This is a genomic window from Streptomyces sp. D2-8, assembly GCF_023184515.1.
Lineage (GTDB): Bacteria > Actinomycetota > Actinomycetes > Streptomycetales > Streptomycetaceae > Streptomyces.
On the sequence record NZ_JAAHBP010000007.1, the window covers coordinates 339,957 to 452,364 of the forward strand.

Consider the following 112,408-nt stretch of genomic DNA (forward strand, 5'->3'; position numbering starts at 1 on the left):
CACCGTCCTTTCCGGCCGGTGCAGGACGACTCGGGTCGGGTCCCTTCCCAGCGCCGCGAGAACGCGGCGCGCATAGGGGCGGGGAATTGCTTCGGTGGTCATGGTCCTCCTCTCCACCGATTTCCGGGAATCAAGAGATCTTCATTTGCGCCATCATTCCCATGGCGCTGTGGTCGATCATGTGGCAGTGGTACGGATAGACACCGCGGTGCGAATCGAAGGTGAGCTGGAGTTTCGCTGTCTGGCCGGGAAAGAGCAGCACGGTGTCCTTCCAGCCGGTCTCCGCCGGATACGGCGGCTGCCCGTCCCGTTCGAGAATGCGGAACTGCACCAGGTGCGTATGGAAGTTGTGCGGCACGGTGGCGCTCTTGTTGGTGACCGTCCACACCTCGGTGCTGCCCCACTCGATGTGGGTGTCGATGCGGTCCGGGTCGAAGGTCCTGCCGTTGATGTAGGCCTGGTGGCCGCCGGAGCCGGGCTCGTCCATGGAGAGGTCGAAGCTGCGCTCCACGGTCGGCTTCGGCAGCGCAGGCAGCGTGGCGAGGGTGCCCGGCACCCTGCTGGTGTCGGCGGTGCGTTCGCCGATGTCGAACCGCATGACCTGGCCGACGAGTTCGGTCGGGCCGGGGCCCAGCATGTTGGCGAGGGTGAGCTTGGTGCCGGGCGCGTACGTCGAGAAGTCGACGACGAAGTCGATGCGTTCCCCCGGGGACAGGACCAGCACGGGCGTCTCGGCGGGGGCGGCGAGCAGGCCGCCGTCCGTGCCGATCTGCTGCACGGGGTGCTGGGTGGCCGACCCGTCGGTCAGCGCGAGGACGAAGATGCGCAGGTTGCAGGAGTTGACCAGCCGGAAGCGGTACTTGCGGGCCTCGATCTTCAGATACGGCCAGGGGCGGCCGTTGACCAGGATGGTCGTGCGGTTCTCCGCGTCGTCCATCGTGTAGACCAGCTGCGCGTTGTCGTCGAAGTGCGCGTCGCGCAGCACCAGCGGGATGTCGTACTTCCCGGACGGCAGGTCCAGCCGGCCCTCGGCGGGGTCGCGCAGCAGGTAGAGGCCGGACAGGCCCCGGTAGACGTGCTCGGACTCCATGTGGTGCGCGTGGTCGTGCGTCCACAGGGTGGCGCCGGGCTGCTCGTTCTCGTACACGTAGGTCCGCTTGCGGCCGGGCGCGATGGTGTCCATCATCCCGCCGTCGTGCGCCACCGGGTTGTTGCCGCCGTGCAGATGCACCGAGGTCGGCATGTCCAGCGCGTTGATCTGCTGGACGACGGTGGTCCGGCCGGTGCGGGCGCGGATGGTGGGGCCCGTGAACGAGCCGTTGTAGGTCAGGGCGTCGGTGCGGGTGCCCGGCAGGATCTCCACACCGGCCCGGCGCATGGTGATCCGGTAGTGGTCGGCGGTCTTGGTGCGGCGGTAGGGGGCCAGGACCGGCGGGGTCGTCAGGGGCAGCGAGAAGGGTTCGACCGGGGCGGCCGCCGCGCCGGCCGGTGCGGCCTTCCCGGCCGCCGATCCGGCTGCCGCGACCGGCTGTCCGGCGGTGAGCGTCCGGAAGACCCCGCCCGCCGCGCCGACCGCGCCGACGGCGCCGGTGGTGAGGCCGAGACGTATCGCATGTCGACGACTGAACACGAGGTTTTCCTTCTCTGTCGGTGGTGGTGAAGGCTGAATTCGTGTTCCGAGCATGCGCTTCGGGTGCCGAATGTCCGAGCGAATGCCGTCGGCCCCTGTCATCTGTCACACATTCCATGACCTCGGTCATGAGCGGGAATGGTGACTGTCATTCTGTGCGGCCACTGCGGGAGGAGGGGGTGTAGCAGGCCGCACAGTGGATTCGGACTGTCCGTCCACACGAGTCCGAACCGGAGGCCCGATGAATCCCGCAAGCACGAAAGCGATCACTGAGAAACCCCCCAAACCCCCCGGGTTCACCGCCCGGGCGCTGCGCACCGATGTGCGGGTGACGTTCGACGACGGCACGGACACCGCGCTGCTCCGGGGGCCCGCCACCTCTCTCGCCCTGCGCCCGGTGCGCGGCCCGCTGCGTACGGTGCTGCTCCGGCTGGCCGGGGGCCCGCTGCCGCGCGAGGAGTTGTACGAGGGTCTCGACGCCGCCGGACGGGAGCGGGCCGACGCCCTGCTGGACCGGGCCGGGCAGCTGCTGGCGTACAGCGTGCTGACGCACGACGAGTCGCCGCTGCGGCGGGAGTTGGTCCGGCTGGAGCCGACCGCGCGGGACGCCGTGCACCGGGTCGTGGACGTGGCCGCCGGCGACCGCGTCCGCCTCTCCCGGTTCGCGTTCTGCCGTACCCGCGAGGGCGTGCTCGTCCTGGAGTCACCGCTGGTGAAGTTCCGCGCGGTGCTGGTCGACCGGGCCGCCCGTGAACTCGCCGCCGCCCTGGGGCAGCCGGGCCGGGCGGGGAGCTCCGGGGAGGTCACCGGGCTGAGCCGGGCGGAGACCCTCGACGTCCTGGCCCATCTCGTCGGGCTGGGCTTCGCCGAGGTCGCCGGCCCGGACGGGACGTTCGCCTCCGACACCGAACCGGTGCTGCGGCAGTGGGACTTCCACGATCTGCTGTTCCACTCGCGCGTGCGCTCCGGGCGCTACGACGGCGTCTTCGGCGCCGTCTACCCCTACCGGGGCGAGATCGATCCGCAGCCCGCCGTGAAGCCCGCGCCGCCCGGCCCGGTGACCGCTCTGCACCGCCCGCGCCGCGCCGAGCTCGACGCCGCCGACCCGTCCCTGACCGCCGCCATCGAGTCCCGCCGCTCCCACCGCACCTTCGGGGAAAGGGCGTTGACGGCGCGCGAGCTGGGCGAGTTCCTGTACCGGGTGCAGCGCGTGCGCGTGCACCGCACCCCCGGTCCGGACTCCCCCGGCGAGGACGAGGTCGTCTCACGGCCGTACCCGAGCGGCGGCTCGCTGTACGAACTGGAGCTGTACGTCACGGTGTTGCGCTGCGACGGGCTGGAGCCGGGCATCTACCACTACGACTCCTACGCGCACCGCCTGGTCCTCGTCAGCGCCGAGGAGGCCGGCCGGCGGGAGCTGCTGGGTGTGGCGTCCCGTTCGGTGGGCTTCGAGGTCCAGCCGGACGTGCTCTTCACGGTGACCTCGCGGTTCCAGCGCATGGCGTGGAAGTACCGGGCGATGGCCTACGCGACGACGCTGCGGCACACCGGTGTGCTCTACCAGACCATGTATCTGGTGGCCACGGCGATGGGCCTGGCGCCCTGCGGGCTGGGCAACGGCGACGCCGACCTGTCGGCGAGGGTGCTGGGCCTGGACTACCTCCGGGAGTCGTCGGTCGGCGACTTCCTGCTGGGGACGCCGGCCACCGGCACCGAGCTGCCCGCGGACCCGGGCGAGGAATGGCACATGGTGAACAGCCCTGACTGGGCAATTCCGCTCGACGGCCCCGGAAAGCCGGGCGGCGGCGAAAAGTCATCCGCCCCGTGATAAATGTCAGCCGGCGGCCGCGAACCCTGGCGCCGGGATGACAGCCCGAGCAATATGGATGTCAGAGCCGGACGGAAGTGAAAGAAATTCCGGAAGGCGACCAGGAATTCATGGCCGGGATTTCCGGTGACGGAACTCCCCGGCCTCGACGAAAGGAATGCGACATGACCGCCAAGGACATCAAGAACCAGGACGCGGACAAGGCGTTCGAGGGCTTCGACGCGGACGAGCTGGAGACCCTCGAGGTCACCGACGGCGTCGCCCTGCCCGAGATGGGCGCCTCCAGCGGCTCGATCGGCACCTCCTCCTCGTCCTCCAGCACCTGCTCGGCCTGCTGAACCACTCACCCCGGATCTTCGGAAGGATTTCGACATGACCGCCAAGGACATCAAGAACCAGGACGCGGACAAGGCGTTCGAGGGCTTCGACGCGGACGAGCTGGAGACCCTCGAGGTCACCGACGGCGTCGCCCTGCCGGAGATGGGCGCCTCCAGCGGCTCGATCGGCACCTCGTCCTCTTCGTCCAGCACCTGCTCGGCCTGCTGAACCGGCGTCAGCGCGTAAGCACCACAGCCTGAACGCAGAAGGATGCGCCTGTCCGGCCTCGGCCGGTCGGGCACATCCTTGCGTTCAGCCGGAGAACGGCCGTCAGCCGCGCACGGCCAGGTGGTACGACGAGGCCCACAGCACCACGGCGCTGCCCAGGCCCACCACGATCCGCACGGTCTCGCTCGCGAGGCCGGCCGCGACGAGCACGAACCCGGCGACCGCGACGGCGGTCAGCAGCGACGCCGTCCACCGGTACTGCCACTGGTCGTACAGGCGGGCGAGCGGGAAGAAGTGCAGCCCCACGACGAGGGCGATGCCCGCGGGGATGACCTCGGGCCGGCCCGCGGCGTTGGACGCGGCGATGACGGCGAAGATGGCCGCCAGCTCCACGGTGTTGACGATGCCCACGCCGCGCGCCCAGTTCGCCGGCAGGTTCACCGTCCGGGGCGAGGGCGCGGCGTCCTTGCGGTACCCCAGGTAGATCGCCGCCGCGGTGAGCAGCAGCGCGGCCACCTCGATGCCGAGCGGTGCGACGTCCGTCGCCGAGCCGGTCCCGGAGGCCGCCGCCACGGCCCACATCAGGCCGAACACGGAGAGCACCAGCACGCCTCGGCGGCGCAGGTTGCGGGTGAGGGCGACGCACTCGGCGTCCGTGGCGGACGGGGTGGGGGGTGTGGTGGGGGACGTAGATGTCACTCGCGGAGAATACACCTGCCGACCTGCCTTCTTGACGGTTTCGGCCAGCCCGCCGCACCCTCGAAACGGAATACAACATTCCGACCCCAATCCCGTAGTCGGGCGTCACGGAAACGATGACGTATGTAAGCGCCGGACCGTTTTCCCTTCCGGCTCGAATTCCCGGCACCAATCATGTGATTCAGGTTCTCGAATTCATTGTGGCTCTTCTCGGAAGGTGAAAGGACATGGGGGTTCACGCTCCGGAGCGCATTGCCGTGAGGCCGGATTCCGCCGGCCTGACGGGGGTGCGACTCCATACCCGGATGCCGGTGACACCGGCCTGGCTGGCCCGGCACGTCGTCCCGGTCGCCCGCGCACTGGGCGAGCGGGGCGTGCCCGGCGTGCAGGTGCGCCGCGGCTGGCTGCACGGACCGCACGTCGACGTGCTCGCCCCGGCCGGCGCGGTGCCGCCCGGCGGCGCCGTCGACTGGGCGGCGATCGAGGCCGCGCTGGACGCCGGCCCCCTCGACCCGGCCCGGGCGCTGACCGAGGAGGTGTATCTGGACCAGGCCCGCGAGTTCGGCCGCCTCGAAGCGGTGGAGCCGCCGTACCTGCCGCTGCGGGAGCACGGCGCGGTGCTGCGCGTCGCACCCGGCGATCCCGCGCTGCGCTCCCGGGAGCCGCGCCTCGACGCCCTGCGCACGGTCGTGTACGGCGCCCTCGCGACACCGGTGCTGACGATGATCGAGGGGATGGCCGAGGAGCCGGGCAGCGGCACGGTCCGCCTCGCGGAGGCGTTCGCCGCCCTCGTCGACACCCATGCCCTGGGGCCGGCCTACGGGGTGTTCTCGCCCCGCTCGCACGTGGAGGCCTTCCTCGCCTGGGCGGCCCCGCGCAAGGACATGCGCCCGGTCTTCCGGGAGCGGCTCGCCAAAGAAGGGCCCCGCATCCGCGAGGTCGTCGAACAGCGGCTGAGCGGCGCGGTGTCCCCGGCGGCCGCCCAGTGGCGCACGGCGTTCGCCTACGGCGCCGGGGTCCTGGACCACGCGGTCGCCACCGGCGCCCTCACCCCGGACCTGCTGGACTCCGTCACCGACGGCGTCGACCGCAGCCGGATGGGCCCGCCCGGGGCGGAGGCGGTGGTGCCGACCGGCGAGCAGCCGGACACCGACTTCCACCGGACCGTGCACGGCTCGGGGGCGATCAGCACCCCGTCCCCGTTCTTCGCCGCCTACCGCCTGCTGACGAACCTCTTCTACCAGCAGCTGCCCCTGCTCACGGTCTCGCCGATGCAGCGCTACTACATGTGCTTCGCGCTCGCCGAGACCGTCGACGAGGTGCTCGGCAGCAGCTGGCGGGAGCGCTTCACCGCCACGCGACCGACGGGAGCCCCGCGATGACCAGCCCCGAACCCCAGTGGTTCCTGCGCGTCAACCCGCTGCGCAGGGCCCGCCTCGCCGACCCGGAGCAGCGCCGCCTGCTCGGTGAACTCGCCACCGCAGAGGCCGAGTTGGCCGAAGCCGCCGAGGTGTGCTCGCAGGAGCTGTACGAGCGGATCGGCGCGGCCGCCTCGGACACCGAGCGGCGTGAACTCATCGCGCTGCGCCGCGCCATCCACAACGGCCGCGCCCCCAAGAAGACGCCCGAGAGCCTCGAAACCACCCCCTCGGTGACCCGCTGGCTGGCCGCCTGGACCGGGCGGGAGCGGCTGCGCACCACGATCACGCAGGGCTACCCGGCCGCCGCCGACCGCGAACGGACGGTGCTGGCCGCCCTGTTGGGTGACGGGGACCTGCTGCGCTCCCTCGCTCTCGTCGCGCCCGAGGTGCACCAGGAGGCCGAGCGCTACCGGGCCGCGGTCGAGGGCCCGGGCAAGGTGTCCGCCCGCACCCGCAAGTCCGAGCGCGGCCTGATCCAGTACGTGACCCGGGCGATGGTGCGCACCAGTCCGCTCTCCCGGTTCACCGCGGTGGGCATCGCCGAACCGGCCCCGGCCGGCGACCCGGAGGCCGTCCGCCCCGGTGAGGTGCCCTTCACCGGCGCGCGGGCCGTACCGGGCCTGGACCGGGTCATGCTCCACTACGTCCTCGGCGGCCTGCCCACCGGCGACACCGACCTGACCGGACTGTGGGTGGGGATGCCGCCCACCTCGCATCCCGATCCGGAGGCGGGCAAGCTCTTCTTCCTGAAGTTCTCCGAGCAGGGCATGCACCGCCTCGCGGTCCCGCTCGACGGGCCCGTGGGAGATCTGCTCGACGCGCTGTCGATGGGGCCGCGCAGGTTCCCGGCGGTCGTCGCGCATGTCGCCGCCCGGGCCGGCTGCTCCGCCGAGGAGGCCGAGGGCCGCGTACGGCAGGCCCTGCGGCAGGGCGTGCTGTGCACGTTCAGCCGGCCCGAGGAGCAGACCGCCGCGAGCGACTACGACGACCTGCTGACGCTTCCCGACGCCGAGCAGCCGCCCGACGTACGGGAGTTGGCGCAGCGGGTGCGCGCCGGGCTGCCCCGGGTGACCGAGGCACCGGCCGCCGAGCGGGGCGCGCTGCTGGCCGGGCTGCGAGGCGACCTCGGCCGGTTCAGCCAGACGGCGGGCCGCCCGGCGCACATCACGGTCGAGGAGGACTACGTCATGCCGCCGCTGAAGGTGGCGGCCTCCGACTGGCACGCCCCGCTGGCCGACCTCGGCCCCGCGGTGGAGCTCCTGACCGTCTTCGACTGGCTGCACGACGTACGGGTCCTGATGACCGCCGCGTTCGTGGAGCGGTTCGGGGCCGGGGCGAACGTGCCGCTCGCCGAGCACGCGGCGTTCATCGTCGGGGAGGTCTCCCGGCGGGCCGCCGCGATGGCCGCCGTGTACGGGCCCGAGGGCACGGGCCAGGCCGCCGCGCTGTCCGGGATCGGACCGGCGGACGGCTGCCTGGAGCGCATGTACCTGCTGCGCCGCGAGCTGTCCGAGGAGGTGCACGCCCTCCTCACGAAGACGGCCCAGGCCGGTGAGGACACCCTCGGGCTCACCGCGGCGGACGTCGCCGAACTGACCCGGTCGCTGCCCGACCGCTTCCGCAGCGACCCGCTGATCTACGGCGTGCTGCTCCAGCAGGCCGGCGACCAACTCGTCCTCAACGACGGACTGCCGGGCCACGGCATGCTGTACGCGCGCTTCCTGGAGGCCGACCGCCGCCAGGGCGGCCACGCCCTGCCCCGCCTGGCCGGCCATCTGGACCGCTTCTACGGCCATGACGGCACGCGCATCACCGAGGACCTGGGCCTGCACCGCCTCAACGTCAACGCGCACACACCGGTGCTGCCCGGCGGCCTCACCGCCGAGGACTGGTTCTCGCTGCGCCTGGCGCACGACCCGGACACCGACACGCTGCGGGTCGAGGACGCGGACGGTGCCCCGCTGCGGGTGCTGCCGCTCGGCACGGGCCACCCGGGCCTGTTCCCGCCGCCGCTGTCGGTCGCCTCCGGCCTGGTGATCAGCGGTCGGCTCTTCAACAGCCTGCCCAACTCCTGGCACGCGGCGACCCCGTGGGACGGCAAGCAGACCCGCGTCGCACCGCGCATGGCCGTCGGCGACGTCCTCATCGGGCGCCGGCGTTGGTACGGCGGCACCGAACTGGACACGGCCGTGGCCGCCGGGCCCGACGAACACGAACGGCTCCTCTCCCTGACCGCCTGGCGGTCGCGTCACGACGTCCCCGAGGAGGTCGTCATCAAGTCGGCGCCGGACGACGAGGGGCCGCTGTCGGTGGGCGCTCCCGACGTCCAGTCCAAGCGCCTGGCGCAGAAGCCGCAGTACGTCGACCTGTCCAGCGCGCTCGCGGTGCGGGTCCTGCCGCGGATGCTGGAGCGCCGGGGGGCCGGCACCGGCTATCTGGAGGAGGCCCTGCCCGGCGTCACGGACGGCACGCACGCCACGGAGTGGGTGCTCGAGGTGGGGCGCAGGGCCGGAGGCCGCTTCGTGTACGACCCGGCGAACAACGGGGCAGCGGAAGGAGTCCGGCCATGACCGTGACCGATGTCGAGACGAGCCCGGCCGGGCCGGTTGCGGGTGCCGTGCCGCTCAAGGCCCGGCCCGGGCTGCACTACGCGCCCGTGCCGGGGGGCGTCTACTTCAGCGGGACACGCGGGCAGTTCGTGCTGCGCGGCTCGGAGCTGCTGTACGCGGTGGCGGACGGCTGCGTACCGCTGCTGCGGGCGGGTACGACGGAGGACGCCCTGGTCGCCGAGTTCGGCACCGAGCGGGCCCGGCCCGCCGTACGGCATCTCCTCGGCAAGCTCCGGGAGAACGGCCTGCTGCTGGACCCGGCCGCGCTCACCGAGCCGGAACCACCGGCCGAGCAGGCCGCCCGCCACGCCGACACGCTGGCCCGCCTCACCGCCCGCCTCGACGACCCGTACGCGGCGTTCGCCCGCCTGCGCCGGGCCCGGGTGCGGCTGCACGGCCCGACGACAGCGACGGCTCCGGCCCTGCGCGGACTGCGCCGGGCGGGCGTGACCGATGTGACGGCAACGGCCGTTCCGGAGACACCGACGCCCCTGGTCCCGGTCTGCGATCCCGCGATGTACGCGGACCCCGCCCTGCTGTCCGGCAGGAGCGGATCGGCCGGCGGATCCCGGGCACTGATGACCGCCGGCGGCCCGGCGGTGCGCACGCGACAGACTCCCGCCGTCGACCCGGCGGTGCACCACCCCCTGACTCCCGCCGGCGACCCGGCGGTGAACCAACCCGGTACACGAACTCCCGTCGGCGGCCCGGCGGTGAAGGAACAGGGTGCTGGAACTCCCGTCGGCGGCCCGGCGGTGACGGCACCCGTGACGACCGAGGGCGTGCCCAGGGTCGTCGTCGAGTTTCTCGACGGTGACCGGACGTGGACCGAGGAGGACGGCACGCTGCACGTGCCCGTGCTGCTCGGGCCCGGGCCGGTGCTGGTCGGCCCCGTCGGCATCGCACCGGGCGTCTGGGAGGTCTTCCGGGACCGGGCCAGGGCCTGGGCGGACGCCGAGGGCGTCGAGCCGGCGACCGGGCCGATCGCCCACTCCCTCGCGGGCGCGCTCGCCGCACAGCTCCTGACCGACACCCTCACGGGTGTCGCGGAGCCCGGTGAGGCCCACGTCGTGCACGGACCGGATCTGACGGCCGACCGCGTCACCGTCACGGGCGCCCCCGTGAGCGAAGCGGTCGCCGTCCGTCTCGACGACGCCCCCGCCGAACCCCTCCCCGCCCCCGAGGCCGCCCTGGCGGCGGCCGGCGTCCTCACCGCCCGCTGGACCGGCCTCTTCGCCTCCGCGCAGGGCGAGGACCTTCCGCAGATGCCCCTCGCCCTGCGTGCGGCGGAGCACCGGGCGGACCGTACGGGCACCGTCACCGCCTGGGCCGCCCACCAGGAGACGGCGGCCATCGCCGCCGCGCTGGCAGCCCTGCGCGACCACGGCACCGACGCGTCCGGCATCCCGGCGGCGGGCCTCACCCGCGAGCACTGGCTGCTGGACGGTGCCCTGCGCCGACTCGCCCGGGAGGAAGGGGCCGTCTCCGGCGAGGATCCCCCGCTGCACGCCGAAGGCCGCCGTATCTCCGCCGAGTTGCGGGCACTGCTCGGCGGGGCCGAACCCGTCCTCGCCCTGGCCCGGTACACCGGGGTCGGCTGGCCGCTGGCCGAGGTCACGGTCGACGGGCGGCCGCTGGGCGCCGGCTGGGGCCCGACCGCCGTCGACGCGACGTACGCCGCGCTGTGCACGGCACTGGCCGTCACGCAGACCGGCGGCACGGCCGGCCCGCTCTCCACCGACGCCCTGCTGACGGCGGACGACACCGCCCGGGCCGCGCTGCGGGAGCAGCTCACGGCGCTCGCCGTCCACGGGGGACAGCCCCGCTGCACCGACCCGGTGCTCGGCGAACTTCCCTTCTGGCGCGGCCCGGTGACCGCCCACGCCGTCCCCACGACCGCCGAGGAGGCCACCGATGCCGACGACCACTGAGCCGTTGACCGCCGTGCGGGCCGGCCCCGCCCTGCCCCGGACGGCGCACGAGGACTGGCTCCCCGCCCTCATCCCCCTGGCCCGCACCACCGGGGCCTCCGTCTCCGTCAACCTCGGCTGGGACCTGGACTGGGAACGCGACCGCGTCACCCGGGCGCGGGGCGCGCACCTGTCCGTGCGGGTGTACGACGACGAGGTGATGGTGGGACCCCTGTGGGTGCCGGACACCACCTCCGGCTGTGCCGCCTGCGCCGAGGTGCGCGAACGCACCGTCCTCGACCACCCGCTCGTGGGCGACCTCACCCAGGCCACCCGCGTCCCCGCCGCGCCCGCCCCGCTGCTGCCCGAGCTCCTGCGCACCGGCCTGGCCCACCTGGCCGACCATCCCCTCGCGCCGGGTGAGGCCTACTCGGTGACGGTCCGCGGCACCCGCCGGCACCGCATCGCCCGCAGCTTCCACTGCCCGGCCTGCGGCCCCTCCCCCGCGGACCTGACGACCACCGCGGCCCCCGCGCCCCGCCCGCTCCGCTCCCGGCCCGCCGTACCCGGCGACGCGACCCGCACCGCCGCGAGCCGTCTCGTCGAGCCCGGCTTCCTGCGGGACCGGCTCGTCGACGACCGCTTCGGGCCGGTCCGCGCGATCCTGCGCGAGTCGCACGCCCCGTTCGCGATGAGCATGGCCGTCGTCGCGGACGCCCCGGCGATGGGCCACGGCAGGGCCCGTACCTTCGCGGAGACCGAACCGGTCGCCGTCCTGGAGGCGTACGAACGGCTCGGCGGCTACCCCTACGACATCCCCCTGCTGACCGGCCGCTCGTACCGCGAGGTCGCCGAACAAGCCGTCGACCCGGGCCGGCTCGGCCGCTACACCGCCGAGCAGCTCGCCCACCCGACCAGCCGGGCCACGCCGTTCACGGCCGACACCCCGATGGACTGGGCCTGGGGTCACGACCTGGCCGACGGCACTCCCCTGCTGGTCCCCGCGGACCACGCCTTCTACCAGTACGAGTACGCCTTCCGCCGCGACCGGCGCGCGGCGCGCGTGGCCGGTGCCGCGAACCGCCGGCACTACTTCTTCGACTGCTCCAGCGGCTGCGCGGTCGGCGCCAACCACGAAGAGGCCGCCCTGCACTCCCTCTTCGAACTCGCCGAGCGGGACGCCTTCCTGACGTCCTGGTACCGGGCCGAGCCGCTCCCCCACATCCCGGTCGGCACCCTCACCGACCCCACCAGCCGGGCCATGGTCGAGCTGATCCGGGCCCGTGGCTACGACGTCCATCTCCTGGTCGCCACCCGGGACATCGGCCTGCCGGTGGTGTGGGTGATCGCCGTGAACGAGAAGGACCCCTTCCCGGCGACCTTCTCCTCCGCCGGTTCGGGCGCCGAGCCGGAGTCCGCGATCCGCGGCGCGCTGCGCGAGGTCGCCCAGCTGGTCACCAACCCGGTCGACTGGACGCGTGAGCAGGTCGAGCGGATGGTCGAGGACCCGTGGCTGGTGGAGGAGTTGGAGGACCACGTCCGCTTCTCCTCCATCCCCGAGACCCGCGACCGCGCCCTGGCCGGACTCGGCGGCCCGGCCGTCACCCTGGAGGAGGCGTTCCCGGACTGGCCGGGACGGCTGGAGCGCGCGGCCGGCGGCGACGTACGCGGCACCCTTCAGTACGTGGCCTCGCTCTTCGCCGACGCGGGCCTGGACCGGATCGTCGTCGTCGACCAGACCAGCCGGGAGCACGCCGACGCCGGTATCGCGGTCGCCCGTGCCGTCGTGCCCGGCATCGTGCCGATGTGCTTCGGCCACGCCCAGCAGCGCCTGGACGGACTGCCCCGGCTGCGCGCCGCCCTGCGCGGCACGGGCCAGGAGCACCGGGCGATCCCCTACGACCCGCACCCGTTCCCGTGACGGCCCCCGCCGAGCCCTGGACGCGGCGCGCCCCGGTCGACCTGCCGGGCCCCGAGGGCGACAACAGCATCGCCCGCGAGCCCCTGTGGTACGCCTACGGCGCCGGCGACGACCGCCCGGAACCACCGCCGTGGACCTGGGCGGCCACGCCCCCGCCCGACTCCCATGTGCCGCCACCGCCACCGCGCCCGGCGGGGCCGTCGACCCCGCTGCCGACCGGCACGACCGACCGCCTGTCCGCGATCCCGTACCCCCGGGTCCCGGCGCCCGGCCCGGCCTCGCCGGACGCCTTGGCCCACGCCCTGACGGCCACGTTCGCCCCTGTGCGCCGCGAACCGGAGAACCCGTACAACGAACACCGCCCCTACGCCTCACCGCGCTGCCTGTTCCCGGTCCATGCCTTCGTGGGGGACGGCGAGTCCTGGCGACTGCTGGAACCCACCCGGCACGCCCTCACGGGCCGGGGCACGGGACCCCCCACGCGCATGGTCCTGACCGGCCGCTACACCGCGATCCCGCGGGCGTACCAGTGGTTCCGGGGCTCGCTGGTGGCGATCGAGACGGGCATGGTGCTGCGCGCGCTGAGCCTGGGCCTGGAGCTCTTCGGGGTGCCGGCGACACTCACGCCGCCGACCGAGGACGGACCGGAGCTGCTGCGCGAACTGGGCGTGGACCACACCTGGGAGTGGTCGCTGCCGTGGCTGGTCGACGTGGACCGGCCACCCCCCTCGGTACACCGACCGGCTGAGCCGGAACCGCCGGCCCCCGAAGGGGATCCGTCCCTCAGGGATGTGATCGACGTCAACAGAAGGTCCTTCAGGGGCGCGGGGAACTGCGCGAGCAGCCACAACGCACCCGCACGACTCACGACAGCCGCACCCCCCGCCCTCCTCGACTCCCCCCACACCCCCACCTGGTCGGACCTCCTCTGGCACCGCCACTCCGGCCGCATGCCCAGAGCCCTGCACGGCATGGACTCGGCGAAGTGCCTCACCCCCCTCCCCCACCGCACCCTGACCACGGCCCTGGCGTGGCTCGGCACTCCCCCACCGCACCCCTCCCTCGCCGCCGCCTTCGACGCGGTCACCGTCACGGCCGTCGTCCAGCACATCGACGGCCACACCCCCGGGATACACCGCGTCCACGACGGCACCGCACACCTGCTCCGTTGGGACCCCACCGCCCCCGCCGGCCTGGAGGCCCACTACGGCTACGGTCTGACGCCGGTCAACGGCTGCGGTATCGCCAACGCCCCCCTCACCGTCTTCTTCTCGGTCCGCCCCCGCGAACTGTTCGCCCGCTTCGGCCCCGCCGGCTGGAGCGCCGCCCAGCACGCCTGCGGCTGGGCGGTCCACGGACTCTGCCTGGCGGCCGCAGCGGAGGGCCTCTTCGCCCGGCCGGTCCGGGCGTTCAAGGAGATCCAGACCAAGGACGTCATCGGCCTGGGCGAGGACGAGACGATCGTCCTGTCGGCGGTGGTGGGCGTACCGCGCGAGACCGGGGGTGCCGTGCTGGACCTGCGTACGTAAGGCCCTGGATCAGCCCTCCGACCGGACAAGGAACCCGCATGCCCACCACACCGCACGACTGGAGCGCCTGGCACCTGCACCTCGGCACCACGGCCCGCAGCGCCCACGACCGCGTCCTCACGGACGTCATCGGCCCCACGGTCGGCGAAATCCCGCCCGGCACCCCCTGGTTCTTCATCCGCTACTGGCAGTCGGGGCCGCATCTGCGGCTGCGGATCGCGGGCCTGTCCGCGGACGCGCGGGCGCGCGTGGAGCAGGCCCTGCGCGACCGGCTCACCGAGGCGGGCCGGCTCTCGCCCGGTGAGGAACCGCTGGCGGAGGAGGCCTACCGGCAGGGCGCGTCCCGGCTCGCCGCCGCCGGGGAGACCGGCGTCAACACCTCCGTCCACGCGCTGCTGCCGCCCGGCGTGCACCGCGCCGACTACGACCCGGAGCACGAGCGCTACGGCGGCCCCGCCCTGATGCCGGCCGCCGAGTCCCTCTTCCACCTCTCCAGCGAACTCGTCCTGCGCCTGGCCCCGCTCGTCACCTCCGAGGCCCGGCGCGCCCGGCTCGCCCTGCGCGGCACGCTGTCCGCCGCGGTCGCCCTCGGCGGCCCGGACGAGCGGGCCCACTACTTCGCGCGCGGCCGGGAAGCCTGGCGGGCGTGGGCGGCCGACGCCGGGCACCCCGCCGAGCTGCTGGACCGGATCACCAGGGTCGACCAGGACCCGGCCGCGGCGGGCGTTTCGCCGGACGCGCACGGGCCGTTCACCGGCTGGTACGAGGCTCTGGCCGCCCATGCCGGCGAGATCCGGCGGCACTCGCCGGTCCACCCCGGCATGATCCTCTTCTCGCACGCGCACATGCTCCACAACCGCCTCGGCCTGAGCCTGCTGGAGGAACTGCGCACCTACGCCTGGCTGTCCCACGTCTTCCCCACGCCGGCACCGGCACCCGGGCTGGCGCCAACGGGGTGACCCCCCGCGCCCGTGGGCGCCCGCGCGGAGGCCCGGCCGGATTCCCCTTCCCGGCCGGGCCTCTTTGGCGTGCGCGCCGTGCGCCTCATCCCTCCCGCACGAACACGGCCCGCACCCGCACGAACAGTTCCGCCCCGACCAGCCCACGCATGCCGCCGACCCCGCAGGCGTGCCGGTCGACCCGGGCGGTGGCCCGTACGACGACCCGTTCGCCCTGCTCGGTGAGCTCGTCGACCGTGAACGCCACCGGGGTCGCACGGCCCTTGACCTCCAGCCGCGCTGTGAGGCTCAGGTCGTCCGCCAGGCCCTCACCGGCCAGACGCAGTTCGGGATGACGCTCGGCGTCCAGGAAGCGCGGGCCGCGAACCGCCGTGTCCCGCTGCGGGTTGCCGGTCTCGAAGCCCGCGGCGGCGACCGTGGTGTCGAGGCGGAGCAACGTGCCGTCCGGGGCGAGTTCGACGCGGCCCGAGCGCACCGGGAACGAGCCGCGTACGGGCAGGAGGAAGAAATGCCGGCCGGTGAACTCCACGGTGGAGTCGTCCGGTTCGAGGAGCCACACGCCGGTCGGGGCCGGGTGCGGGCGGGTGGTGTGGTCGAGGGACATGGTGGGGTTCCTTCCGGAAGCGGGGGGGCCGGGACAAGCGCCGAGGGGGCCTCCAGGAGGCCCCCTCGATGGGTCGGGACGTGTCGCTCTACTCGGGGCGCGGGTCCCAGCGGAAGCTGCGCACGGCGATCAGGGCGCCGGCTACGCCCCAGGCCGCCAGCACGGCCAGTTCCTTCCACTGGAAGCCGCCGTGGTGCGCGAACGGCGCGAGCATGGCGTCGTTGAACGGCTTCACCGGCAGCAGCCCGGCGATGTTGTTCATGACGTCGGAGTGGATCGGGAAGTAGCTGCCGGAGATGAACACCAGCGGGAACTGGATGAACTGCACGACCGCGGGCGCCGCCTCCGAGTTGCGGATCAGCGAGGCCACGCCGACGCCGAGGGCGCAGAAGCTGGCCGCGCCGAGCACCAGGGTCAGCGCGAGGGCCGCCCAGTCGGCGGGCCACGGCACCCCGTACAGGCGCCCGATGCCGATGACCAGGGCCACGTCGATGACGCTGACGACGACGCAGTGCACGAGCAGCCCGGCGAAGTACACCCAGGCGGGCAGCGGGGTGGCGTGCAGCCGCTTGAGGACGCCGGTCTGCCGGCGCATGGCGAGGACGATCGCCAGCTGGCCGTAGCAGGCGCCCAGCACGGACACGGCCGCGATGGCCGGCGTGTAGTACTGCAGGCCGCTCAGGCCGAAGAAGAAGTCCTGGCCCTCGCTGCCGGCGAACACGGCGCCGAAGACCGAGATGATCACGATGGGCAGTACGAAGGTGAACACCATCGACTGCGGGTTGCGCCAGAACGACAGCTGTTCGTAGCGGATCTGATGGGCGAGCAGGGCGAGGGAGCCCCGTTCGCCCGGCCGTTCGCGTCCGGCGCGTTCGGCCCGCCGGGCGGTGGCGGTGGTCGTGGGGGGCAGGGTGCTGGTCATCGGCGGCTCCGTCCGGGTCGGCGCCCTCGGCGCGCACGCGCCGCCGAGGACGGTGTGCTGCCCCGCTCGGTGGACGGGGACGAGGCGTCCTGCTGTGCGTACGAACTGGTCAGCCCCAGGTAGACGTCCTCCAGGGTGGGCTGCTCGACGGTCAGCCGCTCCAGCGGCGTGCCCCGGTCCAGGGCCCAGGAGGTGAGCCGGTGCAGGGCGGCGGTCGGCTCCTCCGCCTCGGCGGTGACGAGACCGTCCTCGGCGTCGCTGACCGGGATCGGCACGTCGTCGATGGCGGCGCCGGCCGGCAGCGCGAACCGGATCCGGGCGAGCGCGCTGTCGCGTCCGCCGAGGGTGTCGGGCGTGCCCGCGGCGACGATCCGGCCGGCGGCGATGACGGCGACGGAGTCGGCCAGGGCCTGCGCCTCGTCCATGTAGTGGGTGGTCAGCAGGATGGTGGTGCCGGCGTCGCGCAGGCTCCGCACGACCTCCCAGGCGCCGCGGCGGGCGCCCGGGTCGAAGCCGGTGGTCGGCTCGTCGAGGAACAGCAGCTTGGGGTCGCCGATCACGCCGAGGGCGAGGTCGAGCCGCCGCTTCTGCCCGCCGGACAGGTCCTTGACCTTCGCCTCCCGCTTCTCCTCCAGTCCGACGAGGCCGATGACCTCGTCGATGTCGCGCGGGGCCGGGTAGTAGCCGGCGTTGCGGGCGATGGTCTCCCGCACGGACAGGTACGGCTCCACGGCGATGTCCTGGAGCACGAGCCCGATCTGTCCGCGCAGCCGGCGCCCGTCGGCCTTGTCGCCGGGGTCGCGGCCGAGGACCCGTACGTCGCCGCCGTCGCGGTGGCGGAAGCCCTCCAGGATCTCCATGGTGGTGGTCTTGCCGGCGCCGTTCGGTCCGAGCAGGGCGAAGATCTCCCCCTCCTCGACGGCGAAGTCGACGCCGCGCACGGCCTCGTGGTCCCCGTACTTCTTGAGCAGGCCCTCGACGGCCACCGCGGTCACCGCGGTCGCTCCACTTCTCGTTCGCGTGTCACCGCGTGCCTCCAGGTGTCGTAACCGGTCTTCTCCTTCCGGAAGTTAGGGCCGGGCGGGGGTGCGGCAGCAGGCGTGACGGGGGTTTCGATGACGTCCGTCACGCAGGCGGCGACAGTTGTCAGCAGGGCGGGGCATGACGTTGCCGCCCTTCGGCGGGCGCCACATGCTCGGGGACACGACCGATGACAGTGCGTCCACGCCGCCCGCATCACGACGGTGCGCGGACGGGGCGCGAAGACCCGGAAGGCGGTCCCTGAGGTGCTGTTGGGCGAAGACACAGGAGAGCGGCGGCCGCCCGGGAACTCCGCGGAGCCGGCCGGCGGGGAGCGGCCGACGGTCGCCGTCGTCGGCGCGGGCATCGGCGGACTGACCCTGGCCGGCGCGCTGAGCGCGAGCGGCACGCCGTACCGGATCCACGAGCAGACCCGCGAACTGGCCGAGGTGGGCGCGGGCGTCCAGCTCTCCCCCAACGCGATCCGCCCCCTGCTGCGCCTCGGCCTCGGGCCGGCGCTGCGGGAGCACGCGGTGCGGATCGAGGCGATGGAGGTACGCGGCTGGAACGGGCGGCCCATCGCGCGCACGCCCCTCGGCGCCGACTGCGAGCGCATGTTCGCCGCGCCGTATCTGACGATCCACCGGGCGCATCTGCACGACGCGCTGCTCTCCCTGGTCGACCGGGACCGGCTGGGCCTCGGCCAGAAGCTGAGCGCGGCGCGCGAACTCCCGGACGGGGCGGGCGTGCGCCTCTCCTTCGACGACGGCTCGGTGCGCGAGGCGGACGTGGTGGTCGGCGCGGACGGCATCCACTCCACGGTCCGCGAGACGCTGCGCCGCGACGAGCCGGTCTACTCGGGCCTGGGCATCTACCGGGGCCTGGTGCCGGTGGAGGCGCTGCCGGAGTACGCCCGCGAGCGCCTGGTGCGGCTGTGGCTCGGCCCGGGCGGGCACTTCGTGTGCTACCCGGTCGCGTCCGGCGCGTACCTCAGTTACGCCGCGACCGTGCCGCTGCCGTCCGACGCGCCGCCCCGCGAGTCCTGGTCCCGGCCCGGCGACCCCGACGAGCTGCGGGCGGTCTTCGGCACCTGGACGGGCCTGGTCGCCGACATCGTCGCGGCCGTCGAGACGACCCACCAGTGGGCGCTGCACGACCGGCCGCCGCTGCGCACCTGGTCCACCGACCGCATCACGCTGCTCGGCGACGCGGCCCACCCCATGCTCCCGTTCATGGCGCAGGGCGCCAACCAGGCGATCGAGGACGCGATGGACCTGGCGGCCTGCCTGGTCGGCGCGCCGGCCGCGGCGATCGCCGGCCGCCTGGCCCGCTACGAGTCGCTGCGCATCCCGCGCACGGCCGAGGTCCAGCGCGGTTCCCGCGGCAACGCGGGCATCCTGCACCTCCCGGACGGCCCGGCCCAGCGCCGCAGGGACGCGCAGATGGCAGTGCACGCGGCCCTGCGCGACCGCGCCGCGCTCTACGCGCACGAGACGGGCCGCAGTGTGGTGCCCGTACCGGCGTGAGCGGGGGCACCGGACTTTCCGGTGTTCCGCATCCCCGGGCATGAAACGCGGGCAGGATGGGCCTGGCTCGTGGTTCGCCGACCGGCCGGGGGGAGCCTGCCATGCCGTACGACTCCGTGGAGTGGCCCGCGCGCAGTCTGCTGGGGGCGGTGCCGTCCGAGGCGCGGCGGGAGCTGCTGGGCCTCGGGGTGCCGACGCGGTTCGAGGCCGGGAAGGTGCTGATCGGCGAGGGCGCCCGCGACCGGCACCTGCTGGTGCTGCTGTCCGGCTTCGCCAAGGTGACGGCCCGGGTGGAGAACGGGGAGGAGTCCCTGCTGGCGGTCCGGGTCGGCGGGGACAGTGTCGGTGAGATGGCCGCGCTGGACGGGTCCCCGCGCTCGGCCACGGTGACGGCGTGCGGGCCGCTGACCGCCCGGGTCGTCCAGCCGGCCGCCCTGCACGCCCTGCTGGCCAAGCGGCCGGAGGTGCATCTGGCCCTGACCGGGATCCTGGCCGACCGGCTGCGCTGGGCCAACCGCAGGCGCCTCGACTTCAAGGGCTACCCGGCGAAGGTGCGGCTCGCCCGGCTCCTGGTGGAACTCGCGACCTTGTACGGCCGTCCCGTGGAGGGCGGCATGGTGCTCGGCTGCCGGCTCACCCAGCCGGAGTTGGCCGCGCTCACCGGCGCCGCCGAGACGACCGTCCACAAGGGGCTGCGCGACCTGCGCCGGGACGGGCTGCTGGAGACGGGCTACGGCTCCACCGTCATACGGGATCTGCACCGGCTCCGGGACATCGGCGACCTGCCGCCGGAGGAGTGACCGGGTCAGTCCAGCACCGGCCGCAGCACCACCAGCAGCCCCGCGCTGAGGCCCATCACCGCCGTGCAGACCACGGCCGCCGTGACGCACCGGTACTTGCGCACCGCCACCTGCGACAGGAACCGGATCGTCTGGGAGAGCTCCCCCCGCTCCTGGTCGGGGTCGCGGTCGCCGGAGCCGCGGGCGGGCAGGATGTCGGGGCCCGAGGCGAGGTGGACGAAGCTGTAGCGGTTGGCGCCGACGGGGCGCAGGACCCGGGGGCGCAGGGTGGCGGCGAGGAAGCCCGCGCCGCCGAACATCGCGCACAGGAACAGGGCGAGCAGCAGACCGGCGGCCACGCCGGCCGGACCGCCCGCGGACGCGGCGTGCAGGGCCGGGGCGCTCCAGTAGCCGGCCGTGCCGACGAGCGCGGCCTGGGCCGCGGCGAGGATCCCGGCCTTGGTGTCGGCGTGCTGGTGGGTGGTATGCAGGGCGCCGAACATGAACTGCGCGGGGCGGCTGTCGGGGCGGGTACCGGTGGACGACGGCATGCTGCTCCTTCTGGGGCCGGTGGGCTGTTCGCCCTGTGGTGGGCCGGGTGTGCGCTGCTTCCAGTACGCCCCGAAACCGGCCACGGAACCCGGGATTTCTCCGGGATTCAGGACTTCCGCGGTCAATCGCCGGCGCCAACCTGCCGAACCCGTCCGTAACTTCATGCCACCGCTGTATGTTTCCGCACCTTTCCGCATCCCGTATTTCGACGGGGTTCCGGGCGGACGGCGCGTGTAGGACTGGCCTACCGGCGTCCGCCTCCGGGGGGAGCGGACGCCGGTGTCTGCCGGAGTGCGCCCTCAGTTCCGATCCCGGGGTGCGGCTCCACTTTCAGTGAGCGGGGAGTTCAGGCATGGGAACGTTCGGGCGCAGACTGCTGCTGGCGGTCGACGCGAAAGGGTACGGCGGCGTCGACGTGGTGACGCAGCGCGAGTGGCAGGAGGCGATCCGGCGGCTGCTCGAAGAGGCGGCCCACGTGGCCGGGCTCGACTGGGAGCAGTGGGTGACGCAGGTCGGCGGTGACTCCGTGTTCGCGGTTCTGCCGCAGGGGGCGTCCGAGCCCGATCTGGTCGACCCGTTCATGCGGCAACTGGAGTCCGGGCTGCGCACGTTCAACCGCAACCGGCGCGACGAGGCCTGGCTGCGACTGCGGGCCGCGGTGCACTTCGGCACCGCCTCGCCCGCGGCCAACGGCTTCGAGGGCCGCGCCCCGGTCGAGATCGGCCGGCTGCTGGACAGCAGGGTGCTGAAGGCGGCGCTGGCCGCGGCTCCGGAGGCGCACCTGGCGCTCGCGGTCTCCGCGACCGTCTTCAACGACGTGATCGGCGAGGCGTACACGACGATCCGGCCACAGGAGTTCCGCGAGGTGCGCGTCGCGGAGAAGGAGTACGCGGGGCGGGCGTGGATCCGGGTGCCGGGGTACGACGCGGGGAGCCTCGATCTCGAGGTCGCCGGGCCCGGCGCGGAAGGGGGCGCGGGGGGCGCGGAAGCTGCCGTCGTGCGCCCCCCGAGTGCCCCAACTGCCCCGGGCGACACGGTAGTTCAGGTCATCAACGGAACCGTCCACGCCCAGGGTGCCGTCTTCGGGATCTCCAAGTGACCTGAGTGACGGCCGAGGATGAACGAGCAACACGAGGAACACAGCGAGCACAGCGCCGCGCCCCGGCCCGAACCGGCGGCGCACCACTCGGACGACGCGCCGGACACCCCGGCCGCGCAGACGCCTCCCGGTCCGAAGCCGGAACCGGAACCGGAACCGGGACCGGGACCGGCGAGCACGGTCGAATCCGAGCACCGGCAGGACCCACCCGAGCCGGCGCAGCCACCGGCCCCCGCCGGCCCGCCCCAGGTCCACCACAACAACGTCAACCAGTACTTCTACGGAGAACTCAACGCCTCCGGAGCCCAGTTCGGCCTCGGCACCGCCGGATCCGACAACGCCCGCCGCCGCGCCGTGGGCCGCCTCGACGCGGGGGAAGCGGACGCGATCCTCGCGCCGTACGTCAAGCCCGCCTGCTTCGAGCAGGCCGTGCTCGCCCTGGAGCGGGACGCGGTCGTGGTCCTGGTGGGGCCCCCGGGTTCGGGCAAGCGGTCCGGAGCGGTGGCGCTGGTCGACGCCCTCGCGGACGAGTCGGAGTACGTCGTGCTCTCCCCGGGCCGCAGCCTGGACGACCTCGCGAGCGGCAAGGTCGCCTTCGAGAAGGGCGTCGGCTACGTCCTGCTCGACCGGACGGGCGAGGACAGCTCCCAGACGGCGGACTTCGACTGGCGGCGCGTACGCGACACCGTCCGCGAGCACGACGCCCACCTGGTCGTCACCACCGTGCACCCGGTCGACGGCGCTGTCGTGGAGTCCGTGCGGCACGTGCCGTGGCACCTGCCGGACCTCACAGCCGTGCTGCGGGTGCGGCTGGCGCGGGCCGGGTGCGCCGAGGACACCGTGGAGCGGGCCGCGGCGCTGATGCCCGGGGGGTGCCGGATCGCGGAGGTCGCGGCGGCCGCCGGGCGGATCGCGGGCGGCGGAGCACCGGAGGAGGTCTGGCAGGACTACGGCAGCAGCGCGGCGCAGCCCGTGCGCGCATGGTTCCTCCAGGAGCGCACGCCGCAGGAGTGGGCCGAGGTCACGACGCTGGCCTTCGTCAACGGCGCCGGTTACCGGGACTTCGAGACCTGCCAGGAGCGGCTGGAGGGCTGGGTGGCCCCGGCGTTCCCGGAGCCCGTCACCGAGGAGGAGCAGAGCGCGGCGGCCCGGCGTGCCGTAGACCGCCGGCTGTCGCTGTCCCGCAACGCGCTCGTCGCCGTGGAGGACCGCAAGAACGGCGCGCTCACCCGGACCGCGCTGGTCTTCCCGCATCCGCAGTACCGGCAGTGGGCGCTGGAGGAGCTGTGGACCAAGCGGTCCACGCCGTACTGGAACGGCGTACGGGACTGGCTCACCGAACTCGTCGCCGCCCAGCCCGGGCTGGGGCTCCAGCTGTCGGTGGCGCAGGGTCTGGCGCTGCTCGCCCGGCCCGCCTTCGACGAGGTCGCCGACAACTACCTGCACCCGTGGGCGGGCGGCACCGCCGGGCCCGCCGGGCAGTCGACGGCCACGCTGGTACTGCAGTGCATGTGCCTGGACGAGAGCCTCGCCGCCACCGCGCTGGGTCTCGCCCGGGGCTGGGCCCGCTCCTACGACCCGGCGCTGCGCTCGACCGCGGCGGCCGCGTTCAGCGGCGCGCTGGGCGTGCGCTTCCCCACGGACGCCGTCACCAACCTGCTCCGGCTGATCGTCCGGCGCGGCGGGCTGCCCGTGGACGCGGCGTTCGCGCTGGCCGGGCTGGTCGCGGTGCTCGCGGAGTGCGGGCAGGACACCGGCGCGGTGCTCCGGCCACTGGCCTACCGGCTGCGGCAGCAGCGCGAAACGCTGACCGGTCAGCCCAAGGAGAACGTCCTGGGCGCCGCGATGACCGTCCTGCGCGCCCGGGACGCGCGGACCGGGCGGCTGGTGTGCGCCGCGCTGCTGGAGCGGGACGCCCGGCAGACCACCACGATCGGCCAGGTGTGGGCGGGCGTCCTGGACAACCTGCCGCGCCGGGGCCGGGCCCTGGCGGCCCTGTTCGCCACCCTGCGCGAACTGCCGGCCGTGTCCGAACATCCGGAGCGGCCTGCCGAGCGGTTCGGCCGCGCCCTGGGCGCGGCCCTGCCGGCGGACGACCGTCCGCCGCTGGCCGGCGCGCTGCGGCAGGTCGCCGCCCGCGCCGACGAGGCGGTCACCCACCTCCTCGAGATCTTCCTTACCGCCGTACTGAGCACGGAGGGCTGACAGGCATGGCTGAGAAATACCCGCTCGTCGAGCAGCGGGAGTACGGGCGGCCGGAGAAGCGCGGCGGCCTCTGGCGCAAGCGGGTGACGCGCGGCGACGACGAGCTGCCCAGGGTGGCCGCCCACCAGGTGCGGGTCTTCCGGGTCGGCGAGGAGTACGTCGAGGACCACGGACAACTGCGCACCGACGACCCGGTGGTGGTCGACGCCAGCTCGGTCACCGTCGTCGACCGGCGTATCGAGGTCCCCGTGGTCGTGGAGACGCGGATCCCCTCGGCGGAGGCGGGCGACTTCACCGTGCGGGCCTGGTTCCACTGCACGGTCACCGACCCGTGCGCGGTCGTGCGCGACGGGGTGACCGACGTGGAGGCGCTGCTGCTCTCCCATCTGCGCGAGGTGCCCGGCCTGACCGAGGACGGCAGCGACCTGCCCGTCGTCGACACCGCCGCCGTGCGCACCCGGATCGACGCCCGGCTGACCGCGTACCACGAGATGCGGCCCTCCGTCGTGTCGGGGATCCGGGCCCGGCACGGGGTGATCGAGGTCCTGACACCCGAGGAGATGTCCGCGTACGTCGCGGAGATGGAGAGGACCCGCCGGGACCGCGAACGCGACCGCCAGCGGGAGGAGATGGAGCAGGAGGCGGCCCTGGACCGGGCCCTGCGCGAGGCCGAGCTGGAGCTGAAGCGCGAGGAGATCCGCAGCCTGCAGGCGGTGCGCAAGGAGCGCAACCGGCAGCAGGAGGAGACGCTGCGCAGCGGCTACGAGCGCGAGTCCGGGGCCGAGCAGCAGGACTACGAGCTGGAGATCGAGCGCCGGCGCAACCGTTTCACCCGGGCCGAGATCGAGGACGACATCAAGCTGATCGGCTCCGACCCGGTCGCCGCCGACTATCTCGCCTGGCGCAACGGCGACATCAGCGCCGACGAGCTGTCCCAGCGGCTGCACGCGGCCGAGGAGCGCTGGGACTCCCGCAAGGACGACCGGCTGCGCCTGGACCGGGACTACGAGCTCACCCGCCGCGGCCTGGACCGGGAGGACGAGCGCTGGCAGGTCGAACGCGATGACCGCCGCCATGAGCTGACCCGCAAGGAGGAGCGGGAGGAGACCGCCGCCGAGCGGGAGGAGAAGGCCCGGCGCTGGGACCTGGAGCACGAGGACCGGCTGCGCCAGCGCATCGAGAAGCGCGAGGACGCCAAGGAGCTCCAGCGCGACCAGCACGAGCTGGCCAAGCAGCAGCTCACGGTGCGCGCCACCCTCGGCAAACAGGCCATCGACCGGGGCCTGTTCGACAGCACCATGTACGACGCGGGCGCCTTCATCAACAGCGTCGGCGACGTCCCGTACAACCAGACCACGCCGCGGGGCGGCGGCCCCGGGGCTCCGCAGCCGGAGCTGAAGGGCGAGGTGAAGGGCGCGCTGCGCCGGTCGCCCGAACGGCCCGCCTCCGACACCGACGTCGACGACTTCGACCCAGCGAACCAGGAGGGGAGCCTTGGCCACTGACACCCCGCTCCGCCCGGCCGACAGCGCCGCCTACGACGACGACCGGGGCGGCAGCCAGTCGCGCCCGGCGCCGCCGGCGTACGGCTGGGCCCCCCGGCTGCGCCGCCTGATCGGCATCGAGGAAGGACTCCTCTCCTGGGTGCCGGAGGAGCGTCCCCGCTACACCTGGTACGGCGCCCTCGTCGTCAACACGGCGCTGCTGGGCGCGATCTCGATGGTCCTGGCGCTCTCCAGTTTCCGCTCCGACCTGCCGCTGGCGGCGGTCCTCGGGGTCGCCGTGGTCTGGTTCTGGGTGATCCTGGCCCTGGACAGCTGGCTGGTCTCCAGCACCCACGGCACCGGAGTCCGCAAATGGACGCTCCTGGCCCGCTTCTTCCTCTCGGTGCTGCTGGGCCTGTTCATCGCCGAGCCGATCCTCTTCCAGATCTTCGACAAGGAGATCCGCCAGGAGATCGCCGTCGGCAACGAGCAGCAGGTCGCCGACTACCGGGGCATGCTCGTCTCCTGCAACCCGACCGACGGCGCCGCCACCACCGGCCGCGCCGAGTGCGCCCGCTACCAGCTGAAGGTGGCGGGCTCCCCGGCGGAACTGGCCCGTCAGATCGACACCAACAGCGACCGTGCGGCGGCCCTGCGCACCCAGGTCGCCGGCATCAACAAGACCCTGAACGACAAGCTCGCCACGGAACAGCGCCTGTGCGGCCCCAAGTACTGGATCCGGCGTGGCGGCGTCCGGGACGTCACCATCACCTGCGAACGGGCCCGGAAGGCCACGTCGGAGTACGAGAAGAACAGCAAGGTCAAGACGTACGAGAAGCAGCTGGAGGACATGGTCGCGGAGGGCCGGACCCTGTCCGCCCGCAAGGACCGGGCCGCCGACGGCTACCAGCCCGTGCTCCAGAAGGCCATCGACGACAAGACCCGGCAGCGGGCGGCCGACCTGGACACCGACGGCATCCTCACCCGCGCCCACGGCCTGAAGGAGGTCGCCGGGTCGGACGGCTTCGCCCTCTTCCTGACGATCGTGCTGCACCTGCTCCTGCTCTGCCTGGACGCCATGCCCGTCCTCGCCAAGGTCCTCAGCGGCGCCACGGCCTACGACACCCTCCTCGGCGCCCGGCACCGCACGAGCCGCAAGCTGTACACCGAGGAACTCGAGGTCCAGCAGACCTGTGCCCGCCTGGAGCACGACGTCCGTCGCCACCGCGTCCAGGTGGACACGGCCGACCGCATGAGCCGTCTGGACCAGGAGTACCAGCGGGCCCAGGTGGAGCGCGCGGCGGCGGAACGGGCGGAACTGGACGCGAGGATGGAGCGGATCATGCGGACGCGAGGGACCGGCACCCTGGTCTGATCCGGAAACCCGACGAAACATTCGATGAGCGGAACCCTGCCCTCCGGACCGGCCGGGCAGGGTTCTTCCCGTCTCCGATACGTGATACCCCACTTAACAGCACATATCCACCCTCAGACACTCCAAGTGGGCAACGAATATTTCGCAACAGCCGCCGAAACTATTGACAGTTGACAGGGTCAGACCAACACTCCCGGGTGACAGAGCGCCTCCATCGACCCCCCGCATACGAGGAGGAAGCACCCCATGACCCACGCACTCGGCCGCTTACGGCTGCTGCTCAGCGGCACCGTCACCCTGCTGCTGGTCGCCGTCGCCGCCCTCGCCCTGCCGGGCACCGCTCACGCCGACACCGTCGTCACCACGAACCAGACGGGCACCAACAACGGCTACTACTACTCGTTCTGGACGGACGCGCCGGGCACGGTCTCCATGAACCTGGCCTCCGGCGGCAGTTACAGCACCTCATGGCGCAACACCGGGAACTTCGTCGCCGGCAAGGGCTGGAGCACCGGCGCCCGCCGCACGGTGACGTACTCGGGCACGTTCAACCCGTCCGGCAACGCCTACCTGACGCTCTACGGCTGGACGGCGAACCCGCTCGTCGAGTACTACATCGTCGACAACTGGGGCACCTACCGGCCCACGGGCACGTACAAGGGCACCGTCACGAGCGACGGCGGTACGTACGACATCTACAAGACGACGCGGTACAACGCCCCGTCCGTCGAGGGCACGCGCACCTTCGACCAGTACTGGAGCGTGCGGCAGTCGAAGCGGACGGGCGGCACCATCACGGCCGGCAACCACTTCGACGCGTGGGCCCGGGCCGGAATGCCCATGGGCAACTTCAAGTACTACATGATCATGGCGACCGAGGGCTACCAGAGCAGCGGCAGCTCCAACATCAGGGTGGGGCCGTGACGACGAAACGGGTGCTGACCGTCCTCGCGGCGGCCGCGGCCCTCACCGTCCCGGCCGCCGCGACCTCGACCGCCGCCCCGGCACAGGCCGCTGCCTGCAACGGATACGTCGGACTCACCTTCGACGACGGCCCGTCCGGCTCCACCACGAGGCTGCTCGACGCCCTCAGGCAGAACGGCCTGCGGGCCACCATGTTCAACCAGGGTCAGTACGCGGCCGCCGACCCGTCCCTGGTCCGGGCCCAGGTGGCCGCCGGCATGTGGGTCGCCAACCACAGCTACACCCACCCGCACCTGACCCGGCTGAGCCAGGCACAGATCGACTCCGAGATCTCCCGCACCCAGCAGGCCATCGCGAACGCGGGAGGCGGCACGCCGAAACTGTTCCGCCCGCCGTACGGCGAGACCAACGCGACGGTGAAGTCCGTCGCGGCCCGGTACGGCCTGACCGAGATCATCTGGCACGTCGACTCACAGGACTGGAACGGCGCGAGCACCGACGCGATCGTCCAGTCCGCCGCCCGCCTCACCAACGGCCAGACCATCCTCATGCACGACTGGTCCGCCAACACCCTCGCAGCCATCCCCCGCATCGCCCAGGGGCTGGCATCCCGAGGCCTGTGCGCGGGGACGATCTCGCCCCGGACGGGCCGCGCGGTGGCCCCCACCTGAGAACGACGGCGCGACGGTCCCCAGGGCCGTCGCGCCGCCCCGACAGGCTCGGACACCCAGGGCGTACCTGAGTACGCGTGCTCATGACGGCCCCGCCCCGGCCCTCGATCCTGGCGGTATGACGAATCGGGGAATCGTGGCGGCCGGAGCCGCGCTCGTCGGCGGTGTGCCAGTGGCCGCCTGGGGGCTGATGGGGCAGCAGAACTACGACGGGCTGCCGGCCAGTGAGCTGGACTACGCGTTCCAGCCGTGGGACATCGGGGACGGCGTGGCCGCCGTCGCCGGGGGGCTCGGGCTGGTGCTGGCGGTGGCCGGTGCGGCGGTGCTCGTGCGGCGCTCCCTGCGCGGGGCGATGGACCAGCGTTGGTGGGGGGTGCTCGGGCCGCTGGTGGCGCTCGGGCTCCTGGCCGGTGTGGGGTGGCGGATCCTGACCGCGGGGGGCATCGGAGCCAACATCGGAGCCGGGCTGCTGATCATCTTCGGTACGCCGATCGCCGCCGGGCTGCTGCTGTGGTCTCTGGCGTGGGCGTTCTGGCTGGTCACCCAGGGCCGCGGGCACGAGGGCGGCGGGGAGTGGGGTGTCGCCTCCCGCGGGATGTAGCGCTCGCACGGGCCGTGGCCGAAACTCCACGGCAGGGCGGCAGCGGGAGGGACAACACCGCTACCTCACCTGGAAGTTCACCTAGGTTGGTGAGCCGGTCCCCCTTCCCCGCCCCCCAGGAGGCCCCGCCGTGTCCGACGACAGCCTGCGCGACCGTATCGACACCTCCAAGCCGCACTCGGCCCGCTTCTGGAACTACTTCGTCGGCGGCAAGGACAACTACGAGGTCGACCGCGAGATCGGCGACCAGATCAAGTCGATCTTCCCGGGCCTCGTCGACGTGGCGGTCACGAGCCGCCGGTTCCTCGGGCGGGCCGTCCGGTACCTGGCCGTCGAGCAGGGCGTACGGCAGTTCCTGGACGTCGGCACCGGGCTGCCCACCGCCGACAACACGCACGAGGTCGCCCAGCGCGTCGCACCCGACGCCCGGATCGTCTACGTCGACAACGACCCCATCGTGCTGGCCCACGCCAACGCCCTGCTCACCAGCACCCCCGAGGGCAGGACCGCGTACCTGGACGCCGACCTGTACGACCCCGAGGCCGTCCTGAAGGCCGCCGCCGGCACGCTCGACCTGTCCCGGCCGGTCGGCCTGATGATCCTCAACACCCTCGGCCACGTCGCCGACTACGAGCAGGCGCGTGAGCTGGTGCGGCGGCTCATGGCCGGGCTGCCGTCCGGCAGCCACCTGGTGATCAGCGACAGCACCGCGACCAGTGAGGGCATGATCGCCGCGTCGGAGGCGTACAACGCGAGTGGGGCGGTGCCGTACTACGTCCGTCCGGTCGCCGAGATCGCCGGGTTCTTCGACGGGCTGGACCTGGTCGAGCCGGGGATCGTGCGGGTGCCGGAGTGGCGGCCGGACACGAGTGTGCCGGGCGATTTCGGCGCGGGTGCCGTGGACGCGTACTGCGGCGTAGGCCGCAAGCCGTAGCAGCGGCCGGCCCCCGTCCTTCACCCGTCCGGGCCGGTCACCTCAGCCCTCCACCTCCCCCACGCGATAATCAGGACATGCCCGCGCCTCCCCCCGTCTCCGAGCCCGCCGGCCGGCTCCTCGGTGATCTGCTGGCCGTGGGTGAGCCCTACGCCCTCGTCCTCGCCGGCGGATACGCGGCGCTGGCGCACGGGCTCGTGGAGCGGACCGGGCGGGACGTGGACGTCGCCACGGAGCACCCGGCCGCGATGGAGGCCGTGGCGGACGCCGTCCGGACCGGGCTGGTCGGACGCGGCTGGCTCGTGCAGACCCTTCAGGCCGAGCCCCTGTCCGCCCAGTTCCTCGTGACCGACGCGCCGAGCGGCGTGGAGTGCGAGGTCGCTCTCCACAAGGAGATGCTGTGGCGCCCGCCCGTGGAGACGGAGCTCGGGCCGGCGCTCTCCCTCGACGACCTCGTCGGCACCCGGGTGCGGGACCTGGCCGACCGCGGACTCGCGCGCGACCTGGTCGACGTGCACGCCGCCTCGGCCCGCTGGAGCCACCCCGAACTCGAGGAGCTCGGCCGCCGCCACGCCCCCGACACCTTCGACCTCACCGACCTCCAGGCCCGGCTGACCGGCACGGACTGGCTCGACGACAGGGCGTTCACCGTCCACGGCCTGGACGCCCCGTCCGTCGCCGGGCTGCGCCGCTGGGCCCAGGAGTGGGCCGACGACATCGCGGAACGCCTCATCGAGGGCGGGGCCCCGGACGAGGACTGACCCGCACCCCCGCACGGGGACTTACCGGTCGGTACCCTGAACCGATGGGGAACGGGGCAACCGGGCAGGTGGGGGTCGTCGCCGCGCTGGTGCGCACGGCGTTCCTGGTCGACGGTGTGTACGCGGAGGCCGGCCGGGCGTACGGACTGACGCCGCAGCAGGGGCAGTTGCTGTGCGTGCTGATGCACCGGCCCTACGGGATGAGCGAGCTCGGCGAGACGCTCGGGCTGGCGAAGTCGAGCCTGACCGGGCTGGTGGACCGGACGGTGCGGCGAGGCCTGGTGCGGCGGGAGCCCGACCCGCGCGACGGGCGGGCCGTACGGGTCGGGCTGACGGACGAAGGGGCCGCGCTCGCCGGGAAGTTCTACGCCGAGACCTGCCACCGTATGGAGGCGCTGCCGTCCGGGCTGAGCGGCGCCGAGCGGGACCGGCTGGCCGTCCTGCTGTCACAAGTCGTGGTGGACAACGAGGTTCCCGAGGTGTTCGTGGAGGCCGGGACGGTCTCGGTCTCCGGCAGCTCTCCGTCCTGAGCTTCCCTATCGGCTCACCGCCCTGAGTTCCGCCCGCTTCCCCGCGCCCGCGAGCCTCGGCGCGCTGCTCGGCACCGCGCGCGCCGGTGTGCTGGTCCGGCTCGGCTCGCCCCTGAGCACCAGCCAGCTGGTCGCCGTCACGGGGCAGGGGCTCGGCTCGGTCGGGCGGCATCTGCGGGTGCTGCTGGACGCGGGTCTCGTGGAGCGGCGCCGGGCGGGCAGGTCGGTGCTGTACTCGTGGACGGCGGCGGGGCAGGTGCTGGTGGAGGCTGTGGGGTGCGGGAACCGGCCCGGCACCCGCCGGAGCTAGCATCCGAGCATGACGACTAGCAACGGTTCCTCTCCCCTCGATGTCGAGATCGGTGCGCTGCAGGGCGGTTCGGCCGACCTGTCCCAGTACGCGGGCAAGGCGGTGCTCGTGGTGAACGTCGCCTCCAAGTGCGGCCTGACCCCGCAGTACACGGGCCTTGAGAAGCTCCACGAGCAGTACGCCGCGCGCGGCTTCGCCGTCCTCGGCGTGCCCTGCAACCAGTTCCTCGGGCAGGAGCCCGGCAGCGCCGACGAGATCGCCGAGTTCTGCTCGGCGACGTACGGCGTGACCTTCCCGATGACCGAGAAGGTCGAGGTGAACGGCGACGACCGGCATCCGCTGTACGACCGCCTGACCGGCTTCGCGGACGCCGAGGGGCACAGCGGGGACATCCGCTGGAACTTCGAGAAGTTCCTCATCGGCCGCGACGGCCGGGTCGTGGCCCGCTTCTCGCCGCAGACCGAGCCGGACTCGGCGGAGGTCGTCGCGGCGATCGAGGCCCAGCTGGCCTGACCTCCCGCCGCTTGACCTTGCCCCTGGGGCAGGCCCGAGCGTCCTCGTCATCGGGCGGAAGAGCCGCCCGATGACGGAGGATGCCAGGGTGGACGGACCGGACCAGGAGCTGCTCACCATCGGGGCGTTCGCCGCGCGTGCCCGCCTGTCGGCGAAGGCCCTGCGGCTGTACGACCGGCTGGGCCTGCTGGCCCCGGCACATGTCGACGAGGCCACCGGCTACCGCTACTACCGGGCCGGCCAGGTCGAACGGGCCCGGCTGGTGGCCATGCTGCGGCAGCTGGACATGCCGCTCGCCCGGATCGCCGAGGTGGTCGCGGCGGGCGACGGGCCCGCGGCGGCCGGGCTGCTCGGTGCGTACTGGGCGGATGTCGAGGCGCGGGTGGCGGGGCAGCGGACGCTCGCCGAGTACCTCCGTGGACGACTGTCGGGGAGGAGCTCCGAGATGTACGGGAAGTTCGCGGTCGAGACGGTGGAGACGCCCGCGCAGGTGGTGATCTCCGAGAAGCGGCACACGCTGGCGGACGAGCTGCCGGCGTGGATCGGGGCGGCGCTGGGCCGGCTGGAGGAGGCGGCCCGGGAGTGCGGGGGTGTGGCCGGGGTGCCGTACGTCGCCTATCACGCGGAGGTGTCGATGGAGAGCGACGGCCCCGCGGAGGCGTGTGTGCCGGTGGCCGACGAGGCGGCGGCCCGGGCCTGGGCGGAGCGGCGGGGCCGGGCGTGGGAGACGACGGTCCGGGTGGAGCCGGCCCGGCGGCTGGCGTACACCAGGATCACCAAGGCGCAGGTGGCGCACCCGCAGATCCTGGCCGCGTTCGAGGCGGTGGAGGAGTGGATGGCGGCGGAGGGACTGACGGCGACCGGGCCCTGCCGGGAGCGCTACTTCGGGGACTGGGCGGCGACGGGGCCCGAGGACCCGGTGTGTGACGTGGCGTTCCCGGTGAGCTGATCTCCCTCGGCTGCTCTCTCAGGAGCCCGCGGGCACAAGCGGAGCCCTCTCGGCAAGGACGGCGATACTGGTCGAGAGGGCTCTGTCGGTGGTGCTTGTGGCGCTGTCGATCGCGGTGTCAGGCCTTGACCGAGGCCACGAAGGCGTTCCACGCGTCGGCGGGAAACGCCAGCTTGGGGCCCTCGGGGATCTTGGTGTCCCCGAGCTCCAGGGCCTCGTCAACGGTCGACCTGACCATCACGCACGCGCCGTTGTTGTTGGTGTAGGAGGACGTCGTCCACGTTTCCGTGGTGCCCAGACGAATTGCCATGTTCGCTCCGTTGCCAGTTGCGTTTACGCCAACCCGTGCTGGTGGTTGGCGTGATCGACGCTACTCGCCAACATCCTCGTTCGGAGCAGTCATTCACTCGACTGGATGGCATATTCCAGGGGAGACTTCCAGTCAGGCGTGTCAGGGGTGTAGCATCCCGCGCTTTGCCTAACGGAAGGCCATCGTCCGGTGGTGGCTCAGCGCGCGTAGTCCTTCGCCACACGCTCGATGAGCTGCCGGGACTGGTCCACGTTCAGCGACTGGGCGCGCAGATGCTCGTACATCACCGTGTACTTCTGCACGTCGAGCGGCTTCTCCAGGTACAGGTCGCTGGTGACGCCCTCGATGTAGACCACGCTCGAGTCGGCCGCGTCGGCGAACTCCAGGATCGAGTACTGGCCGTTGATGCCGGCGTGCGCGCCGACCTCGAACGGCAGGACCTGCACGGTGATGTGGGGCAGCTGCGACATCTCGATGAGGTGCTCCAGCTGCTCGCGCATCACCGGCCGGCTGCCGACGACCCGGTGCAGGGACGCCTCGTCCAGGACCACCCACAGCCGCAGCGGTTCCGTGTCGGCGGTGATCCGGCCCTGCCGGCGCAGCCGGACCTCGACGCGCTTGTCGTTGTCCGCCTCCGACGCCTCGGGCGAACCGCCCCGGATGATGGCCTCGGCGTACGCACGGGTCTGCAACAGGCCGGTGATGATCTGGGGTTCGTAGACCCGGAGCGACTCGGCGTCCGTCTCCAGGCCGATGTAGACGCTGTAGGGGATGTCCCCGAAGGCATGCCACCAGCCCTGCTGCCGGGAGTCCTTGGCCATCTGCATCAGCGAGTCGACGATGCGCTGGTCCTCGACCTCGTAGACCCCGCAGAGGTCGCGGACGTCGCGCTGGCTGATGCTGCGCCGCCCGTTCTCCAGCCGGCTGATCTTCGACTGCGACACCAGCAGCCGCTCGGCCACCTCTTCGGCCGTCATGCCCTTGAGCTCACGGAGCCTGCGGAGCTCCTGGCCCAGCCGGCGCCGCCTGACGGTGGGATTGACATTGGACGCCACGGGACGTGCACCTCCGGCTGCGTGCCTCTACTTTGCGTATCTGCTGTTGAGCAGACTGCCACCAAGGTGCTTACTACCGCTGGGAAACGGTGGATATGCGACGGGTACACGCCAGTTCGGGCACGGCACGCCGAGCGGGGCGAAGAGAGTGTGCGCTCTCTTCGCCCCGCTCGGACAGCGGCTCCCGTGACCGGGTTCGAGGGTCCCGCGGTGCGTGTGGTGCGTGTACCGGTCGTAGGTCGTGCCGGCGCGGCGCGGCTCAGTGGGCCACGGCGCGCGCCATGGTTCCGTGGCGCGGTTGCATCGGAACGCCTCGGGCGGGTTCCGCTGCGGGCCTGGCTCCGCCGGCGGCCTGACGGCCGGACGGTGCCGGGCTGCGGCGCGGCTGGGCCGCGACGCCGTTCTGGACGTCCATCACCGCGTGCGCGACGAGACCGCCCATGGGGTCGTGCCTGATCAGGTCCCTGAGCCGGGAGCGAGAGGAACGTCCCTCGTTGCCCGGGTACAGGTGCTTGCCGAGGCCGACCGCGTGAGCGAGGGCGGCGAGTGCCGCGGTCCGCGGGTCCGGCGGTACGCCGGTGCGGATCGCGGAGTCCAGACGGGCCCTGATCTCCCGGCTGATCTCGGTGTCCGTCGCCTGGTAGCGAGTCGTCGGCAGCACTCCGCACATCTGGCCCGCCACGGCATGCACCATGCCGCACCGCTCCAGATGCGAGAGGTAGGTCTGGCGCAGCCCGAGACGCGGCCCGCCAATCCAGTGGACGGCACGCACGGGAGCGCCACGCCTTCGCAGCAACTCCAATGCGCAGTCCAGTGTTGGATCTCCAGTCGGCCGTGGTGCCACCACGGCGATACGATCCCCGTCTGGGGCTATCCGTCCGGCCAGCGCCAGCTCTACTAGCTGTGCTCCGGCCAGACCGAGGTCGAGCGACTGCGGCTGTGCGGTGGTACCCGTGGTCGGGTCCAACGCCAGCAGCAGAAGCTCCTCCGGAAGTGTTCTGCGGCTCCTGCCCATCCATGCCTCCCCGCGTGGATGAAAGACAGGGTGACCCCTCTCACATTGGTCTGTCGAGGGTGCGTGACCGGTTCGTAGTGGAACCAGTAGGTATGTCGTTCTCGTCTACCGGATGGGTTTGGCCCGCACACAGGACACTGGTACATGGTTCGGACAGCGCCGAGCGGTGTCACGGGCGGCGGTTCACGGTTCGGTACGCGCACGCGGGGCGTGCGGCGCGAGGAGGAGGCATCGGTGGCGGGCGAGTCCCCCGACAGGTCGAAGCAGCGCGAGTCGTCGGCACGAAAGACGTCGGGGAGCGCGAGTCCGGTTCCGGAGGCCAGGAGCGAAGCCGCCGACCCGCGGCTCGCGGTGGCCCGGGACCCGGAGAGGTCCTCGGCACGAGGCGGTGCCGATACGGCGACCCGCGTGCTGTCCACGCGGACGGCGGAGGGCCCGAAGAACACCGAGCGCGCCGCGAGTGGCGCGGACACCGAGGACGACGGCGAGCAGCGCGAGAGCGACTCGGGCGCCGAGGACACGGCGGCTGACGCCGGGCAGGGCGCTTCCGGCTCCTCCGGGGAGGCCGAGGGGTCCGAGGGGTCCGAGGCCGGTGAGTCCTCCGGCGCCGAGGGGAGTGACGGGCGGCTGCGGGATGCCGTCGCCGCGTGGGTCGCTTCGGCGGACGGGGGCAAGGCGCCTGCCGCCGGCAAGGACGCCGAAGACGAGGGCGACGGCAAGGCCCCAGAGGCCGAGCGCGCGGAGAAGGCCGAGAAGGCCGACGCGGACGCCCAGGAGGCCGGGAAGGCCCCCGGCACCGCGGAGACCGGCACGGACGCGGAGGACGGCCAGGAAGCCGCAGGGGCGGCGTCCGAGGGCTCCGGGGCGGGCCGGGACGACGCCGACGAGCCCGAGGCGGACCGTTCCGTCAGCGCCGCCGAGTCGAAGGCGGACGACGAGCGGTCCGACGACGAGGGCCCCGAGCCCGCGGACCCACGCGCCGACAACGACGTCAAGACCGCCGACGCCGACGCCGACACCGACGCGGACACCGCCGACGCGAAGGCGGACGAGCCGGCCGACGACGACGTCGAGGCCGCTGACACCGACACCGGTGCCGACGCGGACACCACTGACGCGAAGGCGGACGAGCCGGCCGACGACGAGAGCCCCGAGCCCGCGGACCCGCGCGTCTCCGACGACGCCGAGGCCGCACCGAAGGCCACTGACGCCGACACCGACACCGAGGACGACGCCGCCGAGGGCGAGGCCCGGACCGACGGCACCGCCAAGGACAAGCCCGGCACCGACGGCACCCCCGAGTCGGACGGCGACACCGACGACGCTCCCGCCGAACCCCCCGTCGACCAGCCCACCGCCGTCTTCAAGGCCGTACGGCCGCCGGTCGATCAGCCCACCACCATGCTGAAGCTCGGGGGCGGGACCAAAGACGCTCCGGAGAAGGACGCCGAGCGGACCAGCAAGTTCGTCGCGCTCAAGCCCCTGGACGAGCCGTCGGCCAGGAAGCCGGCCGCCCCGGCCGCCCCGGCCGACGCCACCGCGCCCGTCCCCACCGTCGGCCCCGAGCGGACGACGCAGCAGCCGCTGCCGCCCAGGCCGCCGCTGGATCTGCTGGCCGAGCTGACGAACACCCCGCCGCCCCCGGAGACCCCGCTGCGGACGGCGGCCCGGCGGGTGAAGATCTGGACGCCGCTGGTGTTGCTGCTGGTGGTCGTCTTCGCGGTCGTGCAGAGCGTGCGCCCGCTGCCCTCGCCCACCCTCGAGCTCACCGCCGAGGACAGCTACACCTTCGAGGGCGGCAAGGTCGACATCCCCTGGCCCGCCGACGGCCAGGCCGCGCTGGACGTCCAGGGCATCGGCACATTCGGCTCCTCCGGCGAGCAGAAGCCCGTCCCGATCGCGAGCGTCGCCAAGGTCATGACCGCCTACGTCATCCTGCGCGACCACCCGCTCAAGAGCGGCGAGGACGGCCCGAAGATCCTCATCGACCAGGCCGCCCAGGACCAGTCCGACGCCGGGCAGGAGTCCACCGTCGACGTCACCAAGGACGACAAGATCACCCAGCGGGAGGCTCTGGAGAGCATCCTGATCGCGTCCGCGAACAACGTGGCGCGGCTGCTCGCCCGCTGGGACGCGGGGTCGGAGAAGGCGTTCGTGCGGAAGATGAACCAAGCCGCCCTCGACCTCGGCATGAAGAACACGACGTACACCGACCCGTCGGGCCTGAACAACACGACCGTCTCCACGGCCGTGGACCAGGTGAAGCTCGCCAAGGCCGCCATGCAGCAGCCCGTCTTCCGCGAGGTCGCGACGATGATGTCGTACGTCGACTACAAGGGGAAGAAGCACGACAACTGGAACCGCCTGGTCGGTTACAACGACGTCACCGGCATCAAGACCGGCACCACCACCTCGGCGCTCGGCAACCTCGTCTTCGCGGCCAAGAAGGACGTGAACGGCGAGACGCGCCGGATCATCGGCGCGGTCGTGCGTCAGCCCGCCGGCGGCCCGGACAACACGATCCTGGGCGCCGCGCTGCACGAGGGCGACAAGCTGATCCGGGCCGCGCAGGGCGCGCTGGAGTCGGCGACGATCCTGAAGAAGGGCGAGATCGTCGGGTACGCCGACGACGGTCTCGGCGGCCGCACGCCGGTCGCCGTCACCGAGGACGTCACGGCCGTCGGCTGGGCGGGCCTGTCCGTCAAGCTGACGTTCGCCGGGGACGACCTGCCGCACACGGCCAAGGCCGGCACGAAGGTGGGCACGCTCACCGTCGGCGACGGCACCACCAGCGCCGTGAAGGTCCCGGTCGCCCTCCAGAAGGACCTGGTGGAGCCGGACTTCGGGGCCAAGCTCACGCGCCTCGGCTGACCCGGGGCGCGGCCCGCACCACCGCACTCCGCCGGTAACGGCCCGTCCGGGCGCCGCCCGGCGGGGTGCGTGCTAGCGTCCCGAACCGGGACGGGCCGCCGCTCGCGGCGGCATGCAGCGGAAGCTGAGAAGTGAAGACGGGACACGGGGAGTGCCTTCGAGTGGCCACTGCGGAGCCGACACGCGCAGACGACGCCGAACCGGGCTCGGTATCAGGCCCGCGAATAAGCCTGCCCGAAGCACCGGAAGACAACGCGCCGAAGGACAGCACGGCGGAAGGCACCGGCACACCCGGCCGTGACAACGGCTCGCGGTTCGAGTGGCCGGCCCCCGTGCTGGCGCTCCGTGAGCGCATGCTGCGGCACCCGGTCCTGTCCGTCACGGGCCTCGCCGCGGCGCTGCACATCCTCTGGTTCTTCACGTTCGCGAACAGCGGCGGCGACCTGGCCGCGCAGGACGCGTGGGCCGAGTTCGTCGGCCGGCACCCGGACTCGGCGTACAACCTCGCCTGGTACGGCGGGATGCACCCGGTGTCGTACAGCGTGGTGTCGCCGTATCTGATGTCGGTGCTCGGCGTGCGGACGACGATGATGATCGCGGGGACGGTCTCGGCCGGTCTGCTGACCCTGCTCCTCCTGCGCAGCCGCTCCGTGCTCAACCCCCTGTGGGCGTCGATGGCGGGCGTGTTCGGGCTGTTCTGCAACGCGGTGTCCGGGCGGGTGACGTTCGGTCTTGGCATGATGTTCGCGCTCGGCGCGGTCGCCGTCGTGTTCTGCTGGCCGTACCGGTGGCGGTACAAGCGCTGGGCCAAGGCCCTGAGCGCGGCGCCGCTGGCCGCGCTGGCCACCATGGCGTCGCCGGTCGCGGGCCTGTTCGTGGGCCTGGTGGCGGTGGCGCTGTTCCTGCAGAAGCGACGGCCGGGCGCGTGGGCGCTGGGGCTGGCGCCGAGTGCGGTGGTGGCGGTGTCGGCGTGGCTGTTCCCGTTCTCGGGCACGCAGCCGATGATGATCGGCTCGGTGCTGCTGCCGCTCGCGTTCTCGGTCCTCGCCTACCTGACGGTCCCCCAGGAGTGGAAGACGGTCCGGCTCACGGCCGCCGTGTACGGCCTGGGGGTCGTGCTGGTGTGGCTGATCAGCTCCCAGATCGGTTCGAACATCACGCGGCTGGCGATGCTGTTCGCCGGGGTCGCGCTGGTCGCCGCGCTGCCGTTCACGGTGCCGCGCAGCCGCAAGTGGTACGTGCTCGTCGTGGCGCTCTGCGGTTTCGGCGTGTGGATCGGCTTCAAGACGGTCGACGACATCGTGCACACGGCCCCGGCGGCGTCCTGGTCGCGTGAGCTCGCGCCGCTCGTCAACGAGTTGCAGGAGGTCGGCGCCGAGAAGGGCCGGGTCGAGGTCGTCCCCGCCCGCTCCCACCGCGAGGCCTCCGCGCTCGCCCCGTACGTCAATCTGGCCCGCGGCTGGAACCGCCAGGCCGACATGGAGCGCAACCCCCTCTTCTACGACGACACCCTCAACTCGGCGAACTACCACGAGTGGCTGAAGCGCTGGGCGGTGCACTACGTCGTGCTGCCGAAGGGCGAGCCGGACGGTGACGGGGGTCAGCGGGAGCGGGCGCTGGTGCAGCGCGGGCTGCCGTATCTCACCCAGATCTGGGGCAACGCCACCTGGCAGCTGTTCAAGGTGACCGCCCCGACCCCGCTGGCCGAGCCGAACGCGGTGGTCGACCGGGCCGAGCAGGGCGAGATGGTCCTCCGGGTGAAGAAGGCGGGCCGGATCCTGGTCCGCATCCCGTACTCGCCGTGGCTGAGCATCGTCGACACGGAGGGCAAGAGCCTGAAGCCGCCCCAGGAGACGGAGGAGTCCCTGAACCGTCCCGAGGGCGAGCCGAAGACGTATGTGAACGTCAACGGCTGCCTCGCGGAGACGGAGGAGGACGCCCACGGCGACAAGTGGACGGAGCTGCTGGCCCCGAAGGCCGGCACGTACCGTCTGGCGGCGCCCTACCAGTTGCCGCGGGGCACGCCGTGCCCGGAGGAACTGCGCTGAGTCTCAGCGGAGCCGGTCCACGTACCGGTCCGTGCCCGGCACCGTCGGAATGAACGGGGCCACCAGCTCCACCCTGCCCAGGCCCGACTCCGTCACCGCCGCGTCGAGGTCCGTGAAGTGGGGGTCCCAGCACTCCCTCGGGTCCGTCTGGAGGAACCACAGGAGCGTCAGGCGGGTGTCGACGCCCTCGACCTGCTTGACGTAGGTCATGCGGTCGCCGGGGAGCGGGGTCGGGCGGAAGAGCGTCACCAGCGCGGCCGGGGAACCCGCCAGGCGCCTGGGGAGGTGGCGGGTGCGCAGCCACTCCAGGAGCTCGGCGCGCTGCTCGGGGGTGTCCGACTCGACGACCTGGAGGACCAGGCCCGCGTAGGGGTGGTCGAGGGCGTGGACGTCGCGAGGGCCGGCCGCTCCGTCGCGGTACACCGTCGCCTCGTGGTTCTGGAACGCCGTGAGGACGTGCGTGCGGTCGTGGTAGACGCGGGCGTCCCGGTTGAGGCGCTTGTTGACGGCGACCGTCCAGCGCATGTGGTCGTCGTAGCGGCCCGCGGTGATCCAGTACGTGGAGAGGTAGCAGCCGGCGGTGACCGGCTGGGCGATCGCCGACTTCTCCGGGTAGCGCAGGAGTTGGAGGTCCCGCGTCGCCACCCAGCGGCGCCCCGCGTACATCCAGGGCATGGCCATCGCACCGGCGTAGTAGTGGTCGTCCTCGTACCAGCGGTTGTACGCGTACTCGTGGCCGGGATGCGGCTCGACCATGGTGATGAGGGCGTGCCCGGGGTGGGTGCCGTAGGGGCCGACGGCGGCCAGTTCGGCGTACAGCTCGCTGCGGGTGTCCTCGCTCATGGCCTTCCCCTTCGTCGGTGGCTCGCTCATACTCTGACGCTCCGTCAGATAGAACGCCAGGGTCCGGGTCCGGGGAGGTCTCGCCATGTCACTGCTCGCGGGGAAGACGGTCGTCGTGTCGGGGGTCGGGGCCGGGCTCGGCCGGCAGGTCGCGGCGGCCGTCGTGCGGGACGGCGGGCGTGCCGTGCTCGGGGCCCGTACGGAGGCGAGCCTGGCGAAGGCGGCCGCCGAGCTCGACCCCGGCGGGGCGCGCACCGCGTACCGGGCCACGGACATCTGCGACGAGGCGCAGTGCGAGGCGCTGGCGGAGGTGGCACGGGAGCGGTTCGGCGGGATCGACGCCGTCGTGCATGTCGCCGCGCTCGACGGCTACTTCGGCGGGCTGGAGGACGCCGACTTCGAGTCCTGGCGGTCCGTCGTGGACGTGAATCTGCTGGGCACGCTGCGGATGACCCGGGCCTGTCTTCCGTCGCTCAAACAGGGCGGCGGATCCGTCGTGTTCGTCGGGACGCAGTCGGCGGTGGCGGCCCCGTCCCAGGTGCGGCAGGCGGCGTACGCGGCGTCGAAGGGGGCGCTGACGAGTGCGATGTACTCGCTCGCGCGAGAGCTCGGGCCCCACCGGATCCGGGTCAACACCGTGCTGCCCGGCTGGATGTGGGGGCCACCGGTGCAGGCGTACGTGCGGTTCGCGGCCCGGTCGGAGGGCGTGTCGGAGGCGGCGGTGCTGGGCAGGCTGACGGACCGGATGGCGCTGCCGGAGCTGGCGACGGACCGGGACGTGGCGGACGCGGCGGTGTTCCTCGCGTCGGACCGGGCGCGGGCGATCACGGGGCAGTCGCTGCTGGTGAACGCGGGTGAGCTGATGCGCTGAAGGGGATCCGCAGCCACACCCTCCCGTTCATATACATAAACTGAGGTCACCTCACCGAACTATTTTATGGTCTCTTGACCTTCCTCTTGCTTGCCGTGCGCACGTCACCGAACCCAGAGTTCACATGCCTGACCCTGGCGGCAGCACCGTGGAAGGGGATTCATGAACGGGCTCGACTGGGCCGTGCTCATCGGCTACTTCGCCGTGATGGTCGCGATCGGCGTCTGGTCGCACAAACGCGTCGACAACGTCAGCGACTTCTTCACCGCCGGCGGCAAGATGCCGTGGTGGCTCTCCGGCATCTCGCACCACATGTCGGGCTACAGCGCGGTGATGTTCACCGGGTACGCGGGCATCGCCTACACCTACGGCGTCACGTCGTTCGTCACCTGGTCCTTCCCCATCGCCCTCGGCATCGCCATCGGGTCGAAGCTGTTCGCCCCGCGCATCAACCGGCTCCGCTCCCGGCTCCATGTGGCCTCCCCGCTGGAGTACCTGAAGAACCGCTACGACCTGAAGACGCAGCAGGCGCTGGCCTGGTCCGGCATGCTCCTGAAGATCGTGGACGTGGGCGCGAAGTGGGCGGCGATCGCCACACTGCTGTCCGTCTTCACGGGGATCTCCCTCAACCAGGGCATCCTCATCACCGGCGGCATCACCGCGATCTACTGCACGATCGGCGGCCTCTGGGCGGACGCGCTGACCGAACTCGGCCAGTTCATCATCCAGTTGCTGGCCGGCATCGCGATGTTCGCGGCGGTGTTCGTACGCCTCGACGACCACGGCGGCTTCTTCGGCGTCTGGGACTCACCCGAGCTCCAGGGCCACGAGAAACCGCTGGTCGGCCCGTACGGCACGGTGTTCCTGCTCGCGTTCCTCTTCATCAAGCTCTTCGAGTACAACGGCGGCATGCTCAACCAGGCCCAGCGCTACATGGCCACGCCGAACGCCAAGGAGGCCGAGCGCTCGGCCCGCCTCTCGGCGATCCTCTGGCTGGTCTGGCCCCTGGTCCTGTTCTTCCCCATGTGGATGTCCCCGCTGCTGGTCGAGTCGCAGAAGCCGGACGGCTCGGACTCCTACGCCCTGATGACCGAACAGCTGCTGCCGCACGGCCTGCTGGGCCTGGTCATCGTCGGCTTCTTCTCGCACACCATGGCCATGTGCTCCTCCGACGCCAACGCCATCGCGGCCGTGTTCACCCGGGACTGCGCGCCGGTGATCTGGGCGAGGGCCCGGACCTGGAACCAGAGCCAGGGCCTGCGGGTCGCCCGTATCGCCACGGTCGTCTTCCTCGGTCTGTCCATGGCGGCGGCGACGCAGGTCAACTCCCCCGCGTTCAAGGACATCATCACGGTCGTCATCAAGTGGGTGGCCGGTCTGATGGGGCCGATGGCGATCCCGATGATGCTGGGTCTGCTGCGGGCCTTCCGCCGCTCCGGCCCCACGGCGGCGCTGGTCAGCTGGTCGATGGGCCTGCTCGCGTTCTGGCTCGTGAACTACCCGGTCAACTGGAACGTCGAGGGCGGGGTGCCCCTCCAGTACCAGGTGTCGATCCCGCTGGCGGTCTCCCTGGTCCTCTACATCCTCGTCGGCTACATCCGGCCGGAGGACACCCCGGAGCGGCTGGCGATCATCGAGCGGATCAACACGGACGGGGACGGGGCCGCCGCGGCTGCCGTACCCGCGCCGGCGGGCGGTGTCGAGGACACCGCCGTGCGCGCGACGGTGAAGGACTGACTGCCTCTCCCGCGAGCCGCGATGCGGGAGGGGGGGATGAACGGACGAGACCCGGTGGAGCAGCCACGGAGAGGTGATCCCCGCGTCGGGCCGTGTGGATCCTGTGGACCGAAGGTGACGGAACGACCACTGTACGGTGACGTGCCCATGCCATGGGAGTGGGCAATGGGAAGGGGCGCGGGGCCGGGGTGTCCTACGCGCCGCGCGGGTACCGGGCCAGCCAGCCCGGGGACGAGCCCGCCGGGCCGTGCAGGGCCGGGCCCTGGGTCATCTCCATGGCGAAGTCGTCGGCCAGTTCCAGGATCGTGGGGCGACCCTCCAGTTCGGCCAGCCACGCCGGGGGGAGGGCCGTCTCGCCGTGCAGGGCGCCGAGCAGACCGCCGGTCAGGGCGCCGGTGGCGGCGGACGGGCCGTCGTGATTGACGGCGAGGCACAGGCCGTGGCGGACGTCGGCGGCGACCAGCGCGCAGTACACGGCCGCGGCGACGACCCCCTCCGCCGTGCCCGCCCCGCTCAGCTCGGCGACCCGCTCGGGCCCGGGCATGCCCTGCCGCACGGCGCCCAGCGCCTGCTGCAGCGCCTCCGCCACGGGCTGGTGCCCGGGGCGGGCGGCGAGCAGGGCGAAGGCCCGCTGCACCGCACCGTCGACGCTCTCGCCGAGGGCCAGCGCATGCACGATCACGGCGTAGGCGCCCGCCGCGAGGCAGGCCGTGGGATGGCCGTGGGTCTGCGCCGCGCACTCCACCGCGAGCTGGGCGACGAGCTGCGGCTCCCACCCGACGAGGAGCCCGAACGGCGCGGACCGGGCGGCGGCCTCGGGCCCGGCCTCGCCCAGGTTCTTGGGCGCGTCCGGGGTCCCCATGGTCTCGTCGCCGAGCCCGAGGAGCAGCGCGCGGCTGGGATCGCGGCGCGCGTACAGCCACTCCTCCCGCGCGAGCCAGCCGTCTTCCTTGCGGCGCTCGTCGGGTCCCCAGTCCCGCTGGGTGGCGGCCCAGCGCAGGTACGCCCGGTGCAGGTCGGTCGGCGGGTGCCAGGCGCCGGTGTCCCGCCGCACCTGGGCCCTGATCAGCCCGTCCACGGAGAACAGGGTCAGCTGCGTGAGGTGCGTGACGGCGCCGCGCCGGCCGTAGGCGGGGGCGAGGTCCAGCAGCCCCTCGGCCCCGTACGCCTCCCGGATCGCGTCGATCCCCAGCCCGTCCACCGGCGCCCCCAGCGCGTCCCCGACGGCCACGCCGAGCAGCGTCCCGCGCACCCGGCTGCGGAAGTCCTGCTGCTCCGTACGGCCCCAGACGGCGCCGGCAGTCGCACCCACCTAGACCTCCCCTGGGCACCGTCCATACGTACGACAGCGAGCACTGTAATCGAACGGGAACGGCGGGTTCAGGGGCGGAACGGTGCGGGGGTGCGGTCGGGAGGTCCCGGTCGGCGGCCTCAGGTCCGCGGCCAGGTGATCCCCGCGGCTCGCAGCATCTCGCCGTACTTCCCGTGGCGGCGCCGGGCGATGAAGTGCGCGAGCAGCTCACAAGGCGAACAGACCGGCCGCGTTGTCGTGGCACACGGCCCGGAGCCAGTCCTCGCCGAGGCCCAGACGTTCCAGGGCGTGGAGCTGGTGCAGGTAGGGGTAGGGGATGTTGGGGAAGTCGGAGCCGAGGAGGATGCGGTCGCCGAGCGCGGCGAACCGGGGCAGGGCCCGGCGCGGGAACGGCATGAAGCCCTCGGTGAAGTCGGTGAACGCCATCGTCGTGTCCAGCCGCACCTCGTGGTACCGCTCGGCGAGGTCGAGGAACTCCTCCCACTCGGGCATGCCCATGTGCGCGACGATCAGCCGCAGCCTCGGGTGCCGCGCCAGCAGCCGCGCGACGGGCTCGGGGCCGGTGTGCTTGCCGGGCGCGGGTCCGGAGCCGCAGTGCATCACCACGGGTATCCCGGCCTCGGCCAGCACTCCCCACGCCTGCTCGAGACGCTCGTCGGCCGGATCGTACGCTCCCACCTGCACATGAGCCTTGAACACGCGCGCCCCCGCTTCGACGGCCTCACGGACGTACGTACCGGTGTCCGGCTCGGGGTAGAGGGTGGCGGTGTGCAGGCAGTCGGGGGTGCGGCGGGCGAAGTCGGCCGCCCATCCGTTCAGCCACCTGGCCATGCCCGGTTTGTGGGGGTAAAGCATCGCGGTGAAGGCCCGGACGCCGAAGTCCCGCAGCAGGGCCGCTCTCTCGGCCTCCTGCTTCCGGTACGTGATCGGCCACTGCAGCCCGCCGATCAGTGGCCCGTTGGTGTCGAAGTAGTCCCAGACCTTGTGCAGGACCCGTTCGGGCATGAAGTGGGTGTGGACGTCGATCAGCCCGGGAAGACCGAGCCGGCCCCAGAACCGCCGAACCTCACCGGCCTCCTCAGGCCGGGCGGTTGCCCTACGGTGCTCGCTCATGCCGATCTCCGTCACGGGGTGCGATCCGGCTCCCCGAAGTCGCGGAGCAGGGCGGTGGAGTCACCGTAGTAGGAGGGTGTCTCCGCCGCGTGATCGGCTCCGGAGTCCTCCGTCACGCCCAGATCCCGGCGCATCGCCTCCCGCATGCCGGCGATCAGCGGCCAGACGCCGTGCTGCGCCTCGGCCGCCGACCGCAGCGTCTCGCCGGGCCGGGGGTTTTCCTGCTCCAGGCGCTTGACCTGTCCGTAGACCCGGTTCAGGGCGCCGTTCACCTCCCGGGCCGGGGCGACCACACCATCCGGCGCGATCATCAGCGCCTCGGACCAGCGGTCGCGGTACGTGTCCTTCGCGGTTTCCAGGGCCTGGATGTCCTCGTCACCGGGCGTACGGTCGCGCATGACGTACAGATGCCGGCTGAGCGCCGTACAGAACTGCCGTGCATCGCGATGCAGCCCCGAATAGCAGCTCCGCCGCAACTCACGGCTCTCCCGCGCCTCCTGAAGCGCCTGCGCCATCTCCAGCTCACGCCGCTTGGCCTTCTCGGCCCCGCGCTGCGTGAGCAGAGCACCCCCGAGCGTCCCCGCCACACCGGCCACGGCAATCAAGACCGCCCCCACGTCCATCGGATCACCCTAGACCGCGGGGCCCGACAAGTCCTGTCGCCCCAGGGCTAGTTCGGCCCACACCGTCTTGCCGTGGGCCGGCGTCTCCACCACACCCCAGCGGTGCGCGTACGCCGAGACGATCCGCAGCCCTCGCCCGCCCTCCGCGTTGTCCGCGACCGGCACCGACAACCGCGGGACGCGATCGCCCCGGGCGTCGGTGACCTCGATACGGAGCGTGCGGTCGGCGTGCAGCTTCAGGGCCAGCCGGAAATCCCTGCCCTGGACGCGACCATGCAGCACCGCGTTCGAGGCGAGCTCGGCCACCACCTGCGCGGCGGCGTCGTACGACTCGCCCCACTCGTCGAGCCGGCGTTCGGTGAGCAGCCGGGCCAGTCGAGCACCTCTTCGAGTGGCGGACAGCTGGATCGTGAAGTGACGTACGGGGGTGGTGATTTCGGCTAGGGATTCCTGACTCATGTCACCCAGCGTGGTCGCCCGTCCCTACTCTGAACAGCAACGACCTCGGTACGGAGCGTGACTGTCCGGACGCGCGGCGAGGTCGTACGGCTCGTACGTCAGGAGGGGAAGGCGTGGAGGACGAGGAAGCGGCGGCCGTGCTCAGGACGGTCGGACGGCAGATCAAGATGTGGCGCGAGGCCGCGGGTTGGAAACAGGCGGAGTTGGGCTCGGCCATCGGGTACGGGGAGGAGATGGTGTCGTCCGTGGAGCGGGCGCGCCGGATTCCCAAGCCGGACTTTCTCGACAAGGCGGATGAGGTACTCGGCGCGGGCGGCAAGATCGCCGCGATGAAGGAGGACGTGGAGAGGGCTCGGTATCCGAAAACCGTCCGGGACCTGACCAAGCTGGAGGACCAAGCGGTCGAACTCGGCGCCTACGCCGCCCTGCACATCCACGGGCTGTTGCAGACGCCCGAGTACGCCCAGGCGTTGTACGCGATGCGGCGGCCGGCCTACACCGAGGACGAGATCGAGCGCCACGTGGCCGCGCGCATGGCACGGAAGGAGGTCTTCGATCGGGTGCCCCGCCCCCTGGTCACCTTTGTCCAGGAAGAGATGACACTGCGGCGGCCCCTCGGGGGCAAAATGGTGCTGCGCCGTCAGCTCGAACACCTGTTGGAGGTAGCCGAGTTGCGTCACGTGGAGATCCAGGTGATGCCGATGAGCAGGGAGGACCACGCGGCCGTGATGGGCTCGTTCCGGCTGCTGAAGCTCCAGGACGGCAAGGCACTCGGCCACACGGAAAGCCAGCTGTACGACCGGGTGATCAGTGATCCGAAAGAGGTCCAGATCCTCGATATGCGCTATGGCATGATCCGGGCGCAGGCCCTCTCGCCCCGTGATTCGCTCACCTTCATCGAGAAAGTGCTGGGAGAAGAGACATGACGCCCACCCCGCTGACATGGATCAAGAGCAGCTACAGCGGCAACGACGGACCGGACTGCGTCGAGATCGCGATAGCGCACCCCACCATCCACATCCGCGACTCCAAGGACAAGGACGGCGCCCGGCTGGCCTTCACCGCTGAAGTCTGGGCCGATTTCCTGGAGTTGGCGGCAGGGCGCTGACGGGCGGGGTACACCGGACGGCCGTGCGCGGGGAGAATGATCGGCATGGCCACCTCCACATCACGCGGCACGTTGTCGCTCGCCGCCACCCTGCTCACCGCGACCATCGCCCTCTACATGGCGCTCGTCGCGTTCGGGAACATCACCGACTTCGGGACCAACCAGCAGTTCGTCCGGCATGTGTTGGCGATGGACACCACGTTCAAGGACGAGGACCTGATGTGGCGGGCCGTCACGAGTCAGGGGCTGCAGGACGCCGCCTACGTCGGGATCATCGTCTGGGAGACCGTCGCCGCGCTGGTCCTCATATACGGGAGCTGGCTGTGGGCCAGACGCGATGACCTGCGCGCCCGGCGGATGTCCACGTACGGGCTGCTGATGGTGATGCTGCTGTTCGGGGCCGGGTTCATCGCGATCGGCGGTGAGTGGTTCTCCATGTGGCAGTCGAAGAGCTGGAACGGGCTGGACGCGGCGACCCGCATCTTCCTGTTCAGCGGGGTCGTACTGATCGTCAACCAGCTGTCGTCCCCGCGGGCCCAGACACCCGCCTCCTGAGCGCTGCCGCTGCCGGGTTCATTCGCACTGCATCGGACTGGCAGGCTTCGTCTGGATCTCGGAGATGTAGATCCAGTCGAAGCCGTCATATCCCTCGGTGTCGAGATGCCGTGCTCGGCTGAGCCCGGCGCGTATCGCCACGCGCTGGGAAGCAACGTTGGCCGGTCGAACGCGGGCGATCAGCGGGAGTTCGGGCAGGTGACGGGATGCCCAGGTGGCAACCGCGCCTGCGGCTTCACCGGCGAAGCCTTGACCCCAGGCTGAGGTGGCGAATCGGTAGAAGAGGTTCAGGACCGGGGTCCCGTGCAGTTCCATGGGCTTGATGCCGCAGAATCCGAGCTGCTGAGCGGAGCCGTGGTGCCGGACGACCCAGTATCCATATCCGTACTGCTGCCACTGGTCGTCCCAACGCTGGTAGAGCGCCTCTGCTTCCTCGAACCGGGCGAGCGCATCGGACGGGTTGTGGGCACAGGTCTCAGGGTCACGGTGGACGGCGAAGATCGCGTCGACATCGGTCGCGGTCGGGCGTCTGAGCGACAGCCGGGCGGTCTTCAGCTCCACGGCCGCTGGGCTCCGGTCACTCATGTCGAGACCGCCTCACCGGTGCGGAAGATCCGGTTCAGGTGGTGGCCCAGGACCGTGGTCGCGGACTCCGGGCTGCGCTGGCCGACGAGGATGCCGGTGCCGAGTCCCGCGGACATGGCGAGCAGGCCGGCTGCCTCCAACCGTGCGTCCACACCGGGCTCGAGCAGTGCCGCTTCCTGCGCCTGCCGGAGGAGTTCGGTCAGGGCGTCTTCGGCGGCATCAGGGTTCCTGATGAAGGGCTGGGCTGCGAGCGCCGGGTCGTTCACGGCCAGAACCGCGTAGGAAGTGTAGAGGTGGTGGAAGGTGCGGCTCTCGTCGTCCGTCGGCAGCGCCGCCATCAGCAGCGCCTCGACCACAGCGCGCGGACCCGGGCTGTCCCCGGCGGCCCGTACCCGGGCGGAGACCCGCTCCCCGAATCTCTCCGCCAGCAGCTCGAGCCCGAAGAACAGCAACTTTTCCTTGGTCTGGAAGTAGTACTGCACCAGCCGCAGTGATACGCCCGCCTCCGCCGCCACATCGCGCATCCCGACGGCATGCAGCCCGCGTCGGCCGGCGACCCGGACGAGGGCCTCGGCGATCTCGGTGCGCCGTTCTGCGTGGTCAACGCGCTTGGGCATCGGCCGGTTCTCCGCTCGTCGTTCCTGCTACGGCCCCCACAGGCTTTCATGGTACAGCTGTACCAGCTTCATGGTACGTTCGTATCACAAAACCGAGACGCCGGAGGTGGCCATGCCCGAGACCGCTGCCCGAACCCGGGCCGATGTCGGCCGTTATGTGAGCGATGCCTGGCGGGAGCGCTACCTCACGGCCTGCGATGCGGTCTACGCACTGGGGACGCCCGCGCTCGCGGAAGAGGACGTGGAGACGTCCTTCGGCACCACGCACGTCTACCGCTACGGCCCCGCGAGCCAGGCTGCCCGATCCCGCACTCCCGTGGTCCTGGTGCACGGGGCGGGCTCCTGCTCCGCCATGTGGTACCCGAACACCCCCGCCCTCAGCGCGGACCGCCCGGTCTACGCGATCGACACCCCCGGCGATCCCGGCCGCAGCGTGCAGCGCGAACCCATCCACCAGCCCGAACGCGCGGCGCAGTGGCTGGACGAGACGCTCGCCGGGCTCGGACTCGACCGCGTCCACCTCGTCGGCTCCTCCTACGGTGGCTGGCTCGCCCTGAACCAGGCGCACCGCAGGCCCGGTCGCCTCGCCTCGGTCACCCTGCTCGACCCCGGCGGCCTGGAGAAGGTGGGGCTGCGCTTCTTCGTCTGGATCTTCGCCAGCCTCTTCGCGACCTTCGCGCCCAAGGCGCTCCGCCCGCGGCTGGCGGCCTGGCTCGAACAGCCGGTCCTGGTCGTGCCGGAACTGCGCGCGATGATCAGAACGGCCGTTCGCGCCTACCGCATACGCCGCCCAGCGCCGCTTCCCCTGTCCGAGGAGGAGCTGTCCACCATCCGGACTCCGCTCTATCTGGTGCTCGGCAGGCGAAGCCTCCTCGTGCACCCGCAGCGGCAGGCGGAGCGCGTGCCGCGCCTGGTCCCCGGTGCCCGAGCCGAGATCATCTCCAGCACGGGCCACGGGCCGCAGATCGACCACGCGGAGGAGATCAACCGCAGGATGCTGAACTTCATGGCCTCAGTCGACTGAGACCTCCCACGCCGACGGGCCGGAATCGAGAAGGCCGGAATCCTCGGGCTTCAACCCGAGGTGCACGTCACTTGACCACGGTCACGGTCGTACCGACCGTGCCGAACGCCCACAGTGCCGTGCCGTCCGCCTTCTTCATCCGGACCCCGCCGGTCTTCCCGCCGGAGGCGGCGGGTGGCGGGGAGGATCCGTCGACCGCGTTGGAGAAGGCGACGGAGACGCCGTCCCGCGCGGCGAAGTACATGATGTGCTCGATCTGGACGCCGTCCGAGCCGGTCGTGGCCTCGTTACGGGACGAGATCGCGTAGCTGCCCGGGTCGGGGCTGACCGTGCCCGGCCAGACGGTGAACGTCCGGCGGGTCGCCTCGCTCGCGTCGACCAGCCACACCCGCTTCTCGCCGAGGGAGTAGACGATGCGCCGGCCGGTGCCGGAGCCGGCGGGCACCCGCGCCGGGACCGACGCCGTGGGGGTGGGCTGCGCCGAGGCCGTGCTGCTCGGCTTGGCGGAGGTGGCGGTGGGGTGCGAGCCCCGGTCCGCCTGTACGCCCAGGACCGTCACCGCGGCTATCGCTCCCACGGTCAGCCCGGTCACCCAGGCCCACGAAGGAAGTCGGGCAGGCACCGGCACGCATCTCCTCAGTCACGGGACCCCGCACCGCAACGGGGTTCCGATCATCGTACTGCGCGCCCGCCGCTCCCCCGGTGCCTCAGGGGCCCCCGGCCGACTCAGGGACCCCCGGCGGTCTTGCGGACCGGGACCGGGCCCGTGCCGGCGCCGCGGGCGGTGTAGCGCGGGGTCCGGACCGGGGCCGGGTAGGAGAGGTGCACCAGCCGGGTCTGCTCCTGGCGCATGTGCATGAGCGACTCCAGGATGTAGCCCACGAGCAGCACGAGCGCCGCGATGGTCATGATCGCGGCGGCGAGGATCGCCGTGGGGACCCGGGGCACGGTGCCCGTCTCGACGAAGTCGGCGATGACGGGGATGCCGAGGATGACCGAGACCAGGGCGAGCACGCCCGCGAGCACGGTGTGGACCAGCGAGGGCCGCTCGCGCCGGGCCAGGTCGAGGATGACCCGCAGGATGCGCCAGCCGTCCCGGTAGGTGCGCAGCTTGCTCTCGCCGCCGGCGGGCCGGACGCGGTAGTCCACGACCACCTCCGCGGTGGGGAGCCGCAGGTGCAGCGCGTGGATCGTCATCTCGGTCTCGGTCTCGAACTCCCGGGCCAGCGCCGGGAAGGACTTCACGAAGCGTCGCGAGAAGACCCGGTAGCCGCTGAGCATGTCGGTCACGTCGTTGCCGAACAGGGACCGCACCGCCCCGGTGAGCAGCTTGTTGCCGACCGCGTGCCCGGCCCGGTAGGCCCCGTCGACCGTCACCCTGCGGGCTCCGACGACCTGGTCGTACGGTCCCTCGAAGAGCAGGTCCACCAGGTCGCGGGCGCGGGAGGCGTCGTAGGTGTCGTCGCCGTCGATGATGAGCAGCGCGTCGGCGTCGACGTCGGCGAAGGCGCGGCGGATGACGTTGCCCTTGCCCTTGCGGGTCTCCTCCCGGACGATCGCGCCGGCCGCCCGGGCGACCTCCACGGTGCGGTCGGTGGAGGCGTTGTCGTACACGTAGACGACGGCCTCGGGGAGGGCGGCGCGCAGGTCGCGCACCACCTTGCCGACGGCCGCCTCCTCGTTGTGGCACGGCACGACACACGCGATCGTCGGTTCCACGACCACTCCTCACTCGACCGGTTCCTCACACAGTCAGCACCTCACACAGTCGGACATAGTGCGATATGAGCGCGCCTGACCGGATGGGACGCGCCGGGTCGTTACGCTCGCCGTGTGCCGGTCCTCGACTCTGTGACGCTGCGTGCGCGTGACGCCATCAAGGGCATCTGGCGCGAGGCCGCCAAGTTCGGCGTCATCGGGGCCCTGGCCTTCGTCATCGACAACGGCGGCTACAACCTGCTCGTCTTCGGTCTGCCCGGCGGCGCGCAGGGCGGGGTGATGCGGACCGCTCCGGTGCAGGCGTCCGTCATCGCGACGGCCGCGGCCGCGCTCTTCAGCTGGGTCGGGAACCGCTACTGGACCTACCGCGACCAGCACGGCAGGAGGGTGACCCGCGAGCTCGTGCTGTTCCTCGTCGCGAACGGGGTCGGGCTCGCCATCACCGCGGGCACGGTCTTCGTCTCCCGGCAGCTGCTCGGGCTGGACTCGGCGCTCAGCGACAACACCGCCCGCATCCTCGGCTGGGTCCTCGCGACCCTGTTCCGCTTCTACGCCTACCGGCGCTACGTCTTCATCGCACCCTGACCGGTTCGTCGCACCCTGACCGGCCGGAGCCCGACGACCCGTTAGCATCCGGCATATGGGACAAACGGGATGGGCGGGGTGGGGGCGGCAGCGCTGGGTGTGGGGGCTGGCCGCCGTCGCCGCGGTCTGCTGCCTGGCCACGATCGTCGTCTTCGCCCCCGGCTATCTGAGTCCCGACAGCCTCGACCAGCTCCGGCAGGCCCAGGCGAAGCGGCCCCTGACCGACTGGCATCCGCCCGTGCTGAGCCTGGTGTGGCGGGCGCTCATCGCCGTGACCGGCTCGATCACGTCGATGCTCGTCGTGCAGTCGCTCGTCTTCTGGGCCGCGCTGTGGGTGCTGGCCTGGTGCGTGTGGGCGCTGACCGGCAGCCGGGGCGGTTCGCTCGCCGTCCTCGGTCTCGGGCCGGCTCCGTTCGTGCTGACGTTCGTCGGGGTGGTGTGGAAGGACGTCCACGCGGCGTTCGCGCTGCTCGCCGCGTGCGCGGTCGCCTTCACCGGGCTGCGGCTGCGGCAGCGCGGGACCGATCCGCGCCCCGCCGTCCGGTGGGGCCTGCTCTGGCTGGGCGTGCTGTTCCTCGCCTACGCCATGCTGGTGCGCAAGAACGCCTTCCTCGCCGCGATCCCCGTCTTCGTCATGCTGGTCCTCGCGCTGTGGGGCACACCCGGACGCCGTACGTGGGTGACGTGCACGGCGGCTCTCGTGGCCGGGCTCGTCGTGCCCGCCGCCGCCATCTCCCTGTTCGCCGCCCCGCTACAGACCAAGCAGGGCGCGCAGATCATGCTCGACGACCTCGTCCATGTGCTGACCGTGGACGAGCTTCGATCGGCGGATGCGCCACCCGCCCTGCGGGAGCGTCTCGTGGCCTCCGCGCGCGAGTGCGAGCGCGTCGGCGCCCTCTCCGACGCCTACTGGGCCTGCTACCAGCGCCCGGCGGACGGGCTGCGCGGGGACTCCGGCGCGCTCACGTCCCTGTGGCTGCGGGAGATGAGCGGGCACGTGCCGCAGTACCTCCAGTACCGGCTGCTGCTGTTCACGACCCTGCTGTTCGAGACCGACTACGCGTACAAGGCGGGGATCACCCGCAACGACCTGGGCGTCGAAGTGGCGCACCCCCGGCTGGAGGACATGCTCGGCACGTACGTCAACGGCATGGTCGAGGACCTGCCCTGGCTGTTCCGCGGCTGGTTCTGGCTCGCGGTCGCGGTCGTGCTCACCGTCCGGCCCGGCAAGGGCGCCTTCGCGATGCCGATCCGGGCGCTCGGCATCAGCTCGGCGGCCTACATCCTCGGCTATCTGCCGATCATGCCCGCGACGGACTTCCGCTACGTCTACTGGCCGGCCATCGCCTGCGCCCTCGGCCTCGTCCTGCTCTGGGCGGGCCGCGGCACGGCTCCCCCGCCGCCGGAGAGCCCCGGCGCCCGGACCGGCCGCGCCGTGACGGCGCACCGGCCGGCGGGCGCCGGGGACCAGTCACCCGCCCGCTGACACCTCAGTCGAGCACCGGCAGCAGCTGGGGCAGATGCCCGTCCGACGCCTGTGCGGCCCGCTGCCGCTCCGCCGCGACGTCCCCGTACAGGGTGGTGCGCGCCCTGGCAGGACGCCCGGCCGCATCCGCCACCTCGATCAGGTCCTTCACCGACTTGTACGAGCCGTACGACGAGCCCGCCATACGGGAGATGGTCTCCTCCATGAGCGTCCCGCCGACGTCGTTCGCGCCCGAGCGGAGCATCTCGGCCGCGCCCTCCGTGCCCAGCTTCACCCAGCTGGTCTGGATGTTGGGGATGTGCGGGTGCAGGAGCAGCCGGGCCATTGCCGTGACCGCGCGGTTGTCCCGCATGGTCGGGCCCGGGCGGGCGATCCCCGCGAGGTAGACCGGCGCGTTGGTGTGCACGAACGGCAGCGTCACGAACTCGGTGAAGCCGCCCGTGCGCTGCTGGATGCCCGCGAGGGTGCGCAGGTGCCCGAGCCAGTGCCGGGGCTGGTCGACATGGCCGTACATCATCGTCGAGGACGAGCGGATGCCCAGCTCGTGGGCCGTCGTCACGACGTCGATCCAGTCGGCCGCGGGCAGCTTGCCCTTGGTGAGGATCCAGCGGACCTCGTCGTCGAGGATCTCGGCGGCCGTGCCCGGGATGGTGTCGAGGCCGGCCTCCTTGGCGGCGGTCAGCCACTCACGGACCGACATGCCGGTGCGGGTCGCGCCGTTGACGACCTCCATAGGTGAGAAGGCGTGCACATGCATGCCCGGGACGCGCTCCTTCACGGCCCGCGCGATGTCGAAGTACGCCGTGCCCGGCAGGTCCGGGTGGATGCCGCCCTGCATGCAGACCTCCACCGCGCCGACGTCCCAGGCCTGCTGGGCCCGGTCGGCGACCTGGTCGAGGGAGAGGGTGTAGGCGTCGGCGTCCGTACGGCGCTGGGCGAAGGCGCAGAAGCGGCAGCCGGTGTAGCAGACGTTGGTGAAGTTGATGTTGCGGGTGACGATGTAGGTGACGTCGTCGCCGACGGCCGACTTGCGTACGTCGTCGGCGACCCGGGCGAGGGCGTCCAGCGCCGGGCCGTCCGCGTGCAGCAGGGCCAGCGCCTCGTCGTCGGTGAGCCTGGTGGGGTCGTCGGCCGCCGTGCGCAGGGCCTGCCGTACGTCGGTGTCGATGCGCTCGGGGACCATGCCCGGGGCGGCGGCCTCGCGCAGGGCGCCCCAGTCGCCGTACACCTCGTCGAAGTCGTCCCGGCGGTCCGACGTACGGCCCTCGGAGTCGATCGAGGCGTGCAGGTCGGTACGGCCGGACGCGACGAAGACCTCCTCCGGCTCCTGCCACGGCAGGCCCTCGGGCAGGGCCTCGGGGCGGGCGAGCCCCGTCTCCGGGTCGGCCAGCGCGGCCACGTGCGGGCGCAGCCGCGGGTCCAGCCAGGGCTCGCCGCGCCGCACGAACTCCGGGTACACGCACAGGCGCTCGCGCAGTTCGAAACCGGCCGCGCGGGACTTCTCGGCGAGCTGCTCGATCTGCGGCCAGGGGCGCTCGGGGTTGACGTGGTCGATGGTGAGCGGGGAGACCCCGCCCCAGTCGTCGATACCGGCGCCGATCAGCCGCTCGTACTCGTCGTCGACGAGGTTGGGCGGGGCCTGGATGCAGCCCGAGGGGCCCATGAGGAGCCGGGCGACGGCCACCGTGGCGACCAGTTCGTCGAGTTCCGCGTCGGGCATGCCGCGCATCGCGGTGTCCGGCTTGGCGCGGAAGTTCTGGATGATCAGTTCCTGGACGCCGTGGTAGGCCCGGGACACCTTCCGCAGCGCGAACAGCGACTCGGCGCGCTCCTCGTAGGTCTCGCCGATGCCTATGAGGATCCCGGAGGTGAAGGGGACGGAGGAGCGTCCGGCGTCCTCGAGGACCCGCAGGCGGACTGCGGGCTCCTTGTCGGGCGAGCCGTGATGCGGGCCGCCCGGCTCCGACCAGAGGCGGGTCGCGGTCGTCTCCAGCATCATGCCCATGCTGGGCGCGACCGGCTTCAGACGCTGGAAGTCCGTCCAGCTCATGACGCCCGGGTTCAGATGCGGGAGCAGTCCCGTCTCCTCCAGGATGCGGACGGAGATGGCACGGACGTAGGCGAGGGTGTCGTCGTAGCCGTGCGCGTCGAGCCACTCGCGCGCCTGAGGCCAGCGGTCCTCCGGCTTGTCGCCGAGGGTGATGAGGGCTTCCTTGCAGCCGAGGGCCGCGCCCTTGCGGGCGATGTCCAGCACCTCGTCCGAGGACATGAACATCCCGTGGCCCTCCCGACGCAGCTTGCCCGGGACGGTGACGAACGTGCAGTAGTGGCACTTGTCCCGGCACAGCCGCGTCAGCGGGATGAAGACGCTCTTCGAGTACGTGATGACGCCGGGGCGGCCGGCCGCCTCCAGGCCCGCGTCCCGCACCCGGGCGGCCGAGGCCGCCAGGTCCTCCAGCCGCTCACCCCGCGCCTGGAGCAGCACCGCCGCCTCGGCGACATCGAGCGAGACGCCGTCCCTGGCCCGTTTCAGGGCGCGACGCATGGAGTTCTCGGTGGGGCCGGTTCCGGAGGTCGCGGAAGTCGTCATCCTTCGAGCATACGAGTGCGCTGATCAGGCTCATGGGAGCCCCGTCAGTGGAAGGCCAGCCACCCTATGCCCAGGGCCGAGGTGAGTCCGGCGGCGGCGACGGCGGCCGGCCTGTTGCGGTGCAGGGCGAACCAGACCAGCGCGGCGGTCACCAGCACGGCCGTCGTGCCGATCGCGGCGCGCAACAGCCCCTGGCTGTAGCCGAACTCGGTGAAATGGCGCAGGAGCCAGGAAAACCAGGCAAGCCTCATGAGGCTCTCCCCCCGTGGAGACAGAGAGCCGGACGCGTCACGCCGTTCGGCGCGGTGGTCGGCCGCGCACCCGTGTGCACCCGACTCGGTTGCTGACCGGCAGTTTAGTAGGAGAAGCCAACCGCGCTGCCGGGCAGGGGAGTTGTCAGAGGTATCCGGCGAGGCCGTCCAGAGTCTTCAGCACCTCCGCCTCCCCCGCCGGAGGCAGCTGCGCCACGACCTCCTCGATGCCGAGGTCGGCGTAGTGGGCGAGCTTGCCCGGGCTGGGGTGGACGGCGTAGGGGACGACCTGGAGGGCCCGGGGGTCGCGGCCGGCGTCGGCCCAGGCGGCGCGCAGGACCGGCAGCGCCTCGCCGAGGCCGCGGCCGCCGATCGGCAGCCAGCCGTCGGCGTACTCGCTGATGTGGGCGAACAGCTTGGGCCCGGCGGCCCCGCCGACGAGCGTGCGCGGGCCGGTGACCGGGCCGCGCGGTTTCTGCACGGGCTTCGGATACGCGTGGCTGGCCCGGACACCGCCGAACTCGCCCTCGTGGGCGACCGGCTCCTGCGACCACAGGGCCCGCATCAGCGCCATCCGGTCCCGGACCAGCTCGCGCCGGTTGCTCCACCGCACGCCGTGGTCGGCGGCCTCCTCGACGTTCCAGCCGAAGCCCAGCCCGAGGGTGAACCGGCCGCCGGAGAGATGGTCGAGGGTCGCGACCTGCTTGGCCAGGTCGATCGGGTCGTGCTGGGCGACGAGCGTGATGCCCGTGCCGAGCCCGAGCCGCTCGGTGACGGCGGCGGCCTGGCCGAGGGCCACGAACGGGTCGAGGGTGCGGCCGTACTCGGGCGGCAGCTCACCGCCCGCCGGGTACGGGGTGGTCCGCTCGACGGGGATGTGGGTGTGCTCGGGCAGGTACAGCCCGGCGAATCCGCGGTCCTCCAGCTCCCGGGCGAGCCGGGTCGGGGTGATCGTCTCGTCGGTGAGGAAGATCGTCACGGCGATGCGCATGACCTCATCACTACCCGAGAGAGGACCGACTGTCGATACCGACCAGTCGGCACTTCGCAGCCGCCGTTTCGGCGAAAACCGCCGATCCCCTTCCCGTGCGCGGGAGTTCACGGCTGAATACCAGGGTTGTACGCACCACCCCCGCACCACCCATGCCTTGTCACCGACGACACCTTGGGAGCAGCAGCATGTGCGAGGACAGCCACGGCGGGCTCGGCCGGCGCGCTCTGTTCGTGACGGGAGCGGCGGCCGCGCTTACGTTGGGAAGCGTGAGCTTCGCTTCAGCGGCCGACGGGGACCAGGAGAGCAGGACCGTGCGCGGCACGCTGCCGCCCGGCTCCCCGGACTTCGTGTACGTGCCCGTCGAGGTCCCGGCCGGCGTCCGGGAGCTCAAGGTCGCCTACACCTACGACCGGCCGTCGGTCCCGGCCGGCACCACGGGCAACGCCCTCGACATCGGCGTCTTCGACGACCGCGGCACCGAGCTCGGCGGCCGGGGCTTCCGGGGCTGGTCGGGCGGGGCGCGCACCGAGTTCTTCCTCCGCGCGGACGACGCCACGCCGGGGTACCTCCCGGGCCCGGTGCGCGAGGGCACCTGGCACATCGCGCTCGGCCCGTACACGGTCGCCCCGCAGGGCCTGATCTACGAGATCACGATCACGCTGACGTACGGGGAGCCGGGCGAGGCCGTCCGGCCGGTGTATCCGCCGGAGCGCGCGAAGGGCCGGGGGCGGGCCTGGTACCGGGGCGACTGCCATCTGCACTCCTGGTACTCCGACGGCCGCCGCACCCCCGCCGAGATCGGGGAGCTGGCCCGGGCGGCCGGCCTGGACTTCATCAACTCCTCCGAGCACAACACGCATTCGGCGCACGCCCACTGGGCGGACGTGGCCGGGGACGACCTGCTCGTCCTGCTGGGCGAGGAGATCACCACCCGCAACGGGCACGTCGTCGCGCTCGGCACCGACCCGGGCACCTTCATCGACTGGCGCTACCGGGCCCGCGACAACCGCTTCGGCCGGTTCGCCCGGCAGATCCGCCGCGCCGGCGGCCTGGTCGTCCCGGCCCACCCGCACGCCACCTGCGTCGGCTGCAACTGGAAGTTCGGCTTCGGCGAGGCCGACGCGATCGAGGTGTGGAACGGCCCCTACACGCCCGACGACGAGATGGCGCTGGCCGACTGGGACAGCATGCTCGTGGCGTCCGTGCGGGAGGACGGGCGGGACGCGCGCGACGGGCGGGACGGGCGCGAGTGGATCCCGGCGATGGGCAGCAGCGACGCCCACCGCTCCCCGGACGCGGTGGGCAGCCCCCAGACGGTCGTCCTGGCCGACGACCTGACCCGGGAGGCCGTCCAGGAGGGCATCCGGGCGGGGCGGTCCTACATCGCCGAGTCCGCGCGGGTCGCGCTGTCGTTCCGGGCGTCCGGAGGTCGTGGCGAGCACGCGGGCATCGGCGAGCGCCTCACCGTCGGCCGCGACACCCCGGTCACGGTCCGCCTGGAGGTCACCGGCGCCCCGCGCTGCACGGTCCGCCTCGTCACCGACCAGGGCGTCCTCCACACCAGCGCCCCGCTGCCGGTGTCCGGCTCGGGCGTGGTCGAGTGGCGGACGACACCGTCGTACGCGGCGTACGTACGGGCCGAACTGCGCCACGAGGCGGCTGCGGGACCGCTGCCCGGGCCGCTGGCGGCGTTCACCAACCCGATCTTCCTGGGGCGCCGCTGAGGCCTGTCGCTCGGATCAGCGCGGCCGTGAGGTGCGGCGCCGCTCGACCGCCCTGCCCCCGCGACGCCGCGGAGATCCATCAGAAGCCCCCTGGTCCAGACACCGGGCCACCGCCTCCTCGATCCCCGCCGCGTCGGCACCCTCCGCCGCCCAGGCCACGTATCCGTCGGGCCGTACCAGGACGGTCGTCCGGCGGTCGCCCGCCCAGCGCTCCACGGTCAGCCACCCCTCACGGACACCGGGGCCTTCGTACGTCCCGGGCGTGATCAGCACGAACCGGCCACCGCGCAGCGCCTCGTGGAGCCGTCCGTCCTTCAGGGCGACGTCGGGGACGCGGGTGCCGGTGAGGCGGTGGGCGCCGCGGGGGGCGGGGTAGGCGTAGCCGATCCCGGTGATCTGCCCCAGGGCCTTGCGCTGGGCGGGCGGGGCCATGTCGACGAACGCGGAGACGAGGGCGCGGGCGGCACGCAGCAGCGGATTGCGCGCGCGGGCCAGCCGGACCAGTCCGCCACTGCTGCGCAGCACCGCCCTGCCGACCGGGTGGCGCTCGGCCTCGTAGCTGTCGAGGAGCCCTTCGGGCGCCCGGCCCTGGACGGCCGCGGCGAGCTTCCAGCTCAGGTTGGCGGCGTCCTGGAGTCCGGTGTTCATGCCCTGCCCGCCGGCCGGGGAGTGGATGTGCGCGGCGTCCCCGGCGAGGAAGACCCGCCCGACCCGGTAGTGCGGTGCCTGGCGCTCGTCACTGTGGAAACGGGAGAGCCAGCGGGCGTCGTGCATGCCGTGGTCGGTGCCCAGGGCACGGCGGGTGATCTCCTTGACCTCGTCGAGGTCGAGCGGGGCGTCGTCGGAGACCTCGTTGCGGCGGTTCCAGCCCATGACCCGGTACCAGCCGTCGCCGAAGGAGGCGATCATCGCGAAGGCGTCGCCGCGGCCGTTGACGGTGAGGACGCCCTCGGGCTTCTCGGCCAGCCGGACATCGGCCAGGATCAGCGACTTGATGACGGAGACACCGGGGAAGTCCAGGCCGATCGCCTCCCGCACGGCGCTCCGGTGACCGTCGGCGCCGACGACATAGGCCGCCCGGCGGGTGACGACCGCCCCGTCCGCGCCGCGCACGTCGAGGTCGACCCCGTCGTCGTCCTGCCGCAGCCCCACGACCTCGCTCTCGTACGCGAACTCCACCCCGGCCTCCCGGGCCCGCCGCTCCAGGAGCCGCTCGACCTCGTACTGCGGGGTGATGAGCAGGAACGGGAAACGCGAGGGCAGCGTGCTCAGATCGAGGGAGAGGCGGCGGAAGAGCCGCAGGCCGGTGATGGTGTCGCCGGTGGTGAGGAGTTCGCCGGCGAGGCCGCGGGCGTCGAGCTGCTCCAGGGTGCGGGCGTGCACTCCGAAGGCGCGGGAGAGGTTGCTGGTCTTGCGCGGTCGCTTCTCGACGAGGGTCACGGTGACGCCGGCTGTGGCGAGGTCGCCGGCGAGGAGGAGGCCGGTGGGGCCGGAGCCGACGACGATCACGGTGCGGTGGGTGGCGGTGCCGTTCATGGTGGCCTCCTGTTGCCAACGCTTGCTTGCCATCACCTGTTGCCAACACATGTTGGCCAACGCTCGTTGACGAAGATAGCGAGGCGCCAAGAGGGATGTCAACGAGCGTTGGCAAACAATTGTTGGCGAACGCTTGTTGACCTACACTCGTTGGCCTACGCTCGTTGGCATGAACGGCAGCGACAGCACCTCCACGGTTCCCGGCTCCGGTGCCCCCCGCCGCTCCGACGCCACTCGCGGCGCGATCCTCGCGGCGGCCCGCGAGCGCTTCGCGACCGACGGCTACGAGCGAGCCACCATCCGCGCCATCGCCAAGGACGCGAACATCGATCCGTCGATGGTGATGCGGTACTACCGCAACAAGGAGGGCCTCTTCGCGGCGGCCGTCGCCATCGACCTGCGGCTGCCGGACGTGAGCGGGGCGGACCGCCGGCCGGACGCGGGGCGGATCCTCGTCGAGCACTTCCTCGACATGTGGGAGAACAACGAGGTCCTCACCGCGCTGCTGCGGGTCGGCGTGACCAACCAGGCCGGGGCGGAGCGCATGCAGGGCATCCTGCGGGACCAGCTGCTGCCGGTCGCCCGGCAGGTGTGCCCCGACCCCGAGCAGGTCCCGGCACGGGCGGCACTCATGGCGTCGCAGCTGCTGGGCCTGGCGCTCACGCGGTACGTGCTGCGGATGCCGCCGGCGGTGGGGCTGGCGCGGGCGGAGATCGTGGAATGGCTGGCTCCGACGATCCAGCGGTACCTGACCGCGCCGAGTCCCTGAGGCCTGCCGGGCACTCGTATCCGCCGGGACCACGGGACCGGTAGGGCGCTGGAAGGCCGCCCAGTACAGGAGACCCGCCGGGCGCTGAAGCGGTCCCGTTGGAACACCGGCCGGACCGTAGGAAGATACCCGCGATGGAGCTTTGCACGAAGGAGACCTGCCGACGATGTCCCGCCGCACCGACCTGAGGTTCCGCGCGACCACGGCCGTCCAGCGCCGCCTCAACCCGCTCCTGCGCCGCCTCCCCCTCCAGACGGTCCTGGAGACGAGGGGCCGCGTCTCGGGGCTGCCCCGTCAGACACCGGTGGGCGGGCACCGCGTCGGCGGCTCCTTCTGGCTGGTGTCGGAGTTCGGCGAGAAGTCGCAGTACGTGCGCAACATCAAGGCGGATCCGCGGGTGCGGGTACGGATCCGCGGGCGGTGGCACGAGGGCACCGCGCATCTGATGCCGCAGGACGACCCGGTGGCGCGGCTGCGGGGGCTGCCTCGGGTCAACGGCCTGGGGGTGCGGGCCCTCGGGACGAATCTGCTGACCGTGCGGGTGGACCTGGACACCTGAGGGGTGTCACCCGGGCCACACGATCGCCTGCACCTCGCTGTAGGCGTGCAGCGCGTACGAGCCCACGTCCCGGCCGACGCCGCTCTTCTTGAAGCCGCCGAACGGCGCCTCCATGTTCCGCCCGACGGTGTTGACCCCTACGCCACCGGCCCGCAGTCGCCGCGCCACCCGGAACGCCCGGGCCACGTCTCCCGACCAGACGTAGTCGATGAGCCCGTAGTCGGTGTCGTTGGCGAGCGCGATGCCCTCCTCCTCGTCGTCGAAGGGGACGACGGCCACCACCGGCCCGAAGATCTCCTCGCGGACCACCCGCATGTCGTTGGTGCAGTCGGCGAGCAGGGTCGGGGCGACGTAGAAGCCCGAGGGCAGGTCCGGGCGTTCGCCGCCCGTCACCACCACCGCGCCCTCCTTCCGGCCCAGTTCGACGTACGACTCCACCCGGTCCCGGTGGCTCGCGGAGATCACCGGCCCGACCACGGTGTCCGGCTCGCGCGGGTCACCGACCTTCAACCAGCGTGCGTAGGAGGCCAGTTGTTCGACCAGCCGGTCGTAGATCCCCCGCTGTGCCAGCACCCGCGTCGGTGCCGTGCAGATCTGCCCGCTGTAGAAGGAGAAGGTGGTGCCGATCCCGGCCACGGCCGAGCCGAGGTCGGCGTCGTCGAAGACGAGCGCCGCGCCCTTCCCTCCCAGCTCCATCAACTGCCGTTTCATGTCGCGGCCGCACACCTCGGCGATGCGCTGCCCGACGGCCGTGGAGCCGGTGAAGCTGACCATGTCGACGTCCGGCGACGCCACGGCCGCCTCGCCGGTCTCGCCGCCCGAGCCGCTGACCACGTTCACCACGCCCGGCGGCACACCGGCCGCCTCCAGCGCCTGAGCCATCCGGTAGACCGACAGCGGGTCCTGCGGGGCCGGTTTCACCACGACCGTGTTGCCCATGGCCAGGGCGGGGGCGATCTTGCCGGCCGGGTTGGCCCAGGGGTTGTTGTACGAGGTGACGCAGGTGACGACCCCGACGGGCTGCCGGACGGCCAGGGCGCCCATCACACCCGCCTTTCCCATCGGCCCGGCCTCGTTGATCTGCGGCGGGATCGCCCACTCGGCGGGCTCCACGCGTGCGTAGCGCCGGAAGCGGGCGGCGGCGACGCCGACCTGCATGCCGCGCGCGGTGCCGGTGGTCGCACCGGTCTCGGCCCGGGCCAGCTCCGCGTACTCCTTCAGCCGCCCGGCGATGATCCCCGCCGCCCGCCCGAGCATCGCGGCCCGCTCCTCCGGTGGGGTGCGCGACCACGGCCCGAAGGCCTCGCGGGCCGCGGCACCGGCCGCGAGCACCTGATCCCGCGAGGCCTCCGGCGCCCACCCGACGGTCTGCTCGCTCGCCGGGTCGATCACCTCGTAGTGCCCGCCGTCCGGCTCCACCCAGGAGCCGCCGACGAACAGCGACTGCCGTGCCGTCACCTCGTGCTCACCGTCTCCGTGTCCCGCCCCGAGCGCAGCACCCGGCCCGGCACGGCCCCGGTCACCACGTCGTCCCGGATGGCCTCGACCCCGTTGACCCACACGGCCCGCACGCCGAGCGCCCGGGAGTCCAGCCGCGGGCTGTCACCCGGCAGGTCGTGCACCAGGGTGGCCGGGCCCGCGTCGATCCGCTCCGGGTCGAGCAGGACCAGGTCCGCGTGCCAGCCCTCCCGGATCTGCCCTCGCTCGCGCAGCCCGAAGAGCCGGGCCGGGTCGTCGGTCAGCATCTTCACGGCCTGTTCGAGCCCGACCAGTTTCCGGCCCCGCAGGCAGTCCCCGAGGAACCGGGTGGTGTACGGCGCCCCGCACATCCGGTCCAGATGGGCGCCCGCGTCGGACCCGCCGAGCAGCACGTCCTCGTGCTGCCAGGTCTCGGCCCGCAGGGCCCAGGACGCCGGGTCGTTGTCGGTCGGCATGGGCCACAGCACGGTGCGCAGCCCGTCGTTGACGCAGATCTCCACCAGGCACGCGAAGGGCTCCTGCCCGCGCTCCTCGGCGATGTCCCTCACCACGCGCCCGGTCAGCCCGGCGTTCGCCTCGCTGTAGGTGTCGCCGACGACGTACCGCCCGAAGTTCGACAGCCGCCGGAAGACACCCGCCTCCTTGGACTGCGCCCGCCGCAGCAGCTCGGCCCGCACGTCCGGGTCCCGCAGCTTCTCGATCCGCTCGGGCACGGGCAGCCCGAGGACCGGCCCCCACCCGGGGATGAGGTTGAGCGCGCAGAAGGTCCCCAGCGACATGTTCATCGGCGTGAGGATCGGCATGGTGAGGGCCACGACCCTGCCGCCCGCCTTCCTCGCCTGCTCGCTCGCCAGGAGCTGCCGGGGCACGCGCTCGGGAACGGCCGCGTCGATCGTCAGCACGTTCCAGTTCAGCGGCCGTCCCGCCACCGCGCTCATCTCCACGAACAGGTCGATCTCGGCGTCGCTGAACTGATCCAGACAGCCCGCGACGATCGCCTCGATCTGTGTGCCCTCGCACTCCCCGACGGCCCGCGACAGCGCCAGCAGTTCGGCCGGCTGGGCGTGCCGTGAGGCGACGGGCTGCCCGTCGCCGTCGGAGTGGCTGCTCGACTGGGTGGTGGACAGCCCCCAGGCCCCGGCGTCCATGGCCTCCCGCAGCAACCGCACCATCGCGGCGAGCTGCTCCTGGCTCGGCTGCCCGCCCACCGCCTCCGGGCCCATCACGTACCGCCGCAGCGCACAGTGCCCCACCATGAACCCGGCGTTGACGGCGATCCGCCCCTCCAGGGCGTCCAGGTACTCCCCGAAGGAGTGCCAGCTCCAGGGCGCCCCCTCCTCCAGCGCCACCAGCGCCATGCCCTCGACCCTGGACATCATCCGCCGCGTGTAGTCGGCGTCCTCGGGCCGGTCGGGGTGCAGCGGCGCGAGCGTGAACCCGCAGTTGCCGCCCGCGACGGTGGTGACGCCGTGGTTGAGCGAGGGGGTGGCGTACGGGTCCCAGAAGAGCTGGGCGTCGTAGTGGGTGTGGGGATCGACGAAGCCGGGGGTGAGGACGAGGCCGGCGGCGTCCTCGACCGACCGGGCTTCCTCGCCGACCGTCCCGACGGCGGCGATACGCCCGTCCTGTATGCCGACGTCGGCGGTGTACGCCGGGGCGCCCGTCCCGTCCACGACGGTCACACCCCGGATGACGTGATCGAGCATGAGCTTCTCAACTCCCTCAGGTTCGTTGCCCCTAAGGGGCGCGGGGCTGTGTCGATGTGCGGCCCCGTCGCGTGGGCGCGACAAGCCACGACGGACCCGCACCCGCCAACGGCGATCAGGCAGCACCCCGGAACCGCGAAGTCCGATGCACAGGATCCGTATCGATCTTGGGAATCACGTGCTCCCCGACCAGCCGGATCGTCTGCAGCGTCTCCTCCTTCGGCACCCCCACCGGCAACCCGAAGCTCAGCTGGTCCGCCCCGGCCTGCTCCCACCGCTTGCACTGCCGCAGCACCTCGTCCGGATCCCCGCAAATCAGCAGCTCCTCCTCGATGAGCACCTCCACGAGCTCCTCGGTGTACTCCGGCAACGTCTCCGGCCACACCGGGAACCCCTCGGGCCGGGGGAACGTGTCGTGGTACCGGAACACCAGCGAGGGCAGATAGTGCAGTCCCCCGCTCGCGGCGATCCGCACCGCCTCCTCATGGGTCGGCGCGCAGATCGCCGTGGTCGTCACCATCACGTTGTCGTTCACGAAGTCCCCGACGGGCTCCGCGTCCACGATCGCCGTCTTGTACTGCTCCAGCACCCACTCCATGTCGGAGACCTTCTGCACGCTGAAGCCGAGCACGCCGAGCCCCTTCTTCGCGGCCATGGCGTACGACGGCGGCGACCCGGCCGCGTACCACATCGCCGGGTGCGAGCCGCCGTACGGCTTCGGCAGGACCTTCCTCGGCGGCAGCGACCAGTGCTTGCCCTGGAAGCCCTGGTACTCGTCCTGGAGCCACATCCTGGGGAACTCGGCGATGGTCTCTTCCCAGAGTTCCTTGGTGTGGTTCATGTCGGTCACCCCCGGCATGAACCCGAGGATCTCGTGCGACCCGGCGCCCCGCCCGCTGCCGAACTCGAACCGGTTGCCGCTGAGGTGGTCGAGCATCGCGACCTTCTCGGCGACCTTCACCGGGTGGTTGACCGGGGCGAGCGGGTTGAAGATGCCCGAGCCCAGGTGGATCCGCTCGGTCGCGTGGGCCAGGTACCCGAGGAAGACGTCGTTGGCGGAGAGGTGCGAGTACTCGTCCAGGAAGTGGTGCTCGGAGGCCCAGGCGTACTTGAAGCCGGACCGGTCCGCCTGGATGACGTACTCGGTCTCCTCCATCAGCGCCTTGTGCTCGGCGAGCGGGTCGGTCTCGGCGCGCTTGCCGACGTATCCCTGAACGAAGATGCCGAATTCCAAGGAGGTTCACCGCCCCACGGTCAGTTCTGACGATGCGTCAGATTAGTGAGTCCGACTGTTCCACCGGCCCTCATGAGCGTCAATAGCTGATGGAGCGTCAGATAACGCTGACGCCCGCCAGCCATCCGCCGTCGATCACGAACGGCTGCCCCGTGATGTACGAGGAGTCCTGCGAGGTCAGGAACAGCGCGAGCCTGGCCACCTCCTCGGGCCGCCCGGCCCTGCCCAGCGGCACGAGCTTGCGGTACAGCCGGTCGAGCCCCTTCGCCGTCTCCTCCAGGTCGGCGTCCGGATCCAGCCGGGCCGGGTTGGACATCGCCGTGTCGATGGCCCCGGGGCAGACGGCGTTGACGCGTATCCCCCGCCCGGCCAGTTCCAGGGCGGCGACCCGGGTGAGACCGACCACGGCGTGCTTGGTCGCCGCGTAGGCGCCCACCGCGGCCATCCCGGTCAGACCCGTGTAGGAGGCGGTGTTGACGATCGTGCCGCCGTCGGCCATCTCCGGTGCGACCGCCCTGATACCGAGGAAGCAGCCCACCTGGTTGACCTGGACGACCCGCATGAACTCGTCGAGGGGTGTGTCGAGGAGGGAGTTGAAGCGCAGGATGCCGGCGTTGTTGACGAGCCCGTCGACGTGGCCGTACGCGTCCTTGGTGGCGGTGACGGCGGCCTGCCAGTCGTCCTCGCGGCCGACGTCGAGATGGACGTACCGTGCGCCGATCTCCTTCGCGAGGGCCTCTCCCTGGTCGTCGAGCACGTCCGCGACGACCACCCGGGCCCCCTCGGCCGCGAACAGCCGGGCCTCCTGCTCACCCTGGCCGCGTGCGGCGCCGGTGACGATGACGGCCCGTCCGTCGAGCTTGCCCATTACGGCCCCCTTCACGGTGGACACGGTGGACTGCGCATCGTAACGGCATACCTGACGATACGTCAGATACAAGCTTGGGGCGTTGCCGAGGCGAATCTCACGTGACCGGCAAGTAGGGATGTTTGACCCTGTCGGGGGCGATCAGGACCGTCCAGGATCTGGCTCATGGCCAAGAGGAGACTGAAGAACAGGAAGATCAGGACCGTCGCGATCGGATCGGCTCTCGTGACCGGCGGAGCCGTGGCCACGGTACTGCTGCCGTCGGCGAACGCCGCCGACGAGAAGACGCCCGAGCAGATCATGACGATGTGCCAGCGGGCGAAGGTACTCAACGGCAAGCAGCAGTCCATCTTCGATTTCGGCGGCCACCCGATCGCCGGACCGGGATTCGCTTCGGACAACTGCGAGTTCATCGAGACGGACTTCGAGACCTTCGACGGACCGACCGAAAAGGCCTCCATCGACTTCCCCAACTGCGAACCCAACGCCACTGGACCGGCGAAGATATCGGTCACCTGGTCGGCCACGACGACACAAGGCCAGGGCAGATACACCGTCACCCAGCAGGGCGGCGGCGGAGGGCTCTTCGGAGCCCTGAGCGGCTCCTGGCTCAAGCACAAGGGCACCCTCGACCTCACCCTGAAGTCGGCGACCGCCAGTGACACGGAAGAGCGGGAGGTGCCGGTCGGCAAGGTGCTCCACATGGAGTTCACGCCCAAGATGCAGCGCATGACGGGCGAATGGCGGGTGCGGATCGACGCCCGCGAGGCGACGACGACCACCAACGCCACGCCGGAACAGAACTTCGTGGCACCGGAGGTCGTCGAGGGGCCGGTCCTGCTTCCGGGCGCCGCAGGCGCGCCCGGCGTCGCGGACGGCACATCCAGGCCCGTGCTGACCGATTGCTGACACCCCGCGCACCCCTTCCCCCACCCCCTTTCCCCACAGGAGAACCCCATGACAAGCGCCGGCCGCAAGAGAAGCCACCGGAGCAGGAAGAAGCGCATCACCCTCGCCCTGGCCCCGGTGGCGGCCGTCGCGGTGGCCGTACCGCTGATGAACCCGGCCGGTGCCGCCACCCCTTCCGAAGTGAGCGCCGACTGTTCGGCGGACTCCGACAAGCTGGAGAACTGCGAGTTCGTCGACGTCCAGTTCAAACGGGACAGCCTCGGGCCGAACCAGCGGGTCTCCCCGGTGTCCGACAACTGCGGATCGACGAGCACCGCCTCGAAGACGTTCAACGTGAGCACGTCCGTCACCAGGGTCATTCAACTGGAGGACGGATTCACGGCCGGCGCCGACACGAAACTCGGCAACTCCTTCTTCGAGATCGGCCTGAAGTTCAGCACCTCGGACATCAACATCACGCGTGACGACAAGGCGACCGGCCTGGCGTTCAGCAGGACGGACACCGTGCAGGCGGACAGCATCGCCTTCTTCATGTGGTCCGCGAAACGCACCGACGTGAGCGGATTCCTGCGGGCCACGTACAAGGAGCCGCAGGACGGCCAGAAGGTGTTCTTCTCGCCGAGTGAGGGCGGCACGAGTGTGCACGTCTTCTATCCGCAGATCCTGAAGAACGGCACCCCCGACGGGCGCCTGTGGCTGCGCAACGTGAAGTGCGGGACGCCGGAGGCCGCGGGGCTGCTGAACTCCACACGCGCCCTCAGGTCCGAACCGGGCTTCGGTGAGGGCGGCGAGAACGTCACCGACGTCGACATCCCGCTCTCGGAGATACCGGCGCCGTAGCCGGGCGTACCGGAGGTTCTCAGACGCGAAGCACGGGCGCGGCTCCCAGCCACCTCAGGACCGCGTCCGTGCTGCCGCGCGCGTCCAGCTTGGCGTAGATGTTGCTGAGGTTGTTGCGCACCGTCTTCTCGCTCAGCCGTAACCGCAGCCCGATCTCCTTGGCGCCCAGCCCGGTCGACAACAGTTCCATGATCTGGCGCTCGCGCGGGGAGAGCAGCGTCCGCAGCCGCTCCATCGCCGCCCCGCCTTCGGACACCCGCCGCAGTCCTTCCCGCAGGGCCGCGCAGGCCGCCGGGGAGAGACAGGTGTGCCCGGCCGTGGCCCCCACGACGGCTGAGGAGAGCATGCGGGGGCAGTGGTCACCCTCGACCAGATAGCCCGCTCCCGCGCGGAAGACCTCGATGATCGTCCTGTAGTCCCGGCGAGGACTGACGACGATCACCGGAGCCGCCGTACGCCCGCGTACGGCGGGCAGACCCGACGCCGTGTCCGACGGATCCTCGCAGCGCAGGATCACCACTTCCACGCCCCGGAGAGTCCGGAGCTCCTCGAAGGGCGGAGTCACCCGCACCGTCCGCCCCACGCACGGATCGTCCGGTGCCGGCCAGCCGGTGTGCGGCCAGGCGCCCTCGGGGCAGGCGAGGGCGACGGAGACTGACTGGGAAGTACGCACGTCGTTGTGTCCTTCCACCGGATCCGTGGGTCCGTACGTGCGTAGATACGCGACGCGACGCGGATATGTTCAATCTTTCAAGGACCCTCGGCCCCCTGGTCGACGGCTGCGTGCTTCAGGTCCACGGGTTCGCGGAGCACGGCGTCGCGGTGGCGGCCCCGGTGGCGGGCATCTCCGGGACGATCAGCTTCTGGCCGGGGCTCAGCACGGGTTCGTCCAGGAAGTTGAGCGCCATGAGGTAGGGGACGTTCGTCCGGTACCGGCAGGCGAGTTCGGGCAGGGTGACGTTCGGCGGCACCCGGATCGTGCGGTGGGAGACGACGTCCTGGCCACTCGGGCTGGGCAGGGGCAGGCAGACGTACTGGTACGGCCGGTACCCGGGAGGGCACGTCGGTGTTCGCGGCTCCAGGGTGAGTGTGTACGCCGGTGGCGTGGTGCGATCCGGCGGCGGGACATGAGAGATCCGGTAGCTGCCGTAGAAGAGCAGCAACGTCACCGCGGACGCCAGGAAGGCTCCCACCTGGAGCTTTCGCGGCGGGCCGGCGCGGCGTCCCCGGCCGGCCGACTCGGCGGGCCGGGCCGGGCCGGCGGCCCGGGACGGAACACCGGCGGCGGGACCGGCAAAGGCGAGCGGGGCCTCCAGGGCGACCTCACAGCGCAGCAGCGCGGACCGGAGCCGGGCCACCTGCCCGGGGTACTCGACCGCGCCGGCCACCGCCTCCAGTGCCGTGACCGCGTCGGTGTCAGCCGGGACCGGCACCCCGGGCCGCCCGGTCCAGTCGGCCCGCCAGCCCGCCCGGCCGGCGTCGACCAGGCTCTGGCCCACGAGCACCCGAAGAGCGACCGCGGACGGCTCCTCGCCGAGATCACCCCACTGCCGGGCACCCCAGCGGACGTCCCGCAGCGCCTGCGCCAGTTCCTCGCCCCGGCCCGCTTCGACGAGGTCCAGGACACCGCCGAGCGTCCGGCGGGAGCGCGCGAGGAGTCCCAGGGCCGCGTCCAGATCCGTCACGGCACGAACGGTTCGCCACTCCTCCGCCCGGGCCCGCCATTCCCGCCAGGGAATCGTGGAGACTTCCCCGTCCGGTGGCGCCGCCTCGGACAGCAGCGCGGTCAGCACACCGGTCGGCAGGGTGCCCGAGGGGCCGAGCAGCGCCGTGGCGGCTCGTGGGTCACCGTGGTCCGGCGACGACGGGCGCCGCTGAAGCGCCTGGAGCCGCTCGCGGAGCGGCGGGTGGGAGTCGAACAGCCGCCGCCGCTCCTGCGGGCGCTCCCGGCACCGGCGGTCCAGCACCGCGCGGTACCCGGCGTCGGTGAACATCGCGGTGAAGGCGGCCATCGGGTCGTCGGGCAGCCTGCCGGCCTCGGCCATGGGGGTGAGGTAGCGGGCGCGGAAGTCATCCCAGGCCCCGGTGACCGCGCCGATGGCGCACAGGGCGTCGGCCGTCGCCCGGCCCCCCGCGACCGAGGCGGCCGCCGCGTCGGCCTCCAGCTCCTGGCGGCGCCGGACCGCGAAGGACAACGCCCGGTACATCCAGGCGTACGCGGAGACCGTCAGATGCTGGAATCCGGTGTAGACGGTGACGACGGGGTTGCCCACCTCGGGGCGTGCGAAGCTCTGTTGTGCGCGGTCCAGCGCGACCGCCCCCTGGTACACGGTCGCGGCGAAGCGGGTGTGGCCGTGCGAGTAGTGGCCCAGTTCGTGGCAGAGCACCGCGCGCAGTTCGTCCGCCCGCAACGCGGCCAGCAGCGGCAGCCCGACGTACAGGCACCGGCCGCCGCCCTGGGAGGGGCCCTCGCCGACCGCCGCGTTCGGCTCCAGGGTGACGCGGATGTCCGTGGGGATCGGCGCGTCCACCGCGTCCGCCAGCTCCATCACCGTCTCCCACAGCCCGGGGGCGTCGTCCAGGTCGACCGGCGTGGTCCCGGGACGGGGCCGGTGGCGGTCCGGCACGAAGACCTTCGTCAGCGCCAGAGCGGCCAGCACGCCGAACACGGCGTAGAACGGCGACATCGGCCAGCCCCACCGGGTCTCCGGATCGAACATGATCCGCATCATCTGCGTGCCGAAGACGGCGTAGCCCACGGTCAGTGCGACGGCCAGCAGGTAGAAGCCCACCACCAGGGTCAGCGCGAGCAGGGAGCGCAGGGCCGCCGTCACGTCCGGTCCCCCGTCCCCTCGGGCCCGGTCGCCCGGGTCGCCCCGGCCGTCCCGGTCACGGCGGCGAGCACCGCGTCCAGCGCGTCCGACCGGGCGGCGACCCCTCCGCGCAGCCACAGCTCGGTGCGCCGCAGCACCCCGGCCAGCGGATCCGCCGGCTCCCCCGCCGCGATCCGGTGCGCGGCGGGAGCGTCCCGGAAGGCGCCGGACGGCACCAGTTCGTCCCAGCCGTGCAGTCCGTCCCGGTCGCCCCCGCCCTCGTCGTCCACCATGCCGAGCCCCTTCTCGAGGTGCCTGCGGGCGTTGAACACACCAGCCGCGACCGAGCCCCGCCGCAGGCCCAGTTCCTCGGCGATCTCCGCCTGCGTCATCCCCTCCAGACAGTGCAGGACCAGCACGGTCCGCTGCCGGGGCGGCAGCCCGGCCAGGGCGGACAGCACGGCGCGCGCCTCAGCCGTCTGTTCCACGCTCGCCGTCGGCGGCGGCTGGGGCAGCCGGGTCTCGGCCGAGCGGCGCCGAGCACGACGGCGGTCGGCCGCCCACAGCCGCTGGCGGACCACCCGGTACACCCAGGCGTCGGGCGCGTCGTAGGCACGCAGCCGCTCCCAGCGGCGGAACGCCTCCGCGTACCCCTCCTGGACGGCGTCCTCGGCGTCCTGGCGGTGGCCGCACAGCAGGAGGGCACGTGCCAGCATGCCGGGATACGAGCGCTCGAAGAAGCCCGCGAATCCCCCGTCGGCCGTCCCGCCGGCCTCTTCGGTCTCCGCCCTCTGTGTCGTCATCCGCGCGCGTCCTCTCCCCGAGCCTGCCTCAGCGCCAGTCGTGCGCGGTCCGCTCCGCGGTGTTCCAGGACGAGTCCGTCGTGTCCGCAGGCCCGGGCCAGCACCACGAGCCGCCGCCGTTCCCGGCACATCAGGCAGAAGATCAGCACCCTCGGGAACGCCGTCACCACGCCCACCAGGGCCACCACGGTTACCGTGTCACGCATCGGGCAAGCACTCTCCTGTGTCCGGGGACGAATGGTGTGTCCTGCCCAGTAACAGCACCTGAGCGGCAGAGTGTTTACCCGCACTTCGGGAATTCCCGCACGACGCCCCTGCGACACCCGGTAACGGTGCGTCACGGCCCGCCGGTATGCGTCCTCAGCGGTCCTTGCACTGCGAGCGTCCGAACAGGTCGCGTGGTCCGGTGCCGTGCATCGCAAGGCGCCGGAGGACCCTGGACGGGGTACCCCCTCCTCGTGGGGGTCCGGCGCGGCGCCAGGCCGCGTGCCCCGGGCGCTCGCAGGGCGAGGACCCCTCAGAGCAGCGGCCCCACCTCGGCCCCGAACGCGGCGACCTGGTCCACGAGTTCGCGCCTGCCCCGGCTGCGGAACCGCACCTGGATCTGGTGCACACCCATCGCCCGGTACGCCCGCAGCGACTCGGCGAGCTCCTGCGGACCGCCGGTGAGGGTCCGGCGCCCCACGTCCCACCGGGGCGTGCCGACGTACAGCGGCTCGACGATGGCGCCCACGGTGAACGCGCCCTGGGCGCGGGCCTTCTCGCGCAACTCCCTGATGCGGGCGATCTGTGCGGGCAGCCGGTCCCTCGGATCGCCCTGCGGCAGCCACCCGTCGCCCTTCAGCGCGGCCCGTCGTACGGCGGCGGGCGAGGAGCCGCCGACCCACAGGGGGACCCGGTCCTGCGCCGGCCGGGGCCGCTGCCCGAGCCCTTCGAAGTCGTACAGCTTGCCGTGGTGTTCGGGGAACTCGTCGGGTCCGAGGGCGGCGCGCAGGGCGTCGACGCACTCGTCGAGCACGGCCCCGCGCCCGCGGAAGTCGACGCCCAGGGCGTCGAACTCCTCCTGGACGTGTCCGGCGCCGACCCCGAGGACCAGCCGGCCGCCACTGAGGTGGTCGAGGGTGGCGTACTGCTTGGCGGTGAGCAGCGGGTGCCGCAGCCCGACGATCGCGACGTGGCTGAGCAGCCGGACGCGTTCGGTGGCTGCGGCGAGGAAGGCGAGCGTGGCGACGGGGTCGTACCAGACGGTGCTCATGGCGGCGGCGAGCCGGCGGGGGATGCCGACGTGGTCGCAACCGGCGAGGTAGTCGAACCCGGCCCGGTCGGCGGCGCGGGCGATCTCCAGCAGGTCCTCCGGCCCGGCCTCCGCCTCCCACCCCTCGGCGTAGAGGGTGCTCTGCGACTGGACGGGAAGCTGCATCCCGTACCGCAGGCTCACCGCGCACCACCGCCGCCCGGCCACAGCCCCTCGGCCGTGAGCCCGAGCAGCTCGATGGCGTTCCCCCGCACGATCCGCTCGACCACGTCGGGCTCCAGGTGCCCCATCTGCGCCTCGCCGACCTCGCGGGACTTGGGCCAGGTGGAGTCGGAGTGCGGGTAGTCGGTCTCGTAGAGGACGTTGCCGACGCCGATGGAGTCGAGGTTGCGCAGTCCGAAGGCGTCGTCGAAGAAGCAGCCGTAGACGTGTTCGGCGAACAGCTCCGACGGCGGCCGGTGCACCTTGTCGGCGACGCCGCCCCAGCCGCGGTTCTCCTCCCACACCACGTCGGCCCGCTCCAGGATGTAGGGGATCCAGCCGATCTGCCCCTCGGCGTACATGACCTTGAGGTTCGGGAACTGCTCGAACTTGCCGCTCATCAGCCAGTCGACCATGGAGAAGCAGCAGTTGGCGTAGGTGATGGTGGAGCCGACGGCGGGTGGGGCGTCCGCGGAGGTGGACGGCATACGGCTGCTGGAGCCGATGTGCATGGCGACGACCGTGCCGGTCTCGTCGCACGCGGCGAGGAACGGGTCCCAGGCGTCGGTGTGGATGGAGGGCAGCCCGAGGAACGGCGGTATCTCGGAGAAGGCGACGGCACGGACACCGCGGGCGGCGTTGCGCCGGACCTCCGCCGCCGCCAGTTCGGCGTCCCACAGCGGGATGAGGGGCAGGGGGATGAGCCGCCCGTGCGCGTCCGGGCCGCACCACTCCTCCACCATCCAGTCGTTGTAGGCGCGTACGCAGAGCAGGCCCAGCTCGTGGTCCTTCGCCTCGGTGAAGGTCTGGCCGCAGAAGCGCGGGAAGGTCGGGAAGCACAGGGCGGACTGGACGTGGTTGACGTCCATGTCGGCCAGCCGCTCGGTGACGTCGTAGGAACCGGGCCGCATCTGCTCGTACGTGATGACCTCGAGCCTGATCTCGTCCCGGTCGTACCCGACCGCGGTGTCGAGCCGGGTCAGGGGCCGCCGGAGATCCTCGTAGACCCACCAGTCCCCGACGGGCCCGTCGTCCCCGGGCTGCCCCATGACCGGCTTGAAGCGGCCTCCGAGGAAGGTCATTTCCTTCACGGGAGCCCGGACGATCCGCGGCCCGACGCCCCGGTACTTCTCCGGAAGCCGGTCCTGCCAGACGTTCGCGGGCTCCACGGTGTGGTCGTCCACGGAGATGATCAGCGGAAACGTGCTGTCGTGGGTGTCCATGACGCTCACGGTAGCGCCGATCTGACGGGGCGTCAGCTATGTGTACAGGGGCTGATTCCGGCCATGATGGCCTGATGCACGCGGTCCGGACGGGCGCGCGCGGAGAGAGTGTGCAGACCTGGTGGGCTCCCGTGTGCCGCCCTGTGATCGGTGTCTCCCACGGCTGACGTATCCGCCGTCAACAAGGCAAACTGGCGTGGTTGCTCAGGATGTCTAGGGGGACTGCATGGACGGTGTACCGGACGGTGTGCCGCGCGTACCGGAGCAGCGGCGTTCCGACTCCACGCCGTCATCGCCCGGGTCGGCGACGACGGCTGAGCCGGAGAGGCCGGCCGAGCCCGTGACCCTGCGCTTCAGCGTGCTCGGCCCCGTGCGCGCCTGGCGCGGTGACGAGCAGGTCGCCACCGGCTCCCCCCAGCAACGCGCCCTGCTCGCCGCCCTGCTGCTGCGCGAGGGCCGGACGGCCACGGCGGCGGAGCTGATCGACGCCCTGTGGGGCGAGGAATCGCCCTCGCAGGCGCTGGCGGCGGTACGGACGTACGCCTCCCGGCTGCGCAAGGTGCTGGACCCGGGCGGCGAGGGACGCCGGCCGGACGGCGCCGCCGCCCTGGTCAGCGAGTCCGGCGGCTACGCGGTCCGCGGTCTCGCCGAGGGCGCCCTGGACCTCACCGTCGCCCAGGACCTGGCGACCGAGGCGGAGAAGGCCCGCTCCGCCGGCGACCTCTGCCACGCCCGCGACACCCTGCGCCGCGCCCTCGCCCTGTGGGACGGGGAGACCCTGGCCGGGGTGCCGGGCCCGTACGCGGAGGCCCAGCGCGTCCGGCTGGAGGAGTGGCGGCTCCAGCTCGTCGAATCGCGCCTGGACATGGACCTGGAGCAGGGCTGCCATGCCGAGGCCGTCTCGGAGCTCACGGCCCTCACGGCGGCCCATCCGCTCCGGGAGCGGCTGCGCGAACTGCTGATGCTGGCGCTCTACCGCAGCGGCCGCCAGGCCGAGGCACTGGCCGTGTACGCCGACACCCGCCGCCTGCTCGCCGACGAACTCGGCGTGGACCCGCGCCCCGGTCTGAGCGAGCTGCAGCAGCGGATCCTCCAGGCGGACCCCGGACTGGCGGAGCCCTCCTCCCCGGCGCCCGAGCCGGTGTCCGTCCCGGTCCGCCCGGCCCAACTTCCGGCCACCGTGCCGGACTTCACCGGACGCTCCGGCTTCGTGCGGGAACTGGGCGACATCCTGGCCGGCGCCGAGGGCCGCGTCATGGCGGTCTCGGCCCTGGCCGGCATCGGCGGCGTCGGCAAGACGACCCTCGCGGTGCACGTGGCCCACCAGGCGCGCGCGGCGTTCCCGGACGGGCAGCTCTACGTCGATCTGCAGGGCGCGGGTGCCCGGGCGGCGGAGCCGGAGACGGTGCTGGGCTCCTTCCTGCGCGCCCTCGGCACGGCCGACTCGGCGATCCCCGACTCCCTGGAGGAGCGCTCGGCCCTGTACCGCTCGGTCCTGGCCGGCCGCCGCGTGCTGGTCCTGCTGGACAACGCCCGGGACGCCGCCCAGGTGCGTCCCCTGCTACCCGGCACGGACGGCTGCGCCGCGCTGGTCACCTCCCGGGTGCGGATGGTGGACCTGGCGGGCGCCCACCTGATCGACCTCGACGTGATGTCCCCGGACGAGGCGCTGGCGCTGTTCACGAAGATCGTGGGCGAGGAGCGGGTGGCGTCCGAGCGCAAGGCCGCCCTGGACGTGGTGGCGGCCTGCGGTTTCCTGCCGCTGGCGATCCGCATCGCGGCGTCCCGCCTGGCGGCCCGCCGCACCTGGACGGTGTCGGTCCTCGCGGCGAAGCTCGCCGACGAGCGCCGCCGCCTGGACGAACTCCAGGCCGGCGACCTGGCCGTCAAGGCGACCTTCGAGCTCGGCTACGGCCAGCTGGAGCCCGCCCAGGCCCGCGCGTTCCGCCTGCTCGGCCTGGCGGACGGCCCCGACATCTCCCTCTCCGCCGCGGCGGCGGTCCTGGACCTCCCGGTCGAGGACACGGAGGACCTGCTGGAGTCCCTCGTGGACACCTCCCTCCTCGAATCGGCGGCCCCCGGCCGCTACCGCTTCCACGACCTGGTGCGGCTCTACGCGCGTGCCTGTGCGGAAAGGGACGAACTGCCGCCCAGCGAGCGGGACTCGGCGCTGAGCCGGCTGCTCGACTTCTATCTGGCGTCCGCGGCCGGGGTGTACGCGCTCGAGCGGCCGGGCGACCGGCTGGTGGATCATCTGGAGCCCACGTCGTATCCGGGGCTGCGCTTCGAGAACCGGCACGCGGCGCAGGACTGGCTGTACGCGGAGGCCATCTGCCTCCTCGCGTGCGCACGGCAGTCCGCGGGGCGGCCGGAGACCCTGCCCCGGGCGATCGACATGCTGTGGGCCGCGCACGACCTCTCCGAGTCGGGTGCCAACTCCCGGGAGTACGAGGCGACGGCCGGGGCGCTCGTCGGCGCGGCCCGGTCGCACGGCCTCGGGCGGGCGGAGGCGCGAGCGCTGATGACGCTCGTCAACGTCCACCATGTGAGCGGCCGTTTCGAACGGGCCGAGGAGGAGGCGGAACGGGCGATCCGCCTCGCGCAGGAGTCCGACGACCTGCTCCCCGTCTGCTGGGCGCGCAACGCGCGCGGCATCATCGCGCTGTACCAGAACCGGCACGAGGACGGCGAGGAACACCTGTCCCGGGCCATCGAGCACTTCCGGGCCCTGGGCGACCGCCCCGGCGAGGCCTCCGCGCTCTGCAACCTCTCCCGGATCCACCTCGCGACCGGGCGGACCCAGAGCGCGGTCGCGCTGGCCCAGGAGGGCATCGGCATCTACGACGTCATGGGCAACTCGATGCGTGGGGCGAACGCCCGCTACGCCCTCGGGCTCGCCCTCACCCAGAGCGGGGAACTCGGCAACGCGGCCGACCGGCTCCAGGAGGCGCTGGAGGTGTTCCGCGACAGCAGGCAGCGCCTCTGGGAGGGCATGAGCCTGTTCCGGCTGGCCGAGGTGGACCTCGCCGCCCGGCGCGCGGCGCGGGCCGCCGCCAACGCCGAGATGGCGCTCACGGTGCTCCGCGGGATCGGCGGGGAGTGGCGGCGGGGCAACGTCCTCACGGTCCTCGGACGCGCCCTCAGCGGCATCGGCCAGACCGGCCGGGCCCAGGTCTGCTGGCAGGAAGCCGCCGGCATCTACGAGGAGCTGGGCTCGCCCGAGGCCGCCGAGGTGCGTGCGCTGCTGTCCCCGGTGCAGGCGGCCTGAGGCATCGCGGAGGCGTTCATCATTCGTTTATCGCCCCACGCCATGATGGACGTAGTCGATCCGTCGCGTCGGGGGGCAGACGGGTCGCTGCAGGGCCCCACACCTGTGAACCAGGGTGAAGGACCCAGGTGGGCCCGTCCGGTCGGACTCGGGGGAGTGACCGGGCGGGCCTGCCGACCGCACTGCTCGATTCACAAGGGGAGTTGACGATCATGGGCGACGAGCTCAAGCCGCAGGACCTGCACGCCACCACCGAGCCGCTCGAGACCAAGGACCTCCACGCCACGGACGAGGGCGCCGTCAAGAAGCAGGACCTGCACGCCACCGAGGAGCCGCTCGAGGTCAAGGACCTGCACGCCACGTCGGAGCCCTTCAAGCCGACGAAGTAGACCTTCACCACACGGGGTTCGGCCGCGGCGGCGCGGAGGGGGAGCCGTCGCGGCCGATGTATGTCCGCGGGCGGGCGTCGTCACGTCACAACGGAACGACCCGCACGCCGGGCCCGCACAGCTTTGCCATGTCGTCCTCGTCGGACGTGAAGAGCACCACACCTGCGGGCTGCCGGTTCGCGATCACGGCCAGGGCCGCGTCGATGGCGTACTTGTGACCGTGCAGGCCCGTGTCCTGGAGCAGGGCGACAGCGGCGTCCGCGACCTCCCGGGTCACGGGTTCCACCACGACACGCGACATCGCCCACGCCCAGGCGGCACGCTTCAGCCGGCCGTGGTACGCCTCGATCAGCGTCATCGAGCTGGTCACGACGCGGATGCCGGAACGGTGCGCGTCCTTGAGCCGCGCGAGCATGACCCGGTCACCCAGGACCGTCCTGGACAACGCCTCGCAGTCGAGCACGTAGCAGGACGGCACCACTAGCTCGCCCTCCGGTGCGGCTCGCCGACTCCCGTGCCCTGCGCGGTGAAGTGGCGCTCGAACTCCCTGCGCTCGGCCTCCGCAGAAGCGAGCTCATCCTCGGTGACGAAGCCGTGCTCCTCCTCCAGCCAGGTCACCAGCTCCCCCAGCCGGTCCTGCTCGCGCTGGCGCTCTATGGCCCGCGTGACATAGGCGCTGAAGCCGCCGGATCCGACCTCCTGCCGGATCTCCTCGGCGAGCTCCTCCGGCAGCGTCACGGTGTACTTCTTCGTTGCCATACCACTTACCATACCGGCCTGGAGTGTCGTCGGCCCGACGTGGTGCGCAGCCGACCGAGGCGCGCGATAGTGGGTCCGCGCGGATCACCAGTCGGCCCACTCCCGAAGGCGGCCCCCATGCCCGGCGAGCAGCCCCACCTGTACGAGACCCTCGACGAGCGGTTCCGGTCGGGCAGGTGCCAGGCGGGGGACTCGCGGCTGGAGACGCTGTACGACGGGTGCCGGTGGGCCGAGGGGCCCGTGTACGTGCCCGCCGGGCGGTATCTCGTGTGGAGCGACATCCCCAACGACCGGCTGCTGCGGTGGGACGAGACCACCGGGGCCGTGGGGGTCTTCCGCTCCCCCGCCGGGTACCCGAACGGCAGCACCCTGGACGTTCAGGGCCGGCTCATCACCTGTGAGCAGGGCAATCGGCGGGTGACCCGGACCGAGCACGACGGCTCGGTCACCGTGATCGCCGAGCGGTACCGGGGCAAGCGGCTCAACAGCCCGAACGACGCCGTCGTGAAGTCCGACGGATCGGTGTGGTTCTCCGACCCCGAGTTCGGGATCGCCACCGACTACGAGGGGCAGCGCGCCGAGAGCGAGATCGGCGCCCGGGACGTCTACCGCGTCGACCCCGCGAGCGGTGAGGTGCGGCTGGTCGCCGACGGGTTCCAGGGGCCCAACGGGCTGGTCTTCTCGCCGGACGAGCGGCGGCTGTTCGTGTCCGACAGCGTCGCCAACCACATCCGCGTCTTCGACGTCCGCGAGGACGGAACCGCCCTGGCCGGCGGCGACGTCTTCGCCGCGTGCGGGCACGGCACCTTCGACAACATCCGGTTCGACGACGAGGGGCGGCTCTGGGCCGCCGCCATGGACGGGGGCGTGCACTGCTACGACCCCGACGGCACGCTCCTCGGCCGCATCCTGGTGCCCGGCACCGTCGCCAACGTCCGGTTCGGCGGTGCCCGGCGCAACCGCCTGTTCATCGCCGCCGACACCACCCTCTACTCGCTGATGATGTCGGTCACCGGGACCCCGGCCCTGCCGGTCAGCCGGTGACCGCGTCCCGCAGGGCCCCCTTCACGACCTTCCCGCTCGCGTTGCGCGGCAGTTCCGCGACGAACTCCACCGCTCTCGGGACCTTGTAGTTCGCCATCTCCCTGCGGGACCAGGCGATCAGGTCGTCGGCGGTCAGCAGGGCGCCGGGGCGTCGTACGACGTAGGCCCGGCCGACCTCCCCGAGCCGGGCGTCCGGTACGCCGATCACCGCCACGTCCGCGACGTCCGGGTGGAGGCCCAGGAGCTGCTCTATCTCGGCGGGGTAGGCGTTGAAGCCGCCGACGATGAACATGTCCTTGAGGCGGTCGGTGATGCGCAGGTTGCCGGCGGGGTCCAGGACACCGATGTCGCCGGTGCGCAGCCAGCCGTCCGGCGACAGCACCTCGGCGGTGGCCTGCTCGTCCTCGTAGTAGCCGGCCATGACGTTGAAGCCGCGCACCAGCACCTCGCCCGGCATGCCGGGTCCCAGGGGGCGGCCCTCGGGGTCCACGACCCGCACCTGCGTGCCGGGGACGGCCCGGCCCGACGTGGACGCGATGACCGTCGGGTCGTCGCCGCGCCGGCACATCGTGACGACACCGCTCGCTTCGGAGAGGCCGTAGGCGGTGAGGACCGTGCCGACGCCGAGTTCGGTGCGCAGGCGCTCCACGAGACGGAGGGGCACGACCGCCGCTCCCGTCACCACCAGGCGGAGGGCGGAGAGGTCGTGGGCGTCGCGAGCGGGGTGGTCCAGGAGGGACTGGAGGAGGGTGGGCGGGCCGGGGAGTACGGAGACCCGCTCCGCCGCGATGTTGGCCAGAACCGTGTTCACGTTGAACACCGGCTGGGGGATCATCGTCGCGCCCCGCATGAGGCAGGCGATCACCCCGGCCTTGTAGCCGAAGGTGTGGAAGAAGGGGTTGACGATCAGATAGCGGTCGCCCCGGGTGAGGCCCGCCAGGTCGCCCCAGATGTCGTACGCCCGCAGCGTCTGGTCGTGGGTGATGACCGCGCCCTTGGGACGGCCCGTCGTGCCCGAGGTGAAGATGATGTCCGAAGGCCAGGTCCCCCGCACGGCCGCCGACCTTTCCCGCACCTCCGCCGACCCCACCCCCTCCCCGCCTGCCAGGAAGTCCTTCCAGGTCAGGAAGCCGGCCGGGGCGTCCTCCGAGAGGACGACCGCGTGCTTCAGGGCGGGCAGGCCGGGCAGCGGGCCGTCGCCCGGGCCCTCCCCCGCCGCCCGGCGCAGGGACGCCACGTACGACGTGCCGAGGAACGTGCCCGTCACGAACAGCAGCCGGGCGCCGCTGCGGCGCAGTACGTCCGCCGCCTCGGCGCCCTTGAAGCGGGTGTTCAGCGGCACGAGCACCGCACCCGCCGAGACCGCGCCCAGGGCGCCGACGATCCAGTCGAGCGAGTTCGGGGCCCAGATGCCGACCCGGTCGCCCGGCTCGACCCCGGTCGCCAGGCAGGCCGCCGCCGCGCGCTCCACGCGTGCGCCCAGTTCCGCGTAGGTGACGCGGGTGCGGCCCTCGACGACCGCCTCGACGTCCGCGTACCGCTCGGCCGCCGCCCTGACCAGGCCCGGAACGCTTCCCCATGCCGTATCCGCTCGCACAGCACGCCTCCCCACGCCATAGGAGCTGACTACCCGTCAGATTATCTGTAATCTGACGACCTGTCAGCGACCGTTCGGCCCCGGAGGTGCGCGCAGCATGGCAGCAGGATCGGGAGGCCTCAAGGACGCCACCGCTCTCGTCGGCATCGGCCAGACGCCCTTCGCCAAGCGGCTCCCGGAGGACGAACGCACCCTCGCCTGCCGTGCCGTCCTGGCCGCTCTCGACGATGCCGGGATCGCGCCCGGTGAGGTCGACGCCCTCGCCTCCTACACCATGGAGGAGACGGACGAGGTGGAGCTGGCGAAGGCCTGCGGCTTCGGCGACCTCACCTTCTTCAGCAAGGTCGGCTTCGGGGGCGGGGGTTCGTGCGCCACCGTCGCCCATCTCGCCGCCGCCGTCGCCGCCGGACAGGCGAGCGTCGGGGTGGCCTGGCGGTCCCGCAAGCGGGGCAGCGGGCCCCGGCCCTGGACCAACACCGCCGTCCAGCTCCCGACCCCGGCCCAGTGGACCCGGCCGTACGGGCTGCTGAGGCCCGCCGACGAGATCGCGATGCTCACCCGCCGCTACCTGCACGAGTACGGCGCCACCCGGGACCACCTGTTCAACGTCGCCCTCGCCTGCCGCAACCGGGCCAACCAGAACCCCGCCGCGATCATGTACGACCGGCCCCTCACCCGCGAGATGTACATGACCTCCCGCTGGATCAGCGAGCCGCTCTGCCTCTTCGACAACTGCCTGGAGACCGACGGGGCGCTGGCGTGTGTCGTGGTCTCCGCCGAGCGCGCCCGGGACTGCCGGCGCAGGCCCGTCTACGTCCACGCCGCCGCCCAGTCGCTCCCCGCCCAGCACCACGGCATGGTCAACTACTGGAACGACGACCCCCTCACCGGCCCCGCCTGGACCGCCGCCCGGCACCTGTGGAAACACTCCGACCTGGCCCCCGAGGACATCGACGTCGCCCAGATCTACGACGCCTTCACGCCCCTGGTCCTGCTCTCCCTGGAGGGCTACGGCTTCTGCGGGCGCGGTGAGGGCGGGGCGTTCACCGAGGGCGGGACGCTGGAGATCGGCGGGCTGTTGCCGGTGAACACCGGCGGGGGCGGGCTGTCCGAGGCCTACGTCCACGGCTTCAACCTCATCAACGAGGGGGTCAGGCAGCTGCGCGGGACCAGTACCGCGCAGGTGCCGGGCGCCTCCACCTGTCTGGTCACGGCGGGTGAGGGGGTCCCGACCTCCGCCCTGCTGCTGAGGAGTTGAGGAGCTGCTCATGCTGCGTCCCGTCCCCGACACCGACGGCGCCCCCTTCTGGGAGTACGCCGCACAGGGCGAACTCCGCGTCCAGGCCTGCGCCGACTGCGGCGAGCTCCGCTTCCCGCCCCGGCCCTGCTGCCCCGGCTGCCAGTCCTTCGACAGCGAGTGGCGACTGATGTCCGGCCGGGGCCGGGTCTGGTCGTACGTCGTCGCCCATCCGCCGCTGCTGCCCGACTACGCCGCGCAGGCGCCCTACAACGTGGTCGTCGTCGAGCTGGACGAGGCGCCCCGCATCCGGCTGGTGGGCAACCTGGTCACCGGGGCCGGCCGGCCCCTCGGCTCCCTCCCGCCGGAGAGCCTGCGCATCGGCGCCCGGGTGCGGGCCGTGTTCCACGAGGGCCTTCCCCAGTGGGTTTTGGAGCGGTCATGAGCAGTGTGCTCGTGCGGGCCGACCGGGACAGCGGGGTCGCGGTCGTGACGCTGAACCGGCCCGAGCGGCTCAATGCCATCGACCTCGCCATGGCCGACGAACTCGTCGCCGCGTGGCACGAGTTGCGGTTCGACGACGCCGTGCGGGCGATCGTCCTCGCCGGGGCCGGCGAGCGCGCCTTCTGCACCGGCATCGACCGGGACGCCGTCGTGCCGCAGCCGAACTCGCCGTACGCGCAGGACGATCCGCTGCTCGGCATCGGGCCGAAGGCGAACGACCTGTGGAAACCGGTCGTCGCCGCCGTGCACGGCATGGCCTGCGGAGGGGCCTTCTATCTGCTCGGCGAGGCGGAGTTCGTCGTCGCGGACACCACCGCCTCCTTCTTCGACCCGCACACCACCTACGGCATGGTCAGCGCCTACGAGTCGGTCCTGATGGCGCAGCGCATGCCGTACGGGGAGGTCGCGCGGATGGCGTTGATGGGCACGGCGGAGCGGATCTCGGCGCGGCGGGCGTACGAGGTGGGGCTGGTGTCGGAACTCGTCGCGGAGGGGGAGGCGTTGCGGGCGGCGACCGCGTGCGCCGCCGTGCTCGCCGGGTATCCGACCGAGGCCGTGCAGGGAACCGTGCGGGCGCTGTGGGCCGCGAGTGAGGCGGGACGTTCGCAGGGGATCGCGCAGGCGCCGCATCTCATCGCACTCGGGAACGCGGCGGGTGAGCGGCAGGCCCGGCTGTTCGCGGGGCGGTCGCGGGAGTACCGGTTGCGTTAGGGAATCGTTTCCCCCTACACGCGTATGCTCGGGGCGTGGTTGAGCATCGGATGATCGACGTCAATGGCATACGACTGCACATCGCGGAGCAGGGCGAGGGCCCGCTCGTGGTGCTGCTGCACGGCTTCCCGGAGTCCTGGCACTCCTGGCGGCACCAGTTCGGTCCGTTGGCCGAGGCCGGTTTCCGGGTGGTGGCGCCCGACCAGCGCGGGTACGGCGGCAGTGACCGCCCCGAGGACGTGGCCGCGTACAGCATCCTCCACCTGGTGGGGGACGTGGTCGGGCTGATCCACGCGCTGGGCGAGGAGCGGGCGTTCGTCGTCGGGCACGACTGGGGCGCGCCGGTGGCCTGGCACACCGCGCTGCTGCGGCCGGACGTGGTGCGGGGAGTGGCCGGACTGAGCGTGCCGCCGCCCTTCCGGGGCAGTCGGCCTCCGCTGGAGACCATGCGGGAGCGGTTCGAGGGCCGCTTCTACTGGAACTACTTCAGCCGGCCCGGCGTCGCGGACGCCGAGTTCGCCGCCGACACCCGGACGACCCTGCGCAAGCTGCTGTACTCCGCCTCCGGTGACGCGCCGGACGCCGGGCGCCCCGAGCAGGCCCTGGTCGACCTGGAGCGCGGCTGGCTCGCGGACGCGCCGAACCCCGAGGTGCTGCCCGAGTGGCTCACCGAGGAGGACCTCGACGTGCTCACCGAGAGCTTCGAGCCGGGCTTCACCGGCGCGCTCAACTGGTACCGCAACCTGGACCGCAACTGGGAGCTGACCGCCCCCTGGCAGGGCGCGGTCGTGTCCCCTCCCGCGCTGTACGTGTACGGCGACCGGGACCTGGTGCCGGCCTTCCCGGGAACGCCCGAACTGATCGAGCAGCTCCCCGAGTTGATGCCGGACCTGCGCCGCAAGCCGCTCGTGCTGCCGGGCTGCGGCCACTGGACGCAGCAGGAGCGGCCCGCCGAGGTGAACGAGGCGCTGACCGACTTCCTGACGGAGCTGCGGGACTGACGTCCCGCCAGTCGTTCGTCCCGTCGGCCGTTCGTCCCGTCGGCCGTTCGTCCCGTCAGTCGTCGACGAGGGCCTGGCGGTCGACCTCGCAGTGGTCGACCGAGTCCACCAGGCCCGAGCCGCCCACCCGGACGTCGACGGTGGCCGTGCCGTTCGCGGGGACCGTGACGTCCCCGTACCGGTCGACGACGGTGATGCCCCGGTCGTCCTCGAAGGTGACCGAGACGGAGAAGCCGGCCTTGCGGCCGTTGGGGTTGCGGACCTCGACGGTCGCGTAGGGGGCCGTCGGGGTCGCGCAGCTCACCAGCTTCGCCGTGCCGTCCTTCAGGGCCTTGCCGCTGCCGGAGCCGGAGGAGGACGTCGGCGTGGAGCCGTAGTTCGGCCGGCGGGTGTACGAGCTGCCGCCGCCGCTCGCGTCATCATCGTCGTCAGAGCCGTACGCGCCGCCGCTCGGACCGCCGGAGCCGTACGAGCCGCCGCTCGACGTCGACGACCTCGAACTGTCGTGGTCCTGGCCGGCGCTGCTGCACCCGCCGCCTCCGCCGCCGCTGTGACCGTGGCTGCCGCCGCGGCCCCGGCCGGACGAGAAGCCGGTCAGTGCCAGTACCACCAGGACCAGCACCGCTGTGAACCTGAGCCTGCGCCCCCGTATCCGCATGGCGGAGAGCCTAGTGATCGCCTGTCACGGTCATGTCACTGCGTGGCGACCGGCGCGTACCCGGCGTAGCGTCTCCGGTGGGAGCGGTGAACGGGCCGCTCCCCGAGAAGCGACGGCCGCCGTCCGGAGCCCCTTCCGTACGCCGGTACGACGGCCGTCCCGGGCCGGTCAGGCGGTGCGCGCCGTGCCCGTGCCCTTCTCCGCGTCCAGTGCGTACACGCAACGGTCCTTGCTGCACGCGTACACCACCCCGTCCCGCACGACCGGGGAGCCGGTGATCTCGCCGCCGGTGGCGAGTTTCCAGCGCAGCCGGCCGTCGTCGGCCTTCAGGGTGTAGAGCAGGTGGTCGGTGGAGCCGAAGTGGATCCGGCCCTCCGCCACCGAGGGGGCGCCCACGATGTCGCCGCCCGCCTGGAAGCGCCACTTGGGCGTGCCGGTGACCGCGTCCAGGGTGTAGAGGCCCTTGCCGCTGCCCACGTGGACGTGCCCGGCCGCGACCAGGACGGGATCGACGGAGGAGCGGGACTCGGTGGCGATGCGCCAGCGGTCGCGGCCGTCGGTGGCGTCGAGGGCGTAGACCGTGCCGAGGTAGTCGGCGAGGTAGATGCCGCCGCCGGTGACGGCCGGGCCGGGGACGAAGGTGGGCGGGCTGAGGAACACGGCCGGGGCCTCGAAGTGCCACTTCACGTGCCCGGCGGCCACGTCCAGGGCGAGGACGCGGGTGCCGGCGCAGACGTAGACGTAGCCGTCGGTCGCCTGGGTGAGCCGGATCGGGACGCCGCCGCAGGAGGCCGCGTCGCCGATCGGGTACGACCAGCGCTCCTCGCCGGTGCGGGCGTCCAGGGCGCGCAGCCGGGCGTCCTGCCACACGTAGACCGTGCCGTCGTGCAGGACGGGTCCGGCCTCGGGGGACTCGAAGTCGGACTGGCAGCCGGTGATCTCCCAGAGCTTCTGGCCGCCCGAGGCCTCCCAGCCCTGGACGCCGCCGCCGCGGGTGCCGGTGACGACGGTGCCGCGGCCGGCCTGGAGCGAATAGACCCAGGCGTCCGTCTGCAGGCGCCACAGGTCGGCGCCCTCACGGGCGTCCAGGGCGAACAGCGTGGGCCCGTCGGAGGCGTGGATACGGCCGTCCGCGACCGCCATGGACCAGGCGACGTCCCGGGTCTTGAAGCGGCGGCGGCCGGTGGCGACGTCCAGGGCGTGCACCTCGAAGGAGGTGACGTAGACCAGGTCGTCGGCGACCGAGGGCGTGCCCCAGACGTCGTTGGACATGCGGAAACGCCAGGGCCGCCAGCCGCCGGCCTGCTCGGGCGGCGCGGCCGGGGCCGGGGGCGCGGCGACGGCGGGGCCCACGGCGGGGTCGGTGCCGTTGACGCCGGGGCGGGGTTTGGACCAGGAGGCGGCGAGGGCGGCCTCGGGAAGGGGCGCCTTGACGGCGGCGGCACGCACGTCGGCGACGCGCGGGCCCGGGCCGATGGGCACCGGGGCGCCGGCCAGCCGGACGGGGCCGGTGTCGGGTCCGCCGGCAGGGGCGGGCACGGGCGCCTGGACGACGGGGTCGTGCGAGGGCGGGGGCGGGATGGGCGCGGGGCCCGGGGCGGGGCGAGCGCCGCCGCCGTGGCCGGCGCCGGGGGCGGGCTTGCCGGCCGGGCGGCCGTTGCGGCGGGACTCGATCAGGCCCACGGCCCGCTCGGGCAGCCAGGCGGAGGCCGTGCCGCTGTCGTCGGAGCCGGAGCCGAAGAGGTGGGGGGCCAGCTGGGACTGGAGGTCGGCCGGGTTGGGGCGGGCCGTCGGGTCCATCTGCATACAGGACTCGATGAGCGGCCGCAGTTCGTCCGGGAGCCCTTCGAGGTCCGGGCCCTCGCGCAGCAGCATGAAGACCGTCTCGACCGGGTTGGCACCGTGGAAGGGCGGGTGCCCGGTGGCGGCGAAGACCAGCATGGAGCCGAGGGAGAAGACGTCGCTGGCGCCGGTGACGCTGCGGGAGTCCTTGGCCTGCTCGGGCGACATGTAGGCGGGGGTGCCGACGGCGACGTTCGTCATCGTCAAACGTGTGTTCGATACGCCGGAGGCGATACCGAAGTCGATCACCCGGGGCCCGTCCTCCACGACGAGGACGTTCGACGGCTTGAGGTCCCGGTGCACCAGACCCGCGCCGTGGATGGACTGGAGCGCCTCGGCCACACCCGCCGCCAGCCAGCGCACCGCCTGGGCCGGCATCGGGCCGCAGTCGTTCACTATCTCCTCGAGGGAGGGCGCGGGGACGTACGCGGTGGCCAGCCACGGCACGGCGGCGCGCGGGTCGGCGTCCACGACCGCGGCCGTGTAGAAGCCGGAGACGGCGCGGGCCGCTTCCACCTCACGCGTGAAGCGGACCCGGAACAGCTGGTCCTCGGCCAGCTCCGTCCGGACGGTCTTGATCGCCACGCGCCGGCCGGACGCCGAACGCGCGAGATAGACCAGCCCCATGCCGCCGGCACCCAGCCGTCCCAGCACCTCGAACGGCCCGATCCGCCGCGGATCGTGCTGCGTCAGCTGATCCACCACTCTGCCTGCCACCTCCCCGTACGAGCCGCGCCAAGCCACATGTTCCACGCGACCCCGTGCAGCGTCTCACCACCGCACCGCCATGGCGGCACGCACCCTGATTCTTCCTGGCCCGAGCCCTGGTTGCGAACCCGGTGACAATTGGGATGTCTCGGCATGTAAGTGATCAAACGATGAGCAAACAATGCCTGTTCAGCGGTGCAGCAACGCGAAGGACGCCCCCTGATTGTCCGTGACGACGGCGACCTCGCCGTACGAGGTCTCGAAGGGCGGGGCCTGGACCCGGCCGCCGAGCCGCTTCACGTCCTCCAGCGCGGCCGGTACGTCCTCGACGGCGAAGTGCACGAGGAAGTGGGGCGGCATCCGGTCGGAGAACACGTCGGAGACGGGGGCACGGCCGACATCGGGCTCGGCGTCCGGCCCGAACAGGGCCTCCTGGAAGAGTTCGCCGTAGAAGGCGTTGGCCGCCTCGGTGTCGCGGGCGTACAGCTCGGCCCAGGCGAAGGTGCCCGGCTCGTGCCGCTTGCCGAAGCCGGGGTGCTCCTCCGGCTGCCACAGGGCGAAGACGGCCCCCTCGGGGTCGGTGACGAGCGCGGTGACGCCCAGTTCCCCGGCCGGAACCGGGGCCGAGACGATCTGCCCGCCCGCGTCCCGGATGCGCCGGGCCAGGGCCGGCGCGTCCGGGGTCGCGAAGTACACCGTCCAGACGGTGGGCAGCCTGCCGTCCACCTTGCGGACCAGGGCGGCCACGGGTTCGCCGTCCTTCAGCGCCTGCGCGAAGGAGCCGAACCAGTCCTCGAAGGTCCACCCGAAAAGTTCACCGTAGAACCGCTTGCCCGCCTCGACGTCGGGAAGCTGCGCGTCCACCCAGCAGGGGACGCCCTCTCCGTACACCGATGCCCTGTTTTCGGCCATGCCGCCAACGTAACCGCGACTGCCGCAACCCGCAGACCAGGCGCACCAGCCTCCGCCCTCCCTTGCACCCCATTTGCAGTCGGCCGAATCGCGCCCCGATCACGCCTCGGTAAGCTGACGGCATGACAGGACAAGTGCGTACCGTCGACGGCCGCGTGGCCGGCCGACGTGGGCAGGCGACCCGGCAGAAGCTGCTCGACTGCCTCAGCGAGATGCTCAGCTCCTCCCCGTACCGGGACGTCAAAGTCATCGATGTCGCCCGGAAAGCGGGCACTTCGCCCGCGACCTTCTACCAGTACTTCCCGGACGTCGAGGGCGCCGTCCTGGAGATCGCCGAGCAAATGGCGACCGAGGGCGCCGCGTTGACGGAGCTCCTGGAGGGCCGCTCCTGGGCCGGCAAAGCCGGCTGGCAGACGGCGCAGGAACTCGTCGACGGCTTCCTGGACTTCTGGCGCAGGAACGACGCCATCCTCCGGGTCATCGATCTCGGCGCCGCCGAGGGCGACAAGCGCTTCTACAAACTCCGGATGAAGATCCTCAACTCGGTGAACAACTCCCTCGCGGACGCCGTCGCCGAGCTCCAGGCCAAGGGCAGGGTCGACAAGGACGTGAACCCGGCGGCCGTCGCCGGTTCACTGGTCGCGATGCTCGCGGCCGTCGCCTCCCACCAGAAGGGCTTCTCCTCCTGGGGCGTGAAGCAGGCCGAACTGAAGCCGAACCTGGCCCTGTTGGTGCACCTGGGCGTCACCGGCCGGAAGCCGACGAAGTAGCGCGGCGCAGCGGCCTCTTACGTATCCAAGTCCTGTCTGGCAGGCGGTGGTTCACCCGGGTGGACCACCGCCTGTTGCGCTTTTCTGCCTCCGTACGAGCCGGAACACCCGGATCTCCCGCTCCACCCGCGCCTGGTACGCCGCGTACGGCGGCCAGAACGCCAGCAGCGCCTGCCACGCCGCCGCCCGCTCCTCCCCCGCCAGCAGCCGGGCCGTGACCGGGACGTCCCGGCCCTTCCAGCTGATCTCCGCGTCGGGATGCGCGAGCAGGTTGTGGCTCCAGGCCGGGTGCCCCGGCCGTCCGAAGTTGGACCCGACGAGGATCCAGCAGCGCCCGTCGTCCTCCGGCATACAGGCCAGGGGGGTACGACGGGGCAGCCCGCTTCTCGCCCCGGTCGAGGTCAGCACGACGCCGGGCAGCAGTTGCGCGCTGAGCAGCACCTTTCCCCGGGTGAGCCGGTGGACGGCCCGGTCGAGGGCGGGCACCACGTGCGGCGCCACGCGCGCGAAGCCCCTGGTCGACGACACCTTCTGCACCACGCGCGCACCCCTCATGTGCCGGCCTCCTCGAAGACGTGTGCCGCGTCGGCCGCGTGCGCCCGCAGCCGGTGCACCGGCCCGAACAGCAGCTCGTCGCCCGCGGCACGCTTGAAGTACAGGTGAGCCTCGTGCTCCCAGGTGAATCCGATGCCGCCGTGCAACTGGATCCCCTCGGCGGCGGCACGGCGCAGGGCTTCGAGCGCCTGGGCGAGGGCGAGAGGGCCGGCCGCCTCTCCCCGGGCGGGGGCGGTGGCCTCGGCGGCGGCCCAGGCCGCGTAGTACGCCGCCGAGCGGGCCGCCTGGACCTGGACGTAGGCGTCGGCCAGCCGGTGCTTGACCGCCTGGAACGAGCCGACCGGCCGCCCGAACTGCTCGCGCTGCCCCACGTACTCGACGGTCCGCTCCAGCACCCGGCCGGCGGCCCCCACGGCCTCGGCGGCGAGGCAGGCGGCGGCGCTGTCGCCGAGCCGGGCGAGGGCGGGGAGGACGTCGACGTCCTCGCCGCCCAGCAACTCGGCCGGTGTGTGTCGCAGTTGGAGACGCCCTTGCGGACGGGTCGCGTCCAGGGCGGTCCGCCGTACGCGGGTGAGGCCCGCGGCGTCGGCGCGCACCAGGAAGAGCAGCACACGGGAGCGGGCGAACCCCCCGGCGTGCGCGGCGATCACAAGGAGCCGGGCACTGTGGCCGTCGAGAACCTGGTCGACCTGCCCGTACAGCTGCCAGCCGCCCTCCGCACGCCGGGCCTGCACACCCCCGGCCCGTCCCCCGCCGGCCCACTCCCCGCGCCGGTCGTGGCCGGTGAGCGCGAGGGCGGTGGCGAGGGCGGACCCCGGCACGGCGAGGGCGGCGGTGAGTCCGCCGGAGGCGATGCGCGGCAGGAGCTCGGCGCGCTGGGCACCGGTACCGAGGGCGAGCAGCAGCGGGGCGGTGAGGACCGCGGTGGCGAGCAGCGGGGTGGGGGCGAGGGCCCGGCCCGTCTCCTCGCAGGCCAGGGCCAGTTCGGTCACCGTGCAGCCGGCACCGCCGTGGGCCTCGGGCAGGGCCAGTCCGGGCAGGCCGAGCTGTCCGGCGAGGGTGGTCCACAGGGCCGGGTCGTGTCCGGCCGGGGTGTCGACGGCGGCCCGCAGCTCTTCCGGTCCGCAGCGCTTGCCGAGCAGTTCGCGCAGGGTGCGGCGGATCTCGTCCTGTTCGTCGGTGAAGCGGGCGTCCATGGGGCACCTTCCCTCCGCATCTGACGGTGCGTCATATTAGGGCGGCGGAACAGGGAAGCCCAGAGCCCTGCCGCGCCCGCGCATATCTGATGTACCGTCAAATTCATGGTGGCCCGGAGGAAAGTGGCCGTCGTCGGCGTGGCCCTCTCGGACTGCGGCCGCGTGGACGACGCGACCCCGTACGCCCTGCACGCCCAGGCGGCCCGCCGCGCCCTGGCCGACGCGGGCCTGGACCGGTCGCTGGTCGACGGCTTCGCCTCGGCGGGCCTCGGCACCCTGGCGCCCGTCGAGGTCGCCGAGTACCTGGGCCTGCGCCCCACCTGGGTCGACTCCACCTCCGTGGGCGGCTCCACCTGGGAGGTCATGGCTGCCCACGCGGCGGACGCGATCGCGGCCGGGCACGCCCGCGCGGTACTCCTCGTCTACGGCTCGACGGCCCGCGCGGACGTGAAGGCCGGCCGCCGCACCGGGACGCTGTCCTTCGGCACGCGGGGCCCCCTGCAGTTCGAAGTCCCCTACGGCCACACCCTGATCGCCAAGTACGCCATGGCGGCCCGCCGCCACATGATCGAGTACGGCACGACGATCGAGCAGCTGGCGGAGGTGGCGGTGCAGGCCCGGGCCAACGCGGCCCTCAACCCGGAGGCGATGTTCCGCACCCCGGTCACCGTCGACGAGGTCCTGGCCGGGCCCGTGATCGCGGACCCCTTCACCAAGCTGCACTGCTGCGTCCGTTCCGACGGCGGGGCGGCGGTGCTGCTGGTGGCGGAGGAGTACGTACGGGACTGCCGTACGCCGCCGGTGTGGGTGCTGGGGACCGGGGAGTACGTCTCGCACGCGGCCATGTCCGAGTGGCCGGACTTCACGGTGTCGCCGGCGGCGGTGAGCGGGCGGCTGGCGTTCGAGCGGGCGGGGGTGCGGCCGTCGGAGATCGACTTCGCCGAGATCTACGACGCGTTCACCTACATGACGCTGGTGACGCTGGAGGACCTCGGCTTCTGCGGGAAGGGCGAGGGCGGGGCGTTCGTGGAGAAGGGGCGGCTGCGGGTCGAGGGCGGTGAGCTGCCGGTGAACACCGACGGGGGCGGGCTGTCGGCCCAGCATCCCGGGATGCGGGGGCTGTTCCTGCTGGTGGAGGCGGTGCGACAGCTGCGCGGGGACTGCGGGGAGCGGCAGGTGCGGCGGGGCGACGACGGGGGGCTGCCGCGGCTGGGGGTGGTGTGCGGGACGGGTGGGTGGTTCTGCTCTTCGGGGACGATGGTGCTGGGGGCGGGGTGAGAGGAGCCGGGTAGGGGCCCTTGCGTGCGGCCGCTCGGCGCGCCTGCCGGTCCCGGCCTGAAAGACAGCGCTCTCCCCAGGCGTAAGGGGTGCATCCCGGCAACTACCAAGTGGTAACCCTGCAGGGTGCACCCCCTACCCTTGCCGGAAACCGTCGTGTGGGATGACCTGAAGCACACAGGACACACGGGACACCCGAGCAGCACGACAAGCACCACAACCGAAGGGGGAGCCGTGGCACGAACGCGGGCGCAGGCCCTACGCAACGTCGCCGAGGCCGTCGCATCCGGCACCGATCCGCGGGCCGCGGCGCAGGAGGAACTGCGCCGCCGCACCGGACTCGGCAACGCCGGCGGCCAGGAAAGGAACACGCGGTACGCGGGCTCCCAGGACGGCGACGACGAGCGGTACGAGACCGAGAGCGAGGGCATGGACCCGGCCGACTTCCCGGCGGCCCGGGAGCAGGGCGGTTCCATCGCCACCGTCATGCGGCAGAAGACGGTGCCGCTGGACGAGGCCGGGGAGGCCCTCGGCCGCAGCGAGCAACTGCACGAGCAGGGCGAACCGGTGCACGCCATCTGCCCGATGGTGATGCCCAAGGGCCGCTCCTTCCTGTCCATGCTTCCGGTGCTGTCGCTGCTGGTACTGGGCGCGGTGGGCACCGCGGTCGTGTCGGCGGTGGGCGCCGGACCGCTCACCAACCCGCTGTTCGGGCTGCATTACTGGATCATCGCGCTGCTCGCCGTGTTCTTCGTGTGGTGGCGGCAGGGCCTGGTGATGGTGCCGGAGGGCAGCCAGGCGCTGATCACCCGGTTCGGCAAGCTGGAGAAGGTCGTCGGCCCCGGTCGCGTCACCCTGCTGAGCCCCTGGAAGCGGGTGTCGTACATCGTCAACACCACCCGCGAGTACCCGTTCAACGCGCCCGTGCGCGAGGCCCCCACCAAGGGCGGCGTCAAGGCGTCCATCGATCTGTTCATCCAGTTCCGGATCAGTGACCCGGTGGAGTTCGTCTACACGCTGGGCGCGGTGCGCGGCTTCGAGGAGAAGCTGAGCAACGCCGTCAGCGAGACCATCCGCAGCCTGATCTACGAGCAGGAGGCCGCCGGTATCTACGACATGGTCGGCGAGGACACCGGCCGCCTGCTGGAGCAGCTCAACCAGCAGTTCCGGCCCGCCGTGGAGCTGACCAACGCGAACATCACGCACGCCGAGCCGTCCGACCGGCGCTACCGGATGGACCTGGCCGCACCCGAGATGGTCCGCGTGGCCAAGGAGGCGTACACCCACGAGTACGCCCTCCAGCTCCGCAAGCAGCAGGACGAGGGCGACCTGACCAGGGAGCTCGCCTCCAGCCACGAGACCCTCTCGGCGATCCAGGCCGACATCGCCCAGTACCAGGCGCAGATGGACACCGCCGTGGAGCGGGAGACCAACCGCGCCGAGGCGACGGCCCGCCAGCGTTACGTGCAGGCCGAGTCGGAGGCGAAGGCCAACGCGGCACTGCTGGAGGCGCAGGCCCTCGACATCCGTGCCGTCACCGCGGCCGAGGCACCCGAGATCCTCGAGTACCGCTACCAGCAGCAGGTGCTGGACACCCTGGAGCAGGTCGCCGACCACCTGCCTCGCCTGGTGCGCATCGGCGGGGGCGGCGCGCACGGCGTCGGCGGCGCCGGGATCGACTTCCTCGAACTGGCCCGGGAACTGGTCGGCGAGCGCGGCGCGGAACTGTTCACGGACGAGGACATGGCGGCCGTCCGGGGCCGCCTGGGGGAGGTGTCCGAGCGCATCGCCGCCCGCCAGGACGAGATAGGCGCCCTGCTGGCCGCCGAGCGGCCCACAGTGCCGCAGATGCCCGACGAGGCCGGCGCACCGGTTGAACCCGGTGCCGCGAGTGCGGCACCACATGCCGCGGAGGAACCGTCCGCCGTGTCCGAGGAGGACCAGCAGTGAGCACCGCCCGTATGAGCCGCCGCTCGGTCATCGCCGAGGCGGTGGCCCCCTGGAACGACATCGCCCGTCTGCTGCGCGGCGGCGAGGCCGACACGCTGATCCCGGTCATCATCCCGCGCCACCGCCGCCGCCTGTGGTGGATGCTGCCGCTCTGGCTCGGCGTCTACGCCCTGCTGGCCGGCGTGATGCTGTCGCTGCGCGAGGCGGACTCCGACGGCGCCGCCGATCTCGCCTACGGCACGCTGGGCACCCTGTGCTACGTCGCCGGCGTGGTCATGCTGCTGGCCGGCGGCCTGTGGTGGTGGCGTTCGTCGATCGTCGAGATCGAGCAGGGCACCCACGGCGTGCTGACCCGCTACGGCGCCGTCACCCGTACCCTGGACGCCGGCCGGCACTACCTGTGGCACCCGTGGTCACGCGTCGACTTCGTCGTCGACACGGCCACCGAGATCCCGTACTCGGCGCCCGTGATGGCCTGTCCGACGCAGGAGAACGTGCCCCTGCGGTCCATCGAGTTCTTCCTGAAGTTCCGCATCACCGACGCGGTGCTGTTCGTCCGCACCATCGGCGCGGGCAACTTCGACCTGGTGCTGTCCAGCGCGGTGCAGGACGCGATCCGGCAGCGGGCCCGCAGGATGCGCACCGAGCGCGCCTACGACCTGCGCGGCTCGGACGTCGCCGACATGCAGGAACTGCTCAACCGCCAGCTGTCCGGCTACGGCGTGCGCATCACCGGCTCCAACATCCCGGACGTGCAGCTGCCGACGCAGTACCAGCAGCACCTGGCCACCCGCGAGCGGGTCTCCAAGGAGCGCACCGCCTACGACCAGGAATGGGGCCTGATCCGCAAGCGCCGCATCGACAGCCTGGGCATGGACATCGAGCGCGCCAAGAAGGTCCGCGACGCCCGGATCGTCGAGGTGAAGGCCGCCCTGAACAGGGCGCGCGAGCAGGTCGCCCAGCTGCTGGAGCAGCAGGAGACCCAGGCGCAGCGCGTCCGGTTCGAGATCGAGACGCGGGGGCGCAGCGGCCTCATCGCCGCCGAGAACGAGGCCCGCGCCCAGCGGGCCCTGGCCAAGGCCTACCGTGACAACCGGGCGGTGCTCCAGTACGAACTGGCCCGCCGGCGCCTGGACGTGGGCGCCCAGCTCGCCGGGAAGGCCCCGCAGCCGGTGGTCGTCCGCACGGACGGCACAGGCACCGACACCTCGGCCCTGACCACGCTGCTCACCGCGCATCTGCTGCCGCAGCTGACGGCACCGCCCACGGACGGCCGGGTGCGGCTCGACGACCGCGTCCGGTACGGCGACGGCGACGGCGACGCACGCTGACGGACGCCTTCCAAGCGATCCCGCCCCGAGCGGGAACGACGCCGGACTGACCGCTGCCTCGCAGGAGGTGGCGGTCTTGTCGTATCCGGTGGCGATGCCGCGGCAGGCTTTGCCGAACGTCCGCTCCGGGGCTTGTTGCGGCAGCCGGATCTGACGTACCGTCAGATTCGGCTGTCGGGCGGCGATGCGGGAGCATGGCATGGACACGATCTGGCTCACCGGGGCGGAGTGGCTGGCCGTGCTGCGGATCGGGCTCGGGCTGTGGTGGCTGGAGAGCTGGCGGCACAAGGACCGCAAGGCCTGGTTCGCGCGCGGCACGGGCATCGCCTGGGCGGCGGGGATAGCCGCCGAGCACCGCTGGAAAGCCGTCCGCTCGGGCTTCGAGACGGCGGTCGCGCCGCACCCGCGCGTGATGGCGTACGTCGTCGTCTACGCCGAACTCGCCCTCGGACTGGGCCTGATCACCGGCTTCCTCACCCCGGTCGCCCTCGCGGGCGGCTTTCTCCTCAACGTCCTCTACTTCACGCTGATGATCCACGACGTGGCCGAGCAGGGGCAGAACGCGATGATGGCGCTGATGTCGGTGGTCGGGCTGTTCGGGATGTCCTGGCAGACGTGGTCGCTGGACAGCGCGCTGGGACTGTTCTGATGACCGGCCGCCACGACCTGCCCGAGCCCGACACCTTCACCCGGACGTACTGGGACGCGGCCGCCGAGGGCCGGCTGCTGATCCGCCGCTGCCGGGCCTGCGGCCGGTCCCACCACTACCCGCGCGAGTTCTGCCCCCACTGCTGGAGCGAGGACGTCACCTGGGAGCCGGCGAGCGGCCGGGCCACGCTCTACACCTGGTCCGTCGTCCACCGTAACGACCTGCCGCCCTTCACCGAGCGCCTCCCCTACGTCGCCGCCGTGGTCGATCTGGCCGAGGGGCCGCGGATGATGACGGAGATCGTCGGCCCGGGGGAACCGTCGGCCGGAGCGGAGCTGCGGGTGGGGTTCCGGGAGGGGATCCCGGTCTTCCGGCTCCTGCCCGGCGCGGCCGGCAGGTGAACGGCGCCGCCCCACGCGCTTGAATGGCCTCATGGCCCCCATACGTGACCACTCCCCGACCGGCCCCCACCCGGAACTGAACGGCCACGGACTGCGCCTGCGCCCCTGGGACGCCGGGTCCGGCTCCGACGTCGACGCCTGGCTGCATGGGATGCGGGACCCCGAGTTCCGGCGCTGGAACACCCCGCTGCGGCCGGTCACGGACCGCAGGAGCGCCCGGGAGTCGCTGCTGGCGCGGGAGCAGAGCGCCGCCGAGGGCACATCGCTGTCGTTCCGGGTCGCGGACGCGCGCAGCGACACGGCACTGGGGCACATCGGCGTCAATGAGATCAAGTACCACCTGAGGGTCGCCCGCGTCGGCTACTGGGTCCTGCCCGAGGCCCGTGGCCAAGGCGTGGCCACCCGGGCCCTCCTGCTCGCCACCCGCTGGGCCCTCACGGACCTCGGGCTGCACCGCCTGGAGCTGGATCACGCGGTGGGGCACGAGGTGTCGTGCCGGATCGCCGAGCGGTGCGGCTTCGCGTACGAGGGCACGTTGCGCGGGGCGATTTTCCAGGAGGACCGCCACGACGCGTTCCGGGACGCCCACCTGCACGCCCGCCTGGCCACGGACCCGGACCCGGCGGGTCCATGAGGGCCTGGAGCCGGACGGGAGTGTGGTGCAGGTCACTCGGCGCGTGCGATCAGTTGGTCCCGTCGCCCCGGTCATAACCGGCGACACCAGCGAAGGGACCACCGAGATGACCGCACCCGTGAAGGGCCCCGCGAGCTACTTCCCCTCCATCGAGAAGAAGTACGGCCGCCCGATCGCCGACTGGCAGGCCCTCATCCGCTCCTCGCCGCTGACCCGGCACCTGGAGATCGTCAACTGGCTCAAATCCGAGCATGGCCTCGGGCACGGCCACGCCAACGCGCTCGTCGCCCACACCCTCGCCGAGGACAGCGGCAAGTGAGTTGCAGGGGAAGCTAATGGGGAGGTGCCGGGGCGGAGGTCGCGGCATCATGAGGCATGGACACGGAGACCCGCCACTGGCACCTCACTCACGACCTCGACGGCTTCCTGACCCGCGCCGGCGCCTTCCTCCAAGCCCAGCCGGCGCTGCACACCGTCCCGTTGACGGTCACGGACAACCTGCGCAGGCGCGGCCCGCACATCTACGGCGACGGGGTGCCGGAGTTCGGCGTACTGGAACAGGACGGCGTGGTCCGGGCGACGGTCTTCCGCACACCACCGCACCGGATGAACCTCACCGCCCTGACCGCCTCGGAGGCCGAGGCGCTGGCCGCACGACTGGCCGCCCTCGGCCACCGCCTGCCCGGCGTGCACGCCGACCGCGACACCGCCGCCGCCTTCGCCGAGGCCTGGCAGCGGCACACGGGCGCCGAGGCCACGCTCCGACAGCGGCAGCGGCTCTACCGGCTCGGCACCCTGACCGTGCCCCGCCCCGTACCGCCCGGCGGGCCCCGCATCGCCGTCGAGGCAGACCGCGAGCAACTCCTGCGCTGGCACGACGAGTTCGCCGAGGCGGTCGGCGAGGGCACCGTCCGGGACGCCACCGAGTGGGCGGACGCCCGTATCGCCGACGGCGGCATCACCTTCTGGGAGACGCCGGACGGCACGCCCGTGGCCATGGCCGGCGCGACGCCCGAGATCGCCGGCCAGGTGCGCGTCGCCTCGGTCTACACCCCGCCCCACCTGCGCGGCCGCGGCTACGCGGGCGCCGCCACGGCCGAGGTCAGCCGCGCCGCCCTGGCCGCCGGAGCGCAGGAGGTGCTCCTCTTCACGGACCTGGCCAACCCGACCAGCAACGGCCTGTACCAGCGGATCGGGTACCGGCCGGTCGCGGACTTCGCGGTGTACGACTTCACGGGGTGGTCGGCGCCCGCTTGACCTTGGCACAGCGACGAGGCCTTCCCGCGTTGCCCGGGACCCGCAACGCGCCACGGCCCCAGGTCCGGTCACGGCCACAGGAGTTCCCGTGCCCACCCTCCCTCTGTGCTCCGATAGCGGAGCCGTACGTGCCGCCGTGCCTCGTCTCCCTGGAAGAACTCCACTTCCTCCGGCCGCAGCCGGTACAGGGTCCAGGACGGTACGGGAGCCTCCGGCTCACTGCGGGCCCGTTCCCACGCCGACTCCGAGGCGCGTGCCAGCTCCTCCACCGAGCCCAGGATTTCGCTCTGGCGGCCGGTCAGTGCCGCGGCCAGCGCGCCCGTCGAGCGGGCGTGGAGGTCGCCCTGGGCCTCCTCGGACGGGGCGGCCGACACCGGGCCGCGGACCCGTACCTGCCGGCCCAGGACCGGCCAGTAGAAGCCGAGCGCGGCGCAGGGGCGGGTGGTGAGGTGGCGGCCCTTGCGGCTGCCGGCGTGGGACGCGAAGAACCAACCGGTCTCGTCGGCGCCGTGCAGCATGACGATGCGTACGTCGGGCCGGCCGGACTCGTCGGAGGTCGCCAGCGACATGGTGTGCGGCTCGGTCTGCCCGGCCGCCACCGCCGCCGCGAACCACTCGGTGAAGAGGGGCAGCGGGGCGGCGGGGGCGGTCGTCGGGTCGAAGGAGGGCAGTCGCGTGACCTCCGGGTCCCAGACCCGCAGTGACCTCAGCAGCTCATGAAGATCGGTTGACATCCCTCGATTGTCACCCCGGAGGGCTCCTCACACCTGACCGAGGTCCGACGAGACCCACCGCTCCGGCCGACCGACAACACGTACCGGATCGTCGGCTCCAGCCGGTCCACCATCAGCGAGAACCGGCCCGCCATGCCATCGACTCCGCTCCGTCCTTCTACAGTCGTGATCAATCCGAAACCAATTCCGGTCTTGACCGAGACCCATCAAGCGGTCCCGTGATTACGCTCGCGCTCATGGCCGACTCCACACCCCCCACACACGCCTCCGCGCAGCCCACACCCGACCGCCCCGTCTACGTCATCGGCGGCGGCCCCGGCGGGCTCTCCGCCGCGTACGCGCTGCGCGCCCGGGGCATACGGGCCGTCGTCCTGGAGAAGTCCGACCATGTCGGGGCGTCCTGGCGCCGCCACTACGACCGGCTGCACCTGCACACCACCCGCCGCCTCTCGGCCCTGCCCGGGCTGCCGATGCCGCGCGGGTTCGGGCGGTGGGTGTCCCGGGACGACGTGGTGCGGTACCTGGAGAAGTACGCCGAGCACCACCGCCTCGAGATCGTCACCGGCGTCGAGGTGTCCCGCGTCGAGCGCACCGCCGACGGCACGGGCTGGCTGCTGCACGCCACCGGCGGCCGGGAACTGACCGGCGCGGCGGTGGTCGTCGCCACCGGCTACAACCACACCCCGCGCCTGCCGGACTGGCCCGGCCGCGCCGCCTTCACCGGCGAGTTCCTGCACGCCGGTGAGTACCGCAGCGGCAAGCCCTACGCCGGCCGGGACGTCCTCGTCGTCGGAGTCGGCAACACCGGCGCCGAGATCGCCGTCGACCTGGTGGAGAGCGGTGCCTCCCGGGTCCGGCTCGCCGTGCGCACCGTCCCCCACATCGTGCGCCGTTCGACCGCCGGCTGGGCCGCCCAGTACAGCGGCGTCCTCGTCCGCCGGCTGCCGGTCGGCCTGGTCGACCGGATCTCCCGGGTGCAGGCCAAGGTGGCCGTGCCCGACCTGTCGGCCCACGGGCTGCCGCGTCCCGACACCGGGCTGTACACGCGGGTGAAGCAGGGGGCCATCCCGGTGCAGGACGTCGGTCTGATCGACGCCGTACGCAAGGGCACGGTGGAGATCGTGTCCGCGGTGGACGGCTTCGAGGACGGCGGCAAGATCGCCCTCGCCGACGGCACCCGGATCTCCCCGGACGTGGTGATCGCCGCCACCGGATACGTCCGCGCCCTGGAGCACCTGGTCGGCCACCTCGACGTCCTGGACGACCGCGGCAGGCCCGTCGCCCACGGCGCCCGCACCCCGAAGACCGCCCCCGGCCTGTACTTCACCGGGTTCACCAACCCGATCAGCGGCAACCTCCGCGAGATGGCACTGGACGCGGTGAAGATCGCCAAGGCCGTCGCGAGGAGCGGCTCAGGGCAGGTGTCCCGCCTGCCGGGCTGAGCACCTGCCCGGCAGCGAAACGCCCCTGAGTCGGTCCGGTCGACAACTTCGCTCGCCCACACCGTTCCTGACGTCGCATCAGTTCAGTAATCTGACAGTGCGTCAGTTAGCGGCTGTCTCACAGGAGCGGGCGGAAACGATGCTTGGATCGACCCACGGCACCCTCACCACCGACTCCCGCCGGACTCGGGCCATCGCCTGTGGCGAGCGGTCCGGGCCCGTCGTGCACGGCAGGCCGGCCCAGTCGGGCGACCTGGACGTCAGCGGACGGCCACTGCACGCCGGCGTGCCCGATCTCGACCGCTTCTTCCGCCCCCGGTCCGTCGCCGTGATCGGCGCCTCGGATACCGAAGGGCGCCCCCGCACCGGTGTCACCCGGCAGCTGATCGACTGGGCGGAGCGGGTCGGCGCCCGGCTGTACCCGGTGCATCCCAGCCGGCCGTCCGTCTTCGGCATCCCCTGCTCCCCTTCCGTCGCCGGTCTGCCCGAACAGGTCGATCTGGCCGTGGTGCTGGTCGGCGACCCACTCCCGGTGATCGAGGAACTGACCGAGGCCAAGGCGCGGTTCGCGGTCGTCTTCGCGTCCGGGTTCGCGGAGACCGGGCCGGCGGGCGAGGCCGCCCAGCGGCGACTGGCCGCCGCCGTCGAACAGTCCGGGCTGCGGCTGCTGGGGCCCAACACCAACCTCAACGCCTTCGAGCGGTTCCGCGACGACCTGGAGGGGCCGGCGATCGCGCTGATCACCCAGTCCGGCCACCAGGGCCGCCCCGTCTTCGCGCTACAGGAACTCGGCATCCGCCTCTCCCACTGGGCCCCCACCGGCAACGAGGCCGACCTGGAGACCGCCGACTTCCTCTCCTACTTCGCCGAGCAGCCCGAGGTCGGCGCCATCGCCTGCTACCTCGAAGGGCTGAGGGACGGCCGCTCCTTCCTGCTCGCCGCCGACCGGGCCGCCCGGCGCGGAGTGCCGGTCGTCGCCGTCAAGGTGGGCCGTACCGAGACCGGCGCCCGCACGGCCGCCTCCCACACCGGCAAACTGACGGGCGCCGACGCGGTGGTGGACGCGGCGCTGCGCCAGTACGGCGTGATCCGGGTGGACGGGCTCGACGAACTCCAGGACACGGCCGCCCTGCTGGCCCGGGCCCGCCCGCCCCGCGCGGACGGGGTCGTCGTCTACTCGATCTCGGGCGGCACGGGCGCGCACGTCGCCGACCTGGCGACCGAGGCGGGCCTGAGCCTGCCGGTCCTGTCCGAGGCCAAGCAGGCCGAGCTGCACCAGTGGATACCCGAGTACCTGAACGTCGCCAACCCGGTCGACAACGGCGGGCACCCGGTCGGGGACGAACGCGGCCGGAAGATCATCGACGCGATCCTCGACGACCCGGGGGTGGGCGTGCTGATCTGCCCGGTCACCGGGCCGTTCCCGCCGCTCAGCGACCGGCTCGTACGGGACCTGGTGGACGCGGCCGAGCAGACCGACAAGCTCGTCTGCGTGGTGTGGGGTTCGCCCGTCGGCACCGAGCCCGCCTACCGCGAGGTCCTGCTCGGCTCCTCCCGCGTGGCCACCTTCCGCACGGTCGGCAACTGCCTCACCGCCGTCCGCGCCCACCTCGCCCACCACCGGTTCACAGCGGCCTACCGCTCCCCCTTCGACGAGGCCCCGCGCACCCTCTCGCCGTCCTACCGCAAGGCGCAGGCCCTGATGCAGCCCGGCCGGCAGCTGAGCGAGCACGCGGCGAAACAGCTGCTGCGGGCGTACGGCATCCGCGTACCGCGCGAGCAGTTGGTGACCAGTGCGGCGGCGGCCGTCCGCGCGGCCGGGCTCGTGGGCTACCCGGTGGTGATGAAGGCCTCCGGCGCCCGGATCGCCCACAAGACCGAGCTGGGCCTGGTGAAGATCGGGCTGACCTCGGCCAGCCAGGTCCGCGACGCCTACCGGGAGCTGACCGACATCGCCCGCTACGAGGACGTCGCCCTGGACGGCGTCCTGGTCTGCCAGATGGTGGAGCAGGGCGTCGAGATGGTCGTCGGTGTCGCCCACGACGACCTGTTCGGCCCGACCGTGACCGTCGGGCTCGGCGGCGTGCTCGTCGAGGTGCTGCGCGACACCGCCGTAGGGGTGCCGCCCTTCGGGGAGGAACAGGCCCGGGACATGCTCGCCGGGCTGCGCGGGCGGGCCCTGCTCGACGGGGTCCGAGGGCGGCCGGCGGCGGATCTGGACGCGCTGGTCGAGGTCGTCCTGCGGGTGCAGCGCATGGCCCTGGAACTCGGCGACCAGCTCGCGGAGCTCGACATCAATCCGCTGATGGTCCTGCCCCAGGGGCAGGGCGCGGTGGCGCTGGACGCGCTGGCGGTGTGCCGCTGATGACGCGGGCCGCGCTGCTGCACACGACCGGCGACCACGTCCTCTTCCTCACCCTCAACCGGCCCGAGAGCCTCAACGCCCTCACGCCCGGGCAGCGCGAGGACATCATCCGGCTGCTGTCGGAGGCCTCCGCGGCGGCGGAGGTGCGGGCCGTGGTGATCACGGGGACGGGCCGGGGCTTCTGCGCCGGGGCGGACCTCCGGGCCGCCGGCACTCCCGGCGAACGCCTCGCGGGCGATGTCGCCCGCACCCTGCGCACCGGCGCCCAGCGCCTGATCGCCGCCGTACTCGACTGCGAGAAGCCGGTGATCGCGGCGGTGAACGGCACGGCGGCCGGTCTCGGCGCGCATCTGGCGTTCGCCTGCGATCTGGTCCTGGCGGCCGAATCCGCCCGCTTCATCGAGGTGTTCGTACGGCGCGGACTGGTTCCCGACGCAGGCGGGGCCTATCTCCTCCCGCGTCTCGTCGGGCCGCAGCGCGCCAAGGAGCTGATGTTCTTCGGCGACGCGCTCACCGCTGCGGACGCCGAACGCCTCGGGCTCGTCAACCGGGTCGTCAGCGACGAGGAGCTGGAGAGGACGGCGCGCGCCTGGGCCGAGCGTCTCGCCTCCGGCCCGACGCGCGCCCTCGCCCTGACCAAGCAGCTCGTCAACGCCTCCCTCGACACCGACCGCGCCGCCGCCTTCGCCGCCGAGGCCGCGGCGCAGGAGATCAACATGACGACGGCGGACGCGCAGGAGGGCGTACGGAGCTTCGTGGAGCGGCGGAGCCCGGAGTACGGGGGCCGCTGACTCCGCCTGCCCCTTCCCATCTGACGTTGCGTCAGTTTCAATGCTGGGTGTGATGGGACAAGCAGGAATGGCCGAAGCCGCCGTCCGCTACCTCAGGTCGGTCCGCACAGCCGCCCCGGAGCCCGTGGAGGCGCTGCCGCGGCCCGACCTGCGGTGCGTCGGCGCCGACGAGCGCGCCCCGCTCGACGCCCGGGAGTTCCGCCGGGTCCTGGGCAGCTTCGCGACGGGCGTGGCCGTTGTCACGGCGCCTGCCGCCACCGCCGGCGAACCTCCCGCCGGGTTCGCCTGCCAGTCCTTCACGTCCCTCTCCCTCGACCCACCCCTGGTCGCCTTCATGGTCGGCCGGACGTCGACGACCTGGCCGCGGATCGCCCGCGCCGGGGTGTTCTGCGTGAACGTCCTGGGCTCCCGTCAGGGCGAGTTGTGCCGGGCTTTCGCGGTGAGCGGCGCGGACAAGTTCGCGGGCGTGGCCTACGACGCGGCACCGGCGTCGGGCTCGCCCCGCCTGACGGGCGCCGTGGCCTGGATCGACTGCGCGATCCACGCCGTCCACACCGGCGGTGACCACCTCGTCGTGGTCGGCCGGGTGAACGCCCTCGGCGCGGAGGACTCCGCCGGCTCGGACGGACCGCTGCTCTTCCACCGGGGGCGCTTCGCACGGCTGGCGGACTGACTCCACCGTCACCGCCCAACCGGCCCCGTACGCGGTCGAGTCGGGGGCGCGATCACTCGCAGAACGCGGTGTCCACGGATCTCATGACGGCCAGAGCGCCCTTCGTGGCGTCACCGAACGTTCCCGGGAGCGCGGTCACCGCGAGCCCGACGGAGCGGCCGTCGTCGGTGGCGCCGCCGCGCGTCTCGTACCCGTCGATGTCGCCGCCATGCCCCAGTAGACGCCTTGCGTGGAGCGGGCCCGTCACCTCCTGGAGTCCACCGACCGCTCCGTCGACCAGGTGGCCCGGGACGCGGGCTTCGGCACGGCCCAGTCGATGCGCCGGCACCTCCAGTCGGCCCTCGGTGTCACGCCCACCGCCTACCGGCGGACGTTCCGGGCGGAGAACGACACCGCCGCCGCCCTCAGAAACCGCCGCCGCCCTCAGAAGGTGAGCACCGCCCGCGCCACCCGCCCCGCCTCCGCGTCCGCCGCCGCCTTGTCGAAGTCCTCGACCGGGTAGGTCCTGGTGACCAGTTCGTCGAGCAGGAGGCGCCCCTGGCGGTACAGGGCGGCGTACAGGGCGATGTCCCGCTGGGGGCGGGAGGAGCCGTAGCGGCAGCCCAGGATGGACTTGTCGAGGTACATCGAGGAGACGCGGAAGGACGCCTCGGCCGTGGCGGGCGGGACCCCGAGGAGGACGGCCTGCCCGTGCCGGTCCAGGGCGTCGATCGCCTGGCGGATCAGCTCCACGCGGCCGACGCACTCGAAGGCGTGGTCCGCGCCCGTCGGCAGGAGGTCGCGCACCCCTTCCACCGACGTCAGGAAGTCGGTCGCGCCGAACCGGCGTGCCGCCTCCTCCTTCGCCGGGTTGGCGTCGACGGCCACGATCCGCCCGGCGCCCGCGAGCCGCGCGCCCTGGAGCACGTTCAGGCCGATACCGCCCGTGCCGATGACCAGGACGCTGTCGCCGCGGTCCACCCGCGCCCGGTTCAGTACGGCGCCCACCCCCGTCAGCACCCCGCACCCGATGAGCGCCGCCGACGTCAGCGGGATGTCGTCGGGGATCCGGACGGCCTGTACGGCCTTGACGACCGTGCGCTCGGCGAACGCCGAGTTGGACGCGAACTGGTGCACCGGCGCGCCGTCGTGGCCGAACGGCCGGCCCGGGCGTCCTATGGCCTGCCGGCACATGGTCGGCCGGCCCCGGTCGCACTCCGCGCACGTACCGCAGTTCGCCAGGGTGGACAGCGCCACATGGTCACCGGGCGCGACATGGGTGACGCCCCCACCCACCGCCTCGACGACTCCGGCCCCCTCATGGCCCAGCACCACGGGAACGGGGAAGGGTATGGTCCCGTCCACCACCGACAGATCGCTGTGGCACAGCCCGGCCGCCGAGATCGCGACCCGCACCTCGCCCGGCCGCGGCTCCCGCACCTCCAGGTCCGTCACGACCCGGACCTGCTTCCCGTCGAAGATCACGCCTCGCATCACACGGCTCCCTTGGGCTCCCTGGGCAGGCCGAGCACGCGCTCGGCGATGATCGTGCGCTGGATCTGGTCCGAGCCGCCGTAGATGGTGTCGGCCCGGGAGAAGAGGAACAGGTGCTGCGCCGCGTCCAGTTCGTACGGCGACCGCGCCGACCAGTCGGCCGGTCCGGCGCTCGCCGTGGCGCCCCGCACCTGCACCGCCAGCTCCCCGAGCCGCTGGTGCCAGCCGGCCCACAGCAGCTTGGCCACGCTCGGGGCACCCGCGTCACCGGAACCCCCCAGCGTGCGCAGGGCGTTCCAGCGCATCGTCCGCAGCTCGGCCCACTGCCGCACGAGCCGTTCCCGTACGACGGGATCCCGCACCGCGCCCGACGCCACGGCCGCCCGCACCACACCGTCCAGTTCCTGGGCGAACCCGATCTGCTGGGCCAGCGTGGACACACCCCGCTCGAAACCGAGCAGGCTCATCGCGACGCGCCAGCCGTTGCCCGCACCGCCGACGACATGCTCCGCGTGCGCGCCGTCGAAGAAGACCTCGTTGAAGTCGCTGGTGCCCGTCATCTGCCGGATGGGGCGGACCTCGATCCGGCCGGGCTGGTCCATGGGGACGAGGAGGAAGGTCAGCCCGTGGTGCCGCACCGAGCCGGGTTCGGTCCTGGCCAGCACGAAACACCAGTCCGCCTCGTGCGCGAGCGACGTCCAGATCTTCTGCCCGGTGACGCGGTGGGTACGGCCGTCCGGTTCGCGCACGGCCGCGGTGCGGATACCGGCCAGGTCCGATCCGGCGCCGGGTTCGCTGTAGCCCTGGCACCAGAGTTCCTCACCGGCGGCGATCGGCGGGAGGAAGCGGGACTTCTGCTCGTCGCTGCCGTGGGCGATGAGCGTGGGGGCGAGCAGGTTCTCCCCGATGTGCCCGGAGCGCGGGGGCGCGGCCGACCGCGCGTACTCCTCGGCCCAGACGACCTGCTGGGTGAGGGTGGCTCGGCGATTTCCGTAGCCGTCCCCGTCCCACCCGAGCCCGATCCATCCGGCTGCGCCGAGGGTGCGCTCCCAGGTGCGGCGGTCGCTCGTGCCCCCGGCATGCGCGGCGAGCCAGTCACGGACCTCGCCGCGAAAGTCCTCGTCTTCACGCGTGAACCCAAAATCCATGAGGTTCGTTCCTCCCTCAGGGGCGCGGGGAACTGCGCGAACAACCACACTCGACCCGCACCCGCCATACGGACACGCACCCCCGGGCTACTGGGCGTTGGGCCGCTCCCCCTCAACCGCCGCCCTCTCCATCTCCCGCACCTTCTCCAGCATCGGCATCGGATCCACCCCCACCGACCCGGGCAGAAACTCCGCGATCCGTTCCGCGGTCCACCCGCCGGAGGCATACGCGGCCCGCAGTTCCCGCGGCTGTGCCCACACCGCGATCTTCGCCCCGGCCACCGTGTACACCTGCCCGGTCACCCCCTGCCCGGCGGCGGCATCGGACAGCAGGTACACCACCAGCGCGGCGACGTCCTCCGGCTCCCCGATCTCGGCCAGTTCCATCGGCACCCCCGCCGACATCCGGGTCCGCGCGACCGGCGCCACCGCGTTCGCGGTCACCCCGTACTTGTGCAGCCCCAGCGCGGCGCTGCGCACCAGCGAGATGATCCCGCCCTTGGCGGCGCTGTAGTTGGCCTGCGACACCGACCCCTGATGGTTGCCGCTGGTGAAGCCGATCAGCGTCCCGGCCCGCTGCCCGCGCATCACCGCGGAGGCCGCCCGGAACACCGTGAACGTGCCCTTCAGGTGCGTCGCGACGACCGGGTCCCACTCCTCCTCGGTCATGTTGAACAGCATCCGCTCGCGCAGGATCCCGGCCACACAGACCACACCGTCCAGCCGCCCGTACGACGCCAGCGCCACGTCGACGACCCGCTGCCCGCCCGCCATCGTGGAGATGTCGTCGGCGACGGCCACCGCCTCCCCGCCCGCCGCCTCGATCTCCTTGACCACGGCCTCGGCGATCGCACTGGTCGGTGAGGCGCCGTCGACCGAGACGCCGTAGTCGTTGACGACGACCTTCGCCCCCTCGGCCGCCGCCGCGAGCGCGACCGCCCGGCCGATGCCCCGCCCGGCGCCCGTGACGGCGACGACCTTGCCTGCCAAGAAGTTCCCCACGCCCGGCCCCTTCCCGTCCCACGATTTCTGACGGACCGTTAGATTCTCGATTCCCGAATTCTACGACCCGTCAGATACGGAAAGACAAGCCCCGGGGAGGACTCATGTCGCTGCCGGACGCGTTCCACGACATCGCCAAGCGCGTGAACAACTGGGGACGTTGGGGCTCCCACGACGAGATCGGCACGCTGAACCTGATCACCGACGAGGTCGTCAGGCAGGCCGCGGCGACCGTCCGCAGCGGCCATCGAGTCCCGCTCGCACTGCCTCTCCAGCAGGACGGCGTGCAGACCGGCATGATCCCGGGCCGCGTCAACCCCCTGCACGCCATGGTGCAGATCAACCAGGAGATCTTCGGCCCGGGCACGGTCGCGTGCAGCGACGACGTCGTGACCATGGGACTGCAGGCGGCGACCCACTGGGACGCCCTGCCCCATGTCTCGCACTCCGGCCGGCTCTACAACGGCCGCCCGGCCCACACCGTCACCCCGCACGGCGGCGCCGAGTTCAGCGGCATCGGAACGGTCCGGCACGTCGTCTCGCGCGGAGTGCTGCTGGACGTCGCCCGGGTCCGGGGCACGGACCGCCTCGACGGCGGGTACGCCGTCACGCCCGAGGACCTGGACGCCGCCGAGGAGCTGGCCGGCACGCGGGTGCGGGCGGGCGACATCGTGCTCGTACGGACCGGGCAGATCCAGGCCTGCCTGGCCGGTGACCGGCACGGTTACGCGTATCCGTCGCCGGGGCTGTCGATCCGGACGCCGGAGTGGTTCCACGCGCGCGATGTGGCCGCCGTCGCCAACGACACCCTGACCTTCGAGGTGTTCCCGCCGGAGGTGGAGGATCTCTGGCTGCCGGTGCACGCCCTCGACCTCGTGGAGATGGGCATGCCGCAGGGGCAGAACTGGAATCTCGAAAAGTTGTCCACAGCCTGTGGAGAATCGGGCCGGTACGCGTTCCTGCTGACGGCGACCCCCGAGCCGTTCACCGGGGCGACCGGCTCTCCGGTGGCACCCGTCGCCGTCCTGTAGGACGCCGGGCCGCCACCCGCCGCAGCTGGATGGCGGCGCCGCGCTGCTCGCCCCGAGCACGACAGCGCGCGCCGCCACCCGACTCCGGCGCTCCCGCCCCGACCCCCTGACCCCGAGGGAAGCCGACGCCGAATCACGACTCACACTCGCCGAGGGCTGCCGTCCACCGAAGCCCTCGCCGTCCCCTCACGGCGAATCGCTGCCCACAAGCGTGAGCAAACGGTCACGGCACGTCAACACCCGTTCGGAGATATACCGCTTATGCGGCTTTTGCCGCAGGCGCGCACGGAAGCACATCCCGGCGCACCGCCGCATGCCCTGACGAATCCCGCCGACCCGCCGTGCATCCGTGCCCCGGCCCCGCCGCACCAACCCGCGGCATGTGCCGCCGTACACCACGCCCGGCGGGCACGGGCGGCGGCGTCACACCGCCTCGTACGCCAGCCCCTCGAAGGCCGCGGCACCGTCGCACGCCACCGCGCCGCCTCCGCACGACGCCGTGAGGTCGCGGGACTTCGCACACCGGTCCAGTTCGCACCAGATGCGCTTCCCGGTGGCCTCGACGCTCCAGCCCCAGCGGTCGGCGAGGCCGTCGAC

Annotated in this window: 106 protein-coding genes and 2 pseudogenes (2 of these 108 only partly in view); 61 read left to right on the forward strand and 47 right to left on the reverse strand. The window is 72.4% G+C overall.

Annotation, left to right across the window (positions count from 1 at the left end; translation table 11 throughout):
* Positions 1–102: the 5' end (the start) of a class I adenylate-forming enzyme family protein gene (locus tag G3I77_RS15265; RefSeq protein ID WP_248504057.1), read on the reverse strand. Its footprint begins 1,794 nt before the window's first position; the window shows 102 of its 1,896 coding nt (coding positions 1–102); the start codon lies at positions 100–102; its stop codon lies beyond the left edge, outside the window.
* Between the two features lie 28 nt (positions 103–130).
* Positions 131–1,630 carry a multicopper oxidase family protein gene (locus tag G3I77_RS15270; protein WP_248504059.1) on the reverse strand — a complete coding sequence of 500 codons (1,500 nt, stop codon included), beginning with the start codon at positions 1,628–1,630 and terminating at the stop codon, positions 131–133.
* A gap of 241 nt (positions 1,631–1,871) precedes the next feature.
* On the opposite strand from G3I77_RS15270, the gene G3I77_RS15275 reads away from it, so the two are divergent.
* The 3 genes from G3I77_RS15275 to G3I77_RS15285 all read left to right on the forward strand — a co-directional run bounded on the left by G3I77_RS15275 (position 1,872) and on the right by G3I77_RS15285 (position 4,004).
* Complete coding sequence (locus G3I77_RS15275; RefSeq protein ID WP_248504062.1) at positions 1,872–3,458, forward strand: SagB family peptide dehydrogenase; 1,587 nt, start codon at positions 1,872–1,874, stop codon at positions 3,456–3,458.
* A gap of 164 nt (positions 3,459–3,622) precedes the next feature.
* Complete coding sequence (locus G3I77_RS15280) at positions 3,623–3,796, forward strand: thiazolylpeptide-type bacteriocin (RefSeq protein ID WP_078615318.1); 174 nt, start codon at positions 3,623–3,625, stop codon at positions 3,794–3,796.
* Between the two features lie 34 nt (positions 3,797–3,830).
* Positions 3,831–4,004 carry a thiazolylpeptide-type bacteriocin gene (locus G3I77_RS15285; RefSeq protein WP_078615318.1) on the forward strand — a complete coding sequence of 58 codons (174 nt, stop codon included), beginning with the start codon at positions 3,831–3,833 and terminating at the stop codon, positions 4,002–4,004.
* A 102-nt stretch (positions 4,005–4,106) separates the two neighbouring features.
* Here G3I77_RS15285 and G3I77_RS15290 read toward each other — a convergent pair whose 3' ends face one another.
* On the reverse strand, positions 4,107–4,703 hold the full coding sequence (locus G3I77_RS15290; RefSeq protein ID WP_248504064.1) for a hypothetical protein: 597 nt from the start codon (positions 4,701–4,703) through the stop codon (positions 4,107–4,109).
* 305 nt (positions 4,704–5,008) lie between these two features.
* Between G3I77_RS15290 and G3I77_RS15295 the strand changes: the two genes are divergently transcribed.
* From G3I77_RS15295 to G3I77_RS15320, 6 genes are read left to right on the forward strand one after another with little or no spacing between them, the layout of a single operon-like run.
* Positions 5,009–6,085 (forward strand): hypothetical protein, encoded by a 1,077-nt coding sequence (locus G3I77_RS15295; RefSeq protein WP_248504273.1) that lies wholly within the window; start codon positions 5,009–5,011, stop codon positions 6,083–6,085.
* Complete coding sequence (locus tag G3I77_RS15300) at positions 6,082–8,694, forward strand: lantibiotic dehydratase (RefSeq protein ID WP_248504257.1); 2,613 nt, start codon at positions 6,082–6,084, stop codon at positions 8,692–8,694. The genes G3I77_RS15295 and G3I77_RS15300 overlap by 4 nt, the downstream gene beginning before the upstream one ends.
* On the forward strand, positions 8,691–10,664 hold the full coding sequence (locus tag G3I77_RS15305; protein WP_248504069.1) for a hypothetical protein: 1,974 nt from the start codon (positions 8,691–8,693) through the stop codon (positions 10,662–10,664). The genes G3I77_RS15300 and G3I77_RS15305 overlap by 4 nt, the downstream gene beginning before the upstream one ends.
* Complete coding sequence (locus tag G3I77_RS15310; protein WP_248504074.1) at positions 10,648–12,564, forward strand: TOMM precursor leader peptide-binding protein; 1,917 nt, start codon at positions 10,648–10,650, stop codon at positions 12,562–12,564. Before G3I77_RS15305 ends, G3I77_RS15310 begins: the two co-directional genes overlap by 17 nt.
* Entirely contained in the window at positions 12,561–14,093 is a 1,533-nt protein-coding gene (locus tag G3I77_RS15315; RefSeq protein ID WP_248504076.1) for a nitroreductase family protein, read from the forward strand. Before G3I77_RS15310 ends, G3I77_RS15315 begins: the two co-directional genes overlap by 4 nt.
* 38 nt (positions 14,094–14,131) lie before the next feature.
* A complete protein-coding gene (locus G3I77_RS15320) occupies positions 14,132–15,052 on the forward strand; it encodes a thiopeptide-type bacteriocin biosynthesis protein (RefSeq protein WP_248504078.1) in 921 nt (306 codons plus the stop codon).
* 85 nt (positions 15,053–15,137) lie between these two features.
* On the opposite strand, the gene G3I77_RS15325 is transcribed toward G3I77_RS15320, so the two are convergent.
* From G3I77_RS15325 to G3I77_RS15335, 3 genes are all read right to left on the reverse strand, one after another.
* Positions 15,138–15,656 carry a YceI family protein gene (locus G3I77_RS15325; protein ID WP_248504080.1) on the reverse strand — a complete coding sequence of 173 codons (519 nt, stop codon included), beginning with the start codon at positions 15,654–15,656 and terminating at the stop codon, positions 15,138–15,140.
* 88 nt (positions 15,657–15,744) lie between these two features.
* Positions 15,745–16,578: an ABC transporter permease gene (locus tag G3I77_RS15330; RefSeq protein WP_248504083.1), complete on the reverse strand. Its 834-nt coding sequence runs from the start codon at positions 16,576–16,578 to the stop codon at positions 15,745–15,747.
* On the reverse strand, positions 16,575–17,573 hold the full coding sequence (locus G3I77_RS15335; RefSeq protein ID WP_248504085.1) for an ABC transporter ATP-binding protein: 999 nt from the start codon (positions 17,571–17,573) through the stop codon (positions 16,575–16,577). Before G3I77_RS15335 ends, G3I77_RS15330 begins: the two co-directional genes overlap by 4 nt.
* A 291-nt stretch (positions 17,574–17,864) precedes the next feature.
* Here G3I77_RS15335 and G3I77_RS15340 point away from each other — a divergent pair, with 291 nt between their 5' ends.
* Together G3I77_RS15340 and G3I77_RS15345 are read left to right on the forward strand one after the other, a co-directional pair.
* Entirely contained in the window at positions 17,865–19,124 is a 1,260-nt protein-coding gene (locus G3I77_RS15340; RefSeq protein ID WP_248504087.1) for an FAD-dependent monooxygenase, read from the forward strand.
* Between the two features lie 101 nt (positions 19,125–19,225).
* Positions 19,226–19,924 (forward strand): Crp/Fnr family transcriptional regulator, encoded by a 699-nt coding sequence (locus G3I77_RS15345; protein ID WP_248504090.1) that lies wholly within the window; start codon positions 19,226–19,228, stop codon positions 19,922–19,924.
* Positions 19,925–19,929: 5 nt separating this feature from the next.
* On the opposite strand, the gene G3I77_RS15350 is transcribed toward G3I77_RS15345, so the two are convergent.
* The gene (locus tag G3I77_RS15350) at positions 19,930–20,454 is read right to left on the reverse strand and encodes a Pycsar system effector family protein (RefSeq protein ID WP_248504092.1); all 525 of its coding nucleotides are present in this window, start codon (positions 20,452–20,454) and stop codon (positions 19,930–19,932) included.
* A gap of 353 nt (positions 20,455–20,807) precedes the next feature.
* On the opposite strand from G3I77_RS15350, the gene G3I77_RS15355 reads away from it, so the two are divergent.
* The 13 genes and pseudogenes from G3I77_RS15355 to G3I77_RS15415 all read left to right on the forward strand — a co-directional run bounded on the left by G3I77_RS15355 (position 20,808) and on the right by G3I77_RS15415 (position 32,811).
* Positions 20,808–21,554 carry a hypothetical protein gene (locus G3I77_RS15355; RefSeq protein ID WP_248504094.1) on the forward strand — a complete coding sequence of 249 codons (747 nt, stop codon included), beginning with the start codon at positions 20,808–20,810 and terminating at the stop codon, positions 21,552–21,554.
* A gap of 18 nt (positions 21,555–21,572) precedes the next feature.
* Positions 21,573–23,759 carry a hypothetical protein gene (locus tag G3I77_RS15360; RefSeq protein ID WP_248504096.1) on the forward strand — a complete coding sequence of 729 codons (2,187 nt, stop codon included), beginning with the start codon at positions 21,573–21,575 and terminating at the stop codon, positions 23,757–23,759.
* Positions 23,760–23,764: 5 nt separating this feature from the next.
* Positions 23,765–25,264: a hypothetical protein gene (locus G3I77_RS15365; RefSeq protein WP_248504098.1), complete on the forward strand. Its 1,500-nt coding sequence runs from the start codon at positions 23,765–23,767 to the stop codon at positions 25,262–25,264.
* Entirely contained in the window at positions 25,254–26,618 is a 1,365-nt protein-coding gene (locus G3I77_RS15370; RefSeq protein ID WP_248504100.1) for a DUF4407 domain-containing protein, read from the forward strand. Before G3I77_RS15365 ends, G3I77_RS15370 begins: the two co-directional genes overlap by 11 nt.
* Before the next feature lie 246 nt (positions 26,619–26,864).
* Complete coding sequence (locus G3I77_RS15375) at positions 26,865–27,542, forward strand: glycoside hydrolase family 11 protein (RefSeq protein ID WP_248504102.1); 678 nt, start codon at positions 26,865–26,867, stop codon at positions 27,540–27,542.
* Positions 27,539–28,213: a polysaccharide deacetylase family protein gene (locus G3I77_RS15380; RefSeq protein ID WP_374385392.1), complete on the forward strand. Its 675-nt coding sequence runs from the start codon at positions 27,539–27,541 to the stop codon at positions 28,211–28,213. Before G3I77_RS15375 ends, G3I77_RS15380 begins: the two co-directional genes overlap by 4 nt.
* Positions 28,214–28,331: 118 nt before the next feature.
* Positions 28,332–28,814, forward strand: coding sequence for a hypothetical protein (locus G3I77_RS15385; RefSeq protein ID WP_248504104.1), 483 nt, complete (start codon positions 28,332–28,334; stop codon positions 28,812–28,814).
* A 130-nt stretch (positions 28,815–28,944) separates the two neighbouring features.
* Complete coding sequence (locus G3I77_RS15390) at positions 28,945–29,748, forward strand: SAM-dependent methyltransferase (RefSeq protein ID WP_248504106.1); 804 nt, start codon at positions 28,945–28,947, stop codon at positions 29,746–29,748.
* A 77-nt stretch (positions 29,749–29,825) separates the two neighbouring features.
* The gene (locus G3I77_RS15395) at positions 29,826–30,509 is read left to right on the forward strand and encodes a nucleotidyl transferase AbiEii/AbiGii toxin family protein (protein ID WP_248504108.1); all 684 of its coding nucleotides are present in this window, start codon (positions 29,826–29,828) and stop codon (positions 30,507–30,509) included.
* Between the two features lie 44 nt (positions 30,510–30,553).
* Positions 30,554–31,039, forward strand: a complete 486-nt coding sequence (locus tag G3I77_RS15400; RefSeq protein ID WP_248504110.1) for a MarR family winged helix-turn-helix transcriptional regulator — start codon at positions 30,554–30,556, stop codon at positions 31,037–31,039.
* A gap of 43 nt (positions 31,040–31,082) precedes the next feature.
* A pseudogene (locus G3I77_RS15405) lies at positions 31,083–31,349 on the forward strand (ArsR/SmtB family transcription factor); the annotation flags it as partial.
* A 9-nt stretch (positions 31,350–31,358) separates the two neighbouring features.
* Positions 31,359–31,862, forward strand: a complete 504-nt coding sequence (locus G3I77_RS15410) for a glutathione peroxidase (RefSeq protein WP_248504112.1) — start codon at positions 31,359–31,361, stop codon at positions 31,860–31,862.
* A 70-nt stretch (positions 31,863–31,932) separates the two neighbouring features.
* Complete coding sequence (locus G3I77_RS15415; protein WP_248504114.1) at positions 31,933–32,811, forward strand: MerR family transcriptional regulator; 879 nt, start codon at positions 31,933–31,935, stop codon at positions 32,809–32,811.
* A 118-nt stretch (positions 32,812–32,929) separates the two neighbouring features.
* Here the strand turns inward: G3I77_RS15415 and G3I77_RS15420 are convergent, their stop codons facing one another.
* The 3 genes from G3I77_RS15420 to G3I77_RS15430 form a co-directional block, all read right to left on the reverse strand.
* The gene (locus G3I77_RS15420) at positions 32,930–33,121 is read right to left on the reverse strand and encodes a DUF397 domain-containing protein (RefSeq protein ID WP_248504116.1); all 192 of its coding nucleotides are present in this window, start codon (positions 33,119–33,121) and stop codon (positions 32,930–32,932) included.
* 197 nt (positions 33,122–33,318) lie between these two features.
* Positions 33,319–34,176, reverse strand: coding sequence for a helix-turn-helix transcriptional regulator (locus tag G3I77_RS15425; RefSeq protein ID WP_248504118.1), 858 nt, complete (start codon positions 34,174–34,176; stop codon positions 33,319–33,321).
* A gap of 259 nt (positions 34,177–34,435) precedes the next feature.
* Positions 34,436–35,191, reverse strand: coding sequence for a GPP34 family phosphoprotein (locus G3I77_RS15430; protein WP_248504121.1), 756 nt, complete (start codon positions 35,189–35,191; stop codon positions 34,436–34,438).
* Between the two features lie 234 nt (positions 35,192–35,425).
* Here G3I77_RS15430 and G3I77_RS15435 point away from each other — a divergent pair, with 234 nt between their 5' ends.
* Together G3I77_RS15435 and G3I77_RS15440 are read left to right on the forward strand one after the other, a co-directional pair.
* A complete protein-coding gene (locus G3I77_RS15435) occupies positions 35,426–38,062 on the forward strand; it encodes a D-alanyl-D-alanine carboxypeptidase (RefSeq protein WP_248504261.1) in 2,637 nt (878 codons plus the stop codon).
* A gap of 161 nt (positions 38,063–38,223) precedes the next feature.
* The gene (locus tag G3I77_RS15440; protein WP_248504122.1) at positions 38,224–40,110 is read left to right on the forward strand and encodes an MFS transporter; all 1,887 of its coding nucleotides are present in this window, start codon (positions 38,224–38,226) and stop codon (positions 40,108–40,110) included.
* 3 nt (positions 40,111–40,113) lie between these two features.
* Here G3I77_RS15440 and G3I77_RS15445 read toward each other — a convergent pair whose 3' ends face one another.
* A complete protein-coding gene (locus tag G3I77_RS15445; RefSeq protein WP_248504123.1) occupies positions 40,114–40,953 on the reverse strand; it encodes a hypothetical protein in 840 nt (279 codons plus the stop codon).
* An 85-nt stretch (positions 40,954–41,038) separates the two neighbouring features.
* Here G3I77_RS15445 and G3I77_RS15450 point away from each other — a divergent pair, with 85 nt between their 5' ends.
* Both G3I77_RS15450 and G3I77_RS15455 read left to right on the forward strand, forming a co-directional pair.
* Positions 41,039–41,824: an SDR family oxidoreductase gene (locus tag G3I77_RS15450; protein WP_248504124.1), complete on the forward strand. Its 786-nt coding sequence runs from the start codon at positions 41,039–41,041 to the stop codon at positions 41,822–41,824.
* Positions 41,825–41,986: 162 nt separating this feature from the next.
* Complete coding sequence (locus G3I77_RS15455) at positions 41,987–43,561, forward strand: sodium:solute symporter family protein (protein WP_248504125.1); 1,575 nt, start codon at positions 41,987–41,989, stop codon at positions 43,559–43,561.
* Between the two features lie 193 nt (positions 43,562–43,754).
* On the opposite strand, the gene G3I77_RS15460 is transcribed toward G3I77_RS15455, so the two are convergent.
* The 4 genes from G3I77_RS15460 to G3I77_RS15475 form a co-directional block, all read right to left on the reverse strand.
* Positions 43,755–44,873 carry an ADP-ribosylglycohydrolase family protein gene (locus tag G3I77_RS15460; RefSeq protein ID WP_248504126.1) on the reverse strand — a complete coding sequence of 373 codons (1,119 nt, stop codon included), beginning with the start codon at positions 44,871–44,873 and terminating at the stop codon, positions 43,755–43,757.
* A gap of 207 nt (positions 44,874–45,080) precedes the next feature.
* Positions 45,081–45,986, reverse strand: a complete 906-nt coding sequence (locus tag G3I77_RS15465; protein WP_248504127.1) for an amidohydrolase family protein — start codon at positions 45,984–45,986, stop codon at positions 45,081–45,083.
* 11 nt (positions 45,987–45,997) lie between these two features.
* On the reverse strand, positions 45,998–46,609 hold the full coding sequence (locus G3I77_RS15470) for a hypothetical protein (protein WP_248504128.1): 612 nt from the start codon (positions 46,607–46,609) through the stop codon (positions 45,998–46,000).
* A gap of 9 nt (positions 46,610–46,618) precedes the next feature.
* Complete coding sequence (locus tag G3I77_RS15475) at positions 46,619–47,068, reverse strand: ATP-binding protein (protein ID WP_248504129.1); 450 nt, start codon at positions 47,066–47,068, stop codon at positions 46,619–46,621.
* Positions 47,069–47,181: 113 nt separating this feature from the next.
* Here G3I77_RS15475 and G3I77_RS15480 point away from each other — a divergent pair, with 113 nt between their 5' ends.
* Genes G3I77_RS15480 through G3I77_RS15490 form a run of 3 tightly spaced genes read left to right on the forward strand, consistent with a single transcriptional unit; the run spans position 47,182 to position 48,731 of the window.
* Complete coding sequence (locus G3I77_RS15480) at positions 47,182–47,994, forward strand: helix-turn-helix transcriptional regulator (RefSeq protein WP_248504130.1); 813 nt, start codon at positions 47,182–47,184, stop codon at positions 47,992–47,994.
* Positions 47,991–48,176, forward strand: coding sequence for a DUF397 domain-containing protein (locus G3I77_RS15485; RefSeq protein WP_248504131.1), 186 nt, complete (start codon positions 47,991–47,993; stop codon positions 48,174–48,176). The genes G3I77_RS15480 and G3I77_RS15485 overlap by 4 nt, the downstream gene beginning before the upstream one ends.
* A gap of 45 nt (positions 48,177–48,221) precedes the next feature.
* The gene (locus tag G3I77_RS15490) at positions 48,222–48,731 is read left to right on the forward strand and encodes a DUF2165 domain-containing protein (RefSeq protein WP_248504132.1); all 510 of its coding nucleotides are present in this window, start codon (positions 48,222–48,224) and stop codon (positions 48,729–48,731) included.
* 18 nt (positions 48,732–48,749) lie between these two features.
* Here the strand turns inward: G3I77_RS15490 and G3I77_RS15495 are convergent, their stop codons facing one another.
* Positions 48,750–49,292, reverse strand: coding sequence for a GNAT family N-acetyltransferase (locus G3I77_RS15495; protein ID WP_248504134.1), 543 nt, complete (start codon positions 49,290–49,292; stop codon positions 48,750–48,752).
* A 20-nt stretch (positions 49,293–49,312) separates the two neighbouring features.
* Positions 49,313–49,933 carry a TetR/AcrR family transcriptional regulator gene (locus tag G3I77_RS15500; protein WP_248504136.1) on the reverse strand — a complete coding sequence of 207 codons (621 nt, stop codon included), beginning with the start codon at positions 49,931–49,933 and terminating at the stop codon, positions 49,313–49,315.
* A 112-nt stretch (positions 49,934–50,045) separates the two neighbouring features.
* Between G3I77_RS15500 and G3I77_RS15505 the strand changes: the two genes are divergently transcribed.
* Positions 50,046–50,957, forward strand: coding sequence for an alpha/beta fold hydrolase (locus G3I77_RS15505; protein WP_248504137.1), 912 nt, complete (start codon positions 50,046–50,048; stop codon positions 50,955–50,957).
* 67 nt (positions 50,958–51,024) lie between these two features.
* Here the strand turns inward: G3I77_RS15505 and G3I77_RS15510 are convergent, their stop codons facing one another.
* Together G3I77_RS15510 and G3I77_RS15515 are read right to left on the reverse strand one after the other, a co-directional pair.
* On the reverse strand, positions 51,025–51,579 hold the full coding sequence (locus tag G3I77_RS15510; protein ID WP_248504138.1) for a hypothetical protein: 555 nt from the start codon (positions 51,577–51,579) through the stop codon (positions 51,025–51,027).
* Positions 51,580–51,683: 104 nt separating this feature from the next.
* Positions 51,684–52,682 (reverse strand): glycosyltransferase family 2 protein, encoded by a 999-nt coding sequence (locus G3I77_RS15515; RefSeq protein WP_308311391.1) that lies wholly within the window; start codon positions 52,680–52,682, stop codon positions 51,684–51,686.
* A 108-nt stretch (positions 52,683–52,790) separates the two neighbouring features.
* Between G3I77_RS15515 and G3I77_RS15520 the strand changes: the two genes are divergently transcribed.
* The gene (locus G3I77_RS15520; RefSeq protein ID WP_248504140.1) at positions 52,791–53,261 is read left to right on the forward strand and encodes a GtrA family protein; all 471 of its coding nucleotides are present in this window, start codon (positions 52,791–52,793) and stop codon (positions 53,259–53,261) included.
* 55 nt (positions 53,262–53,316) lie between these two features.
* On the forward strand, positions 53,317–54,747 hold the full coding sequence (locus tag G3I77_RS15525) for a hypothetical protein (RefSeq protein ID WP_248504141.1): 1,431 nt from the start codon (positions 53,317–53,319) through the stop codon (positions 54,745–54,747).
* Between the two features lie 4 nt (positions 54,748–54,751).
* Here the strand turns inward: G3I77_RS15525 and G3I77_RS15530 are convergent, their stop codons facing one another.
* The 3 genes from G3I77_RS15530 to G3I77_RS15540 all read right to left on the reverse strand — a co-directional run bounded on the left by G3I77_RS15530 (position 54,752) and on the right by G3I77_RS15540 (position 58,579).
* The gene (locus G3I77_RS15530) at positions 54,752–57,337 is read right to left on the reverse strand and encodes a bifunctional FO biosynthesis protein CofGH (protein WP_248504142.1); all 2,586 of its coding nucleotides are present in this window, start codon (positions 57,335–57,337) and stop codon (positions 54,752–54,754) included.
* Between the two features lie 44 nt (positions 57,338–57,381).
* Positions 57,382–57,588 carry a hypothetical protein gene (locus tag G3I77_RS15535; protein WP_248504143.1) on the reverse strand — a complete coding sequence of 69 codons (207 nt, stop codon included), beginning with the start codon at positions 57,586–57,588 and terminating at the stop codon, positions 57,382–57,384.
* A 145-nt stretch (positions 57,589–57,733) separates the two neighbouring features.
* A complete protein-coding gene (locus tag G3I77_RS15540; protein ID WP_248504145.1) occupies positions 57,734–58,579 on the reverse strand; it encodes an LLM class F420-dependent oxidoreductase in 846 nt (281 codons plus the stop codon).
* A 188-nt stretch (positions 58,580–58,767) separates the two neighbouring features.
* Between G3I77_RS15540 and G3I77_RS15545 the strand changes: the two genes are divergently transcribed.
* Entirely contained in the window at positions 58,768–60,306 is a 1,539-nt protein-coding gene (locus G3I77_RS15545) for a CehA/McbA family metallohydrolase (RefSeq protein WP_248504147.1), read from the forward strand.
* Positions 60,307–60,321: 15 nt separating this feature from the next.
* Here the strand turns inward: G3I77_RS15545 and G3I77_RS15550 are convergent, their stop codons facing one another.
* Positions 60,322–61,842, reverse strand: coding sequence for an FAD-dependent monooxygenase (locus G3I77_RS15550; protein WP_248504149.1), 1,521 nt, complete (start codon positions 61,840–61,842; stop codon positions 60,322–60,324).
* A 169-nt stretch (positions 61,843–62,011) separates the two neighbouring features.
* On the opposite strand from G3I77_RS15550, the gene G3I77_RS15555 reads away from it, so the two are divergent.
* Entirely contained in the window at positions 62,012–62,611 is a 600-nt protein-coding gene (locus G3I77_RS15555; protein WP_248504151.1) for a TetR family transcriptional regulator, read from the forward strand.
* 166 nt (positions 62,612–62,777) lie between these two features.
* Entirely contained in the window at positions 62,778–63,170 is a 393-nt protein-coding gene (locus G3I77_RS15560) for a nitroreductase/quinone reductase family protein (protein ID WP_248504153.1), read from the forward strand.
* A gap of 6 nt (positions 63,171–63,176) precedes the next feature.
* Here G3I77_RS15560 and G3I77_RS15565 read toward each other — a convergent pair whose 3' ends face one another.
* The 4 genes from G3I77_RS15565 to G3I77_RS15580 all read right to left on the reverse strand — a co-directional run bounded on the left by G3I77_RS15565 (position 63,177) and on the right by G3I77_RS15580 (position 68,457).
* Positions 63,177–64,628: an aldehyde dehydrogenase family protein gene (locus G3I77_RS15565; RefSeq protein WP_248504155.1), complete on the reverse strand. Its 1,452-nt coding sequence runs from the start codon at positions 64,626–64,628 to the stop codon at positions 63,177–63,179.
* A complete protein-coding gene (locus G3I77_RS15570) occupies positions 64,625–66,355 on the reverse strand; it encodes an amidohydrolase family protein (protein ID WP_248504157.1) in 1,731 nt (576 codons plus the stop codon). Before G3I77_RS15570 ends, G3I77_RS15565 begins: the two co-directional genes overlap by 4 nt.
* 115 nt (positions 66,356–66,470) lie before the next feature.
* Positions 66,471–67,589: an LLM class flavin-dependent oxidoreductase gene (locus tag G3I77_RS15575; RefSeq protein WP_248504158.1), complete on the reverse strand. Its 1,119-nt coding sequence runs from the start codon at positions 67,587–67,589 to the stop codon at positions 66,471–66,473.
* Positions 67,590–67,686: 97 nt separating this feature from the next.
* Positions 67,687–68,457 (reverse strand): SDR family NAD(P)-dependent oxidoreductase, encoded by a 771-nt coding sequence (locus tag G3I77_RS15580; RefSeq protein ID WP_248504263.1) that lies wholly within the window; start codon positions 68,455–68,457, stop codon positions 67,687–67,689.
* A gap of 165 nt (positions 68,458–68,622) precedes the next feature.
* Here G3I77_RS15580 and G3I77_RS15585 point away from each other — a divergent pair, with 165 nt between their 5' ends.
* Together G3I77_RS15585 and G3I77_RS15590 are read left to right on the forward strand one after the other, a co-directional pair.
* On the forward strand, positions 68,623–69,366 hold the full coding sequence (locus G3I77_RS15585; RefSeq protein ID WP_248504159.1) for a hypothetical protein: 744 nt from the start codon (positions 68,623–68,625) through the stop codon (positions 69,364–69,366).
* Positions 69,367–69,414: 48 nt separating this feature from the next.
* Complete coding sequence (locus tag G3I77_RS15590; protein WP_248504160.1) at positions 69,415–70,206, forward strand: hypothetical protein; 792 nt, start codon at positions 69,415–69,417, stop codon at positions 70,204–70,206.
* 19 nt (positions 70,207–70,225) lie between these two features.
* Here G3I77_RS15590 and G3I77_RS15595 read toward each other — a convergent pair whose 3' ends face one another.
* From G3I77_RS15595 to G3I77_RS15620, 6 genes are all read right to left on the reverse strand, one after another.
* Positions 70,226–70,879 (reverse strand): response regulator transcription factor, encoded by a 654-nt coding sequence (locus tag G3I77_RS15595; RefSeq protein ID WP_248504161.1) that lies wholly within the window; start codon positions 70,877–70,879, stop codon positions 70,226–70,228.
* A gap of 115 nt (positions 70,880–70,994) precedes the next feature.
* Complete coding sequence (locus G3I77_RS15600) at positions 70,995–73,040, reverse strand: M48 family metalloprotease (RefSeq protein ID WP_248504162.1); 2,046 nt, start codon at positions 73,038–73,040, stop codon at positions 70,995–70,997.
* Positions 73,037–73,822 carry an RNA polymerase sigma factor gene (locus G3I77_RS15605; protein ID WP_248504163.1) on the reverse strand — a complete coding sequence of 262 codons (786 nt, stop codon included), beginning with the start codon at positions 73,820–73,822 and terminating at the stop codon, positions 73,037–73,039. The genes G3I77_RS15600 and G3I77_RS15605 overlap by 4 nt, the downstream gene beginning before the upstream one ends.
* The gene (locus G3I77_RS15610) at positions 73,819–74,028 is read right to left on the reverse strand and encodes a hypothetical protein (RefSeq protein WP_248504164.1); all 210 of its coding nucleotides are present in this window, start codon (positions 74,026–74,028) and stop codon (positions 73,819–73,821) included. The genes G3I77_RS15605 and G3I77_RS15610 overlap by 4 nt, the downstream gene beginning before the upstream one ends.
* A gap of 311 nt (positions 74,029–74,339) precedes the next feature.
* The gene (locus G3I77_RS15615; RefSeq protein WP_248504166.1) at positions 74,340–75,242 is read right to left on the reverse strand and encodes a TIGR03619 family F420-dependent LLM class oxidoreductase; all 903 of its coding nucleotides are present in this window, start codon (positions 75,240–75,242) and stop codon (positions 74,340–74,342) included.
* A 14-nt stretch (positions 75,243–75,256) separates the two neighbouring features.
* The gene (locus G3I77_RS15620; protein ID WP_248504168.1) at positions 75,257–76,501 is read right to left on the reverse strand and encodes an amidohydrolase family protein; all 1,245 of its coding nucleotides are present in this window, start codon (positions 76,499–76,501) and stop codon (positions 75,257–75,259) included.
* A 226-nt stretch (positions 76,502–76,727) separates the two neighbouring features.
* Here G3I77_RS15620 and G3I77_RS15625 point away from each other — a divergent pair, with 226 nt between their 5' ends.
* Together G3I77_RS15625 and G3I77_RS15630 are read left to right on the forward strand one after the other, a co-directional pair.
* Positions 76,728–79,769 (forward strand): AfsR/SARP family transcriptional regulator, encoded by a 3,042-nt coding sequence (locus G3I77_RS15625; protein WP_248504170.1) that lies wholly within the window; start codon positions 76,728–76,730, stop codon positions 79,767–79,769.
* A 212-nt stretch (positions 79,770–79,981) separates the two neighbouring features.
* On the forward strand, positions 79,982–80,158 hold the full coding sequence (locus tag G3I77_RS15630; protein WP_248504172.1) for a hypothetical protein: 177 nt from the start codon (positions 79,982–79,984) through the stop codon (positions 80,156–80,158).
* 85 nt (positions 80,159–80,243) lie between these two features.
* Here the strand turns inward: G3I77_RS15630 and G3I77_RS15635 are convergent, their stop codons facing one another.
* Both G3I77_RS15635 and G3I77_RS15640 read right to left on the reverse strand, forming a co-directional pair.
* Positions 80,244–80,573, reverse strand: a complete 330-nt coding sequence (locus tag G3I77_RS15635) for a hypothetical protein (protein WP_374385397.1) — start codon at positions 80,571–80,573, stop codon at positions 80,244–80,246.
* Between the two features lie 65 nt (positions 80,574–80,638).
* The gene (locus G3I77_RS15640; RefSeq protein WP_248504177.1) at positions 80,639–80,917 is read right to left on the reverse strand and encodes a hypothetical protein; all 279 of its coding nucleotides are present in this window, start codon (positions 80,915–80,917) and stop codon (positions 80,639–80,641) included.
* A 117-nt stretch (positions 80,918–81,034) separates the two neighbouring features.
* On the opposite strand from G3I77_RS15640, the gene G3I77_RS15645 reads away from it, so the two are divergent.
* A complete protein-coding gene (locus G3I77_RS15645; RefSeq protein ID WP_248504179.1) occupies positions 81,035–81,961 on the forward strand; it encodes an SMP-30/gluconolactonase/LRE family protein in 927 nt (308 codons plus the stop codon).
* Here the strand turns inward: G3I77_RS15645 and G3I77_RS15650 are convergent.
* Positions 81,951–83,558 (reverse strand): FadD3 family acyl-CoA ligase, encoded by a 1,608-nt coding sequence (locus G3I77_RS15650; protein WP_248504181.1) that lies wholly within the window; start codon positions 83,556–83,558, stop codon positions 81,951–81,953. The genes G3I77_RS15645 and G3I77_RS15650 overlap by 11 nt on opposite strands.
* A 97-nt stretch (positions 83,559–83,655) precedes the next feature.
* Here G3I77_RS15650 and G3I77_RS15655 point away from each other — a divergent pair, with 97 nt between their 5' ends.
* The 4 genes from G3I77_RS15655 to G3I77_RS15670 are packed head-to-tail and all read left to right on the forward strand — an operon-like array spanning position 83,656 to position 87,011.
* A complete protein-coding gene (locus G3I77_RS15655) occupies positions 83,656–84,816 on the forward strand; it encodes a lipid-transfer protein (protein WP_248504183.1) in 1,161 nt (386 codons plus the stop codon).
* A gap of 10 nt (positions 84,817–84,826) precedes the next feature.
* Complete coding sequence (locus tag G3I77_RS15660; RefSeq protein ID WP_248504185.1) at positions 84,827–85,240, forward strand: Zn-ribbon domain-containing OB-fold protein; 414 nt, start codon at positions 84,827–84,829, stop codon at positions 85,238–85,240.
* The gene (locus G3I77_RS15665) at positions 85,237–86,010 is read left to right on the forward strand and encodes an enoyl-CoA hydratase/isomerase family protein (protein WP_248504187.1); all 774 of its coding nucleotides are present in this window, start codon (positions 85,237–85,239) and stop codon (positions 86,008–86,010) included. The genes G3I77_RS15660 and G3I77_RS15665 overlap by 4 nt, the downstream gene beginning before the upstream one ends.
* 50 nt (positions 86,011–86,060) lie before the next feature.
* Positions 86,061–87,011 (forward strand): alpha/beta fold hydrolase, encoded by a 951-nt coding sequence (locus G3I77_RS15670; RefSeq protein ID WP_248504265.1) that lies wholly within the window; start codon positions 86,061–86,063, stop codon positions 87,009–87,011.
* A gap of 55 nt (positions 87,012–87,066) precedes the next feature.
* On the opposite strand, the gene G3I77_RS15675 is transcribed toward G3I77_RS15670, so the two are convergent.
* The 3 genes from G3I77_RS15675 to G3I77_RS15685 form a co-directional block, all read right to left on the reverse strand.
* Entirely contained in the window at positions 87,067–87,669 is a 603-nt protein-coding gene (locus G3I77_RS15675; RefSeq protein WP_248504189.1) for a hypothetical protein, read from the reverse strand.
* 168 nt (positions 87,670–87,837) lie between these two features.
* Positions 87,838–90,216 (reverse strand): serine/threonine-protein kinase, encoded by a 2,379-nt coding sequence (locus G3I77_RS15680; RefSeq protein WP_248504191.1) that lies wholly within the window; start codon positions 90,214–90,216, stop codon positions 87,838–87,840.
* Between the two features lie 192 nt (positions 90,217–90,408).
* On the reverse strand, positions 90,409–91,131 hold the full coding sequence (locus G3I77_RS15685) for a VOC family protein (RefSeq protein WP_248504193.1): 723 nt from the start codon (positions 91,129–91,131) through the stop codon (positions 90,409–90,411).
* Positions 91,132–91,265: 134 nt separating this feature from the next.
* Between G3I77_RS15685 and G3I77_RS15690 the strand changes: the two genes are divergently transcribed.
* Positions 91,266–91,901: a TetR family transcriptional regulator gene (locus G3I77_RS15690; RefSeq protein ID WP_248504267.1), complete on the forward strand. Its 636-nt coding sequence runs from the start codon at positions 91,266–91,268 to the stop codon at positions 91,899–91,901.
* A 51-nt stretch (positions 91,902–91,952) separates the two neighbouring features.
* Here the strand turns inward: G3I77_RS15690 and G3I77_RS15695 are convergent, their stop codons facing one another.
* Both G3I77_RS15695 and G3I77_RS15700 read right to left on the reverse strand, forming a co-directional pair.
* A complete protein-coding gene (locus G3I77_RS15695; RefSeq protein WP_248504195.1) occupies positions 91,953–92,456 on the reverse strand; it encodes a nitroreductase family deazaflavin-dependent oxidoreductase in 504 nt (167 codons plus the stop codon).
* Positions 92,453–93,652 carry an acyl-CoA dehydrogenase family protein gene (locus G3I77_RS15700; protein ID WP_248504197.1) on the reverse strand — a complete coding sequence of 400 codons (1,200 nt, stop codon included), beginning with the start codon at positions 93,650–93,652 and terminating at the stop codon, positions 92,453–92,455. The genes G3I77_RS15695 and G3I77_RS15700 overlap by 4 nt, the downstream gene beginning before the upstream one ends.
* 105 nt (positions 93,653–93,757) lie before the next feature.
* On the opposite strand from G3I77_RS15700, the gene G3I77_RS15705 reads away from it, so the two are divergent.
* The 8 genes from G3I77_RS15705 (at position 93,758) to G3I77_RS15740 (ending at position 101,152) form a co-directional block, all read left to right on the forward strand.
* On the forward strand, positions 93,758–94,930 hold the full coding sequence (locus tag G3I77_RS15705) for an acetyl-CoA acetyltransferase (protein WP_248504199.1): 1,173 nt from the start codon (positions 93,758–93,760) through the stop codon (positions 94,928–94,930).
* Positions 94,931–95,164: 234 nt separating this feature from the next.
* Complete coding sequence (locus tag G3I77_RS15710; RefSeq protein ID WP_248504201.1) at positions 95,165–96,880, forward strand: SPFH domain-containing protein; 1,716 nt, start codon at positions 95,165–95,167, stop codon at positions 96,878–96,880.
* Positions 96,877–98,211 carry an SPFH domain-containing protein gene (locus tag G3I77_RS15715; protein ID WP_248504203.1) on the forward strand — a complete coding sequence of 445 codons (1,335 nt, stop codon included), beginning with the start codon at positions 96,877–96,879 and terminating at the stop codon, positions 98,209–98,211. Before G3I77_RS15710 ends, G3I77_RS15715 begins: the two co-directional genes overlap by 4 nt.
* A 199-nt stretch (positions 98,212–98,410) precedes the next feature.
* Positions 98,411–98,860, forward strand: a complete 450-nt coding sequence (locus tag G3I77_RS15720; RefSeq protein WP_248504204.1) for a DoxX family protein — start codon at positions 98,411–98,413, stop codon at positions 98,858–98,860.
* Positions 98,860–99,261, forward strand: a complete 402-nt coding sequence (locus G3I77_RS15725; protein ID WP_248504205.1) for a Zn-ribbon domain-containing OB-fold protein — start codon at positions 98,860–98,862, stop codon at positions 99,259–99,261. The genes G3I77_RS15720 and G3I77_RS15725 overlap by 1 nt, the downstream gene beginning before the upstream one ends.
* A 31-nt stretch (positions 99,262–99,292) precedes the next feature.
* Positions 99,293–99,895, forward strand: a complete 603-nt coding sequence (locus G3I77_RS15730) for a GNAT family N-acetyltransferase (RefSeq protein ID WP_248504206.1) — start codon at positions 99,293–99,295, stop codon at positions 99,893–99,895.
* 106 nt (positions 99,896–100,001) lie between these two features.
* Positions 100,002–100,214 (forward strand): DUF4287 domain-containing protein, encoded by a 213-nt coding sequence (locus G3I77_RS15735; protein WP_248504207.1) that lies wholly within the window; start codon positions 100,002–100,004, stop codon positions 100,212–100,214.
* 56 nt (positions 100,215–100,270) lie between these two features.
* Positions 100,271–101,152 carry a GNAT family N-acetyltransferase gene (locus G3I77_RS15740; RefSeq protein WP_248504208.1) on the forward strand — a complete coding sequence of 294 codons (882 nt, stop codon included), beginning with the start codon at positions 100,271–100,273 and terminating at the stop codon, positions 101,150–101,152.
* A 68-nt stretch (positions 101,153–101,220) separates the two neighbouring features.
* On the opposite strand, the gene G3I77_RS15745 is transcribed toward G3I77_RS15740, so the two are convergent.
* Entirely contained in the window at positions 101,221–101,886 is a 666-nt protein-coding gene (locus G3I77_RS15745) for a pyridoxal 5'-phosphate synthase (protein ID WP_248504209.1), read from the reverse strand.
* A gap of 236 nt (positions 101,887–102,122) precedes the next feature.
* On the opposite strand from G3I77_RS15745, the gene G3I77_RS15750 reads away from it, so the two are divergent.
* From G3I77_RS15750 to G3I77_RS15765, 4 genes are all read left to right on the forward strand, one after another.
* The gene (locus G3I77_RS15750; protein WP_248504211.1) at positions 102,123–103,328 is read left to right on the forward strand and encodes an NAD(P)/FAD-dependent oxidoreductase; all 1,206 of its coding nucleotides are present in this window, start codon (positions 102,123–102,125) and stop codon (positions 103,326–103,328) included.
* A 139-nt stretch (positions 103,329–103,467) separates the two neighbouring features.
* On the forward strand, positions 103,468–105,693 hold the full coding sequence (locus G3I77_RS15755) for an acetate--CoA ligase family protein (protein WP_248504213.1): 2,226 nt from the start codon (positions 103,468–103,470) through the stop codon (positions 105,691–105,693).
* Complete coding sequence (locus G3I77_RS15760; RefSeq protein ID WP_248504269.1) at positions 105,693–106,484, forward strand: enoyl-CoA hydratase/isomerase family protein; 792 nt, start codon at positions 105,693–105,695, stop codon at positions 106,482–106,484. Before G3I77_RS15755 ends, G3I77_RS15760 begins: the two co-directional genes overlap by 1 nt.
* A 52-nt stretch (positions 106,485–106,536) precedes the next feature.
* The gene (locus tag G3I77_RS15765; protein ID WP_248504215.1) at positions 106,537–107,157 is read left to right on the forward strand and encodes a flavin reductase family protein; all 621 of its coding nucleotides are present in this window, start codon (positions 106,537–106,539) and stop codon (positions 107,155–107,157) included.
* 52 nt (positions 107,158–107,209) lie between these two features.
* Here G3I77_RS15765 and G3I77_RS15770 read toward each other — a convergent pair whose 3' ends face one another.
* Positions 107,210–107,404 carry a hypothetical protein gene (locus G3I77_RS15770; RefSeq protein WP_374385393.1) on the reverse strand — a complete coding sequence of 65 codons (195 nt, stop codon included), beginning with the start codon at positions 107,402–107,404 and terminating at the stop codon, positions 107,210–107,212.
* On the opposite strand from G3I77_RS15770, the pseudogene G3I77_RS15775 reads away from it, so the two are divergent.
* Positions 107,387–107,659 (forward strand): annotated as a pseudogene (locus G3I77_RS15775) (helix-turn-helix domain-containing protein); the annotation flags it as partial. The gene G3I77_RS15770 and the pseudogene G3I77_RS15775 overlap by 18 nt on opposite strands.
* Here the strand turns inward: G3I77_RS15775 and G3I77_RS15780 are convergent.
* The 3 genes from G3I77_RS15780 to G3I77_RS15790 form a co-directional block, all read right to left on the reverse strand.
* On the reverse strand, positions 107,581–108,630 hold the full coding sequence (locus tag G3I77_RS15780; protein WP_248504217.1) for a Zn-dependent alcohol dehydrogenase: 1,050 nt from the start codon (positions 108,628–108,630) through the stop codon (positions 107,581–107,583). The pseudogene G3I77_RS15775 and the gene G3I77_RS15780 sit on opposite strands and share 79 nt — an antisense overlap.
* A complete protein-coding gene (locus G3I77_RS15785; protein ID WP_248504219.1) occupies positions 108,630–109,778 on the reverse strand; it encodes an acyl-CoA dehydrogenase family protein in 1,149 nt (382 codons plus the stop codon). Before G3I77_RS15785 ends, G3I77_RS15780 begins: the two co-directional genes overlap by 1 nt.
* Before the next feature lie 87 nt (positions 109,779–109,865).
* Entirely contained in the window at positions 109,866–110,780 is a 915-nt protein-coding gene (locus G3I77_RS15790) for an SDR family NAD(P)-dependent oxidoreductase (protein WP_248504221.1), read from the reverse strand.
* Between the two features lie 104 nt (positions 110,781–110,884).
* Here G3I77_RS15790 and G3I77_RS15795 point away from each other — a divergent pair, with 104 nt between their 5' ends.
* Complete coding sequence (locus G3I77_RS15795; RefSeq protein ID WP_248504223.1) at positions 110,885–111,811, forward strand: cyclase family protein; 927 nt, start codon at positions 110,885–110,887, stop codon at positions 111,809–111,811.
* Between the two features lie 423 nt (positions 111,812–112,234).
* On the opposite strand, the gene G3I77_RS15800 is transcribed toward G3I77_RS15795, so the two are convergent.
* On the reverse strand, positions 112,235–112,408 hold the end of the coding sequence (locus G3I77_RS15800) for an ATP-binding protein (RefSeq protein ID WP_248504271.1). It continues 306 nt past the right edge of the window; only the last 174 of its 480 coding nucleotides appear in the window; the start codon falls outside the window, past its right edge; it ends in the stop codon at positions 112,235–112,237.

Bases quoted from the DNA above. Each gene is read 5' to 3' on its own strand.
- G3I77_RS15550 (WP_248504149.1), bottom strand. From the start codon at position 61,842: ATGAACGGCACCGCCACCCACCGCACCGTGATCGTCGTCGGCTCCGGC.
- G3I77_RS15275 (WP_248504062.1), top strand. From the start codon at position 1,872: ATGAATCCCGCAAGCACGAAAGCGATCACTGAGAAACCCCCCAAACCC.
- G3I77_RS15660 (WP_248504185.1), top strand. From the start codon at position 84,827: ATGCTGCGTCCCGTCCCCGACACCGACGGCGCCCCCTTCTGGGAGTAC.
- G3I77_RS15755 (WP_248504213.1), top strand. From the start codon at position 103,468: ATGCTTGGATCGACCCACGGCACCCTCACCACCGACTCCCGCCGGACT.
- G3I77_RS15765 (WP_248504215.1), top strand. From the start codon at position 106,537: ATGGGACAAGCAGGAATGGCCGAAGCCGCCGTCCGCTACCTCAGGTCG.
- G3I77_RS15295 (WP_248504273.1), top strand. From the start codon at position 5,009: ATGCCGGTGACACCGGCCTGGCTGGCCCGGCACGTCGTCCCGGTCGCC.
- G3I77_RS15630 (WP_248504172.1), top strand. From the start codon at position 79,982: ATGGGCGACGAGCTCAAGCCGCAGGACCTGCACGCCACCACCGAGCCG.
- G3I77_RS15640 (WP_248504177.1), bottom strand. From the start codon at position 80,917: ATGGCAACGAAGAAGTACACCGTGACGCTGCCGGAGGAGCTCGCCGAG.
- G3I77_RS15525 (WP_248504141.1), top strand. From the start codon at position 53,317: ATGGGACAAACGGGATGGGCGGGGTGGGGGCGGCAGCGCTGGGTGTGG.
- G3I77_RS15625 (WP_248504170.1), top strand. From the start codon at position 76,728: ATGGACGGTGTACCGGACGGTGTGCCGCGCGTACCGGAGCAGCGGCGT.
- G3I77_RS15750 (WP_248504211.1), top strand. From the start codon at position 102,123: ATGGCCGACTCCACACCCCCCACACACGCCTCCGCGCAGCCCACACCC.
- G3I77_RS15305 (WP_248504069.1), top strand. From the start codon at position 8,691: ATGACCGTGACCGATGTCGAGACGAGCCCGGCCGGGCCGGTTGCGGGT.
- G3I77_RS15350 (WP_248504092.1), bottom strand. From the start codon at position 20,454: ATGCCGTCGTCCACCGGTACCCGCCCCGACAGCCGCCCCGCGCAGTTC.
- G3I77_RS15330 (WP_248504083.1), bottom strand. From the start codon at position 16,578: ATGACCAGCACCCTGCCCCCCACGACCACCGCCACCGCCCGGCGGGCC.
- G3I77_RS15455 (WP_248504125.1), top strand. From the start codon at position 41,987: ATGAACGGGCTCGACTGGGCCGTGCTCATCGGCTACTTCGCCGTGATG.
- G3I77_RS15450 (WP_248504124.1), top strand. From the start codon at position 41,039: ATGTCACTGCTCGCGGGGAAGACGGTCGTCGTGTCGGGGGTCGGGGCC.
- G3I77_RS15580 (WP_248504263.1), bottom strand. From the start codon at position 68,457: ATGGGCAAGCTCGACGGACGGGCCGTCATCGTCACCGGCGCCGCACGC.
- G3I77_RS15490 (WP_248504132.1), top strand. From the start codon at position 48,222: ATGGCCACCTCCACATCACGCGGCACGTTGTCGCTCGCCGCCACCCTG.
- G3I77_RS15645 (WP_248504179.1), top strand. From the start codon at position 81,035: ATGCCCGGCGAGCAGCCCCACCTGTACGAGACCCTCGACGAGCGGTTC.
- G3I77_RS15585 (WP_248504159.1), top strand. From the start codon at position 68,623: ATGGCCAAGAGGAGACTGAAGAACAGGAAGATCAGGACCGTCGCGATC.
- G3I77_RS15385 (WP_248504104.1), top strand. From the start codon at position 28,332: ATGACGAATCGGGGAATCGTGGCGGCCGGAGCCGCGCTCGTCGGCGGT.
- G3I77_RS15615 (WP_248504166.1), bottom strand. From the start codon at position 75,242: ATGCAGCTTCCCGTCCAGTCGCAGAGCACCCTCTACGCCGAGGGGTGG.
- G3I77_RS15735 (WP_248504207.1), top strand. From the start codon at position 100,002: ATGACCGCACCCGTGAAGGGCCCCGCGAGCTACTTCCCCTCCATCGAG.
- G3I77_RS15320 (WP_248504078.1), top strand. From the start codon at position 14,132: ATGCCCACCACACCGCACGACTGGAGCGCCTGGCACCTGCACCTCGGC.
- G3I77_RS15285 (WP_078615318.1), top strand. From the start codon at position 3,831: ATGACCGCCAAGGACATCAAGAACCAGGACGCGGACAAGGCGTTCGAG.
- G3I77_RS15730 (WP_248504206.1), top strand. From the start codon at position 99,293: ATGGCCCCCATACGTGACCACTCCCCGACCGGCCCCCACCCGGAACTG.
- G3I77_RS15505 (WP_248504137.1), top strand. From the start codon at position 50,046: ATGCCCGAGACCGCTGCCCGAACCCGGGCCGATGTCGGCCGTTATGTG.
- G3I77_RS15745 (WP_248504209.1), bottom strand. From the start codon at position 101,886: ATGTCAACCGATCTTCATGAGCTGCTGAGGTCACTGCGGGTCTGGGAC.
- G3I77_RS15360 (WP_248504096.1), top strand. From the start codon at position 21,573: ATGAACGAGCAACACGAGGAACACAGCGAGCACAGCGCCGCGCCCCGG.
- G3I77_RS15605 (WP_248504163.1), bottom strand. From the start codon at position 73,822: ATGACGACACAGAGGGCGGAGACCGAAGAGGCCGGCGGGACGGCCGAC.
- G3I77_RS15560 (WP_248504153.1), top strand. From the start codon at position 62,778: ATGTCCCGCCGCACCGACCTGAGGTTCCGCGCGACCACGGCCGTCCAG.
- G3I77_RS15430 (WP_248504121.1), bottom strand. From the start codon at position 35,191: ATGGGCAGGAGCCGCAGAACACTTCCGGAGGAGCTTCTGCTGCTGGCG.
- G3I77_RS15325 (WP_248504080.1), bottom strand. From the start codon at position 15,656: ATGTCCCTCGACCACACCACCCGCCCGCACCCGGCCCCGACCGGCGTG.
- G3I77_RS15465 (WP_248504127.1), bottom strand. From the start codon at position 45,986: ATGAGCGAGCACCGTAGGGCAACCGCCCGGCCTGAGGAGGCCGGTGAG.
- G3I77_RS15470 (WP_248504128.1), bottom strand. From the start codon at position 46,609: ATGGACGTGGGGGCGGTCTTGATTGCCGTGGCCGGTGTGGCGGGGACG.
- G3I77_RS15635 (WP_374385397.1), bottom strand. From the start codon at position 80,573: ATGCTCGCGCGGCTCAAGGACGCGCACCGTTCCGGCATCCGCGTCGTG.
- G3I77_RS15415 (WP_248504114.1), top strand. From the start codon at position 31,933: ATGACGGAGGATGCCAGGGTGGACGGACCGGACCAGGAGCTGCTCACC.
- G3I77_RS15530 (WP_248504142.1), bottom strand. From the start codon at position 57,337: ATGACGACTTCCGCGACCTCCGGAACCGGCCCCACCGAGAACTCCATG.
- G3I77_RS15475 (WP_248504129.1), bottom strand. From the start codon at position 47,068: ATGAGTCAGGAATCCCTAGCCGAAATCACCACCCCCGTACGTCACTTC.
- G3I77_RS15540 (WP_248504145.1), bottom strand. From the start codon at position 58,579: ATGCGCATCGCCGTGACGATCTTCCTCACCGACGAGACGATCACCCCG.
- G3I77_RS15300 (WP_248504257.1), top strand. From the start codon at position 6,082: ATGACCAGCCCCGAACCCCAGTGGTTCCTGCGCGTCAACCCGCTGCGC.
- G3I77_RS15665 (WP_248504187.1), top strand. From the start codon at position 85,237: ATGAGCAGTGTGCTCGTGCGGGCCGACCGGGACAGCGGGGTCGCGGTC.
- G3I77_RS15375 (WP_248504102.1), top strand. From the start codon at position 26,865: ATGACCCACGCACTCGGCCGCTTACGGCTGCTGCTCAGCGGCACCGTC.
- G3I77_RS15760 (WP_248504269.1), top strand. From the start codon at position 105,693: ATGACGCGGGCCGCGCTGCTGCACACGACCGGCGACCACGTCCTCTTC.
- G3I77_RS15700 (WP_248504197.1), bottom strand. From the start codon at position 93,652: ATGGACGCCCGCTTCACCGACGAACAGGACGAGATCCGCCGCACCCTG.
- G3I77_RS15795 (WP_248504223.1), top strand. From the start codon at position 110,885: ATGTCGCTGCCGGACGCGTTCCACGACATCGCCAAGCGCGTGAACAAC.
- G3I77_RS15610 (WP_248504164.1), bottom strand. From the start codon at position 74,028: ATGCGTGACACGGTAACCGTGGTGGCCCTGGTGGGCGTGGTGACGGCG.
- G3I77_RS15410 (WP_248504112.1), top strand. From the start codon at position 31,359: ATGACGACTAGCAACGGTTCCTCTCCCCTCGATGTCGAGATCGGTGCG.
- G3I77_RS15445 (WP_248504123.1), bottom strand. From the start codon at position 40,953: ATGAGCGAGGACACCCGCAGCGAGCTGTACGCCGAACTGGCCGCCGTC.
- G3I77_RS15345 (WP_248504090.1), top strand. From the start codon at position 19,226: ATGCCGTACGACTCCGTGGAGTGGCCCGCGCGCAGTCTGCTGGGGGCG.
- G3I77_RS15535 (WP_248504143.1), bottom strand. From the start codon at position 57,588: ATGAGGCTTGCCTGGTTTTCCTGGCTCCTGCGCCATTTCACCGAGTTC.
- G3I77_RS15705 (WP_248504199.1), top strand. From the start codon at position 93,758: ATGGTGGCCCGGAGGAAAGTGGCCGTCGTCGGCGTGGCCCTCTCGGAC.
- G3I77_RS15570 (WP_248504157.1), bottom strand. From the start codon at position 66,355: ATGCTCGATCACGTCATCCGGGGTGTGACCGTCGTGGACGGGACGGGC.
- G3I77_RS15780 (WP_248504217.1), bottom strand. From the start codon at position 108,630: ATGCGAGGCGTGATCTTCGACGGGAAGCAGGTCCGGGTCGTGACGGAC.
- G3I77_RS15280 (WP_078615318.1), top strand. From the start codon at position 3,623: ATGACCGCCAAGGACATCAAGAACCAGGACGCGGACAAGGCGTTCGAG.
- G3I77_RS15620 (WP_248504168.1), bottom strand. From the start codon at position 76,501: ATGGACACCCACGACAGCACGTTTCCGCTGATCATCTCCGTGGACGAC.
- G3I77_RS15485 (WP_248504131.1), top strand. From the start codon at position 47,991: ATGACGCCCACCCCGCTGACATGGATCAAGAGCAGCTACAGCGGCAAC.
- G3I77_RS15720 (WP_248504204.1), top strand. From the start codon at position 98,411: ATGGACACGATCTGGCTCACCGGGGCGGAGTGGCTGGCCGTGCTGCGG.
- G3I77_RS15785 (WP_248504219.1), bottom strand. From the start codon at position 109,778: ATGGATTTTGGGTTCACGCGTGAAGACGAGGACTTTCGCGGCGAGGTC.
- G3I77_RS15655 (WP_248504183.1), top strand. From the start codon at position 83,656: ATGGCAGCAGGATCGGGAGGCCTCAAGGACGCCACCGCTCTCGTCGGC.
- G3I77_RS15695 (WP_248504195.1), bottom strand. From the start codon at position 92,456: ATGAGGGGTGCGCGCGTGGTGCAGAAGGTGTCGTCGACCAGGGGCTTC.
- G3I77_RS15675 (WP_248504189.1), bottom strand. From the start codon at position 87,669: ATGCGGATACGGGGGCGCAGGCTCAGGTTCACAGCGGTGCTGGTCCTG.
- G3I77_RS15685 (WP_248504193.1), bottom strand. From the start codon at position 91,131: ATGGCCGAAAACAGGGCATCGGTGTACGGAGAGGGCGTCCCCTGCTGG.
- G3I77_RS15310 (WP_248504074.1), top strand. From the start codon at position 10,648: ATGCCGACGACCACTGAGCCGTTGACCGCCGTGCGGGCCGGCCCCGCC.
- G3I77_RS15545 (WP_248504147.1), top strand. From the start codon at position 58,768: ATGTGCGAGGACAGCCACGGCGGGCTCGGCCGGCGCGCTCTGTTCGTG.
- G3I77_RS15395 (WP_248504108.1), top strand. From the start codon at position 29,826: ATGCCCGCGCCTCCCCCCGTCTCCGAGCCCGCCGGCCGGCTCCTCGGT.
- G3I77_RS15740 (WP_248504208.1), top strand. From the start codon at position 100,271: ATGGACACGGAGACCCGCCACTGGCACCTCACTCACGACCTCGACGGC.
- G3I77_RS15500 (WP_248504136.1), bottom strand. From the start codon at position 49,933: ATGCCCAAGCGCGTTGACCACGCAGAACGGCGCACCGAGATCGCCGAG.
- G3I77_RS15670 (WP_248504265.1), top strand. From the start codon at position 86,061: ATGATCGACGTCAATGGCATACGACTGCACATCGCGGAGCAGGGCGAG.
- G3I77_RS15400 (WP_248504110.1), top strand. From the start codon at position 30,554: ATGGGGAACGGGGCAACCGGGCAGGTGGGGGTCGTCGCCGCGCTGGTG.
- G3I77_RS15555 (WP_248504151.1), top strand. From the start codon at position 62,012: ATGAACGGCAGCGACAGCACCTCCACGGTTCCCGGCTCCGGTGCCCCC.
- G3I77_RS15420 (WP_248504116.1), bottom strand. From the start codon at position 33,121: ATGGCAATTCGTCTGGGCACCACGGAAACGTGGACGACGTCCTCCTAC.
- G3I77_RS15365 (WP_248504098.1), top strand. From the start codon at position 23,765: ATGGCTGAGAAATACCCGCTCGTCGAGCAGCGGGAGTACGGGCGGCCG.
- G3I77_RS15590 (WP_248504160.1), top strand. From the start codon at position 69,415: ATGACAAGCGCCGGCCGCAAGAGAAGCCACCGGAGCAGGAAGAAGCGC.
- G3I77_RS15725 (WP_248504205.1), top strand. From the start codon at position 98,860: ATGACCGGCCGCCACGACCTGCCCGAGCCCGACACCTTCACCCGGACG.
- G3I77_RS15355 (WP_248504094.1), top strand. From the start codon at position 20,808: ATGGGAACGTTCGGGCGCAGACTGCTGCTGGCGGTCGACGCGAAAGGG.